The organism is Halovulum sp. GXIMD14794 (genome assembly GCF_054457455.1).
Window position 1 is genome coordinate 283275 of sequence record NZ_JBTLNF010000007.1, and the last position, 109210, is coordinate 392484.

117 protein-coding genes (1 of these 117 running past the window's edge) are annotated in these 109210 nt (G+C 67.3%); 49 read left to right on the plus strand and 68 right to left on the minus strand.

Going from position 1 to position 109210, the window contains the following annotated elements; all coding sequences use genetic code 11:
* Positions 1-111 precede the first annotated feature (111 nt).
* The 6 genes from ACW9UR_RS18505 to mutS all read left to right on the plus strand — a co-directional run bounded on the left by ACW9UR_RS18505 (position 112) and on the right by mutS (position 8154).
* Positions 112-567, plus strand: a complete 456-nt coding sequence (locus ACW9UR_RS18505) for a DUF3576 domain-containing protein (protein ID WP_458918531.1) — start codon at positions 112-114, stop codon at positions 565-567.
* A 100-nt stretch (positions 568-667) separates the two neighbouring features.
* A complete protein-coding gene (gene leuS, locus ACW9UR_RS18510; RefSeq protein WP_458918532.1) occupies positions 668-3313 on the plus strand; it encodes a leucine--tRNA ligase in 2646 nt (881 codons plus the stop codon).
* A complete protein-coding gene (lptE, locus tag ACW9UR_RS18515) occupies positions 3300-3797 on the plus strand; it encodes an LPS assembly lipoprotein LptE (protein ID WP_458918533.1) in 498 nt (165 codons plus the stop codon). Before leuS ends, lptE begins: the two co-directional genes overlap by 14 nt.
* On the plus strand, positions 3794-4816 hold the full coding sequence (gene holA / locus ACW9UR_RS18520) for a DNA polymerase III subunit delta (protein WP_458918534.1): 1023 nt from the start codon (positions 3794-3796) through the stop codon (positions 4814-4816). The genes lptE and holA overlap by 4 nt, the downstream gene beginning before the upstream one ends.
* Before the next feature lie 10 nt (positions 4817-4826).
* Positions 4827-5429, plus strand: a complete 603-nt coding sequence (locus ACW9UR_RS18525; protein WP_458918535.1) for a glutathione S-transferase family protein — start codon at positions 4827-4829, stop codon at positions 5427-5429.
* Between the two features lie 97 nt (positions 5430-5526).
* A complete protein-coding gene (gene mutS / locus ACW9UR_RS18530; RefSeq protein WP_458918657.1) occupies positions 5527-8154 on the plus strand; it encodes a DNA mismatch repair protein MutS in 2628 nt (875 codons plus the stop codon).
* A gap of 88 nt (positions 8155-8242) precedes the next feature.
* Here the strand turns inward: mutS and grpE are convergent, their stop codons facing one another.
* Together grpE and hrcA are read right to left on the minus strand one after the other, a co-directional pair.
* The gene (gene grpE, locus ACW9UR_RS18535; RefSeq protein WP_458918536.1) at positions 8243-8866 is read right to left on the minus strand and encodes a nucleotide exchange factor GrpE; all 624 of its coding nucleotides are present in this window, start codon (positions 8864-8866) and stop codon (positions 8243-8245) included.
* A gap of 18 nt (positions 8867-8884) precedes the next feature.
* Complete coding sequence (gene hrcA / locus ACW9UR_RS18540) at positions 8885-9958, minus strand: heat-inducible transcriptional repressor HrcA (protein WP_458918537.1); 1074 nt, start codon at positions 9956-9958, stop codon at positions 8885-8887.
* A 168-nt stretch (positions 9959-10126) separates the two neighbouring features.
* Between hrcA and rph the strand changes: the two genes are divergently transcribed.
* Genes rph through hemW form a run of 3 tightly spaced genes read left to right on the plus strand, consistent with a single transcriptional unit; the run spans position 10127 to position 12595 of the window.
* Positions 10127-10840: a ribonuclease PH gene (gene rph, locus ACW9UR_RS18545; RefSeq protein WP_458918538.1), complete on the plus strand. Its 714-nt coding sequence runs from the start codon at positions 10127-10129 to the stop codon at positions 10838-10840.
* Positions 10837-11454 (plus strand): RdgB/HAM1 family non-canonical purine NTP pyrophosphatase, encoded by a 618-nt coding sequence (rdgB, locus tag ACW9UR_RS18550; protein WP_458918539.1) that lies wholly within the window; start codon positions 10837-10839, stop codon positions 11452-11454. Before rph ends, rdgB begins: the two co-directional genes overlap by 4 nt.
* Positions 11444-12595 carry a radical SAM family heme chaperone HemW gene (hemW, locus tag ACW9UR_RS18555; RefSeq protein WP_458918540.1) on the plus strand — a complete coding sequence of 384 codons (1152 nt, stop codon included), beginning with the start codon at positions 11444-11446 and terminating at the stop codon, positions 12593-12595. Before rdgB ends, hemW begins: the two co-directional genes overlap by 11 nt.
* Positions 12596-12598: 3 nt before the next feature.
* Here hemW and ACW9UR_RS18560 read toward each other — a convergent pair whose 3' ends face one another.
* The 7 genes from ACW9UR_RS18560 to hemJ form a co-directional block, all read right to left on the minus strand.
* The gene (locus ACW9UR_RS18560; protein ID WP_458918541.1) at positions 12599-13489 is read right to left on the minus strand and encodes a ParB/RepB/Spo0J family partition protein; all 891 of its coding nucleotides are present in this window, start codon (positions 13487-13489) and stop codon (positions 12599-12601) included.
* 10 nt (positions 13490-13499) lie between these two features.
* Positions 13500-14291, minus strand: a complete 792-nt coding sequence (locus ACW9UR_RS18565) for a ParA family protein (RefSeq protein ID WP_458918542.1) — start codon at positions 14289-14291, stop codon at positions 13500-13502.
* On the minus strand, positions 14284-14916 hold the full coding sequence (rsmG, locus tag ACW9UR_RS18570; protein WP_458918543.1) for a 16S rRNA (guanine(527)-N(7))-methyltransferase RsmG: 633 nt from the start codon (positions 14914-14916) through the stop codon (positions 14284-14286). The genes ACW9UR_RS18565 and rsmG overlap by 8 nt, the downstream gene beginning before the upstream one ends.
* Entirely contained in the window at positions 14913-16784 is a 1872-nt protein-coding gene (gene mnmG, locus ACW9UR_RS18575; RefSeq protein WP_458918544.1) for a tRNA uridine-5-carboxymethylaminomethyl(34) synthesis enzyme MnmG, read from the minus strand. The genes rsmG and mnmG overlap by 4 nt, the downstream gene beginning before the upstream one ends.
* A gap of 2 nt (positions 16785-16786) precedes the next feature.
* The gene (gene mnmE / locus ACW9UR_RS18580; protein ID WP_458918545.1) at positions 16787-18076 is read right to left on the minus strand and encodes a tRNA uridine-5-carboxymethylaminomethyl(34) synthesis GTPase MnmE; all 1290 of its coding nucleotides are present in this window, start codon (positions 18074-18076) and stop codon (positions 16787-16789) included.
* A 28-nt stretch (positions 18077-18104) separates the two neighbouring features.
* A complete protein-coding gene (gene rho, locus ACW9UR_RS18585; RefSeq protein ID WP_458918546.1) occupies positions 18105-19376 on the minus strand; it encodes a transcription termination factor Rho in 1272 nt (423 codons plus the stop codon).
* Between the two features lie 164 nt (positions 19377-19540).
* Positions 19541-19990, minus strand: coding sequence for a protoporphyrinogen oxidase HemJ (gene hemJ, locus ACW9UR_RS18590; protein WP_458918547.1), 450 nt, complete (start codon positions 19988-19990; stop codon positions 19541-19543).
* 469 nt (positions 19991-20459) lie between these two features.
* Between hemJ and ACW9UR_RS18595 the strand changes: the two genes are divergently transcribed.
* Genes ACW9UR_RS18595 through dnaQ form a run of 5 tightly spaced genes read left to right on the plus strand, consistent with a single transcriptional unit; the run spans position 20460 to position 23991 of the window.
* A complete protein-coding gene (locus ACW9UR_RS18595) occupies positions 20460-21284 on the plus strand; it encodes a pyruvate, water dikinase regulatory protein (protein WP_458918548.1) in 825 nt (274 codons plus the stop codon).
* Positions 21281-21880, plus strand: a complete 600-nt coding sequence (locus ACW9UR_RS18600) for a Maf family protein (protein WP_458918549.1) — start codon at positions 21281-21283, stop codon at positions 21878-21880. The genes ACW9UR_RS18595 and ACW9UR_RS18600 overlap by 4 nt, the downstream gene beginning before the upstream one ends.
* Positions 21877-22713 carry a shikimate dehydrogenase gene (locus ACW9UR_RS18605; protein WP_458918550.1) on the plus strand — a complete coding sequence of 279 codons (837 nt, stop codon included), beginning with the start codon at positions 21877-21879 and terminating at the stop codon, positions 22711-22713. The genes ACW9UR_RS18600 and ACW9UR_RS18605 overlap by 4 nt, the downstream gene beginning before the upstream one ends.
* A 2-nt stretch (positions 22714-22715) precedes the next feature.
* The gene (gene coaE / locus ACW9UR_RS18610) at positions 22716-23309 is read left to right on the plus strand and encodes a dephospho-CoA kinase (RefSeq protein WP_458918658.1); all 594 of its coding nucleotides are present in this window, start codon (positions 22716-22718) and stop codon (positions 23307-23309) included.
* Complete coding sequence (gene dnaQ / locus ACW9UR_RS18615; protein WP_458918551.1) at positions 23302-23991, plus strand: DNA polymerase III subunit epsilon; 690 nt, start codon at positions 23302-23304, stop codon at positions 23989-23991. Before coaE ends, dnaQ begins: the two co-directional genes overlap by 8 nt.
* Positions 23992-24004: 13 nt before the next feature.
* Here the strand turns inward: dnaQ and ACW9UR_RS18620 are convergent, their stop codons facing one another.
* From ACW9UR_RS18620 to ACW9UR_RS18635, 4 genes are all read right to left on the minus strand, one after another.
* Positions 24005-25618 carry a DUF4166 domain-containing protein gene (locus ACW9UR_RS18620; protein ID WP_458918552.1) on the minus strand — a complete coding sequence of 538 codons (1614 nt, stop codon included), beginning with the start codon at positions 25616-25618 and terminating at the stop codon, positions 24005-24007.
* The gene (locus ACW9UR_RS18625) at positions 25615-26079 is read right to left on the minus strand and encodes a thiol-disulfide oxidoreductase DCC family protein (protein WP_458918553.1); all 465 of its coding nucleotides are present in this window, start codon (positions 26077-26079) and stop codon (positions 25615-25617) included. Before ACW9UR_RS18625 ends, ACW9UR_RS18620 begins: the two co-directional genes overlap by 4 nt.
* 178 nt (positions 26080-26257) lie before the next feature.
* Complete coding sequence (secB, locus tag ACW9UR_RS18630) at positions 26258-26785, minus strand: protein-export chaperone SecB (RefSeq protein WP_458918554.1); 528 nt, start codon at positions 26783-26785, stop codon at positions 26258-26260.
* A gap of 51 nt (positions 26786-26836) precedes the next feature.
* Positions 26837-27352 (minus strand): FxsA family protein, encoded by a 516-nt coding sequence (locus ACW9UR_RS18635; RefSeq protein ID WP_458918555.1) that lies wholly within the window; start codon positions 27350-27352, stop codon positions 26837-26839.
* A 104-nt stretch (positions 27353-27456) separates the two neighbouring features.
* On the opposite strand from ACW9UR_RS18635, the gene ACW9UR_RS18640 reads away from it, so the two are divergent.
* A complete protein-coding gene (locus tag ACW9UR_RS18640; protein ID WP_458918556.1) occupies positions 27457-28122 on the plus strand; it encodes a Tim44/TimA family putative adaptor protein in 666 nt (221 codons plus the stop codon).
* Positions 28123-28135: 13 nt separating this feature from the next.
* Positions 28136-28774, plus strand: coding sequence for a Smr/MutS family protein (locus ACW9UR_RS18645; protein WP_458918557.1), 639 nt, complete (start codon positions 28136-28138; stop codon positions 28772-28774).
* Between the two features lie 57 nt (positions 28775-28831).
* On the opposite strand, the gene ACW9UR_RS18650 is transcribed toward ACW9UR_RS18645, so the two are convergent.
* From ACW9UR_RS18650 to hslU, 3 genes are all read right to left on the minus strand, one after another.
* Entirely contained in the window at positions 28832-30070 is a 1239-nt protein-coding gene (locus ACW9UR_RS18650) for an MFS transporter (protein WP_458918558.1), read from the minus strand.
* 43 nt (positions 30071-30113) lie between these two features.
* Positions 30114-31577, minus strand: coding sequence for a DUF2125 domain-containing protein (locus ACW9UR_RS18655; RefSeq protein ID WP_458918559.1), 1464 nt, complete (start codon positions 31575-31577; stop codon positions 30114-30116).
* Positions 31578-31688: 111 nt separating this feature from the next.
* Positions 31689-32990: an ATP-dependent protease ATPase subunit HslU gene (gene hslU / locus ACW9UR_RS18660; protein ID WP_458918560.1), complete on the minus strand. Its 1302-nt coding sequence runs from the start codon at positions 32988-32990 to the stop codon at positions 31689-31691.
* Positions 32991-33154: 164 nt separating this feature from the next.
* Between hslU and ACW9UR_RS18665 the strand changes: the two genes are divergently transcribed.
* On the plus strand, positions 33155-33547 hold the full coding sequence (locus ACW9UR_RS18665) for a DM13 domain-containing protein (RefSeq protein WP_458918561.1): 393 nt from the start codon (positions 33155-33157) through the stop codon (positions 33545-33547).
* On the opposite strand, the gene hslV is transcribed toward ACW9UR_RS18665, so the two are convergent.
* Complete coding sequence (hslV, locus tag ACW9UR_RS18670) at positions 33537-34094, minus strand: ATP-dependent protease subunit HslV (protein ID WP_458918562.1); 558 nt, start codon at positions 34092-34094, stop codon at positions 33537-33539. The genes ACW9UR_RS18665 and hslV overlap by 11 nt on opposite strands.
* 195 nt (positions 34095-34289) lie before the next feature.
* Here hslV and ACW9UR_RS18675 point away from each other — a divergent pair, with 195 nt between their 5' ends.
* Positions 34290-34856 (plus strand): carboxymuconolactone decarboxylase family protein, encoded by a 567-nt coding sequence (locus ACW9UR_RS18675; RefSeq protein ID WP_458918563.1) that lies wholly within the window; start codon positions 34290-34292, stop codon positions 34854-34856.
* A gap of 123 nt (positions 34857-34979) precedes the next feature.
* Here ACW9UR_RS18675 and ACW9UR_RS18680 read toward each other — a convergent pair whose 3' ends face one another.
* The 7 genes from ACW9UR_RS18680 to ACW9UR_RS18710 form a co-directional block, all read right to left on the minus strand.
* Positions 34980-36110, minus strand: a complete 1131-nt coding sequence (locus ACW9UR_RS18680) for an ATP-binding protein (RefSeq protein ID WP_458918564.1) — start codon at positions 36108-36110, stop codon at positions 34980-34982.
* Positions 36111-36211: 101 nt separating this feature from the next.
* Positions 36212-38737, minus strand: coding sequence for a translation initiation factor IF-2 (gene infB, locus ACW9UR_RS18685; RefSeq protein WP_458918565.1), 2526 nt, complete (start codon positions 38735-38737; stop codon positions 36212-36214).
* A 70-nt stretch (positions 38738-38807) separates the two neighbouring features.
* Positions 38808-39428 carry an RNA-binding protein gene (locus tag ACW9UR_RS18690; RefSeq protein WP_458918566.1) on the minus strand — a complete coding sequence of 207 codons (621 nt, stop codon included), beginning with the start codon at positions 39426-39428 and terminating at the stop codon, positions 38808-38810.
* A 4-nt stretch (positions 39429-39432) separates the two neighbouring features.
* Positions 39433-41091 carry a transcription termination factor NusA gene (gene nusA, locus ACW9UR_RS18695; protein WP_458918567.1) on the minus strand — a complete coding sequence of 553 codons (1659 nt, stop codon included), beginning with the start codon at positions 41089-41091 and terminating at the stop codon, positions 39433-39435.
* Complete coding sequence (gene rimP, locus ACW9UR_RS18700) at positions 41088-41651, minus strand: ribosome maturation factor RimP (protein ID WP_458918568.1); 564 nt, start codon at positions 41649-41651, stop codon at positions 41088-41090. The genes nusA and rimP overlap by 4 nt, the downstream gene beginning before the upstream one ends.
* A 168-nt stretch (positions 41652-41819) precedes the next feature.
* Positions 41820-42428, minus strand: a complete 609-nt coding sequence (locus ACW9UR_RS18705) for a glutathione S-transferase family protein (protein ID WP_458918569.1) — start codon at positions 42426-42428, stop codon at positions 41820-41822.
* Positions 42429-42618: 190 nt separating this feature from the next.
* Positions 42619-43044: a DUF1801 domain-containing protein gene (locus ACW9UR_RS18710; protein ID WP_458918570.1), complete on the minus strand. Its 426-nt coding sequence runs from the start codon at positions 43042-43044 to the stop codon at positions 42619-42621.
* Between the two features lie 69 nt (positions 43045-43113).
* Here ACW9UR_RS18710 and ACW9UR_RS18715 point away from each other — a divergent pair, with 69 nt between their 5' ends.
* The gene (locus tag ACW9UR_RS18715; protein WP_458918571.1) at positions 43114-43557 is read left to right on the plus strand and encodes an ATP-dependent zinc protease family protein; all 444 of its coding nucleotides are present in this window, start codon (positions 43114-43116) and stop codon (positions 43555-43557) included.
* Positions 43554-44459: a 30S ribosomal protein S6--L-glutamate ligase gene (rimK, locus tag ACW9UR_RS18720; RefSeq protein ID WP_458918572.1), complete on the plus strand. Its 906-nt coding sequence runs from the start codon at positions 43554-43556 to the stop codon at positions 44457-44459. The genes ACW9UR_RS18715 and rimK overlap by 4 nt, the downstream gene beginning before the upstream one ends.
* A gap of 169 nt (positions 44460-44628) precedes the next feature.
* Here the strand turns inward: rimK and ACW9UR_RS18725 are convergent, their stop codons facing one another.
* The 3 genes from ACW9UR_RS18725 to ACW9UR_RS18735 form a co-directional block, all read right to left on the minus strand.
* A complete protein-coding gene (locus ACW9UR_RS18725) occupies positions 44629-45195 on the minus strand; it encodes a hypothetical protein (protein WP_458918573.1) in 567 nt (188 codons plus the stop codon).
* Positions 45196-45333: 138 nt separating this feature from the next.
* On the minus strand, positions 45334-45888 hold the full coding sequence (locus ACW9UR_RS18730) for an ActR/PrrA/RegA family redox response regulator transcription factor (protein ID WP_458918574.1): 555 nt from the start codon (positions 45886-45888) through the stop codon (positions 45334-45336).
* 51 nt (positions 45889-45939) lie between these two features.
* A complete protein-coding gene (locus ACW9UR_RS18735) occupies positions 45940-46260 on the minus strand; it encodes an HNH endonuclease (RefSeq protein ID WP_458918575.1) in 321 nt (106 codons plus the stop codon).
* 20 nt (positions 46261-46280) lie between these two features.
* Here ACW9UR_RS18735 and ACW9UR_RS18740 point away from each other — a divergent pair, with 20 nt between their 5' ends.
* Genes ACW9UR_RS18740 through ACW9UR_RS18750 form a run of 3 tightly spaced genes read left to right on the plus strand, consistent with a single transcriptional unit; the run spans position 46281 to position 50800 of the window.
* Positions 46281-47450: a TIGR03862 family flavoprotein gene (locus ACW9UR_RS18740; protein ID WP_458918576.1), complete on the plus strand. Its 1170-nt coding sequence runs from the start codon at positions 46281-46283 to the stop codon at positions 47448-47450.
* Between the two features lie 49 nt (positions 47451-47499).
* Positions 47500-49755 (plus strand): NADP-dependent malic enzyme, encoded by a 2256-nt coding sequence (locus ACW9UR_RS18745; protein WP_458918577.1) that lies wholly within the window; start codon positions 47500-47502, stop codon positions 49753-49755.
* Between the two features lie 25 nt (positions 49756-49780).
* Positions 49781-50800, plus strand: coding sequence for a helix-turn-helix domain-containing protein (locus ACW9UR_RS18750; protein WP_458918578.1), 1020 nt, complete (start codon positions 49781-49783; stop codon positions 50798-50800).
* Here the strand turns inward: ACW9UR_RS18750 and ACW9UR_RS18755 are convergent.
* On the minus strand, positions 50797-51291 hold the full coding sequence (locus ACW9UR_RS18755; protein WP_458918579.1) for a hypothetical protein: 495 nt from the start codon (positions 51289-51291) through the stop codon (positions 50797-50799). The genes ACW9UR_RS18750 and ACW9UR_RS18755 overlap by 4 nt on opposite strands.
* A gap of 195 nt (positions 51292-51486) precedes the next feature.
* On the opposite strand from ACW9UR_RS18755, the gene ACW9UR_RS18760 reads away from it, so the two are divergent.
* The gene (locus ACW9UR_RS18760) at positions 51487-52749 is read left to right on the plus strand and encodes a SulP family inorganic anion transporter (RefSeq protein ID WP_458918580.1); all 1263 of its coding nucleotides are present in this window, start codon (positions 51487-51489) and stop codon (positions 52747-52749) included.
* Between the two features lie 179 nt (positions 52750-52928).
* The gene (locus tag ACW9UR_RS18765) at positions 52929-53051 is read left to right on the plus strand and encodes a hypothetical protein (protein ID WP_458918581.1); all 123 of its coding nucleotides are present in this window, start codon (positions 52929-52931) and stop codon (positions 53049-53051) included.
* Here ACW9UR_RS18765 and ACW9UR_RS18770 read toward each other — a convergent pair.
* The 4 genes from ACW9UR_RS18770 to dnaK all read right to left on the minus strand — a co-directional run bounded on the left by ACW9UR_RS18770 (position 53048) and on the right by dnaK (position 57103).
* The gene (locus ACW9UR_RS18770; protein ID WP_458918582.1) at positions 53048-53341 is read right to left on the minus strand and encodes a Dabb family protein; all 294 of its coding nucleotides are present in this window, start codon (positions 53339-53341) and stop codon (positions 53048-53050) included. The genes ACW9UR_RS18765 and ACW9UR_RS18770 overlap by 4 nt on opposite strands.
* A gap of 116 nt (positions 53342-53457) precedes the next feature.
* Complete coding sequence (locus ACW9UR_RS18775) at positions 53458-53853, minus strand: DUF4304 domain-containing protein (protein ID WP_458918583.1); 396 nt, start codon at positions 53851-53853, stop codon at positions 53458-53460.
* Between the two features lie 108 nt (positions 53854-53961).
* Positions 53962-55116 carry a molecular chaperone DnaJ gene (gene dnaJ, locus ACW9UR_RS18780; RefSeq protein WP_458918584.1) on the minus strand — a complete coding sequence of 385 codons (1155 nt, stop codon included), beginning with the start codon at positions 55114-55116 and terminating at the stop codon, positions 53962-53964.
* Between the two features lie 64 nt (positions 55117-55180).
* Positions 55181-57103: a molecular chaperone DnaK gene (gene dnaK, locus ACW9UR_RS18785; RefSeq protein WP_458918585.1), complete on the minus strand. Its 1923-nt coding sequence runs from the start codon at positions 57101-57103 to the stop codon at positions 55181-55183.
* Between the two features lie 238 nt (positions 57104-57341).
* Between dnaK and ACW9UR_RS18790 the strand changes: the two genes are divergently transcribed.
* Positions 57342-57950 (plus strand): alpha-ketoglutarate-dependent dioxygenase AlkB family protein, encoded by a 609-nt coding sequence (locus ACW9UR_RS18790; protein ID WP_458918586.1) that lies wholly within the window; start codon positions 57342-57344, stop codon positions 57948-57950.
* A 63-nt stretch (positions 57951-58013) separates the two neighbouring features.
* On the opposite strand, the gene ACW9UR_RS18795 is transcribed toward ACW9UR_RS18790, so the two are convergent.
* Positions 58014-58622, minus strand: coding sequence for a LysE family translocator (locus tag ACW9UR_RS18795; protein ID WP_458918587.1), 609 nt, complete (start codon positions 58620-58622; stop codon positions 58014-58016).
* 103 nt (positions 58623-58725) lie between these two features.
* Here ACW9UR_RS18795 and ACW9UR_RS18800 point away from each other — a divergent pair, with 103 nt between their 5' ends.
* Genes ACW9UR_RS18800 through ACW9UR_RS18810 form a run of 3 tightly spaced genes read left to right on the plus strand, consistent with a single transcriptional unit; the run spans position 58726 to position 62453 of the window.
* Complete coding sequence (locus ACW9UR_RS18800; protein WP_458918588.1) at positions 58726-59580, plus strand: SDR family oxidoreductase; 855 nt, start codon at positions 58726-58728, stop codon at positions 59578-59580.
* Between the two features lie 60 nt (positions 59581-59640).
* Positions 59641-61737 carry a YjbH domain-containing protein gene (locus ACW9UR_RS18805; protein ID WP_458918589.1) on the plus strand — a complete coding sequence of 699 codons (2097 nt, stop codon included), beginning with the start codon at positions 59641-59643 and terminating at the stop codon, positions 61735-61737.
* Positions 61728-62453: a YjbF family lipoprotein gene (locus tag ACW9UR_RS18810; protein WP_458918590.1), complete on the plus strand. Its 726-nt coding sequence runs from the start codon at positions 61728-61730 to the stop codon at positions 62451-62453. The genes ACW9UR_RS18805 and ACW9UR_RS18810 overlap by 10 nt, the downstream gene beginning before the upstream one ends.
* Positions 62454-62455: 2 nt before the next feature.
* On the opposite strand, the gene ACW9UR_RS18815 is transcribed toward ACW9UR_RS18810, so the two are convergent.
* From ACW9UR_RS18815 to ACW9UR_RS18825, 3 genes are all read right to left on the minus strand, one after another.
* Positions 62456-62860 (minus strand): RidA family protein, encoded by a 405-nt coding sequence (locus tag ACW9UR_RS18815; RefSeq protein ID WP_458918591.1) that lies wholly within the window; start codon positions 62858-62860, stop codon positions 62456-62458.
* A gap of 147 nt (positions 62861-63007) precedes the next feature.
* Positions 63008-63208 (minus strand): hypothetical protein, encoded by a 201-nt coding sequence (locus ACW9UR_RS18820; protein ID WP_458918592.1) that lies wholly within the window; start codon positions 63206-63208, stop codon positions 63008-63010.
* Between the two features lie 167 nt (positions 63209-63375).
* Positions 63376-64044 (minus strand): L,D-transpeptidase, encoded by a 669-nt coding sequence (locus tag ACW9UR_RS18825; protein WP_458918593.1) that lies wholly within the window; start codon positions 64042-64044, stop codon positions 63376-63378.
* 150 nt (positions 64045-64194) lie between these two features.
* Between ACW9UR_RS18825 and dalA the strand changes: the two genes are divergently transcribed.
* Positions 64195-64749, plus strand: coding sequence for a divisome-associated lipoprotein DalA (gene dalA, locus ACW9UR_RS18830; RefSeq protein WP_458918594.1), 555 nt, complete (start codon positions 64195-64197; stop codon positions 64747-64749).
* Here dalA and ACW9UR_RS18835 read toward each other — a convergent pair.
* The 12 genes from ACW9UR_RS18835 to ACW9UR_RS18890 form a co-directional block, all read right to left on the minus strand.
* Positions 64733-65236, minus strand: coding sequence for a L,D-transpeptidase family protein (locus ACW9UR_RS18835; RefSeq protein WP_458918595.1), 504 nt, complete (start codon positions 65234-65236; stop codon positions 64733-64735). The two genes, dalA and ACW9UR_RS18835, sit on opposite strands and share 17 nt — an antisense overlap.
* Before the next feature lie 141 nt (positions 65237-65377).
* Positions 65378-66544 carry a 23S rRNA (adenine(2503)-C(2))-methyltransferase RlmN gene (rlmN, locus tag ACW9UR_RS18840; protein WP_458918596.1) on the minus strand — a complete coding sequence of 389 codons (1167 nt, stop codon included), beginning with the start codon at positions 66542-66544 and terminating at the stop codon, positions 65378-65380.
* A gap of 87 nt (positions 66545-66631) precedes the next feature.
* Positions 66632-67396 (minus strand): precorrin-4 C(11)-methyltransferase, encoded by a 765-nt coding sequence (gene cobM / locus ACW9UR_RS18845; protein WP_458918597.1) that lies wholly within the window; start codon positions 67394-67396, stop codon positions 66632-66634.
* Position 67397: 1 nt separating this feature from the next.
* Positions 67398-67781 carry a GFA family protein gene (locus ACW9UR_RS18850; RefSeq protein WP_458918598.1) on the minus strand — a complete coding sequence of 128 codons (384 nt, stop codon included), beginning with the start codon at positions 67779-67781 and terminating at the stop codon, positions 67398-67400.
* Positions 67781-69577 carry a cobalamin biosynthesis protein gene (locus ACW9UR_RS18855; protein ID WP_458918599.1) on the minus strand — a complete coding sequence of 599 codons (1797 nt, stop codon included), beginning with the start codon at positions 69575-69577 and terminating at the stop codon, positions 67781-67783. Before ACW9UR_RS18855 ends, ACW9UR_RS18850 begins: the two co-directional genes overlap by 1 nt.
* Entirely contained in the window at positions 69564-70265 is a 702-nt protein-coding gene (gene cobI / locus ACW9UR_RS18860; RefSeq protein ID WP_458918600.1) for a precorrin-2 C(20)-methyltransferase, read from the minus strand. Before cobI ends, ACW9UR_RS18855 begins: the two co-directional genes overlap by 14 nt.
* Positions 70262-71458, minus strand: a complete 1197-nt coding sequence (gene cbiE, locus ACW9UR_RS18865; protein WP_458918601.1) for a precorrin-6y C5,15-methyltransferase (decarboxylating) subunit CbiE — start codon at positions 71456-71458, stop codon at positions 70262-70264. Before cbiE ends, cobI begins: the two co-directional genes overlap by 4 nt.
* The gene (locus tag ACW9UR_RS18870; RefSeq protein ID WP_458918602.1) at positions 71455-71880 is read right to left on the minus strand and encodes a CPCC family cysteine-rich protein; all 426 of its coding nucleotides are present in this window, start codon (positions 71878-71880) and stop codon (positions 71455-71457) included. The genes cbiE and ACW9UR_RS18870 overlap by 4 nt, the downstream gene beginning before the upstream one ends.
* Positions 71877-72512, minus strand: a complete 636-nt coding sequence (locus tag ACW9UR_RS18875; protein WP_458918603.1) for a precorrin-8X methylmutase — start codon at positions 72510-72512, stop codon at positions 71877-71879. Before ACW9UR_RS18875 ends, ACW9UR_RS18870 begins: the two co-directional genes overlap by 4 nt.
* Positions 72509-73615 (minus strand): sirohydrochlorin chelatase, encoded by a 1107-nt coding sequence (locus ACW9UR_RS18880; RefSeq protein WP_458918604.1) that lies wholly within the window; start codon positions 73613-73615, stop codon positions 72509-72511. The genes ACW9UR_RS18875 and ACW9UR_RS18880 overlap by 4 nt, the downstream gene beginning before the upstream one ends.
* Positions 73612-73839, minus strand: coding sequence for a DUF6732 family protein (locus tag ACW9UR_RS18885; protein ID WP_458918605.1), 228 nt, complete (start codon positions 73837-73839; stop codon positions 73612-73614). The genes ACW9UR_RS18880 and ACW9UR_RS18885 overlap by 4 nt, the downstream gene beginning before the upstream one ends.
* Before the next feature lie 174 nt (positions 73840-74013).
* Entirely contained in the window at positions 74014-75057 is a 1044-nt protein-coding gene (locus tag ACW9UR_RS18890) for an A/G-specific adenine glycosylase (RefSeq protein ID WP_458918606.1), read from the minus strand.
* Positions 75058-75144: 87 nt separating this feature from the next.
* Between ACW9UR_RS18890 and ACW9UR_RS18895 the strand changes: the two genes are divergently transcribed.
* Both ACW9UR_RS18895 and ACW9UR_RS18900 read left to right on the plus strand, forming a co-directional pair.
* Positions 75145-75684 (plus strand): DUF721 domain-containing protein, encoded by a 540-nt coding sequence (locus tag ACW9UR_RS18895; RefSeq protein WP_458918607.1) that lies wholly within the window; start codon positions 75145-75147, stop codon positions 75682-75684.
* Positions 75685-76326 (plus strand): DsbA family protein, encoded by a 642-nt coding sequence (locus ACW9UR_RS18900; protein WP_458918608.1) that lies wholly within the window; start codon positions 75685-75687, stop codon positions 76324-76326.
* Here the strand turns inward: ACW9UR_RS18900 and lpxK are convergent.
* From lpxK to ACW9UR_RS18930, 6 genes are all read right to left on the minus strand, one after another.
* Entirely contained in the window at positions 76323-77315 is a 993-nt protein-coding gene (lpxK, locus tag ACW9UR_RS18905; RefSeq protein ID WP_458918609.1) for a tetraacyldisaccharide 4'-kinase, read from the minus strand. The two genes, ACW9UR_RS18900 and lpxK, sit on opposite strands and share 4 nt — an antisense overlap.
* Complete coding sequence (locus tag ACW9UR_RS18910) at positions 77315-78607, minus strand: 3-deoxy-D-manno-octulosonic acid transferase (RefSeq protein ID WP_458918610.1); 1293 nt, start codon at positions 78605-78607, stop codon at positions 77315-77317. Before ACW9UR_RS18910 ends, lpxK begins: the two co-directional genes overlap by 1 nt.
* Before the next feature lie 5 nt (positions 78608-78612).
* Positions 78613-78855 (minus strand): DUF4170 domain-containing protein, encoded by a 243-nt coding sequence (locus tag ACW9UR_RS18915; protein ID WP_458918611.1) that lies wholly within the window; start codon positions 78853-78855, stop codon positions 78613-78615.
* Positions 78856-78996: 141 nt separating this feature from the next.
* Positions 78997-79782 carry an inositol monophosphatase family protein gene (locus ACW9UR_RS18920; protein WP_458918612.1) on the minus strand — a complete coding sequence of 262 codons (786 nt, stop codon included), beginning with the start codon at positions 79780-79782 and terminating at the stop codon, positions 78997-78999.
* A complete protein-coding gene (locus ACW9UR_RS18925; RefSeq protein ID WP_458918613.1) occupies positions 79769-81112 on the minus strand; it encodes a TldD/PmbA family protein in 1344 nt (447 codons plus the stop codon). The genes ACW9UR_RS18920 and ACW9UR_RS18925 overlap by 14 nt, the downstream gene beginning before the upstream one ends.
* Complete coding sequence (locus ACW9UR_RS18930) at positions 81109-81525, minus strand: MAPEG family protein (protein ID WP_458918614.1); 417 nt, start codon at positions 81523-81525, stop codon at positions 81109-81111. Before ACW9UR_RS18930 ends, ACW9UR_RS18925 begins: the two co-directional genes overlap by 4 nt.
* A 121-nt stretch (positions 81526-81646) precedes the next feature.
* Between ACW9UR_RS18930 and ACW9UR_RS18935 the strand changes: the two genes are divergently transcribed.
* From ACW9UR_RS18935 to ACW9UR_RS18955, 5 genes are all read left to right on the plus strand, one after another.
* Positions 81647-82042, plus strand: coding sequence for an acyl-CoA thioesterase (locus ACW9UR_RS18935; protein ID WP_458918615.1), 396 nt, complete (start codon positions 81647-81649; stop codon positions 82040-82042).
* An 8-nt stretch (positions 82043-82050) separates the two neighbouring features.
* Positions 82051-82668, plus strand: coding sequence for a COG3650 family protein (locus ACW9UR_RS18940; protein ID WP_458918616.1), 618 nt, complete (start codon positions 82051-82053; stop codon positions 82666-82668).
* Positions 82669-82914: 246 nt separating this feature from the next.
* A complete protein-coding gene (locus ACW9UR_RS18945) occupies positions 82915-83949 on the plus strand; it encodes a calcium-binding protein (protein ID WP_458918617.1) in 1035 nt (344 codons plus the stop codon).
* 117 nt (positions 83950-84066) lie between these two features.
* Positions 84067-84717: a DUF924 family protein gene (locus ACW9UR_RS18950; protein ID WP_458918618.1), complete on the plus strand. Its 651-nt coding sequence runs from the start codon at positions 84067-84069 to the stop codon at positions 84715-84717.
* Between the two features lie 77 nt (positions 84718-84794).
* Positions 84795-85124 carry an L-rhamnose mutarotase gene (locus ACW9UR_RS18955; protein ID WP_458918619.1) on the plus strand — a complete coding sequence of 110 codons (330 nt, stop codon included), beginning with the start codon at positions 84795-84797 and terminating at the stop codon, positions 85122-85124.
* A 9-nt stretch (positions 85125-85133) separates the two neighbouring features.
* On the opposite strand, the gene ACW9UR_RS18960 is transcribed toward ACW9UR_RS18955, so the two are convergent.
* Both ACW9UR_RS18960 and ACW9UR_RS18965 read right to left on the minus strand, forming a co-directional pair.
* A complete protein-coding gene (locus ACW9UR_RS18960) occupies positions 85134-85823 on the minus strand; it encodes a prephenate dehydrogenase/arogenate dehydrogenase family protein (protein ID WP_458918620.1) in 690 nt (229 codons plus the stop codon).
* Between the two features lie 198 nt (positions 85824-86021).
* A complete protein-coding gene (locus ACW9UR_RS18965; RefSeq protein WP_458918621.1) occupies positions 86022-86369 on the minus strand; it encodes a hypothetical protein in 348 nt (115 codons plus the stop codon).
* A gap of 286 nt (positions 86370-86655) precedes the next feature.
* Between ACW9UR_RS18965 and ACW9UR_RS18970 the strand changes: the two genes are divergently transcribed.
* On the plus strand, positions 86656-87420 hold the full coding sequence (locus ACW9UR_RS18970) for a L,D-transpeptidase family protein (protein ID WP_458918622.1): 765 nt from the start codon (positions 86656-86658) through the stop codon (positions 87418-87420).
* Positions 87421-87579: 159 nt separating this feature from the next.
* A complete protein-coding gene (locus ACW9UR_RS18975) occupies positions 87580-87822 on the plus strand; it encodes a glycine zipper 2TM domain-containing protein (protein WP_458918623.1) in 243 nt (80 codons plus the stop codon).
* Positions 87823-88076: 254 nt separating this feature from the next.
* Here the strand turns inward: ACW9UR_RS18975 and recQ are convergent, their stop codons facing one another.
* Together recQ and ACW9UR_RS18985 are read right to left on the minus strand one after the other, a co-directional pair.
* Entirely contained in the window at positions 88077-90128 is a 2052-nt protein-coding gene (gene recQ / locus ACW9UR_RS18980; protein ID WP_458918624.1) for a DNA helicase RecQ, read from the minus strand.
* Between the two features lie 43 nt (positions 90129-90171).
* Positions 90172-90543, minus strand: a complete 372-nt coding sequence (locus ACW9UR_RS18985) for a YciI family protein (protein WP_458918625.1) — start codon at positions 90541-90543, stop codon at positions 90172-90174.
* 442 nt (positions 90544-90985) lie between these two features.
* Here ACW9UR_RS18985 and ACW9UR_RS18990 point away from each other — a divergent pair, with 442 nt between their 5' ends.
* On the plus strand, positions 90986-91195 hold the full coding sequence (locus tag ACW9UR_RS18990) for a hypothetical protein (RefSeq protein WP_458918626.1): 210 nt from the start codon (positions 90986-90988) through the stop codon (positions 91193-91195).
* A 168-nt stretch (positions 91196-91363) separates the two neighbouring features.
* Here the strand turns inward: ACW9UR_RS18990 and rsmD are convergent, their stop codons facing one another.
* Together rsmD and ACW9UR_RS19000 are read right to left on the minus strand one after the other, a co-directional pair.
* Positions 91364-91924 carry a 16S rRNA (guanine(966)-N(2))-methyltransferase RsmD gene (gene rsmD / locus ACW9UR_RS18995; RefSeq protein ID WP_458918627.1) on the minus strand — a complete coding sequence of 187 codons (561 nt, stop codon included), beginning with the start codon at positions 91922-91924 and terminating at the stop codon, positions 91364-91366.
* Positions 91924-93138 (minus strand): NAD(P)/FAD-dependent oxidoreductase, encoded by a 1215-nt coding sequence (locus tag ACW9UR_RS19000; protein ID WP_458918628.1) that lies wholly within the window; start codon positions 93136-93138, stop codon positions 91924-91926. The genes rsmD and ACW9UR_RS19000 overlap by 1 nt, the downstream gene beginning before the upstream one ends.
* 90 nt (positions 93139-93228) lie before the next feature.
* Here ACW9UR_RS19000 and ACW9UR_RS19005 point away from each other — a divergent pair, with 90 nt between their 5' ends.
* Entirely contained in the window at positions 93229-93717 is a 489-nt protein-coding gene (locus ACW9UR_RS19005) for a redoxin family protein (protein WP_458918629.1), read from the plus strand.
* Positions 93718-93720: 3 nt separating this feature from the next.
* Here ACW9UR_RS19005 and ACW9UR_RS19010 read toward each other — a convergent pair whose 3' ends face one another.
* The 4 genes from ACW9UR_RS19010 to ACW9UR_RS19025 form a co-directional block, all read right to left on the minus strand.
* A complete protein-coding gene (locus tag ACW9UR_RS19010) occupies positions 93721-94014 on the minus strand; it encodes a 4a-hydroxytetrahydrobiopterin dehydratase (RefSeq protein ID WP_458918630.1) in 294 nt (97 codons plus the stop codon).
* A 2-nt stretch (positions 94015-94016) separates the two neighbouring features.
* Positions 94017-95189, minus strand: a complete 1173-nt coding sequence (locus tag ACW9UR_RS19015; protein WP_458918631.1) for a GNAT family N-acetyltransferase — start codon at positions 95187-95189, stop codon at positions 94017-94019.
* Positions 95190-95260: 71 nt separating this feature from the next.
* Complete coding sequence (locus ACW9UR_RS19020) at positions 95261-96025, minus strand: glycerophosphodiester phosphodiesterase family protein (RefSeq protein WP_458918632.1); 765 nt, start codon at positions 96023-96025, stop codon at positions 95261-95263.
* Entirely contained in the window at positions 96018-96482 is a 465-nt protein-coding gene (locus ACW9UR_RS19025; protein ID WP_458918633.1) for a RidA family protein, read from the minus strand. The genes ACW9UR_RS19020 and ACW9UR_RS19025 overlap by 8 nt, the downstream gene beginning before the upstream one ends.
* Before the next feature lie 131 nt (positions 96483-96613).
* Between ACW9UR_RS19025 and sseA the strand changes: the two genes are divergently transcribed.
* From sseA to ACW9UR_RS19045, 4 genes are read left to right on the plus strand one after another with little or no spacing between them, the layout of a single operon-like run.
* Complete coding sequence (sseA, locus tag ACW9UR_RS19030; RefSeq protein ID WP_458918634.1) at positions 96614-97465, plus strand: 3-mercaptopyruvate sulfurtransferase; 852 nt, start codon at positions 96614-96616, stop codon at positions 97463-97465.
* On the plus strand, positions 97462-98007 hold the full coding sequence (locus ACW9UR_RS19035) for a GNAT family N-acetyltransferase (protein ID WP_458918635.1): 546 nt from the start codon (positions 97462-97464) through the stop codon (positions 98005-98007). The genes sseA and ACW9UR_RS19035 overlap by 4 nt, the downstream gene beginning before the upstream one ends.
* Complete coding sequence (locus tag ACW9UR_RS19040; protein ID WP_458918636.1) at positions 98007-99185, plus strand: amino acid aminotransferase; 1179 nt, start codon at positions 98007-98009, stop codon at positions 99183-99185. The genes ACW9UR_RS19035 and ACW9UR_RS19040 overlap by 1 nt, the downstream gene beginning before the upstream one ends.
* Before the next feature lie 3 nt (positions 99186-99188).
* Complete coding sequence (locus ACW9UR_RS19045) at positions 99189-100094, plus strand: ornithine cyclodeaminase family protein (protein ID WP_458918637.1); 906 nt, start codon at positions 99189-99191, stop codon at positions 100092-100094.
* Here the strand turns inward: ACW9UR_RS19045 and ACW9UR_RS19050 are convergent, their stop codons facing one another.
* The 4 genes from ACW9UR_RS19050 to ACW9UR_RS19065 all read right to left on the minus strand — a co-directional run bounded on the left by ACW9UR_RS19050 (position 100095) and on the right by ACW9UR_RS19065 (position 104862).
* Positions 100095-102770 carry an ATP-binding protein gene (locus ACW9UR_RS19050; protein ID WP_458918638.1) on the minus strand — a complete coding sequence of 892 codons (2676 nt, stop codon included), beginning with the start codon at positions 102768-102770 and terminating at the stop codon, positions 100095-100097.
* 3 nt (positions 102771-102773) lie between these two features.
* Entirely contained in the window at positions 102774-103061 is a 288-nt protein-coding gene (locus ACW9UR_RS19055) for a hypothetical protein (RefSeq protein ID WP_458918639.1), read from the minus strand.
* Complete coding sequence (locus ACW9UR_RS19060) at positions 103058-103423, minus strand: response regulator transcription factor (protein ID WP_458918640.1); 366 nt, start codon at positions 103421-103423, stop codon at positions 103058-103060. The genes ACW9UR_RS19055 and ACW9UR_RS19060 overlap by 4 nt, the downstream gene beginning before the upstream one ends.
* Positions 103424-103515: 92 nt before the next feature.
* A complete protein-coding gene (locus ACW9UR_RS19065) occupies positions 103516-104862 on the minus strand; it encodes a short-chain fatty acyl-CoA regulator family protein (RefSeq protein ID WP_458918641.1) in 1347 nt (448 codons plus the stop codon).
* Between the two features lie 210 nt (positions 104863-105072).
* Between ACW9UR_RS19065 and ACW9UR_RS19070 the strand changes: the two genes are divergently transcribed.
* From ACW9UR_RS19070 to ACW9UR_RS19085, 4 genes are all read left to right on the plus strand, one after another.
* Positions 105073-106416 carry a substrate-binding protein gene (locus ACW9UR_RS19070; protein WP_458918642.1) on the plus strand — a complete coding sequence of 448 codons (1344 nt, stop codon included), beginning with the start codon at positions 105073-105075 and terminating at the stop codon, positions 106414-106416.
* Between the two features lie 88 nt (positions 106417-106504).
* Positions 106505-107530 carry a branched-chain amino acid ABC transporter permease gene (locus tag ACW9UR_RS19075; RefSeq protein WP_458918643.1) on the plus strand — a complete coding sequence of 342 codons (1026 nt, stop codon included), beginning with the start codon at positions 106505-106507 and terminating at the stop codon, positions 107528-107530.
* 4 nt (positions 107531-107534) lie between these two features.
* Positions 107535-108710 carry a branched-chain amino acid ABC transporter permease gene (locus ACW9UR_RS19080; RefSeq protein ID WP_458918644.1) on the plus strand — a complete coding sequence of 392 codons (1176 nt, stop codon included), beginning with the start codon at positions 107535-107537 and terminating at the stop codon, positions 108708-108710.
* A gap of 10 nt (positions 108711-108720) precedes the next feature.
* Positions 108721-109210: the 5' portion of an ABC transporter ATP-binding protein gene (locus ACW9UR_RS19085; protein WP_458918645.1), read on the plus strand. Its footprint extends 269 nt past the window's final position; 490 of the gene's 759 nt are visible here — the first part of the coding sequence; it begins with the start codon at positions 108721-108723; its stop codon lies beyond the right edge, outside the window.

Below are 109210 nucleotides of genomic sequence, written 5' to 3' on the forward strand. Positions count from 1 at the left end.
CCGGGGAAACGGAAATCGCTTGTTCCCGATGGCTGCAGATTATAGACCTGCCAGCGTTGCGAGCGGACACACCGAAAGGACGACATGCGCGGCTGCTTCAGACACTGCCTCATGGGCGCACTTCTGCCCGTGGTTGCCGCCTGCTCTTCGTCGCAGGATCCGGCCGAGCGTGCTGCACAGCAGGAATTGCAGCGCAGCAACGTCGAGGCCTTCCAGGATGACGGCGATACGATCTGGGATCTGTTCGATACCCCGGACGAAAACGTCGAGCTTGCGGTAAACAAGTACCTCTGGAACGCGTCGCTCGACGTGCTTTCCTTCCTGCCGGTGGAAACCATCGACCCGTTCTCGGGCGTGATCTCGTTCGGCTGGGGCCGCGTCGGGGGCAGCAGCGTGCCCTACCGCGCCACGGTTTACGTGACGTCGCCCGCGCTCGAGGCCCGCTCGCTCCGCGTTGCGGTGTTCCGCCAGTCCGGCGGCCGTGCGGTCGCCGTCTCGGACGAGGTCGCCACCCGGATCGAGGATGCGATCTTCACCCGCGCACGTCAGCTGCGCGTCGGCAGCTGACGCCGCGAGCCAGATAGCGTCTGGCCCCCGCCCCGTCACCGCCTTATAGAGTCGTCCCCAACGGCCGGGCCGTGGCGCCCGGCGGCGAAAGGGTGCAGGAATGACACGATACAACGCCCAGGCCGTCGAGCCGAAGTGGCAGCAGATCTGGGACGAGCGCGAGGTGTTCCGCGCCCGACGCGACCAGGACAAACCGAAATACTACGTGCTGGAAATGTTCCCCTATCCCTCGGGGCGCATCCACATGGGGCACGTGCGCAACTACACGATGGGCGACATGATCGCCCGCTACAAGATGATGCGCGGCTTCTCGGTCCTGCACCCGATGGGCTGGGACGCGTTCGGCATGCCGGCGGAAAACGCGGCGATGGAACGCAACGTCCACCCCGGCGACTGGACCTACAAGAACATCGACGACATGCGCGCCCAGATGAAGCCGCTGGGCTTCGCCATCGACTGGAGCCGCGAGTTCGCGACCTGCGATCCCGAATACTACGGCCAGCAGCAGGCCCTGTTCCTGGATTTCCTGGAAGCCGGGCTGATCACCCGCAAGAACGCCGTGGTCAACTGGGACCCGGTGGACATGACCGTCCTGGCCAACGAGCAGGTCGAGAACGGCCGCGGCTGGCGCTCGGGCGCATTGGTCGAGCGGCGCGAGCTGACGCAGTGGTTCTTCAAGATCTCGGACTATTCCGAGGAACTGCTCGAGGCGATCGACACGCTGAAGGACTGGCCCGAAAAGGTGCGCCTGATGCAGGCCAACTGGATCGGACGCTCGCGCGGGCTGCAGACCGCCTTCAAGCTGGACGACGCCCCCGAGGGCTTTGACGCGCTGGAGGTTTACACCACCCGGCCGGACACCCTGATGGGCGCGAGCTTCGTCGGCATCTCGCCCGACCATCCGCTGGCCAAGGCATTGGAAGACAACGCGGAAATCAAGGCGTTCAACGAGGAATGCCGCCGCGTCGGCACTTCGGAAGAAGCGCTGGAAAAGGCCGAGAAGCGCGGCTTCGACACCGGCCTGACCGTCACCCATCCGCTGGATGCGGACTGGCACCTGCCGGTCTACATCGCGAACTTCATCCTGATGGACTACGGCACCGGCGCGATCTTCGGCTGCCCGGCGCACGACCAGCGCGACCTCGACTTCGCCCGCAAATACGGCCTGCCGGTGCGCGACGTGTTCCGCGCCAAGGGCTCGGACGAGGATGTGACCGACACCGCCTTCGTGCCGCCCAAGACCGAACCCGTCACCTTCGTCCGCGGCTTCGCCGGCGAGACCGAGATGACCGGCGAGCAGGCAATCGACGCCGCCATCGACTTCTGCGAGGCCAAGGGCATCGGCCAGGGCGTCACCAAGTTCCGCCTGCGCGACTGGGGCATCAGCCGCCAGCGCTACTGGGGCTGCCCGATCCCGGTCGTCCACTGCGACGACTGTGGCACCGTGCCCGAGAAAAAGGAAAACCTGCCGGTCGAACTGCCCAAGGACGTCTCGTTCGACCGTCCCGGCAACCCGCTGGACCGGCACCCGACCTGGCGCGACGTGCCCTGCCCGAAATGCGGCAAGCCGGCGAAGCGCGAGACAGACACGATGGACACGTTCGTGGACAGCTCGTGGTACTACGCCCGCTTCACCTCGCCCCGCGCCGAGACGCCGACCGACAAGGACGATGTCGCGTACTGGATGAACGTCGACCAGTACATCGGTGGCGTTGAACACGCGATCCTGCACCTGCTCTACTCGCGATTCTTCGCCCGCGCGATGAACAAGACCGGCCACCTGCCTGACACGGCGACCGAGCCGTTCAACGCGCTGTTCACGCAGGGCATGGTCACGCACGAGACCTATTCGATAACCAATGAGAACGGCACAAAAAGCTTCCATTTTCCTGAGGATGTTTTCCAAGTACAAACGAATCGGGGAACAAAGAACGTACTTAGGTGTTTTTCCGTCGAACAGGCGCCGGCTGATCGAATATTCAATTGGGAAGATCTCTCGAAAGAGACCTATGAAGTAGAGATTTCCTCTCCAATTAAGATGTCTAAATCCAAAAGGAACGTCGTCGATCCGCAGGACATCGTGGAACAGTATGGCGCGGACACCGCCCGCTGGTTCGTCATGTCCGACAGCCCGCCGGACCGCGACGTCGAATGGACCGCCTCGGGGGCCGAGGCCGCGTGGAAACATCTGCAACGCGTCTGGCGCCTGACCTCGGATGTGGCCGAAACGTCTGCGGATGACACCCAGCCCGGCGATGCCGCGCTGGAGCTGCGCCGCGCCACGCACCGCACGATCCGCGACGTGACCGAAGACATCGAGGGGTTCGCCTTCAACAAGGCCGTCGCTCGGCTCTACGAGTTCACTGCCGCGATCGCCAAGTGCAAGCCGGACCAGCCCGGCGCAGCCGCCGCGCGCCGCGAGGCGGTCGAGGTCATGGCCAAGCTGATGATGCCCATGACCCCGCACCTGGCCGAGGAAATGTGGTCCGCGCTGGGCATGGAAGGTCTCGTCAGCCAGGCCGACTGGCCGCAGGCCGACCCGTCGCTGTTGACCGTCGACAGCGTCACCCTGCCGATCCAGATCAACGGCAAGCGCAAGGCCGAGATCACCGTCCCCGCCGATGCCGACAAGGCCGCGATCGAGGACATGGTGATGTCCGACGAGAAGGTGCAGCGCTATCTCGAGGGCCAGACGCCGCGCAAGCTGATCGTCGTGCCCGGACGCATCGTCAATGTGGTCGTCTAGCCGCCGCCGTTTCCTGGCCCTCGCGGCCTCGCTGCCGGCAGTCTCGGCCTGCGGGTTCGAGCCTCTCTATGGCGAGGGTTCACCCGCCCGCGCGCTTCAAGGCGCCTTCGATATCGTTCTGGTTCCCAGCCCCTTCGGTTTCGCGCTTAATCAGCGCCTGACCGAGCGGCTGGGTGCCGCGACCGCGGCGCGCTACATCCTCGAGGTAGAAACCCGGATCGACGTCGAGGAACGGGCGATCCAGGAAGACAACACGATCTCGCGCTTCAACCTCGATGCGGTGGCCAACTACACGGTCACCCCCCTGGCGGGCGACAAACCGGTCGCCAGGGGCTCGGTCCGCTCGGTCACCGGCTATTCCGCCACCGGCTCGCCCTTCGCCACCCGTTCGGCCGAGGCCGACGCCCGTGAGCGCCTGGCCAAAACCCTCGCCGACCAGATCGTCACCCGGCTATCGGCCACGGCGGGCAGCTGGGATTCATGAAACTGTCGCCCCGCGACCTGCCGGGCTTCATCGCCCGGCCAGATCCGACCCGCGCGGGGATCCTGTTCTACGGCCCCGACGCGATGCGGATCGCACTCAAGCGCGAGGACCTGATCGCCGCGCTCGTCGGGCCCAAGGGTTCCGAGGAAATGCGCCTCACCCGGATCGCCGGCGCCGATGTGCGCCGCGACCCGGCCTCCGTCGCCGACGCGCTGAAGGCTCAGGGCTTCTTTCCCGGCCCGCGCGCCGTGCTGGTCGAGGACGCCACCGATACCGCCGCCCCCGCCATCGTCTCGGCGATGGACGACTGGGCCGAGGGCGACGCTTTTCTGGTTGTCACCGCCGGGCAGCTGAAACCTTCGTCTGCCCTGCGCAAGTATTTCGAGACCTCCCGCACCGCGATGGCCGCCGCTGTCTACGCCGACCCACCGGGCCGCGAGGAAATCGAGGCCGCTCTGGCCAGGGCGGGCTTGAAGAATGTCGCCCCCGAGGCGATGCGCGACCTGACGGACCTCGCCAACGCCCTCGACCCCGGAGACTTCCGCCAGACGGTCGAGAAGCTGGCGCTCTACATGCACGGGCAGGATCAGCCCGCGACGCCCGAAGACGTCGCAGCCATCGCACCCGCGACCTCGGACACGGCCGTCGATGTCGTGGTCGGCCAATGCGCCAACGGCCAGGTGCCCGCGCTGGCCAAGTCTATGCCGCGCCTCGCCGGGCAGTCTGTGCAGCCGGTCGCGGTCTGCATCGCCCTGCAACGCCATTTCCGCCAGCTTCACGCCGCCGCCGCACACCCACAGGGACCGGAGCAGGGGCTGACACGCCTTCGCCCGCCCGTTTTCGGCCCGCGCCGCGACCAGATGCTCCGCCAGGCCCGCGCCTGGGGCCGGCCTGCACTGGAAAAGGTGCTCGGCCAGATCATGGACACCGATCTCGAGCTGCGCTCTGGCAAGCCTGTCCCGCAATGGGCGCTGGTCGAACGCCTGATGATGCGCATCGCCATGAGCCACCCCAAGTAGAGGCCCCGCCATGTATACCGTCATCGGCCATCCCCGCTCTCGCACCCTGCGCGTGCTCTTCGCGCTCGAAGAAATGGGCCTCGACTATCGCATCGACCCGCTGGTGCCGCGCGATGAGGGCGTCGTGGCGCTCAACCCCTCGGGCAAGATCCCCGTCCTGATGACCGACGAGGGGCCGATCTCGGACTCGGTCGCGATCATGACCTATCTGGCCGACAAGCACAGCCAGTTGACCCACCCGGCGGGCAGCTACGCCCGCGCCCGTCAGGACGCCATGACCCAGTTCCTGGTGGCCGAGGTCGATGCCGCGCTCTGGACCTATGCCAAGCATACCTTCGCCCTGCCCGAAGACCTGCGCATCCCCGAGGTGAAGCCGACCGCCAAGAAGGAATTCACCCGCGCCATCGGCCTCGTCGCGCAGATGAAGGGCGACCAGCCCTTCCTTGCCGGAGAGCAGATCACCCTGCCCGACCTGATCCTCTGCCAATGCGCCGGATGGGCCCTGCGCGCCGGGTTCGACCTGCCGGACGGCCCGTTCGGAGACTGGCTCAAGGCTCTCGCCCGCCGCCCCGCCATGCAGCGCGCGATGAAGCAGATCGAGGCGCTCGGCTAGGCCCCGCACCCCCTTCAAACCCCCGCTCGGCAGCGATAAGGTGCGCGCCTGAAAACAGGCGGGGGCAGGCGTGAGCGGCACGGGCGAAGTGACGCCGATGATGGCGCAATATCTGGAGATCAAGGGGCGCTACCCGGACGCGCTCCTGTTCTACCGGATGGGCGATTTCTACGAGCTCTTCTTCGACGACGCCGAGGCCGCCGCCGCGGCGCTCGACATCGCGCTGACCAAACGCGGCAAGCATCTGGGCGAGGACATCGCCATGTGCGGCGTGCCCCATCACGCCGCCGAAGGCTACCTGCTGACCCTGATCCGCAAGGGCTTTCGCGTCGCCATCGGCGAGCAGCTGGAAAGCCCCGCCGAAGCGAAGAAACGCGGCTCCAAATCCGTCGTGAAACGCGACGTGGTGCGGCTGGTCACCCCCGGCACCTTGACCGAGGACAGCCTGCTCCAGGCCCGCGCCCACAACTACCTGGCCGCCTGGGCGCAGATCCGCGACGAATGCGCCTTCGCCTGGGTCGACGTCTCGACCGGCGACGTCACCGTGACCCCCGCCACCGCCACCAACCTTGGCCCGCTCCTGGCCCGCGTCGCCCCCAGTGAGCTGCTGGTCGCCGAATCCGCCGCCGAGCAGGTCTCCGGCCCCGCCGCGGACATGGGCGTCACGCTGACCCCCCGCCCCGGCGCGGGCTTCGACAGCAGCAGCGCCGCCGACCGGATCGCTGCGCTCTACAAGGTCGACAGCCCCGACGCCTTCGGCACGTTCACCCGGCCCGAACTTGCGGCGCTCGGCGCGATCATCGACTATCTGGACCTGACCCAGCGCGGCCGCCTGCCCCTGCTGCGCCCCCCGGTGCGCGAACGCGCGGGCGGCACGATGCAGATCGACGCCGCCACTCGCGCGAACCTCGAGATCACCCGCACGCTGTCCGGCAACCGCGACGGCTCCCTGCTTTCGGCGGTGGATCGCACCGTCACCGGCGCGGGCGCGCGCCTGCTGGAGGCGCGGCTCACCAGCCCCTCCACCGACCTTGCACAGATCTCGGCCCGGCTCGACGCCGTGCAGGCCTTCGCCGAGGATCCCTCGCTCACCGCGCAGATCCGCGACGCCCTGCGCAAGGCCCCGGACATGGAGCGTGCGCTCAGCCGCCTCGGTCTCGGACGCGGTGGCCCCCGCGATCTGGCGGCGATCCGCAACGCGCTTGGCCGCGCGGTGGAACTCGCGCAGATCCTCGACACGCACGAACTGCCGCAAGACCTGCGCACCGCAGCCACCGATCTGACCGGCCACGACGACCTGCTGAACGAGCTGGACCTGGCGCTTGTGGCCGAGCCGCCCCTTCTGGTTCGCGACGGCGGCATGGTCGCCTCCGGCTACAGCGAAGACCTCGACGACACCCGTCGCCTGCGCGACGAGGGCCGCGGCGTGATCGCCGGTCTGCAAGGCCAGTACGCCGAGCAGACCGGCATCAACGCCCTAAAGATCAAGCACAACAACGTGCTCGGCTATTTCGTCGAAACCCCCGCCAGCCATGCGGCAAAGATGATGGCCGCGCCGCTCAGCGAAACCTTCATCCATCGCCAGACCACAGCCAGCCAGGTCCGCTTCACAACAGTGGAACTGTCGGAACTCGAAACCCGCATCCTCAACGCCGGCGCCCGCGCCCAGGAACTCGAGCGCGAGGTCTTCGACCGCCTCTCGGGCATGATTCTGTCGAACGCCGCGAAACTCGCCAGCGCCGCCCGCGCGCTGGCAACGCTTGATCTACACGCCAGCCTCGCCGACCTCGCCACCCAGGAAGACTGGACCCGCCCCAAGGTCGACGACAGCCGCGCCTTCACCGTGGAGGCGGGCCGCCACCCGCCCGTCGAGCAGGCCTTGCGCCGCGCCGGAGGCTCCGGCTTCGTCGCCAACGACTGCGACCTGACGGCGGACGGCAAGTCCGCGCGTCCGCTGTGGCTGCTGACCGGTCCCAACATGGCCGGTAAATCGACTTTCCTGCGCCAGAACGCGCTGATCGCGCTGCTCGCCCAGGCAGGCAGCTTCGTCCCCGCCGACGCCGCGCATATCGGCGTCGTGGACCAGCTTTTCAGCCGCGTGGGCGCAGCCGACGACCTCGCGCGCGGCCGCTCCACCTTCATGGTCGAGATGGTCGAGACCGCGGCGATCCTCAACCAGGCCGGCGAGCGCGCACTGGTGATCCTGGACGAGATCGGCCGCGGCACCGCCACCTACGACGGGCTCTCGATCGCCTGGGCGACGCTCGAACACCTGCACGACGTCAACCGCTGCCGCGCGCTCTTCGCCACGCACTACCACGAGCTGACGGCACTCGCCGGCAAGCTCAAGGGCCTGCGCAACGCGACAATGGCGGTGCGCGAGTGGGAGGGCGAGGTCGTCTTCCTGCACGAGGTCAAGGACGGTGCAGCCGACCGCTCCTACGGCGTGCAGGTCGCGCGTCTCGCAGGCCTCCCCGACGCGGTGATCGCCCGGGCCCGCACCGTGCTCGACGCGCTCGAGGAAGGCGACCGGGGACAGGGCGGCAAGGCCAAGGCGCTGATCGACGACCTGCCGCTGTTCTCGGCCGCACCGCCGCCGCAACCGAAGGCAACCGCTCCTTCGCCGGTCCTCGACCGCCTGGCGGACGCCCTGCCCGACACCATGTCCCCGCGCGAGGCTCTCGACCTCGTCTACGAGCTCAAATCGCTCGCCGAAAAGAACTGAGGGGCACCCGCCAAGGCACCCCCCTTCCACTTTCTGCTAAATATCCCCGCCGGAGGCATCCTCCGACAGCTAGAAGCACCGCGTTAGATCACGCGGGCGCGCCCGACGACACCCCGACCTTAGCAGGCCGCAGCAGCCGGTCGCCGATCACGAAACCGGTCGCCATCACCTGGATGATGCAGCCTTGCGCGATATCGGGCACCGGGGCTTCGAACATCGCCTCGTGCAGCTTGGGGTCGAACTTGTCGCCCGGCTGCGGGTCGATCATCTCGATCTTGTGCTTCTGGAAGGCCGCCAGCAGGTCCTTTTGCGTCAGCTCGATACCCTCGACGACAGCGCCGGCCTGGGTGCGCAGATCCTCGTCGATGGCTTCCAGAGCCCGGCCAAGGTTGTCGTGCACCGACAGGATGTCCCGCGCAAGGCGCACGCCACCGTAAAGCTCGGCGTCGCGGCGGTCCCGCTCGGCACGCTTGCGCAGATTCTCGGTCTCGGCCAGTGCGCGCAGCAGCCGGTCCTTCAGCTCGTCGCGCTCGGCCTTGAGCGCCTCGATTTCGGCCTCGACCGCGCCACTCGCTCCAGCGGCGGCCTTCTCGCCCGCCTCGGCAGCAGCTTCCAGTTCCGCAGCCTCGGCCGCTTCCTGCTCGGCCGCCAGCGCTTCGGGGTCGTCGAGGAAAGTTTCGTCGTCCATCTTCACGTTCTGGTCTTTGCCCATCAGATCCTACCGTTTCCGTCAGCCGCCCCGGCGGGAGATCATCCGCCCGACCAGCTGCGCCGTGTAGTCCACGATCGGCACCACGCGCCCGTAATTCTGCCGGGTCGGTCCGATCACGCCTACGGCGCCCACGATTCGTCGTTCGGCGTTCATATAAGGAGACACGACCAAAGATGAACCCGAAAGCGAGAAAAGCTTGTTCTCGGACCCGATGAAAACGCGCACGCCGTCGCCCGCCTCGGTCAGGTCCAGCAGCTGCGCGAGGTCGCGCTTGCGCTCCAGGTCGTCGAACAGGGACCGGACCAGCGCCAGGTCCTCGGCCGCTGCGCCCTCGTCCAGCAGGTTCGCGCGCCCGCGTACGATCAGCCGCGCCTCGTCGCCGGGCGCGTCCTCGGCCCAGATCGCGGTGCCATCCTCGATCAGCCGTGCCGCAAGGCTGTCCACCTCGTTCCGGCGCTTCTGAATCTCGGCGGCAACGACGCGCTTCAGATCGCTCAGCGTCCGGCCTTCCAACAGGGCGTTCAGGAAGTTCGCCGCCTCGCGCATCGCCGAGGGCGTCAGTCCGGGCGGCGGTGTGAACAGCCGGTTCTCGACATTGCCGTCCGAGAAGACCAGCACCACCAGCACCCGCTCGGGCGAGAGCGAGACGAACTCCACGTGCTTGATCGCCGCCTCGGACTTCGGTGCCAGAACAAGACTTGCCCCGTGGGTCAGCCCGGACAGCAAAGAGCCCGCCCGGTCGAGCATCGCGCCAATGTCCGGCTCGTTGCCGTCCAGGTTGCGCTCAATCTCGCTGCGCTCGGATTCGGATATCTCTCCGACCTGCATGAACCCGTCGAGGAACAGCCTGAGGCCAAGCTGCGTCGGCACCCGCCCTGCCGAGACATGCGGGCTGTCCAACAGCCCGAGGTGCTCCAGGTCCTGCATCGTGTTGCGGATGGTGGCGGGTGACAGCGAGCTTTCCAGCGCGCGCGACAGGGTCCGCGACCCGACCGGGTCGCCAGTCTCGAGATAGCTTTCGACCAGGCGGCGGAACACGTCGCGGCTACGCGCATCCAGATCGAACGCGGGCATGGGCTTTTGCTCTGTCATGGAACTCGCGCATGATCCCTTTGTCAGCGAAACAGATGTAAGACGCAGCCGCGATCTGGTCAATGTGGCGCCGTTCGGCGGCCCGTTCCTGCCGAGGCCGCGGGGGTGCGGGTGGACGCCCGCAGGCGAACGCGATAAGGGCGATGCGAAACCGTGGAGGGAACCACCATGCGCCCATCGGGCAGACAGCCGGGCGACCTGCGCCCGATCACCATCGAAACCGGCATCATCAAGCACGCGGCGGGCTCCTGCATGATCCGCTGCGGCGAAACCCATGTGCTCTGCACCGCCTCACTTGAGCCGCGCGTGCCGCCTTTCCTGAAGGGCTCGGGCCTCGGTTGGGTGACGGCGGAGTACGGCATGCTGCCGGCGGCCACCAACACCCGCAACCGCCGCGAGGCGCAGGCCGGCAAGCAGTCGGGCCGCACTCAGGAGATCCAGCGCCTGATCGGCCGCAGCCTGCGCGCCTGTGTCGACCGCGTTGCCTTGGGCGAGCGCCAGATCACCGTCGATTGCGACGTGATCCAGGCCGATGGCGGCACCCGCTGCGCCTCCATCACCGGCGGCTGGGTCGCACTGCGCCTGGCCGTGGATGCGCTGATGAAGGCGGGCGAGCTGAAAACCGACCCGATCACCGACCACGTCGCCGCCGTCAGCTGCGGCATCTGGGGCGGCGTGCCGGTACTGGACCTCGATTACGTCGAGGACAGCGAGGCGGGCACCGACGCCAACTTCGTGATGACCGGCTCGGGCGGCATGGTCGAGGTGCAGGGCTCCGCCGAAGGTTCGCCCTTCTCGCGCGACGAGCTGACCACGCTGCTGGATCTGGCCGACAGCGGCATCGCGGGCCTCGTCTCCGCTCAGAAGGCGGCGCTGGCATGAGCCCCCGGCGGCTCGAGGGGACCGAGCTTGTGCTGGCATCGCACAATGCCGGCAAGCTGCGCGAGATCCGCGCGCTGGTGGAGCCGTTCGGCTTCCAGGTCCGCTCGGCCGCCGATTTCGGCCTGACCGAACCGGACGAAACCGAGGATACCTTCGCGGGCAACGCTCGTATCAAGGCGCACCACGCGGCACGGGAAACCGGGCTGCCGGCGCTCTCCGACGACAGCGGCATCGAGGTCGAGGCGCTTGGCGGCGCCCCCGGCGTCTACACTGCCGACTGGGCCGAAACGCCTGAGGGCCGCGACTTCGCAATGGCGATGGAAAAGGTCTGGACCAAGCTCGAGGCGCTCAACGCGCCCGAGCCGCGCCGCGCCCGTTTCGTCTGCACGCTCTGCATCGCCTGGCCCGACGGCCATGACGAGATCTACCGCGGCGAAGCCCCCGGCAACCTGGTCTGGCCCGCACGCGGCGAACGTGGCTTCGGCTATGATCCGATGTTCATCCCCGACGGCGAGACCGAAACGTTCGGCGAGATGGATCCGGCCCGCAAGCACGACATCAGCCACCGCGCCCACGCCTTCGCGCTGCTCGTGGAAGGCAGCCTTGAGCGCTGAACAGGTCGAGGGCGGCTTCGGCCTTTACGTCCACTGGCCGTTCTGCGCCGCCAAGTGCCCCTATTGCGACTTCAACAGCCATGTGCGCGGGGCGGTAGACCAGAAGGCCTGGGCCGATGCGCTGCTGGCTGAAATGGCCTTCCATGCCGAGCGCACACAGGGCCGCAGGCTCGACAGCATCTTCTTCGGCGGCGGCACGCCATCCCTGATGGAGCCCGCGACGGTCGAGGCGGTGATCGCCGCCGCTGCAGGGCACTGGCACCTGGCGAATAGCGCCGAGATCACGCTCGAGGCCAATCCTACCTCGGTAGAGGCCGACCGCTTCCGAGGCTACGCACGTGCCGGGGTGAACCGCCTGTCGCTGGGCGTGCAGGCACTAAACGATCCCGACCTCAAGGCACTGGGGCGCCTTCACAGCGTCTCGGAAGCTCGCGCAGCGTTCGATATGGCAAGAGCCATATTCGACCATATCAGCTTCGACCTGATCTACGCGCGGCAGGGTCAGAGCCTTTCAGACTGGGAATCCGAGCTTGACGAAGCGCTGGCAATGGCCGCCGACCATCTGTCGCTCTACCAATTGACTATCGAGGCCGGTACCCGGTTCGGAGAGTTGCACGCGCGCGGTAAATTGCGCGGCCTTCCCTCCGACGACCTGTCGGCGGACATGTACGCGCTGACACAAGAGCGGACGGCGGTGGCAGGCTTCACCGGCTATGAAATATCGAACCACGCCAAACACGGCGCCGAGGGCAAGCACAACCTGATCTATTGGCGCTACGGTGAATACGTGGGCATCGGCCCAGGCGCACACGGCCGCTATACGGCTCATGGAGCGCGCCTGGCGACCGCGACCGCCCTGCACCCGGAAACGTGGCTCAAGGCCGTCCAGCAGGCAGGACACGGGCTGGTGACGGAAGATCCGGTTCCCGCGTCCGACCAGGCCGAGGAATACCTGATGATGGCCCTGCGCCTGGCCGAGGGCGCGTCGCTCGACCGCCACGCCCGGCTTGGCGGGACCGTTTTGACCGCCCTGCCTGAACTTGCGACCGAAGGGCTGCTGACACAGGACGGCGACCGGATCGCGGTCACCGCGCGCGGAAGGCCCCTGCTTAACGCCGTGCTGCGAGAATTGCTGGCCTGAGTCTCAGCCGCCCGACAGCGTGCTGAGCAGCCGGTCGAGGTCGTCCAGCGACTTGTATTTGATCTTCATCGTGCCGCCATCGTTGCCCGCGGCGTGGTCGATACTGACCCGCATTTTCAGCTGCGCAGTCAGATCCGCCTCAATAGCGCGTGTATCCGCGTCTTTCTGAGGCTTAACCTGTTGATTTTTATTGTCTTTATCCTTCTCGGAACGCACCAGCTCCTCGGTCTGCCGGACCGATAGCCCCCGCCCGATGACCTGTTGCGCCAGTGCGGCCGGATCTTCAGCCGGGATCAGCGCTCGCGCATGGCCGGCGCTCAACCGTCCCGCCCGTAAGTGGTCGATCACCGCGGCAGGCAGGTTGAGCAGACGCAGCGTGTTCGCAATATGGCTACGGCTCTTTCCAAGGGCCTCGGCAATCGTCTCTTGCCCATGCCCGAACCGGTCCATGAGCTGCCGGTAGCCGAGCGCCTCTTCGACCGGGTTCAGGTCGACGCGCTGCACGTTCTCGATGATCGCAACTTCCAGAACTTCCTCGTCGGAAAGTTCGCGGATGACAACGGGCACCTCGTGCAGTTGCGCCTTCTGCGCAGCCCGCCAGCGCCGCTCCCCCGCGACCAGCTGGAAGTTTTCTGGGTTTTCGGGATCCGGCCGCACGACGAGCGGCTGGATGATGCCGTTGCGGCGTATCGACGAGGCCAGCTCATTCAGCTCGTCGTCATTGAAGGTCCGGCGCGGCTGATCCGGGTTCGCCTGAATCCGGTCGATCGCGACGGTGGACCCGCTGACCTTCGCCGCAGGCGCTGCGCTCTCGGGATTTTCCGGATCGGCCGTATCCGCCAGAAGGGCCGAAAGCCCGCGCCCAAGTCCTTTGCGATCGGTCTTGCGAACCATCAGTGCCCCCTCATGCTGTCTGGCGTGCACGCACGCGTTTGCGCAGTTCCTTGGCCAGCGCCATGTAAGCCTGGCTGCCGGTGCTGCGCGGATCGTAGGTCAGCGCCGGGATCCCATGCGACGGCGCCTCGGACAAGCGCACGTTCCGGGGAATCACGGTGCGGAACACCAACTCACCCAGGTTCTCGCGCACATCGGCCTCGACATCCGCAGTCAGGTTGTTCCGCTGGTCATACATCGTCAGCACGATCCCCTGGGTGATCAGGTTCTTGTTCGACGACTGCCGGATCTCGCTGACCGTGCGCAGGAGTTGGGTAATCCCCTCAAGCGCAAAGAACTCGCATTGCAGCGGCACCAGGACGCCGTCAGCTGCGACAAGCGCATTCACCGTCAGCATGTTCAGGGACGGAGGACAGTCGATCAGCACTATATCTTGGTTGCCGATATCGCCATCCCGCAAGGCATTGCGCAATCGCGTGATCCGATCCCGTGCCCCGGCCAGCTCGATGTCCACCGAGCTCAAGTCCGGCGTCGCCGGGATGACCGACAGCCGCTTGGTCGAGGTCGGCAGAATTGCCTCTTTCGCACTGCCATGACCCATCAACACGTCGTAGGACGTCACATCCCGCTCAGCCTGACCGATCCCGAGCCCGGTCGAGGCATTGCCTTGGGGGTCCATATCGACCAGCAGCACACGCTCTCCCAGCTGCGCCAGCGAGGCACCGAGGTTGATCGCGGTCGTGGTCTTGCCCACCCCGCCCTTCTGGTTGGTGATGGCAATGATACGGGGGGTCTCAGGCACGCTTGAAATCTCCGATCTCGAGGAGGACGGAGGCCGGATCGGTAAGGCTCGGCACCGCCTTCGCAGATACATGCCAGAAGCGCTTCGCTTCCGTCAATTCCTCGGCATGGGTCCTGCCCTTCGGGAACAGGCAGACCGCCCCGGGGGCTGCGTGGCGCTCGGCGAACTCCAGCAGTTTCACCAACGGGGCAAGGGCGCGCGCGCTGATGATATCGGCGCCCTGCGGCGGTGCGGACTCGATTCGGTCGGAGACAACCCGCGCATTGAGAGACAATTCCCGAACGGCCGTGAGAAGGAACGCGCCTTTGCGCTGATCCGATTCCAGCAAGATGACTTCGAGATCCGGCCGAAGCTCCTTGGACAGAATCGCAATAACTAGCCCCGGAAGACCCCCGCCGGTACCTATATCCAGCCACTTTGTGCCCTTTGCAGGCGCATGCGCCCACAATTGCGCACTGTCGAGGATATGGCGGGTCCAGACCTCATCCACCGTATTTTGGCTGATAAGGTTTATCTTGCGTGTCCACTTGGTAAGAAGTGCCACATATGCCGCCAGCCGATCGCATGTTTCACGTGAAACATTCAGATCCGCCTGCAGTCGTGTGCAGGTGTCCGACTGACTCATGCAGTCTTCCGCCGGTAACGCCGAAGTTCGCCCAAGATCAGCGTCAGAGCCGCAGGCGTCATCCCCTCAATCCGGCCTGCCTGAGCAAGTGATTCGGGCCGAATCCGCGCCAGTTTCTCGGACAGCTCCGCAGAAAGCCCGTGAACCGCCGCATACGGGAAGTCCCGAGGCAGAATTGTCGCCTCTTCCTTGCGAAGAGCCTCCACATCCTGAGCCTGCCGATCAAGATACCCGGCATACCGCGCGTCCCTTTCAAGCTGCGCGACAATCTCCGGGCGTACATTCGACAACTCAGGCCAAACCCTCACCAGGTCAGCCCAAGTGACATCCTTGTAGGACATCAGGTCCAACACCGACCTACGTTGTCCATCCTCGTTGACCGAGATTCCGTGCTTTCGAGCCTCATTCGGCGTCACCGACAATGTTTCCGCCATCTTCCGAGCAGATGTCAGCGACTCCATCTTGCCTTCAAACGCCACGCGCCGCGTATCGGATACGCAGCCCACTGCAATCGCCTTAGGCGTCAACCGCTGATCCGCATTGTCGGCACGCAGCGATAGACGGAACTCGGCCCGCGAGGTGAACATGCGATACGGCTCACTGACGCCGCGCGTCACGAGATCATCAACCAGCACGCCGATATAAGCTTCGGCCCGGTCGAAGGTCACCGGTTCCTCACCAGCGGCATCCCGGGCAGCATTCAAGCCGGCGACGAGCCCCTGTGCCGCAGCCTCTTCATACCCCGTGGTCCCATTGATCTGCCCCGCCAGGTAAAGACCCGGGCAATCCTTGAGCTCGAGCGTATGCCGAAGCGAGCGCGGCTCCACGTAGTCATACTCGATCGCATACCCCGGCTGCAGAATTCTCGCAGTCTCAAGCCCGGCAATCGAGGCGATATATTCCTCCTGCACATCTACCGGCAGAGAGGTGGAAATGCCGTTCGGATAGACCGTGTGATCGGTAAGCCCTTCCGGCTCAAGGAAAATCTGGTGCGCGCCCTTCTCGGCAAAACGCAGCACCTTGTCCTCGATGGAAGGACAGTACCGCGGTCCCACACCATCGATATGCCCACCGTACATCGCCGATCTTTCCAGGTTCGCCCGGATAATCTCGTGCGTGCGTTCATTCGTGTAGGTGATCCCGCAGGAGATCTGCCGCACTCTTGGCTTGTCCGAAAGGAACGAAAACAGCACCGGGTCCTCATCGGCAGGCTGCATTTCCAGCCCATCCCAGTTGATGGTCCGCCCATCCAGTCGCGCCGGTGTGCCGGTCTTCAGCCGCCCCAAGGGGAGCCCCATCCCCTCGATCCGGTCCCCAAGAGCATTCGCGGGCCGATCGCCCATGCGCCCGCCCTGCTGTCGCTGGTCCCCAATGTGGATGACTCCGCGAAGGAAAGTGCCCGTGGTAAGAACAACCGATCTAGCCCGGATCTCACTACCATCGCCCAAGCGGACACCGACGACCCGATGATTTTCCTGGATCAGATCCTCGACCTCAGCCTCGATCACCTCCAGCCCCGTGGCATTCCGGAACTCCGCCTGCATGGCCTCACGGTAAAGCGCGCGGTCCGCTTGGGTCCGTGGCCCCTGCACCGCAGGTCCCTTCCGACGGTTCAACAGGCGGAACTGGATCCCGGCGGCATCAGCCACCCGGCCCATCAGCCCGTCCATCGCATCGACCTCGCGCACAAGGTGGCCCTTCCCAAGACCTCCAATGGCCGGATTGCACGACATTTCGCCCAGACGGTCGAACCGGTGTGTCACCAGAACGGTCCGCGCACCGCTACGCCAAGCCGCGTGAGCAGCCTCGGTCCCAGCGTGCCCGCCACCGATCACAATCACATCGAAGTCATGTTTCACGTGAAACATCCTCACTTCCCCAGGCAGAAACTCGCGAAGATATCGTCAAGCAGCGCTTCGACATCCACCTTGCCAATCAGGCTATCCAGCCGCCTCAAGGCGGCCCTTAGATCCTCGGCAGCAAGGTCGGCACCTTCGGAGCCCTCTTCTACATGAACCAGCGCTGATTCCAAAGCGGCAACCGCACCCTCGACAGCCACCCGATGCCGCAGCCGGATCATCACAGAAGATCCGGCCATCCGCGTCGAAAGCTCTGCGGAAATCGCCTCGAGCAGTGCCGAAACTCCGTCCCCGGTCAGCCCCGACACCGGAAGGCCCTCTCCCGACGCCCCAAGATCAGCCTTCGGCGCCACCTGGATATCCCCAGCCTCCCAAAGCTCTCCCGCCGGGGCCCCGCCCAGAAACACCCTCAGATCCGCGGCGGCCGCACGGGCCCGCGCCCGCTCGACCCCCAGCGCTTCGATCTGATCCTCGGTCTCCCGGACGCCAGCGGTATCCAGCAACGTCACCGCCAGGCCCTTCAGGTCCATCCGGACCTCGATCACATCCCGCGTCGTTCCCGCAATATCCGAAGTTATCGCGGCATCTCGGCCCGCCAGCGCATTCAATAGCGTCGACTTCCCGACATTCGGCGCGCCGACTATCGCAACCTCGAACCCTTGCCGAACCCGCTCGGCACTCTCTGCACCGGCCAACTGAGCCCTCAACTCGGTCACCACGGCCTCGATATGCTCCCGCGCCTCGTCGGCCAGGTCGTCGGGCAGTTCCTCGTCGGCGAAATCAATCGTCGCCTCGACCAGGGCCGATGCCCGGATCAGCCGCTTTCGCCAACCGGCCGCCAGATCGCCAATTGCCCCGCGCATCACGGTCAACGCCTGCCGCCGCTGCGCTTCGGTCTCGGCGACGACCAGATCGCTCAACCCCTCGACCTGCGAGAGGTCCATGCGCCCGTTCTCCATCGCCCGCCGGGTGAATTCCCCCGGTTCGGCCAATCTCACAGCATCATCAGAAACAAGCGCTCGAAGCACCGCAGTTTCCACTGCGATACTTCCATGTATTTGAAATTCAACAGTTTTTTCGCCCGTGAAGCTGTGCCCCTCGGCGAAAGCGATCACAAGCGCCTGGTCCAGGACCTCACCGGATACGGGGTCCTTGAGCACACGCACCCGCGCCGTCCCGACCTCCGGTAACCCATCGGTCAGCGCCTCGCCCACGCGAAACGCCTGCGGCCCCGACAGTCGGACGACCGCAACGCCCGCTTGTCCGCGGGCCGTCGCTACGGCTGCAATCGTGTCGGACATCTCGCAAGCGCCCCACGGCGCGACGCACCTAGCTGTTCATGGAGTCGAAGAATTCGCCGTTCGTCTTGGTCTGCTTGAGCTTCCCAAGCAGGAACTCGATCGCATCGGTCGTGCCCATCGGGTTCAGGATGCGGCGCAGCACGAACATCTTGGTCAGATCCGCCTTGTCGACCAGCAGATCCTCTTTCCGGGTGCCGGACTTGAGGATGTCGATGGCCGGGAACACGCGCTTGTCGGCGATCTTGCGGTCCAGCACGATCTCCGAGTTGCCGGTGCCCTTGAACTCTTCGAAGATGACCTCGTCCATGCGGCTGCCGGTATCGATCAGCGCGGTCGCGATGATCGTCAGGCTGCCGCCCTCTTCGATGTTCCGCGCGGCACCGAAGAAGCGCTTCGGCCGCTGCAGCGCGTTCGCGTCGACACCACCGGTCAGCACCTTGCCCGAGCTCGGGACCACGGTGTTGAACGCACGGCCCAGACGGGTGATCGAATCCAGCAGGATGACCACGTCGCGCTTATGCTCGACCAGCCGCTTTGCCTTCTCGATGACCATCTCGGCGACCGCCACGTGACGCTGCGCCGGCTCGTCGAAGGTCGAGGACACCACCTCACCCTTCACCGAGCGCTGCATGTCCGTGACTTCCTCGGGCCGTTCGTCGACCAGCAGGACGATCAGGAAGCACTCAGGGTGGTTCTTCTCGATCGAGGCGGCGATGTTCTGCAGGATCACGGTTTTACCGGTCCGCGGCGGCGCCACGATCAGCGAGCGCTGGCCCTTCCCGATCGGCGCGACTAGATCGATCACGCGGGCCGACTTGTCCTTGATGGTGGGATCCTCGATCTCCATACGCAGGCGCTCATCGGGGTAGAGCGGCGTCAGGTTGTCGAAATGCACCTTGTGACGCGCCTGCTCGGGATCTTCGAAATTGATCTGGCTGACCTTCACCAGCCCGAAATAGCGCTCGTTGTCCTTCGGCGCGCGGATCACGCCTTCGACCGTGTCGCCGGTGCGCAGCGAGTATTTCCGGATCTGGTTCGGGCTGACGTAGATGTCGTCGGGACCGGGCAGATAGTTTGCTTCGGGGCTGCGCAGGAAGCCGAACCCGTCCTGCAGGACCTCCAGGACGCCATCGCCCGAGATCTCGACCCCTTCTTCGGCCAGTTCCTTGAGAATGGCGAACATCATGTCGCCCTTGCGCATCGTCGATGCGTTCTCGATCTCGAGCTCTTCCGCCATCTCGATCAGATCGGCAGGGCTCTTGGCCTTCAGGTCAGCGAGGGAAAGCTCGTCAAAATCCATAGATATGTTCAACCGCTCTCATAGGGGATGATCGGGGATTCGGATATGCGCAGCCCGATGGCCGACAGGTGTCCGTGTGCAGGGAGTTGCGACGGGATTCCATCGCAGTTGCTCTGAATATGGGCAGAGCAGCCTCGGAGTCAATTGCTAACCGTCACAAATGCTCAGAATGGCTTCACGACGACCATGATGACGATCACCAGCAACAGAACGGTCGGAACCTCGTTCATAAGCCGGTAGGTCCGCCCGGTGTGACGATTGGCGCCGGCAGCGAAGTCCTTCAGACGCTTCGCCAGCCAATGATGCATCCACGTCAGTCCCAGGACAGACGCCAGCTTCACATGCAGCCATCCATCGGCCCAACTCACCACACCGGGTGTCAGCAGAAGCACGATCCCAAAAACCCAAGTGGCGATCATCGCAGGATTCATGATCAATTTCAGTAGCTTGCGTTCCATGACCATGAAGGTCTGATCCAGTTCGCCACCCGGTTTCGCCCGCTCTGCGTGATAGACGAACAGTCTGGGCAGGTAGAAAAGCCCAGCCATCCAGGTCACGACCGAGATGATGTGAAACGCTTTCGTCCAGAGATAGATCGACGAGAGGAATTCCATTTTCTTGGCAAACCTTTCTGGGAACGGAGTTTTGTTCCTACTCTCTTAAGAGAAAAGATTAGGAAAGATAGTGGTGGTAGAGGTGCTGTGGACAACGGGGATTACCGCAATTCCGCGATACTCCACAGCTCAGGGTGAATCCAGACCCGGTGTGGACACTTTTCCGCAAGATTCACGGAGAGTCGCGAACAACGCAGAAATTCTTATTATAACAATAACTTATGATAGCCCCTTCAGACATCTGGCCTGTGCATAACTCGTGGGAAACTTTTGCTTGCCATGCTCGGCGCCCGATTCCCACACAGCGGGGATCGCAGCAGCGTGGACTCTGCGCACAGGGAACAAGCGCTTGCCAATCTGTCGAAAGACGGGTCATACCGCTGGGACAATCCGCGACGCTGTGGATGACGCACCGGTTTTCCCGGCCTTCTCCACATCACGTGGGGGAGGAATCGGTTCGGAGCGTGCGATGCAGCCGCCGCAGGGAATTTCAATCCTGCTTATCTCGGATTCGACCGGCGAGACGGTCAGCGCCGCCGCGCGCGCCGCGCTTAGCCAGTTCCGCGGGGTCGAGCCCACCTACGAGCTGTATCCTTTCGTCCGCAGCCGCGCAGACCTGGAGCGGATCGCGCCCGCGGTGTTCGCGCGCGCCCGCCTCGTCGCCTTTACTGTTGTGGACCCCGACCTGAAGGCCGCCATCGCGGAAATGGCCCAGCAGGCCGATCTTCCCTGCGTTCCTCTGCTCGATCCGCTGATCGACGGTGTGGCGCGCGTGCTCGGGCTCGCGCCCTCGACGCGTCCCGGCCAGCAGTACCTTGTCGACACCGCCTATCTCGACCGGATCAACGCCATCGATTTCGCGATCAGTCATGACGACGGCCTGACCGAGGATTACCTGCTCTCCGCCGACGTCGTGCTGGTCGGCGTCAGCCGCACCTCCAAGACGCCGACTTGCATCTATCTAGCGTATCAGGGCATCAAGGCCGCCAACGTGCCGCTGATCCCGACGCAGGATCCCCCGGCCGAACTGTTGACCGCGATCAAGGCGGGTGTGCCGGTGATTGGCTTGACCGCCAGTTCCGCGCGGCTGACCCAGGTACGCCAGACCCGGCTGCGCGCCCTCGGCCAGGGTCAGGGCCGCGACTACTCCGACCGCGAGCGGATCGAGGATGAACTCGTCGCCGCCCGCCTCTTCTTCGAGCGGCACAACCTGCCCGTCATCGACGTCACGCGGCGCTCGATCGAGGAAACCGCCGCCTCCATCCGCCAGATCATCGGAGCCCACCACGGATGACCCAGCCCGTCCTTCTCGCCTCGGCCTCGGCCGCGCGGGCCGATATGCTGCGCAATTGCGGCGTGCCGATCGAAACCCAACCCGCCCGCGTTGACGAGGCCGCCGTCAAAGCGGCGATGCTCGCCGAAAGCGCGCCGCCGCGCGACATCGCCGACACCCTGGCCGAGCTGAAGGCGCAGCGCATCGCGCAGCGGCACCCGGACCGGCTGGTGCTCGGCGCGGACCAAGTGCTGGTGCAGGACGGTACGCTCTACGACAAGCCAACGGACCTCGACGATGCTCGCGCGCAACTGTCTGCCCTGCGCGGCAAGGCGCACGAACTACTCTCCGCCGCAGTAATCTACGAGGCCGGCCGCCCGGTCTGGCGGTACATCGGCAGGGCGCAACTGGTGATGCGCGACTTCTCGGACGACTTTCTCGAAACCTACGTCGCCCGTCACGGGAATGACCTGCTTGCCACAGTCGGATGCTATAAGCTCGAAGCGGACGGTCCTTGCCTTTTCTCCCGTGTGCAGGGCGATTACTTCTCTGTCCTGGGACTGCCGCTTCTCGAAGTGCTGCAGTTTTTCAGGACCAGAGGGGTAATCCAGGAATGACCGACAGCGCGCCGCCACTCGCCGGCGTCGTGGGGTGGCCCATCGCACACACCCGCTCTCCCGTGGTGCACAATCATTGGCTGCGTCGATACGGGATCGACGGCTTCTACATCCCGATCGGGATGCGTCAGCAGGATTTCGAAGAGGGCATCCGCTCGCTTCCGAAACTTGGCTTCCGAGGCGTGAACCTCACCATCCCGTACAAGGAGACGATCCTGTCGATGGCCGACACGGTGTCCGACCGGGCATCGCTCATCGGGGCCGCCAACACGATCACCTTCCGCGAAGATGGCGCGATCCACGCCGACAACACCGACGGCACGGGGTTCCTGGAGTCCGTCCGCGCCGCGGCACCCGAATGGTCGCCCAAGGCCGGGCCCGCGCTGGTGCTCGGCGCCGGCGGCGCCGCGCGCGCGGTAATCTCGGCACTGCTGAACGCCGGCGCACCCGAAGTCCGTATCGCCAACCGCACCCGCCAGAAGGCCGAGATGCTGGCCGAGCACTTCGGCGGCCGCATGGTCCAGGTCGACTGGGATCGCGCCGCCGAGGCGGTCGATGGCGCGTGGATCGTCGTCAATACGACCGCGCTCGGCATGAAGGGCAAGCCGCCCCTCAACGTGATGCTCGACGCCGCCTCGCGCGCGACGCTGGTGGTCGATATCGTCTACAACCCGCTCGAGACCGAGTTCCTGGCCCGCGCTCGCGCGCTCGGCCTGACCGGGGTCGACGGGCTCGGCATGCTGCTGCACCAGGCTGTGCCCGGCTTCGAAAGCTGGTTCGGCGTCCGTCCCGAGGTCGACGACGAGCTTCGCCAGGTCGCGCTGCCCCGGTGAGCGTGCGGCCCTACCTGCTCGGCCTCACCGGCTCCATCGCCATGGGCAAGAGCACGACGGCGCAGATGTTCCGCGATGCGGGCGTCCCGGTCTGGGACGCCGACGCCACGGTGCACCGGCTTTACGAAAAGGGCGGCGCGGCGGTCGATCCGGTGGCCGCGCTGGTGCCGTCGTCGCTGGTGGATGGCACCATTGACCGCACCGCCCTTTCCGCCGCGATCCGCCAGGACCCGTCCCTGCTCGACCGACTGGAAAAGATCGTCCACCCGCTCGTCCAGCAGGACCGCGCAGCCTTCGTTGCCGAGACCGAGGCCGATATCGTCGTGCTCGACATCCCGCTGCTCTACGAGACCGGGGCCGAAGCCGAATGCGATGCCGTCGTCGTCGTCACCGCGCCCCCGGAGGTTCAGCGCGCCCGTGTCCTTGCCCGCCCCGGCATGACCCAGGACCGCTTCGAGTCTCTGCTTCTGCGGCAGATGCCCGACGCCGACAAACGCGCCCGTGCCGATTTCGTCATCGACACCAGCCGGGGCCTTGAAGCCGCCCGCGCCGACGTCCACTCTGTGCTGGAAACCGTGCGGAGCAAACATGCGTGAGATCGTCCTCGACACCGAAACCACCGGCCTGAGCCCGGACGAGGGCCACCGCATCGTCGAGATCGGCGGGGTGGAGCTCTACAACCACGTCCCCACCGGCAACACCTACCACCAGTACATCAATCCACAGCGCGACATGCCGGAAGAGGCGTTCAACGTCCACGGCATCAGCAGCGAGTTCCTGGCCGACAAGCCCCTGTTTGCCGATATCGCGCAGGAGTTCCTCGACTTCGTCACTGGCGCGAAACTGGTGATCCACAACGCCGCCTTCGACGTGCGCTTCCTGAACGCCGAGCTTGGCTGGTGCAGCAAGCCCCTGCTGCCGCCCGACGTCGCCGTCGACACGCTCGAAATTGCCCGCAAACGCTTCCCCGGTGCGCAGAACTCGCTGGACGCGCTGTGCCGCCGCTTCGCGATCGACAACTCGGCCCGAACCCTGCACGGCGCGCTGCTCGACTCCGAGATCCTCGCCGACGTCTACCTGGAACTGATCGGCGGCCGTCAGCCCGGTCTGGTGCTGAACGTCGTTACCGGCGGCGCAGGCGGCACCGAAGCCGCCAGCGGCGACTACACCCCGCCGCCCCGCCCGCGCCCGCTGCCCTCCCGCGTGACCGAAGCCGAGGCCGAAGCCCACGCCGCCTTCGTCGCGGACCTGGCGGAAGGCGGCTGCTGGCCGACCTAATCCTGGGGCATGATCAATCGGGGCGCAGCCAGCCCCGATACCGCACGATCAGCCCCATCCCGAGCGGTGCGCCAAGTGCCACGTCGAAGTTGAACCGCCCGTTCTCGACGTACTCACGCGAGTCGCTTGAGGGCAGAAGAAAGCGCGGCATTGGAATGCCCAGCAGCCAGCCGCGTTTGACCGGGAACAGCATGCCCTCGCCGCTCACCGGCAGGTCCATCTCGAACGTCAACGGCCCGAACCGCTCGCGGAAATGCCCCGGCAGGGGCGATTGCGAGAGATACGAACGGAACACCCGGCCATCGAAATTGCGCTCCAAGGTCTCGCCCGTATCGGTGCGCGTCTTGGTGACGGTTACCTGCACTCCGTCCGCCTCAGGCGGAAAGCCGAACAGCGCGGCGATGGCCCGTGCGGGCAGGGACCGGCCCCGTGTCACCCGCGCCTCGCCCGAGAACCTTTCGACATCCTGCACCTCGTGCGACGCCCGCGCCTCAGGCGCCAATCGGTCCCAGGCCTCGCCCAACACGCGGTGAAACAGCGGCGGGCTAGCCGCTTCGGTGCCTTGCGTCGTCACGTGCAGCCCCTCCAGCGCCTCCTCGACCTCCGCAGGAGACATCTCCGCCAGACACGCCCGCGCCCCGGTGGGAACCCGGTCCAGCCGCCTCAGAACAGCACGCGCCGCGACCGCCGGAACATAGGGCCCGTCGCCCGCCTCAGCGACCAGCACCCAGTCGCGGCGCAGCGGAGCACCGTTCTTCAGCCCGACGACGCGCACCCGCATCCCGCCGCGATCGGTCCCGAACGGCTTCGTCAGATCGGCCAGCCGCCTGATCGCCCTGGCCCGCGCCGGGGTCACGGCGAACCGCCAGCGCCGCCGCAGCCAGCCGATCGCCTGCATCCCCCGATCCAGCAGTCCCAGTTCCATCCCCGCCCGGAAGATCACTGACCGCGCGTCGAAACGCTCCGGGAACAGCCGGATGTCTGGCACCTCGATGAACCGGGCGCGGCGCACAAGGTCCGGGGCCAACGCGATCCGCCGAGAATCGCCCCAACACATCTGTTCGCGCCAGCGCCCACCGCGCCAGACCTGCGAGCTGGTGCCCAGCTGCCCCACAATGCTTGCGATCACCGAGGTCCCGCGCGGCGCACGGTTCCCTGGCAGGATCGCGCTGTCGATCAGTAGAACCTCATCCAGCCCCTTGCACAGCTCCGCCACCACCGCGGACGAGATCGCTGGTACGCTCGACACGCCCGACAGCACCCGCCGCCCCGCCGCGTGCGCCTCGGCATCGAGCGCGGCGATCCCCGCCGTGAACCCCGCATCGTCCGAGAAATCCAGGTAATCCGCCCCATTCGCGATACACAGCCGAGCGAGCCGATAGGGATCGCCCACGTAGCCCTGAAACGGCCCGACGGCATCCACCACCACGTCCGGCGCGGCAGCAAACAACGCCTCCGGCGCCGCCGCGATATCCACCGCCAGCGCGTCGCAACCAAGCTTCGCGGCCAGAGCCTCGGCCCGCGCCCGGTCCCGCCCGGCGACGATCACCCCGTGCCCGTCGCGCAGCAGCAACTCGGCCAGCCGCGAGCCGAACACCCCGTAGCCGCCGGCGACGACGACCCTCATTCCATCAGCCTCGCGCGCAGCGCGGGGTCAGGGATGGCGCAGATATCCGTTCGCCCGAACAGCCGGTAGCGGTTCCGCGCCAGCCGCCGGTACAGCCAGTCCTGCACCCCGCGCGGGATGATTTGCAGCGGCTGAAGGAAAAGCCCCACGCCCCCGACACGCCGCCCCGCGCGGATCATCGCATCCAGCGAGGTATGGGCGATGCCGCCATCGATCAGCAGCCAGCTCTCAGGATCGGCCGGGTCCATCCCGTAGTGCTCCAGCAACGCCCGCCCGAGCGGGCTCTGGCTGCGGCAGATGCGGAACTCACCCTTGCGGTCGTGCCGCGCGATCAGCCGCGCGCCGACCGAGCACAGCACGCATTCGCCGTCCATGACCGTCACCGGACCGCTGTCGTCGAAAACTGGCACCGCGGGGTCGGAGCGGTAGGAATACGCGGCGCGTGGAATGGGTGCCGTCATGGGAACAGGCCCTCCCGGCTGAAATGAGCGCGTGAAATCTCGGCCCAGAACAACCTTGCGCGAAAGCCAAGTCAATCGACGCGGCGGCCCGTGCGCTGATCTGCCGCCACGCCGCCATGCAAATAAGAAGCCCGCCGCGACCTGCGCGACGGGCTTTCTGCATGAAGACGGGCCTGGCTTACGCCTGCGGAACGGCTCCGTTGCCGTTGCCCTCGGATGCCTGGGCCTGCTGGCGGCGCATCAGGTCCTGGATGTACAGCTGCTGGAAGTCGATGTTGTCGACGTTCAGCGGCGGGTAGCCACCGTCGCGGGTCACGTCGCCGATGATGCGGCGGACATAGGGGAAGATCATCCGCGGGCACTCGATCAGCAGGAACGGGTGCAGCTGGTTGTCGGGCACGTTCTCGACCTTGAACTGGCCGGCGTATTCCAGCTCGAGAATGAAGACCATCGCGTCCTGGGCCTTGTTCTCGACCTTGACCTTGAGGATCACCTCGTACTGCGCGTCGCCCGATTTCTTGGCATCCAGAGCGACCTGGACCTGCACCTGGGGCTGGCCCTCGATCTTCTGGCCCTTCTGAACGGCGATGTTCTCGAAGGACATGTCGCGGATGTACTGGGCCAGCACCTGCATCTTCGGGCGGGCCTGCGCCTGGGCGGCGGCGTCTGCGCCGGGCTGCGGCTGGTCGGTGTCTTGTTCGGCCATTTGGCTCCTCGCAAGATAAGTCTGAAAATCCTTGCCCTGCGGTCTACCGTCCTAGCGCTCCCGCGTCCACCCGCTGTTGCCGCGCGGGCCGTCGTCGTCGACGTCCTCGGGGTCGAGACGCTGGTATTCCGCGTCGATCACGTCGTCGTCCGCTTGCCGCCGCGCACTGTGGGTAGAGGTAGTAAACACCGTCGCCTGCGCCGCCACGCTGGCCGCGCCGCGCCGGATGATCGCCCTGCGCACCGGCGGCAGCAGCAAAAGGAAGCCCACGGTATCGGTAAAGAACCCGGGCGTCAGAAGAAGCACGCCTGCGACAAGGATCATCGCGCCATGCGCCAGCAACCCGGTCGGGTTCTCGCCCGCGCTCATCCGGCGTTGCAACTCGGCCAGTGTCGCCATGCCCTGCGCCCGCATCAGCGCGGTGCCCGCTATGGCTGTCAGCACCACGATGGCCAGAGTCGGCCACAGCCCGATCCAGCCGCCGACCTGGATGAACAGCGCGATTTCGATGATGGGCACCGCGACGAAAGCGGCGAACATCAGCCCGGTTATCCTGTTCCGTGCCAAAATGCCTCCTGTTGGCCGATGGACTTGGAATGTGTGACCCCCTACATAGGAAGCAGGGCGTGCAAGCGCCAGAATTCTGTTGCACGAAAGAGGAAAGGGCATCCATGGGCTCGCAACTGATCCAGATCCTGGTTTTGGCGGGCGTGGCGCTGTTCCTCATCCTGCGCCTGCGCGACGTGCTGGGCACCCGCGACGGGTTCGAAAAACCCCTGCCACGGCCCTCCCGCCCGGAGAGCGAGCGTGCCAACCGCAGTTTTGAGGTAATCGACGGCGGCGGCGAGGATCACGACATCACCGACCATGTCGAGGCCGACAGCCCCGCCGCCAAGGCGCTGGCCCAGATGAAGCAGGTCGAACCCAGCTTCTCGGTCTCGGAATTCGCGCACGGCGCGCGCCAGGCCTACGAGCTGATCCTTATGGCCTACGAGAACGGCGAATTGGACACGCTGGAACAGTTCCTGGCCCCCGAGGTCTACGAGAGCTTCTCGTCGGCCGTCTTCGCCCGTGCCGACAAGGGCCTCACGGTCGATGCGAATTTCGTCGGCATCCGCGAGCTGAAGATCGTCGGTGCCGAGTTCGACACCGAAAGCCGCGAGGGCGACATCACCATCCGCTTCGTGGGCGAGCTGACCTCGGTCGTGCGCAACCCCGAAGGCGAGGTGGTCGAGGGCGACCCGCAGGAGATCAAGCGCCAGAAGGACGTCTGGACCTTCAGCCGCGTGATGGGCAGCGACAACCCGAACTGGCTTCTGGTCGCCACCGGCGGCTGAGCCTTCCGGCCGCATGCCGCCCCGGCGCAGAAAACCCCGTGGCCTGACCGACGAGGACCGCGCGCTCTGGGATCGGGTCAGCGCCACCGCTGTGCCGCTCGAGGCGCGCAAGCGCGACACGCAAGCCGACCGGGCCGGGGATGAACCGGCCCCCTCTCCGGCGCCTCGCAAAGCGGCGCCCCTGCCCGGCCCTTCTCCGATGCCGAGACCACCCCGGACCTTGAAGCCCAAGGGCCGGCCCGGCTCCGCCTCGCCGGTGCGCGTTTCGCTTTCTCCGGACCCGATGGATGCGCTGCGCGGCGCCACGCCCAACATGGACGCCAAGACCTTCGGTCGGCTGAAGCGTGGAAAACTTGCGCCCGAAGCGCGGATCGACCTGCACGGGATGAGCGCCGAGCGCGCCCACGCCGCGCTGCGCATGTTCATCGCTGATGCCTATGCGCGGCAATTGCGGCTGGTGCTGGTCATCACCGGCAAGGGCCGTCGCGACCACCCGGACGACTCTCCATCCCGGCGCGGCGTGCTGCGCAACGAACTGCCGCACTGGCTGGCGCAGCCGCCCTTGTCGCTTATGGTTCTGCAGACAGCGCCGGCCCACATCCGGCACGGAGGTGGCGGCGCGTATTACGTTTATCTCAGGCGGCGGCGCTAGGGGCGGGCGCCGGATGCCTCCGGCGGGGATATTTCAGGAAAGTGGAAGGCGGGTGCTTCAGGCGGCGATCGGTTGCGCGGCAGGCAGCAGCGCGCGGGCGCGGCGCATGGCGAAGTGGAGCAGCGCGGCCGAGCCGAGGGCGATCAGTGCCATGCCCTGTAGCTGCCGGTCGTAATCGACGCCCGCATCGATCAGCGCGCCGGTGATGACCGGGCCGAGGGCGGTGGCGAAGACCATCAGCGAGGTCGCGACGCTGCGGATCGCGCCAAGGTGCCGGGTGCCGTAGTACTCTGGCCAGAACGCGCCCAGCACAGCCGAGCCCGCGCCCTGCATGACCCCGATCAGGATCAACCCGATGGCGGCGGCGCCAAGGCTGTCGCTGAGGCTGAACAGCGTGAACGAGGCGACCAGCGGCAGCAGGTAGACCGGCATAACCCGGCCCGCGCCCCAGCGGTCGATGGCAGCGCCGGTCGCCAGCAGAGCCACGATCGCGCTGCCGGTGTAGAGAGGGAACAGCCCGGTGAACGCCTCGAGCGTCCAGCCGTTCTGTTCGACCAGATGGACCTGCTGGAAGAAGAACGCGGTGCCGAAGATCGGCTGCGCCAGCAGGCCGGGTGCGCAGGTCCAGAACAGCCAGTGTTTCAGCGCCATGCGCCGCGTCCAGTGCAGGCCCAGCATCCCGGCGCTGCTGTCAGCCTCGGCGGCGCCGCGCGGGCTGCGCTCGCGGCGCAGCAGGAACAGGACGATGGGGATGTAGGCCAGCAGCACCAGCGCCGCGACGCCCCAGGCGCTGCGCCAGCCCAGCCAGCCGGTCAGGAGCACGAAGCTCACAGGCATGATCGCCTCTGCCAGCGAGAACCCCATCGAGACGATCGAAATCGCCCGCCCCCTTTGCGCCGCGAACCAGCGCCCGACCGAGACGATGGCGAGATGGCTCATCATCCCCTGTCCGCAGAAGCGCAGCCCGAAGATCACCGCGACCAGCAGCGCCGCCGAGGGGTTCAGCGCCATTGCCGCGCAGACGCAGGCGAAGACTGCCAGGTTCAGCACCGCGAGGCTGCGTGTGCGGTAGCCGTCGACCATCCCGCCAATGGTCAGCATCAGCGCCGCCGACGCCAGCGTGCCGAGCGCATAGATCCCGCCCCATTCGCCGTGGCTGAGGCCGAACTCGGCGCGGATCTCGCCCGCGAAGACGGAAATGAAATAGGTCTGCCCGAAGGACGAGCCGAACGTAAGAAGCCCCCCGGCGGTCAGCCAGGGGGCGTTCGATTTCAGGAAATGTCCCAGCGCCCTCATGGGCGCCATCCCGACGCCATTTCGGCGCGCGTGTAAAGCGCCGTTACTGGAGCGGCTGGCCGTTGGCCATGATGCCGCCGTCCTTGAACTCGATCTTCGAGGTGAAGGCGTCTTCTCCGGCGGGCTGCGCGAAGGCCATCATCATGCCCATGGCCATGCCGACCTGCATCTGGTCGACGAGACCCAGCTGCACCAGCGAGTTCGCCAGCTTCTGGACGCCGCTGATGTTGATGTCCACGGCGCCGTTCGGCATCGGGATCGGACCCGTGTTGTCCAGCGTCACCGCGCCGTCTGCCTCGACCATGGCGCCGGCGGCCTGCACCAGCAGCTTGTTGAGGCTGACGCTCTCGACCTCGCCGACCTCCATCGGGTTGTCGGTCTCGGGCGCCTCGCTCAACGGCTTCTCCAGCCGCAGCTTGGCGTCGAGGTCCAGCGCCACGTTGGCGGCCTCGCGCGGCAGCAGCGCCTGCGGGTCGAACATGCCCCAGACGCTTTCGCCCAGGACCAGTTCGTTCAGCGCCAGGCCAACCTTCACGTCGCGCACCTGGTCAGACGGCGCGACCGGGGTCCGCAGCTCCATCATGCCACCGGCCAGCGAGGCGTCGAAGGGCGGCAGCGGCAGTGCGGTCGGATCGGGGGTCACGACATAGGACACCGCGCCGAAATCGGTGCGATACAGGAACTCCCCGTTCTCGACCGAAAGCTGGGCGGTGCCGCTTTCGGCCTCGCTCTCCAGGCTCATCGGCATGGTCGGATCGGCCGAGCTGAAGCTCTGCACCGAGGGGCCGCTGGCGATGTCCAGCTTGAAGCTGCCGTCCGAGAGGAACCGGTCCATATCCTCCTCGCCTTCCGGCAGGCCGGTGCCGGTCAGGTCGATGGTCATCTTCTCGGTGTCCATGTTGCCCTGCATCCGGGCGCTGCTTTCCGGGTCGATGAAGTCGTAGACCAGCTTCAGCCCATCCATCGAGAACGCGCCGGTCACATCACGCGCGGCCTCGTCGAAGCTCATCGAGAAGTCCAGCATCTCGGGCGCGACCGAAAGGGCCTTGAGGAACGGGTGATCCTCGGCCCCGCCGGTGACGTTCAGGCTGTCGGCGCTGAGCGACAGCTGCGGCTTGCCGGCGGCGCCCAGAACCCAGTTCGTGGTCAGCTGCAGGTTTTCCGAGGCCATGCCGACCGACAACGGCATGTCGTCGTCGGTGCTCTCGAAGCTGACCAGCGGCGCGACGGTCACGGTCACGTCGCCCGGCACCTCGGTCGAGGGGGTCAGCGTCACGAACTCGGTCGTGATGACGAAATCCGCATCCTCGGGCTCGATCCGCACGCCACGGAAGGTCAGGCTGTTGTCGTCGCCGACCTCGCGCGCGTCGAACGTGATGTTCGCGCCGCCCTGGTTCAGCTGCTCGATCCCGGCGTCCACCGCGTCCTGAATGGCGCCCGCATCCTGGGCGAAGGCCGCGCCCGAAAGCGCGACAACGGCGGTGGAGGTGAGGAGGATCTGTTTCATGTCGTCTGGTTTCCCCAAGTGAATGTCGGAGCGGACCCTAGCACGCCAAATGCGACATACCTACGGCGCCAGCCGGGTTTTCACGGGAAAACCGTGCGACAAGACACCCCGTCACAGGACGTAACGGCTGAGATCCACAGATTTCGCCAGTTCGCCCACCTGTTCCTCGACGAAAGCGCCGTCGATGGTGACGGTCTCGCCCGCGCGGTCGGGCGCGGTGTAGCTCAGTTCCTCGAACACCCGCTCGAGGATCGTGTAGAGCCGCCGCGCGCCGATATTCTCGACCGAGGCGTTCACCTCGGCGGCGATCCGCGCCAGCGCGGCGATCCCGTCCTCGGTGAAAGAAACCGACAGATCCTCGGTCTTCATCAGCTCGGTGTATTGCCGGGTCAGGGCGTTGTCGGTCTCGGTCAGGATGCGGACGAAATCCTCTTCAGTCAGCGCGCGCAGCTCGACCCGGATCGGCAGACGGCCCTGAAGTTCGGGCAACAGATCCGAAGGCTTGGCGATGTGGAACGCGCCGCTGGCGATGAACAGGATATGGTCGGTGCGGATCGGCCCGTGCTTGGTCGAGACTGTCGTGCCCTCGATCAGCGGCAGCAGGTCCCGCTGCACGCCCTCGCGGCTGACCTCGCCGCCGCGGGCGTCCTGCCGGGTGGCGACCTTGTCGATCTCGTCCAGGAAGACGATGCCGTCCTCCTCGACCGCGCGGATCGCCTCGCGGGTAATCTCTGCGTCATCCAGCAGCTTGTCGGCCTCGTCGGCAATCAGCAGGTCATAGCTGTCGGCGACCCGCACCTTCTGCTTCTTGGTGCGGCCCTGGAAGGCCTTGCCGAAGATGTCGCCCAGGTTCATCGCGCCCATGCCGGGTTGGCCGGGGATCTCCATCATCGGGAACGGGCTGGCGGTGTCGGACACTTCCAGCTCGATCTCGTGGTCGTCCAGCAGCCCGTCGCGCAGCTTCTTGCGGAACATCTCGCGGGTCTGCTCGCGGGCGTCCTTGCCGGCCAGGGCCTCGATCACTCGCTCTTCGGCGGCCTCGTGGGCGCGGGACTTCACGTCCTCGCGCTTCAGGTCGCGGACCATCACGATGGCGTTTTCCACCAGATCGCGAACGATTTGCTCGACGTCCCGACCGACATAGCCGACCTCGGTGAACTTGGTCGCCTCGACCTTCAGGAAGGGCGCTCGGGCCAGCTTGGCCAGGCGGCGGCTGATCTCGGTCTTGCCGACGCCGGTCGGACCTATCATCAGGATATTCTTGGGATAAACCTCGTCGCGGATATCCGCGCCCAACTGCCGGCGACGCCAGCGGCTGCGCAGGGCCACGGCGACGGCGCGCTTGGCGTCCTTCTGGCCGATGATGAAACGGTCGAGCTCGGAAACGATCTCGCGCGGGGTCAGGTCGGTCATGGGGTGCTCCAAATTCGGGGCGCGCTCTGCTCGGCGCGCGGCATCGTGTTCACGGCGGTTTCACGCGGCTCTCGCGTCCCGCCACTAGTGCGTGAGGCCGGATGGACCGGGCGGGCGTCTCGCGGCAGGCTTGGGGCAGATCGACCGGCAAAGGGGTCGCCCGAATGCCCACCCGCCGCATCTTCCTGCACGGCCTCGTCGCCGCACCGCTTCCGCTGTTCTCCGGCGCGCTGAAAGTCAGCGCGCAGGCCGCCTCTGGGCGGTTCACCGGCGCCAGCGGTCACGCCACCACCGGCACGGGCGGCATCGTCGCCCAGGACGGCGTCAACTACGTCAGCCTGGCCGAGGACTTCCGCTTCGACGGCGCCCCCGACCCCAAGGTCGCGTTGGGACGCAACGGCTACGATCCGGCGACGCTGCTGGGACCGCTGAAATCCGACACCGGCGCGCAAAGCTACCGGATCCCGGACAACATCGACCCGGCGGCCTATAACGAGATCTGGATCTGGTGCGAACAATTCAACGTCCCGCTGGGATCGGCCAAGCTCAACCGGTGATCTTCTCGACGGTCATGTTGCCGTTGGTATAGACGCAGATCTCGGCCGCGATGGTCAGCGCGCGGCGGGCGATGGTCTCGGCATCCATCTCGGTGTCGGTCAGCGCCCGCGCAGCGGCCAGCGCATAATTCCCGCCCGAGCCGATGGCGGCCACGTCATGCTCGGGCTCCAGCACGTCACCGGCGCCGGTCACGACCAGCAGGTCCTTGCCGTCGGTGACGATCAGCATCGCCTCCAGTTTCTGCAGGTACTTGTCGGTGCGCCAGTCCTTGGCCAGCTCGACGCAGGCGCGCTGCAACTGGCCGGGGGTGGCTTCCAGCTTCGCCTCCAGCCGCTCCAGCAGGGTGAACGCATCGGCGGTCGAGCCGGCGAAGCCCACGACCACATCGCGCCCGCCCGGAGACAGCCGCCGCACCTTGCGCGCGGTGCCCTTGATGACGGTCTGGCCCAGGCTCACCTGCCCGTCGCCCGCCACGACGACCTCGCCGCCCTTGCGGACGCCCACGATCGTCGTTCCGTGCCAGCCGGGAAATTCCTTGTCGCTCATCTTGGTCCCTCTGCTCGGTTCCTGCGGGATATAGGCAGCCGCGCGCCGGGATGCCAGCCGTGCGGGTTTACGCACGCGTCAATCACAGGTCCTCACGTGATCTTGCGGCCCTGTTGCGGGACCCGCCAAGGCCCCACAGGTGTTGCACCGACGAGGACGCACCCCTCGCATATTGGATGACGAAAGGAGAGCGATATGACTGACGCAACCCTGCACACCGCCGAGACCGCCCCCGAGGCGTCGAAGCCGTTGCTGGAGAACTCGCAGAAGGCATTCGGCATGATCCCGAACCTGCACGCGGTGATGGCCGAAAGCCCCGCGCTGCTCGAAGGCTACCAGCGGCTGCACCAGCTGGCGATCGATGCGACCGGCTTCACGCCCGAAGAGCGCACCGTGGTCTGGCAGTCCGTCAACGTCGAGCACGCCTGCCACTACTGCGTGCCCGCGCACACCGGCATCGCGAAAAGCGAGAAGGTGGACGACCACGTCACCGAGGCGCTTCGCAACGAAGAGCCGCTGAACGACCCGAAGCTCGAGGCCCTGCGCGCCTTCACCCTGGCCGTCGTGCGCAAGCGTGCGCAGCTTTCGCCGGGCGACACGCAGGCGTTCCTTGCGGCGGGCTATGACAACCGGGCGATCCTCGATGTCGTGGCGATCGTCGCGCAGAAGGTGATGTCGAACTACACGAACGCGATCTTCGGCACCCCCGTCGATCAGCCGTTCCAGAAATTTGCCTGGGAGGGGGGCCGCAAGGCCGCCTGACTTCCCCGATCAGCACCCAGGCAAATCGGCGGCCGACTCCCCCAGTCGGCCGCCACTGATCGGGAAAAACATGTTTCACGGGAAACACTTGGCCGCCCCTGCGCCTCGGGGGCGGCCTTTCTGTCAGAACTCGTCCAGCGGCCGCTCCCGCACCCATGCGGCGAAGGCCGGATCGGTCAGCACCCGCTCCCGCCCCAGCTTGTCCGCAATGCCGTTGCGCGTCAGCGTGTTGAGCCGCGTCTGGATCTGCGAGGTGGTCATCGCCTGCCCCAGCTCCGCCGCCCGGTCCGACCCCGCCTGCCCGGTGATCGCTTGCTGCCGCTCGGCCAGCATCCGCGTCACCACACGCAGCTCGGGTGTCAGATCCGCCCACAGCTTCAGGAACCCTTCCGAGCGCGCCAGCTCGGCCCGCGCCCGCAGTGCCGCGTCGTCCGCGTCGAGGTCCGGGTAATCCACCCGCCGGTCGAGCCAGACCCGGAACAGTTGCGGGTTCCGCTCGTAGGTTTCGAAGACCTGCAACGCCTCCTTCGCCTTAAGCTTGCGGCCCGTCACCTCGCGGAACCGCCCGATCATGTGGTCGACGAACCCGTCGTCCAGCGGCGGCAGCGGCAGTTCGGTCGCGAAGCGGTAGAACGGCGCCGTCCGCTCGTCGAGCACGGCGCGCAGCTTCTCCTGGCTGGAGCCGGTCATCACCGTGCAGACCTTGGGCCGCAGTTCATCCAGCTTGGTACGCAGCGTCTTGACCAGCGCGGCGTCGGTGTCGCCGGTGCCGATCTCCTGGAATTCGTCCAGCAGCAGCAGCGTGCGCCGCTTCTTCTGCGCCAGCTGGTCGAATAGGTAATCCAGCGCCGCGCCCTGCTCTTCGGCCGGGGTTTCGCCGCCCAGCGAGATCTCGATCCCGCCGGTACCCGGTACCGGCACGCTGAACTTCAGCGCGCCTGTCCCTGAAAGCCCGCCCAGCAGCCGCTGGACATAGCCCTTGCGGTCGCTCAGCGCGCGCTGGATCTCGCGGATCAGCACGGCCAGCGGGGCTTTCACGTCATAGAAATTCGCATAGACGACGAACCATCCGGCGGCAGAGGCGGCGGGCGCAAGGTCCTGCCGCAGAAACTCGGTCTTGCCGGTGCGCCTTGGGCCGAACATCACGATGGCATGGGTCAGGCCGGTGTCCAGCCGGTCCATGATCGCCTTGGTATGCTCGGTTCTGGGGTAGTGCCACGGATCCTGCATATGGTGGAGTATGGCCGGAACCATGAATATGGTTCAAGCCCTATTCCAGCATATCAACACCGCAAAAGAAAAACGCGAGGCGCAATCAGCGCCCCGCGTTCCGATTTCCGGCAAGTGCCGCAGGCTTACAGCGTGCGTTCGATTTCCTCGGTCTCGAAGATCTCGATGACGTCGCCTTCGCGGATGTCCTCGTAGTTCTCGAAGGCCATGCCGCATTCCTGGCTGACCTGGACTTCCTTGACCTCGTCCTTGAAGCGCTTGAGCGTCTTCAGCTTGCCTTCGTGGATCACCACGTTGTCGCGCAGCAGGCGGACACCGGCCTCGCGGCGGGCGACGCCCTCGGTGACGACGCAGCCGGCGACCTTGCCGACGCCCGACACCTTGAAGACCTGCTTGATCTCGGCGTAGCCGATGAACTTCTCGCGGATCTCGGCGGACAGCAGGCCGCTTGCGGCGGCTTTGATGTCGTCCACAAGGTCGTAGATGATCGAGTAGTACCGGATCTCCACGCCCTTCTGGTTCGCGCTCTCGCGGGCCGGCGCGTTCGCACGCACGTTGAAGCCCAGGATCGGCGCGCCCGAGGCTTCCGCCAGGGTCACATCGCTTTCCGTGATCGCGCCGACGCCCGAGTGCAGCACGCGCACGCGCACCTCGTCGTTGCCGACCTTCTCCATCGCCTGAACGATGGCCTCGGCCGAGCCCTGAACGTCCGCCTTCACCAGGATCGGCAGCTCGGACACGTTCTCGTCGGCCTTCTTCTGGGCCAGCAGCTGATCCAGCGTGGTCGCGGCACCGGCGGCGGCGCGCTTGTCCTTGGCGGCCTGGGCACGATACTCGGCGATCTCGCGGGCGCGGCCCTCGTCGGCGACCACGTTCAACACGTCACCGGCTTCCGGCGTGCCGTTCAGACCCAGCACCTCGACGGGGACCGACGGACCGGCCTCCTCGACGCGCTCGCCCTGGTCGTTGATCAGGGCGCGAACCTTGCCCCACTGCTCGCCGACGACGAAGATGTCGCCGCGGCGCAGGGTGCCGCGCTGCACCAGGACGGTCGCGACAGGGCCGCGGCCAACGTCCAGCTGAGCCTCGATCACCGCGCCTTCGGCGGCCCGGTTCGGGTTCGCCGTCAGATCCAGCAGTTCGGCCTGAAGGGCGATGTTTTCCAGAAGCTGGTCCAGGCCCTGGCCACTGATCGCCGATACCTCGACGTCCAGAACGTCACCGGACATGGCTTCCACGATGACCTCGTGCTGCAGCAGTTCGGTACGGACCCTGCTGGGGTCTGCGCCGGGCTTGTCGATCTTGTTGATCGCCACGATCATCGGCACGCCGGCCGCTTTCGCGTGGGCGATCGCCTCGATCGTCTGCGGCATGACGCTGTCGTCCGCGGCCACGACCAGCACCACGATATCCGTCACCTGCGCACCACGGGCACGCATCGAGGTGAAGGCCGCGTGGCCCGGCGTATCCAGGAAGGTCAGCAGCGCGCCGCTGTCCGTCGTGATCTGGTAGGCGCCGATGTGCTGGGTGATGCCACCGGCCTCGCCCTGCACGACATTGGTCTTGCGGATTGCGTCCAGCAGCGAGGTCTTGCCGTGGTCGACGTGGCCCATGATCGTGATGACCGGGGCGCGCGGCTTCAGATCCGCCGGATCGTCGTCCGAGGTCTGGATCGCCTGCTCGACATCCGCATCCGAGACGCGCACGACCTTGTGGCCGAATTCCTCGATCAGAAGCTCGGCGGTGTCGGCGTCGATCGTCTGGTTCTGCGTGGCCATGATGCCGTTCTGCATCAGCGCCTTCACGACGGCGGCAACACGTTCGGCCATGCGGTTTGCCAGCTCGCCGACGGTGATCGCGTCGGGCAGCTGAACCTCGCGGACGACCTTCTCGCGCGGCTCGTTCGAGCCCTGCATCTTGCGCTTTTCACGCTCCTGCCGGCGGCGCATGGCCGCGACCGAACGCTGGCGGCCGTCTTCGCCGGTCGCCTGGCTGATGGTCAGTTTGCCCGAGCGGCGACGGTCGGCGCCACCCTTGCCGCCCTTCGGGGGCTGCTGGGGACGACGCTCTTCCTGCGGCCGATCGGTCTTGGTCGCCTTAGCCGGGCCCTTGCCGGACTCGGCGCGCGCCGCTGCGGCCTGCGCCGCGGCGGTGTCGATCTCTTCTTCCTTCTTGGCGCCGCGCGCGGGCTTGGCGGCCGACGACTTTTCGGCAGCCTTGGCGGCCTTCTCGGCCTCCAGCCGTTCCTTTTCCTCGGCTTCCTTGCGCTGGCGGGCGATCTCGCGCTCGCGCTCCTCGCGCTCGGCCTGCTCCTTCTCGGCACGCAGGCGCGCCATTTCGTCCTCGCGGGCTTTCTCTTCCTCGCGAAGACGCTGGGCGCGCTGAGCCTCGTCGGCCTTCGCAGCCTGAAGGGCCTTCAGCCGGCGCTCGCGCTCGGTGTCGGAGAGGTTGCGCCCGGCGGCATTGCCACCCGCACCGCGACCGCCGCCCTGCGCGTTCTTGGGAACGACGACACGTTTGCGCTTACGCTCCACCGTCACCGACTTGGACCGGCCATGAGAGAAGCTCTGCTTCACATGGCTCGTCTCGGTTCCGCCACCGCGAACGCCGAGAGGTTTGCCCTTGTCGGTTCTGTCTTTCGTATCGCTCATGCGCAGTATTTACCTTTCCGCGGGGGCCCTTCCCCCGCCGTACCGACCGTCGCGCGCCCGCTGGCGCGTGTCAGTCACGATTTCGTCCCATTCCCGACAGTCGCGCCGACTCATACCTCACGCGCGCGCCGAGTCCACCCGAAACCGGCGCGGCATGTATCACACGATCCCGGCCGAATGCCAAACCCATTTCAGCGGCGGTGAGGTCGCTGAAATGCGTATTCTCTCCTTCCGGAGGGCGCAGGCGCGATCGCTCCCGCACCGATCCGTCGGCCGCCTGGAGCAGGCAGATCGCCTCCTCCGTCTCGAGCGCGGCCTTCACCTTCTCGAACCCGGCGAACGCCTGTCCCGCCTTGCGGGCGAGGGACAGAAGCTCGACCACACGGGCCGCCAGCAGCGCCGAAACCTGGTCCGCCAGGTCCGGGTCCGCCTTCACCGCCCGTTTCGCCGCGCGCGAGAACAGCCCCTTGCGCGCGGCCTTGTCTACCGCCGCCCGTTCGGCCGAGACCCACATGCCCCGTCCGGGCAGCTTCTCGGCCAGATCCGGGACCACGCGGCCCTCGGGATCGACGACAAAGCGGATCAGCCCCGCCTTGCCGCCCCGTTCGCCGGTGGCGATGCAGCGCCGTTCGGGCTCCGAACGGTCTGCCTTGCGTCCGCCGCGCGACATCGCGATCCCCTCGACGTCCATCGCCTCAGGCGGTCTCCTCCGCTGCGGGATCCGCCGCGGCGTCCGACGCGTCATCGTCTTCCGATGCCTCGCCGTCCGGGTCCTCGTCGCCCGCGGTCTGGGCGGCCAGTTCCTCTTCGGTGATCCAGCCCAGCTTCAGCCGCGCGCCCATGATCAGGTGCTGCGCCTCGTCCAGGCCCATGTCGAACTGTTCGAGAAGGCCATCGTCCTTGACGCGCTTGCCGTCGACGGTGGTGTAGCCGCCGGCCAGCTCCCAGTCGGCGCAACGGGCGAATTCCTCAAGGTTGAGGATGCCGTCCTCGGCCAGCTTCTCGATCATTTGGGGTGTCAGGCCCTCATAGTCAAACAGGTCCTGCTCGACACCCATCTCCTTGGCCTTCTCGATGGCCTTCTGGTTGATCTCTTCCAGGCTCTCGCGGGCACGGGCCTGCAGCTCTTCGGCGGTGGCCTCGTCGAAGCCCTCGATCGAGGTCAGCTCGTCCACGTCGACGAAGGCGACCTCTTCCAGCGTCTCGAAGCCTTCCGAAACCAGAAGCTGTGCGACCATCTCGTCCACGTTCATGGTTTCCATGAACAGCTGGCTGCGCTCGGCGAACTCGCGCTGGCGGCGCTCGCTTTCCTCGGCCTCGGTCATGATGTCGATGTCGAAACCGGTCAACTGACTGGCCAGACGCACGTTCTGACCACGGCGGCCGATGGCCAGCGACAGCTGATCGTCGGGCACCACGACCTCGATCCGCTCGGCGTCCTCGTCGAAGACAACCTTGGCGACCTCGGCGGGCTGCAGCGCGTTGACCAGGAAGGTCGGCTGATCCTCGTTCCAGGGGATGATGTCGATCTTCTCGCCCTGAAGCTCGTTGACCACGGCCTGCACGCGGCTGCCGCGCATACCGACACAGGCGCCGACCGGATCGATCGAGTTGTCATAGCTGATGACGCCGATCTTGGCGCGCGACCCCGGATCACGGGCCACGGCCTTGATCTCGATGATGCCGTCGTAGATCTCGGGCACTTCCATCTTGAACAGCTCGGCCATGAACTCGGGCGCGGTGCGGCTCAGGAAGATCTGCGGGCCACGGGTCTCCAGACGGACGTCGCGGATATAGGCGCGCACCCGGTCGCCGGGGCGATAGGTCTCGCGGTTGATCAGCTGGTCGCGGCGGATGATCGCCTCGCCCCGGCCGACGTCCACGATGACGTTGCCGTATTCCACGCGCTTGACCAGGCCGTTGATGATCTGGCCGACACGGTCCTTGAATTCCTCGTACTGACGCTCACGCTCGGCCTCGCGGACCTTCTGCATGATGACCTGCTTGGCCGACTGGGCCGCGATCCGGCCCATTTCCGGCGGCGGCAGCTCGTCGCGGATCTCGTCGCCGATCTGGGGATTGTCCAGGAACTCGCGCGCATCCTCGGGCGTCAGCTCGGTAAAGCCGTTCTCGACCTCTTCGACCACGGTGCGGACACGGTGCATCGTCAGCTCGCCGGTGCGCGGGTCGATGTGGGCGCGGATATCGTATTCTGCGCCATAGCGAGAGCGCGCCGCCTTGGCGTAGCTCTCTTCCATCGCTTCGATCACCAGAGCCGGGTCGATCATCTTCTCGCGCGCCACGGCGTCCGCGATCTGCAACAGCTCCAGCCGGTTGGCGGAAGTCACACTCATGTCGCGTCCTCTTCTTGCTCTATCTCGTCAAAGGCGGCGGGATCGAACCCGGCGTCCTTGCGTCCCTTAAGATCAGCGGCGATCAGCGCATCGGTCAGCACCAGCTTCGCCTCGGTCAGCCAGTCGAAGGGCAACCCGATGGTGCCCTCCTGGATCTCGATCAGCACCTCGCCGTCCTCGACCCCGCGCAGCACGCCCTTGAAGTTCTTGCGCCCCGAGATCAGCTCGGCGGTCTGCAACTTCACATCATAGCCGTCCCAGGTCTCGAAGTCCTTGAGCCGGGTCAAAGGCCGGTCGATCCCCGGCGAGGACACTTCCAGCGCATACTCGCCCTCGATCGGGTCCTCGACGTCCAGCACGGCGCTGACGGCGCGGCTGATCTTGGCGCAATCGTCCACCTCGATATTGCCCTGAGGCGTGTCGGCCATGATCTGCAGCACGGGTTTCTTGCCGCCCATGAAGCGCAGACGCACCAGCTCGTAGCCCAGACCCTCGATCGTGGGCATCACGATCTCGGCCAGGCGACGGTCCATCTGCGCTTTGGCGATCAGGTCGGTCATAGGCACCTTCCAATTTGTCCGGGTCCGCTGGCGGCATGCCGGACACAAAAAAACGGGCCAGCGGCCCGTTAGATCTCGTCCGGTGGAAGCCTGGGTTTGGACCCCAGTCTTGCCGCTGTTGTGCAGCTAAATAAGTCGTCGCCCGCCGGGATGCAAGCGAATTGTGACTCAGGCCGCCGCCAGCGCCGCGTCGTACTCGGTCGCCGCGACGAAGGCGGGCCGATCCAGGCAGCGCGCCACCCAGTCCCGGACATGCGCGACGTCCGGGATCGCATCCGGCAGCCAGGCAAAGGTCGAGCAGATCAGCAGATCCGCCGCGCTGAACCGCTCACCCAGAAGATAGGGCTGGGACTCGAGCGCCGTCGCCAGCGCCGCCTGCATCTCGGGAACGCCCCGGAACGTCGCCTGAAGCATCGGATGCTCAAGCTCCGCGAACTGATGGACGAGGACAGGCTCCATCACGTCGCCATACCAGGCCATCCACGACAGGAACGGCCCGCGCCCCTTCTCGCCCGGTTTCGGCGCCAGACCCGCTTCGGGGAACAACTCGCACAGATAGATCATGATCGCGCTCGACTCGCGGATCACCTCGCCGTCATGGACCAGCACCGGCACCTTGCGGTCCGGGTGCGGGTTGCTCTCGTCCGGCCCGCCCGAGCCGTCGCGGCGCGGAATCGAGACCGTCCTGATCTCCACCTTGTCGCGTGCGCCCAACTCGTCGATCAGCTGCACGATCCGCGTCGAGCGGGAGTGGTAGGCGTGGTACAAAGTCAGCATGGTTTTCCCCAAGGCAAACGGGGCCGAGCGCCGGCCCCCAACGGGTACGATCTCTAGTGTACCCCTCCTGACAGCCTTGTGTCAGGAGGGTCATCCGGGGCGCGATTTTTTGCGTTAACGAAGTTTTCACACTCTTTTCAACATAGATTTCATGGGCTTAAGGGGGTTTTCACGATGAAACGCCCTGATTTCACCCTGAAACCGGGTACATCCGCCCCATGTCCGCGACGCTCTCGCGCACCAGATCCTCCAGCACACCCGCGTCGATATTCTTGAGCCGCCCGAGATAGAGACAACTCACCGAATGCTTGTGCGGCCCCAGCTTGGCCAGCAGGCTTTCATACCGCGCCACGCCCGGCATCAGGTAGACCGTCAGCGCCGCCTTGCGCGGTGAAACCCCGGTGCGGAAGAAACGGTGTGCCGAGCCGTCCCGCCGGGTGTAGTCATAGCTCCCGAAGCCCACGATACTGTCGCCCCACATCCGCGGCGGCCAGCCCGTCACCCGCGCCATCATCGCCACCACGGCCTCGGCATCCTCCCGCCGCCCGGGATGTGACACCCCCGCCAGAAAGGCATGCGGGTCGGCATCGGTCTCGACGGTTTTCATCTCGCTCATGTGACGCGCCTCCTTCCCAGACTACCTTTCCACGTGTACACGGCGCGCGAAACCTCCGGGGACCGAAGAATGGACGACCGAATGATCGTGGGCTGGCGCGAATGGGTGCAGCTGCCCGCAACGGGGCGGGGCTTCATCCGCGCCAAGATGGACACCGGGGCCCGCACCTCGGCGCTGCATGCTTACGGCCTGCGGACCGAGCACGCGGACGGCGCCGACTGGGCCTTGTTCCACCTGCTCGGCCGCAAGGGCGAGGCCGAACAGCGGTTCCTCATCAAGGAGTACCGCTCGATCCGCAGTTCCAACGGCATGACCGAGGACCGGCCCGTGATCGCCCTCGACATGTGCATGGGCGGCCATACGTGGCAGGTGGAAGTCACCCTGACCGACCGCGAACAGATGGCCTACCGCATGCTGGTCGGCCGCGAGGCCATGTCCGGCCGCATCCTCGTCGATCCATCACGGTCACATATTCTCGGCCGTCACCTCCAAGGTGGGAGCGTACACGAATGAAGATCGCCCTGATGTGCCGCAACGCCGAGCTCTACTCGCATCGCCGCCTGATCGAGGCCGCCGAGGCGCGGGGTCACGAGATTCGCGTCATCAACCACATGCGCTGCTACATCGACATCGCCTCGGCCCGTCCGGCGCTGCACTATCGCGGTGAAAAGCTCGAGGGCTTCGACGCCGTGATCCCCCGGATCGGCGCCAGCGTGACCTTCTTCGGCACCGCCGTGCTGCGCCAGTTCGAGATGATGGGCGTCTACGCCCTCAACGAAAGCGTCGCGATCAGCCGCTCGCGGGACAAGCTGCGCTCGATGCAGCTGCTCAGCCGGAAACATGTCGGCATGCCCGCCACGGTCTTCGCCCACCGCACCTCGGACCCGGCCTACGTGCTGGAGCTGATGGGCGGCGCCCCGGCGATCATCAAACTGCTCGAGGGCACGCAGGGCAAGGGCGTGGTGCTGGGCGAGACCCAGAAGGCCGCCGAGAGTATCATCCAGGCGTTCTCGTCGCTGAATGCCCAGTTCATCGTGCAAAGCTTCGTCAAGGAAGCCAACGGCGAGGATATTCGCTGCCTGGTGATCGGCGACAAGGTCGTCGCCGCGATGAAACGCAAGGGGGCCGAGGGCGACTTTCGCTCGAACCTGCACCAGGGCGGACAGGCAACCGTGGTCCGCATCACCCCGAAAGAGCGCGCCACCGCCGTCGCGGCAGCCAAGGCCATGGGGCTGAGCGTCTGCGGCGTCGACATGCTGCGCGCCGCCGACGGCCCGGCAGTGATGGAGGTGAACTCTTCGCCCGGCTTGGAGGGTCTCGAGAAAGCCACCGGGATCGACGTGGCGGACCGGATGATCGCCCACCTGGAACTGGTCGCGAAACCCAACAAGACGCGCACCCGCGGCAAGGGTTGACCCGTGTAGACAGGGGGTTTCACCGTGAAAACCCCCTCAACACACTGAAATATGTGAAAGAAAATTCCTTAAGACTACCTGAACACCTCCGCCCGGGCGCTGTCAGAGCCTTCCGCTTTCTCGAAATATCCCCGCCGGAGGCATGCGCCGTCCGCCACCGGGCGCGGCGTTACATTACCGCGTGCAGCGCCGAGACCTGCGGGTCGTGAACCGGCTGGAAGCCAAGCGCCTCGGCCAGGCGTGAGCCTTGCGGCGTCACCGGGTTGGTGAAGATCGGGCATTCGTTCCAGCCGCAAAGGTCGAGCCAGGTGGCGACCTTCAGAAGTGCAGCCTTGGCCTTGCCGCGCAGCACGAAACACCAGGCGAAAATGGCGACCACTTCCTGAGGTTGATCCGCGAGGTGCGACATGTCCGGGTTCGCGGCGTCGAATACCTCGTCCTGGACGGCTTGAAGACCGGCTTCGTTGAGGTAGAGCAGCGCGAAGACGCCGGAAAGCTTGCCCTTGCTGTCGGCCACTTTCCAGATGCTGAACCCCTGCTTGGCATGTACCGCCTTCACCGTCTCGACGCTGGCGATACCGTTGCCCAGGACGTTGGCGATATAGGCGTGCAATTCGGGAATCTCGGCGGCCCCGACGGGGGTTACGTTGATATCGACGGACTTCCGGCGATAGCTGGACAGCGTACGGATCTTGGGTCGCGCGACTTTTGTGGTAATGGGTTCCACCATCGTCATGGAATGCGGCCTCCGAAAAACTTTCCGGAGCTTTACACTATCGTTACCGGTTGTGTCACGCGATTCGAGCAAAACTCTGACGTGAAGAGTGTGATTTGCAACACTATTAACGCGCGCATTTGAAGAAAACGCCGCGCCCTAGCGCGGCGATCTTTTCGCGAGGATTCTCTGCAATGTGCGACGGTGCATATTCAGCCTGCGCGCCGTCTCGGAGACGTTACGATCGCACAACTCGAATACGCGCTGGATGTGCTCCCACTTCACCCGGTCGGCAGACATCGGGTTCTCGGGCGGCGGCGGCTTGTCCTCGCCGCGGGCCAGAAGGGCGTTGGTGACATCGTTGGCGTCGGCGGGCTTCGACATGTAGTCGGTCGCGCCGATCTTCACCGCGGCGACCGCCGTGGCGATCGCGCCATACCCGGTCAGCACGACGATCCGGCTGTCGGGCCGCTTCTCGCGCAGGGCCTCGACCACGTCCAGCCCGTTGCCGTCCTCGAGCCGCAGGTCGATCACCGCATAGGCGGGGGGCCGGGTCGCGGCGACGGTCTTGCCCTCGGCCACGGTCTGCACGGCGGTCGGTTCGAAGCCGCGCTTCTCCATCGCGCGGGCCAGCCGGCGCAGGAACGGCTCGTCGTCGTCGACCAGCAGCAGCGACTTGTCGGGACCAAGGTCGTGGAGTTCGGTATCGGGCATTGTTGTTATCCTTTGCCGTTTACGGATCAATATTCTCCAAGGCGGGCAGCGTCAAAGGGATTGCCGCTTCCGGCGGCCGCCAGCACTGCGGCGATGGAACGCGGGGTCCTTGCGCGCCAGCCAGCGGATCAGCCCTGACAGGTGCGGATGTGCCCGCAGCGCCTCGGGGGTGTTGTATTCGCGCGCCAGCTCGGCCTCGGTCAGCGTGGCGTGAATCTCGTTGTGGCAGATCTGGTGCAGCAGCACCGTCGGACCGCCCTTCCCGCCTTTCAGTTTGGGCACGAGGTGGTGCACGCTTTGCCTGGCGTGCGGCGGGATCGGCCGGCCGCACAGCGCGCAGATCGGGTCTCCATCCGGATGTTCTTCACTCATTTGCCTGTTATACGCGCCCAATGGGTACCGGGATCAATGTTGACGTATGCGTGATAGGGGGCGGGCCGGCGGGCCTGATGGCCGCCGAGACCGCCGCCGCCAATGGCGCGCGCGTGCTTCTGGCCGAGCAGAAGCCGACCCTGGGCCGGAAGTTCCTGATGGCTGGCAAATCGGGGCTGAACCTGACGATGGACCAGGAGGCGCGGGCGTTTCGTGCGCAGGTCTCGCCGGGCTCGGCGCTGGACGCGGCGTCGGCTGCGTTTGGCCCGGCCGAGGTGCAGGACTGGGCATGCGGGCTGGGGCAGGAGGTCTTCACCGGCTCGTCGGGCCGCGTGTTCCCGGTGGCGATGAAGGCCTCGCCGCTGCTGCGCGCCTGGATCGCCCGGCTGGAGGGTGCGGGCGTCGATCTGCGCACCCGCTGGCGCTGGACCGGGGGGTTGGAGTTCGACACACCCTATGGCCCTCGGCAGGTGCAGGCAAAGGCCGTGGTGCTGGCGCTGGGCGGCGCAAGCTGGGCGCGGCTGGGCAGCGACGGGCGCTGGACCGCGCTGCTACCCGAGGTGCCGCTTGTCCCTTTCGGCCCGTCGAACATGGGGTTCGAGGTCGACTGGTCCCCCCATATGGCGAAACATTTCGGCCAGCCGGTGAAGCCCGTGACGCTGACAGCGGGCGAAGCCAGCGTGGCCGGCGAATTTGTCGTCTCGGCGCGCGGGATCGAGGGCAGCGCGGTTTATGCCGTCGCGCAGCCCTTGCTGGCCTCGGGGGTGCTGGTGTTGGACCTCATGCCGGGGCAGAGCGCGGCGCAACTGGCGGCGAAACTGGCCCGGCCGCGCGGCAAGGCGAGCCTCGCCAACCACCTGCGGCGCACGATCCGGCTGGAGGGTGTGAAGGCAGCGCTGCTGCGCGAGGCGGGGCCTTTGCCCGATGCGCCCGAGGCACTGGCGGCGCGGATCAAGGCGGTGCCGCTGGCGGTGCGCGGGCCAAGGCCGCTGGACGAGGCGATCTCGACCACCGGGGGCGTGCCGCTTTCGGCACTGACCGACGACCTGATGCTGCGTGCCCGGCCCGGCACCTTTTGCGCGGGCGAGATGATCGACTGGGACGCGCCGACCGGCGGCTACCTGATCACAACCTGCCTTGCCACCGGGCGCATCGCCGGACGTGCCGCCGCCCGCGCAGCCTTGCCCTGAGCCCGCGCCCCGGTAAGGTGGCCGAAAAGCCCAGGGAGAGATCGCCGACATGGCCAGCCGAAAGTACACGCGCGACGAGGCGCTGACCTATCACCTCGAGCCGCACCCCGGAAAGCTGGAGGTCCGCGCCTCGGTGCCCATGGTCACGCAGCGCGACCTGAGCCTGGCCTATTCGCCCGGCGTCGCGGTCCCGGTCGAGGAGATCGCCAAGGACCCGGGCCTTGCCTACGACTACACGACCAAGGGGAACATGGTCGCCGTGATCTCGAACGGCTCGGCGATCCTGGGGCTGGGGAACCTCGGCGCGCTGGCCTCGAAACCGGTGATGGAGGGCAAGGCGGCCCTGTTCAAGCGGTTCGCCGACGTGAACGCGGTGGACATCGAGCTGGACACGGCGGATGCGGACGAGATCATCCAGGCGGTGCGGCTGATGGGGCCGAGTTTCGGGGGCATCAACCTCGAGGATATCAAGGCGCCGGAATGCTTCATCATCGAGCAGACGCTCAAGGAGCAGATGGACATCCCCGTCTTCCACGACGACCAGCACGGCACGGCGGTGATCTGCGCGGCCGGGCTGATCAACGCGCTGCGTATCTCGGGCAAGAAGATCGAGGATTGCCGGATCGTGCTGAACGGCGCGGGGGCTGCGGGGATCGCCTGTATCGAACTGCTCAAGTCGATGGGCGCGCGGCATGAGAATTGCATCGTCTGCGACACCAAGGGGGTGATCTGGCAGGGCCGCACCGAGGGCATGAACCAGTGGAAATCGGCGCATGCGGTCAAGACCGACCTGCGCACGCTGGCCGACGCGATGGAGGGGGCGGACGTGTTCCTGGGCGTGTCGGCCAAGGGTGCCGTGACGCCCGAAATGGTCGCGGCGATGGGCCCGAACCCGGTGATCTTCGCCATGGCCAACCCCGACCCTGAAATCACGCCCGAAGAGGCGCGTGAGGTCCGCGACGACGTGATCGTGGCGACGGGCCGCTCGGACTATCCCAACCAGGTGAACAATGTCCTGGGCTTTCCCTACCTCTTCCGGGGTGCGCTGGACGTCCACGCCCGCGCGATCAACGACGAGATGAAAATCGCCTGCGCCGAGGCGCTGGCCCGCCTGGCCCGGCAGGACGTGCCCGACGAGGTCGCGATGGCCTATGGCCGCAAGCTGACCTTCGGGCCGGACTACATCATCCCGACGCCGTTCGATCCGCGCCTGATCTACACGATTCCACCCGCCGTCGCGAAGGCGGGGATGGACACCGGCGTCGCCCGCCGCCCGATCATCGACATGGAGGGCTATGAGCACGACCTGAAGGCGCGGCTCGATCCGACGGCCTCGATCCTGCAGGCGCTCAATGCGCGCGCCCGGCGCGAACAGGCCCGGATCGCCTTTGCCGAGGGCGATGACGAGCGGGTGGTGCGCGCCGCCGTCGCCTTCGGGCGCGCGGGGCTGGGCTCGCCGGTTGTCGTCGGTCGCCACGATCAGATCCAGGGCATTCTCGACGCCGCCGGGATGCCCGAGGCCATCGACGAGATCGAGATCGTCAACGCCGCCACGGTCGAGGATCTGGCCAGCATGACCGCGACGCTTTACGCGCGCCTGCAACGGCAGGGGTTCGACCAGCGGGATTGCCACCGGCTGGCCTCGCGTGACCGGCACGTGTTCGCCTCGCTGCTGGTTCATCACGGGTTGGTCGACGGCATGGTGACAGGCGCGACCCGAAAGTCGGCGCAGGCGCTGGCGCAGATCGGCCATGTCTTCGACGTCGAGCCGGGCCACGGCGCGGTGGGGATCACCGCCGTGCTGCTGAACGGGCGCATGGTGCTGATCGCCGATACGCTGGTGCATGAATGGCCCGAGGAAGAGGACCTGGCCAACATCGCCGAAGCCGCCGCCAGCGTCGCCCGTACCCTGGGGCTGGAGCCGCGTGTCGCCTTCGCCAGCTTCTCGAACTTCGGCTACCCGGTGTCCGAGCGGGCCGAGAAAATGTCCCGCGCCAACGAGATCCTGATCGAACGTGGCGTCGATTTCGAGCATGACGGCGAGATGACCGTGGACGTGGCGCTGAACATGGAGGTGATGCGCCAGTATCCGTTCTGCCGCCTGTCCGAGCCTGCAAACATCCTCGTCGTGCCCGCACGGCACTCGGCCTCGATCAGCGTGAAACTGTTGCAGGAACTGGGCGGCGCGACGGTGATCGGCCCGATCCTGACCGGCATCGACAAGCCGGTGAAGATCTGCGCGATCAGCTCGACGGTGAACGACATCTTGAACATGGCGCTGCTGGCCGCCTGCAAGGTGGGCTGAGCGCGGCCCGCCGCCCGGAGGTTTCATGGCCACGCTTCCCCTGGCATGGCTGGTCAGCGCGCTGACCGCCATTGCCGCCGCGACGCTTGCGAGCAACGTACGCCTGCCCCGCGAGGCGCGGGCGTGGCTGGGCCTGTTTCTGTGTTCGTTGACCGCGATCGGCCTGCTGCTGGGTCTGCGCCTTGAGTACGGCGCGGCCTGGGCGCCGCTGGTGCAGCCGGTGGTGGCGGCGATGCTCGCGCCGTCGGCCTGGGCCGGGTTCCGGGCGCTGGCGCAGGACGCGCCGGGGCAGGCGAAGCGCCGTGTGGCGGTGACGGCTGCCGTGATCGTCGCGGTGCAGGCGCTGGTGCTTCTGTCCCCGCCGCCGGTGTTCGAACTGGCGCTGACCGGCATCACGGCGGTCTACCTGGTGCGGCTGCTGATGCTGCTGCGGCTGAGCCCCGACGAGTTCGCGCATGTCCCGGCGGGCGGGCTGCCGCTGCTGCGCGGCGCGATGGCGGTGGTCGCGGTGCTGCTGGCGCTGTCGGTGGTGACCGACCTCGGCCTGCTGGCGGCGGGAATGCTGGGCGGTGACGCGCAGGTGCTGCGCTGGCTGACCGGCGCGACGGGCCTGTTCACCGGTTTCGTCTTCGTCGTGGCGCTGGTCGGAACGCCCCTGCTGCTGCGCCCGGTCGAAGCCGCCGGGGCCGCTGAACAGTCGAAACACCCCGAGACCGAGGCGGACCGCGACGTGCTGGCCGAACTGGACCGGCTGATGAACGGACACCAGCTCTACCGGGACAGCAACCTGACGCTGGCGCGGGTGGCGCGCAGGCTGGGCCGTCCGGCGCGCGAGGTCTCGGTCGCGGCGAACCGCTGCACCGGCGAAAGCTTCACCCGCTACGTGAACGGCCACCGGATCGCCCATGCGCAGCGCCTGCTGCGCGAGGGCGAGCTTCCGGTGACCGAGGTGATGCTGGAGTCGGGGTTCGCCAGCAAGTCCAGTTTCAACACCGAGTTCCGGCGCGTGACCGGGCAGACCCCGACGCAGTACCGCGCGGGTTAGCGGCAGTCGATCGCCTCGCGTCCCGGCCCGAAGACCTCGGCCCAGACCGAGCGTCCCGGGTTCAGCACGAAGCCGTAGCTGGCGGTCAGGCCCGAGAGGATCTCGACATCCGCCTGCGGTCCGGTGGTGGTCAGCCCGTCGCTGATCACCTCGCGGCCGCGCAGAAGATCCCGCGCGACCTGTTCGGACAGTACCATCACGACAGGCGCGCCGTCGCGCACGCCGATGCCCTCGCCCTCGAAGTTCCCGGCGGCGAAGCGCAGCGGCATGCGGATGCAGCCGCCGGTATCGGCGCGCAGCACGGCCTCTCCGGTGCCGGCCATGCCGTTGAGCTGCAGAAGCGAGGCGCGGCGGACGTTCTGGACCACCACGACGCCGCCGGCCTCGGCCGGGATGGCGTGCCCGAGACTGGTGGTCAGCGCCGGGGCTCCGGCCAGCGCGGGCGTGGCAAGCGCGACGGTGAGTGCGAGGGGTGCAATAAGGTTCGGCATGGTCTGCCCTTTCGTGGTTGCGTTAGCGGCAGACTGGGGCGCCGGGCCGCGCCGCGCGCCCGGAAGCGCGTTCGGGAACGTTCGGAAACGTGTTTCCGGCCTTGCGGCGTGCGGTCCTCTTGCGCCGAGGGTGGCTTCGGGTGTTCGATGGCGGCGACCGGCAATTTCGGCCGGCCGCACCCGTGCGGAGTCCCGATGAAACCCAAGATCCTGACCACCCTGCCCGGCTATACCCGCGAGGCGTTCGCCTCTGACACGGTCGCCGGGGTCACTGTCGCCATGGTTGCGCTGCCCCTGAGCCTCGCGATCGCCATCGCCTCGGGGGCGGATCCGGGCACCGGGCTGATCACGGCGATCGTTGGCGGTTTCCTGATCTCGGCGCTGGGCGGAAGTCGGGTGCAGATCGGCGGGCCGACCGGGGCGTTCATTGTGGTGGTCGCGGGCGTGATCGCGACCCACGGCTATGACGGGCTGGTGCTGGCCACGCTGATGGCGGGCGTGATGCTGCTGGTGGCCGGCGCGCTGCGGGCGGGCAGTCTGGTCGAGTACATCCCCGAGGCGGTGATCGATGGGTTCACCATGGGCATCGCGGTGATCATCGCTGCCAGCCAGCTGAAGGACCTGATGGGCCTGGCGCTGACCGAGGTGCCGGCGGAGTTCTTCGCCAAGCTCGGTGCGCTCTGGGGCGCGCGGGCGACGCTGAACCTGTCGGCGCTGGGCGTCGGGCTGGGGACGATGGCGTGCATCGTGCTGCTGCGCCGCGCCTATCCGCGGTTTCCGGGGCTGATCGTGGCGGTGGCGCTGGGCTCGGCGGCGGTGGCGCTGTTGGGACTGCCGGTCGATACCATCGCCTCGCGCTTCGGGGCCCTGCCCTCGACCCTGCCGATGCCGCGCCTGCCCGACGTCAGCTATGCCCGCATGGTCGAGCTGCTCCCCTCGGCGATGATCATCGCTTTCCTTGCGGGGGTGGAGTCGCTGTTGTCGGCCATGGTCGCCGACCGGATGATCGACGGCCGCCACCGGCCCAATGCCGAGATGCTGGCGCAGGGCGCGGCCAATGTCGGCTCGGCCCTGTTCGGCGGGCTGCCCGCGACCGGGGCCATCGCCCGGACGGCGACCAATGTGCGCGCCGGGGGCCGGACACCGGTTGCGGGCATGGTCCACGCGCTGACCGTGCTGGTGGTGATGATGGCCGCGGCGCCGCTGGCGGGGCAGCTGGCGATGCCCGCGCTGGCCGGGCTGCTGATCCTGACCGCCTGGAACATGAGCGAGCCGCACAAGTGGCGGGCGCATCTGCAGCGGCGGACCTCGGACAAGGTGCTGCTGGTGCTGACGCTGGTGCTGACGGTTGTCGCCGACCTGACGGTGGCGATCGGCGTCGGCGTGGCGCTTGGCCTGGCCCTTCGGCTGCGCCGCCGCGACGTGCCGCCCGCCGACTGGACCCCGCCCGAGCGATAGATCGACGCCGCCAGATCCGCGACCGAGACCCGGCGCAACTGCGCCGCGAACTCGCGGCGGCTGGCCTCGAGCGCGGCATCCGTCGCCGCGTTCGCGGCGCGGGCCAGCAGGCAGACGGGTACATCCTCGTCGTTGCCGATTGCGTGCAGCGGCGGAGCGCCCGAGTAGAACTTGAGACAATGGCCCTGCCCAAGGTCGACTGGCGCGAGGTCTTCGTCGACAATGTCGCGCGTGACGGCACCGGGCCGAACAGGCAGGTCGTCGACACGATCATCGCCATCGAGCGCGCCGCGCCGGTCTAGAACTCGTGCTGGATCGCCGAAAGCTTCGCCACGACCGTCTTGGCGTGGGTCTCGACGTAATTCCTGTGCGCGTAGCTTTCGATGTAGCGACTGAAGGCGGCCATGTCGTCGAAATCGGCTACCACGGCGAAATCATGGTGGTTCGGCCCCGAGCCGACATTGTCGCCGCAGGTCAGCGAACGGACCTCGGGCACCTGCGCGGGGAAACGTGCGACGGCGGCGCGAAGCGCGTCACGGGCGTCATCGTCGGCCTCGGGCTTGAAGGTGAGCAGAACGATGTGGCGCAGCATGACAGTCTCCGGGTTGCGATCCAATCAAGGTTCGCGTCCTACGGCTGCCGGTCAAGGGAAAGCCGCCCGCGGCTTCGGATCTCGAAAGGCACCGGGAAGGCTGGCGTCCGTGATCCCTATTCCAAAGCCAGTAGGTTTTGCAGATGCCGGGAACACAGACCGGACACACGCTTCTCACGAAGGGCGATCCCAAGATCATTGAGCGTTCGCAGGCCGTCCGCGATCCTGAAAAGATCCGACAGATCCCGCGCGCCCAGGCTTTCCGCCCGGGTCCGGAAATGGACCTTGCTCTCGGCGACGCTGGGCGGCTCACCCAGCGCCAGCGCCCACATCGCGAAGTTCAGGTAGCGGGTCTGCGCGTCCCACTGTGAATGTTGGAGGTTGACCAGCTGCACGAAGTCGGGCGTGCGCCTGGTCCAGTTTCGCTGACCTCGGCGCCGGAAACCACGCTGCGACGCGACGACGTCGATCTCTACTGGCTCGAGCCTTGCAAACGGGTCAGCATTAGGCATTGCCGGCGCCCCTTGCCGCTTGGGCCCTGGGAAGCCGACCCCCTCGTGAAAGAAGGGAGCCGGTGATCATGGAGTCTCATGAGGGTCCGGCGCCGGATACTGCGCGCCTCAGGCCCCTTTCATGCCATCCCAGAAACTGCGGACCTTGGAAAAGAAGTCCTGGCTTTCGGGGCTGTTGTTCTTGCCCGCGGCCTCGAACTCCTTCAGCAGGTCCTTCTGCTTCTGGCTGAGGTTCACCGGGGTCTCGACCGCCAGCTCGATGTAGAGGTCGCCGAACCCGGTGCCGCGCAGCATCGGCATGCCCTTGGCGCGCAGCCGCAGCTGCTTGCCGGTCTGCACGCCCGCCGGGACCTTCACCCGGCTGCGGCCGCCGTCGATGTTCGGCGCTTCCAGCTCGCCGCCCAGGGCGGCGGTCGTCATCGAAACCGGGATCCGGCAGAACAGGTTCGCGCCATCCCGCTCGAAGATCTGGTGATCCTCGACCTCGATGAAGATGTAGAGATCGCCCGACGGCCCGCCGCGCAGCCCGGCCTCGCCCTCGCCGGCAAGGCGGATGCGGGTCCCGGTCTCGACGCCCGGCGGGATGTTGACCGACAGCGAGCGGTCCTTCTCGACCCGGCCCGCGCCGCCGCAGTTCTTGCAGGGATCCTTGATGATCTGGCCCTTGCCCGAGCAAGTCGGACAGGTGCGTTCCACCGTGAAGAAGCCCTGTTGCGCGCGCACCTTGCCCATGCCCGAGCAGGTCGGGCAGGTCGAGGGTTCCGAGCCGCCCTCGGCGCCGGTGCCCGAGCACACATCGCAGGCGACCGAGGTCGGCACGTCCAGCGTGGTCTGCTTGCCGCGATAGGCGTCCTGAAGCGAGATCTTCAGGTTGTAGCGCAGGTCGGCCCCGCGCCGCGCCCGCTGGCCGCCGCCCTGGCGGCCGCCGCCGGCGGCGAACCCGCCGAACAGGTCGTCGAACACGTCCGAGAACGCGGATGCGAAATCGGCCCCGCCGTGGAACCCGCCGCCTGCGCCGCGCGGTCCGTTCGAGCCGTTCTCGAACGCCGCATGGCCGAAGCGGTCATAGGCAGCCTTCTTCTCGGCGTCCTTCAGGACGTCGTAGGCCTCGTTCACTTCCTTGAACTGTGACTCGGCGTTCGGGTTGTCGGAATTGCGGTCGGGGTGAAGTTCCTTGGCCTTCCTGCGGTAGGCCTTCTTCAGTTCGTCCGCGTCCGCATTCCGGCCGACGCCCAGGATATCGTAGTAGTCAGCCTTCGCCATTCAGCTACTCCTGCAACGGAAAACCGGCCCGCCCCGAGGGCGGGCCGGCTCTCCGGCTTCAAGCTCAGGACGATTTGCGATCGTCGCCGTCGACGTCTTCGTACTCGGCGTCAACGACATCGTCGTCATTCTCGTCCACGGGCGACGGTTCGTCCGCTTCGGCCTTCTCGGCCTCTTCCTGCTGCGACTTGTAGATCGCCTCGCCCAGCTTCATCGACGCTTCCATCACGTCCTGGCTGCGCGTCTTGATCTTCTCGGCGTCTTCGCCCTCAAGCGCTTCCTTCAGGTTCTTCAGCGACATCTCGATCGCCTCGACCGTGGTCGGATCGACCTTGTCGCCATGCTCCTCGACCGATTTCTCGGTGTTGTGCACAAGGCTTTCGGCCTGGTTCTTCGCCTCGACCAGGTCCTTGCGGGCCTTGTCGGCTTCGGCGTTCTCCTCGGCCTCTTTCACCATCCGGTCGATGTCGTCGTCCGACAGGCCACCCGAGGCCTGGATGGTGATCTTCTGCTCCTTGTTGGTGCCCTTGTCCTTGGCGGACACCGACACGATGCCGTTGGCGTCGATGTCGAAGGTCACCTCGATCTGCGGCACGCCGCGCGGGGCGGGCGGGATCTGTTCAAGGTTGAACTGGCCCAGCAGCTTGTTGTCCGCGGCCATCTCGCGCTCGCCCTGGAAGACGCGGATCGTCACCGCGTTCTGGTTGTCCTCGGCGGTCGAGAACACCTGGGACTTCTTCGTCGGGATGGTCGTGTTGCGGTCGATCAGGCGGGTGAACACGCCGCCCAGGGTCTCGATGCCCAGGCTCAGCGGGGTCACGTCCAGGAGCACCACGTCCTTGACGTCGCCCTGCAGAACGCCGGCCTGGATCGCGGCGCCCAGGGCCACGACCTCATCCGGGTTGACGCCCTTGTGCGGTTCCTTGCCGAAGAACTTGGTCACTTCCTCGACGACCTTGGGCATGCGGGTCATGCCGCCGACCAGCACAACCTCGTCGATGTCCGAGGTCGACAGGCCCGCATCCTTCAGCGCGGCCTTGCACGGATCCATCGAGCGCTTGATCAGGTCGCCCACCAGGCTTTCCAGCTTGGCGCGGGTCAGCTTCAGCACCAGGTGCAGCGGCTGACGGGTCTCGGGGTCCATCGAGATGAACGGCTGGTTGATCTCGGTCTGGCTCGACGAGGACAGTTCGATCTTGGCCTTCTCGGCAGCCTCTTTGAGGCGCTGGAGGGCCATCTTGTCCTTGCGCAGGTCGACGCCGTTTTCCTTCTGGAACTGCTCGGCCAGGTACTGGACGATGCGCATGTCGAAGTCTTCGCCGCCCAGGAAGGTGTCGCCGTTGGTCGACTTAACCTCGAACAGGCCGTCGTCGATCTCCAGAATGGTGATGTCGAAAGTACCGCCGCCAAGGTCATAGACGGCGATCGTCTTGGTCTCTTTCTTGTCGAGACCATAGGCCAGCGCAGCCGCGGTCGGCTCGTTGATGATGCGCAGCACCTCGAGGCCCGCGATCTTGCCGGCGTCCTTGGTCGCCTGGCGCTGGGCGTCGTTGAAATAGGCCGGGACGGTGATAACGGCCTTGTCGACCTTCTCGCCCAGATAGGCCTCGGCGGTTTCCTTCATCTTCTGCAGGATGAAGGCCGAGATCTGGCTGGGGGCGTAGGTTTCGTCCTTCACGCGCACCCAGGCGTCGCCATTGTCGCCCTCGACGATCTCGTAGGGCACCATGTCCTTGTCCTTGGCGACCACCGGGTCGGTCAGGCGGCGGCCGATCAGGCGCTTGATGGCGAACAGCGTGTTGGTGGGGTTGGTGACGGCCTGCCGTTTGGCGGCCTGTCCGACCAGGCGTTCATCGTCGGTGAATGCGACGATCGAGGGCGTGGTCCGCGCCCCTTCCGAGTTCTCGACGACTTTCGCGTTCGCGCCGTCCATGATCGCGACGCAGGAGTTCGTGGTCCCGAGGTCGATACCGATGACTTTCGACATGTCTTTCCTCTTCCGGCGATTGCGAGGCCAGGTCCGCGGGGCGGCCCCCGGTCCTCATCCCTTGATTTTCCGGGGCTTGGCCGTTTCGGCGGGCACCCCGATCCGTTGCGGTATATAGGGACCGGTTTTTGGGGCTGCAACAGCGCCACGCGCATGCGGGCTGCACTTTTTTCACGGGATTGTGACCGGCGGCGAGCGGCGGTTGCCCTTCATTGCCATCGTAGAAGGAGGTTGGGCCATGCCAGTGCTCGATACCGGGATCGAGGGTCTCACACTTCACAAGACCCTGCTGGACCGCGCCGCGCAGCAATCGCTGGTGGCCGAACTGCGCGACGTGGTGGCGCAGGCGCCGCTGTTCTCGCCACTGACCGCCTGGGGCAAGCCGATGAGCGTGGCGATGACCTCGGCCGGGCAGTTCGGCTGGTATTCCGACCGGCGCGGCTACCGCTACATCACCGAACATCCCTCGGGTACGCCCTGGCCGCCCATCCCCCAGGGCGCGCTCGACGTCTGGACGCAGGTCGCGCCCGAGGCCCGCGCGCCCGAGTGCTGCCTGATCAACCATTACCGCGAGAAGGCCCGCATGGGCCTGCACCAGGACAAGGACGAGGCCGACTTCACCCAGCCGGTCGTCTCGATCTCGCTGGGCGATCCGGCCACCTTCCGCGTCGGCGGCACCGAGCGCGGCGGCAAGACGTCCTCCTTCAAGCTCGAAAGCGGCGATGTGCTGGTCATGGCCGGCCCAGCCCGCCTGCGCCATCACGGCATCGACCGGATCTTCTTCGGCCGCTCGGACCTGCTGGAAAATGGCGGACGGCTGAACCTCACGCTGCGTGTGGTCACCTGACCCCGCCTTCCACTTTCCCCAAATATCCCCGCCGGAGGCCCCCGCCTGCGACCTGCGCAACCCCTATCGGCGGTCCAGCGCCAGCCCCGCGGCCAGCCCCAGGAACAGGCACCCGGTTCCCCAGCGCATCGGGCGGCCTTGCGCGAAACCGCGGCCGAGTTGTCCGGCAAAGCCGCCGACCAGCCCGTTCACGGCAGCACCGCCCAGCATCAGCACCAGGCCGAACACCAGGAACTGGGTCAGCACCGGCCCGGCCTCGGGGTGGATGAACTGCGGCACCAGCGCGAGCATGAAAATGGCGACCTTCGGGTTGAACAGGCACACAAGCGCCCCCTCCCGGAGGGCCCGCGCGGCGCTGTAGCCCGGTCCGGGACCGGCTTCGGGCGCGGGCGCGCGGAACGCCTGCACGCCGATCCAGGCAAGGTAACCCACCCCTGCCCAGCGGACGACCTCGAAGGCCAGCGGTTGCGCCTGCATCAGCGCCGCCAGCCCCAGTCCCGCCGCCAGCGCGTGGCCCATGCCGCCGATCGCGACGCCCAGCGATGCCGCGATCCCGGCGCGCGGACCCGAGCGCATGCCCTGCCCGAGGCAGAACAGCATGTCTGCCCCCGGCGTCAGGTTCAGCGCCAGCGCGACGGGGGTGAAGATCAGCAGCGTGTGCAGCTCGGGCATCCGGGTCTCCTCTCGCCGCCACAAGGGCGCAGCGACCGTACGCCGTCAACCCCTCGCCCCGCCGCCCGGCCCGCGCTAGGTAGGGAGGCGAAAGGAGGCCCCCATGCCGCATCTTCTCTGCCTCGGTTTCGGCTTCACTGCCACCGCGCTGACCCGTGCGCTCGGCTCCGAGTGGCGCGTCACCGGCACCACCCGCAGCGCCGAGGGGCTGAAGGCGGTCCGCGATGCGGGCGCCGAGCCCCTGCTCTGGCCCGGAGAGGAACTGACGCCCGCCCTCGCGCAGGCGACGCATGTGCTGTCCTCGGTCCCGCCGCGCGATGCGGGCGATCCCGCCTACGACCTGATCGCGGCGCATGTCGGCCGGATGCCGAAGCTGGAATGGCTGGGTCTGCTCTCGACCACCGGCGTCTATGGCGATCAGGACGGCGACTGGGTGGGCGAGGACGCGCCGCTGGTCCCGGCCACCCATCGCGGCGGCTTGCGCGCGACGCAGAACGCCGCGTGGATGGGACTGTTCGAGGACCACGCCCTGCCCGTCCACATCTTCCGGCTGGCCGGGATCTACGGGCCGGGCCGGTCCGCGTTCGACAAGCTGCGCGACGGCACCGCGCGGCGGATCGTCAAGCCGGGGCAGGTCTTCAGCCGGATCCACGTCGAGGACATCGCGCAGGTGCTGTTGGCCTCGTTCGAACGCCCCCATCCGGGCCGCGCCTACAACGTCGCCGACGACGAGCCCGGCCCGCCGCAGGACGTGATCGAGTACGCCGCGAACCTGCTGGGCGTGCCCGTGCCCCCGGACTTGCCGTTCGAGCAGGCCGATCTCAGCCCGATGGCGCGCAGTTTCTATGCCGACAACAAGCGGGTGCGAAACGACCGCATCAAGCGCGAGCTTGGTGTCGTGCTGAAACACCCGAACTACCGCGAAGGTCTGAAAGCTGTGCTTTCCGCGCACGGGTAGCGCCCAAAAATTACGCAGGGCTTGTCACCGCGCTCCGGGTCGTGGAACAAGGCTCCGGACATGCTGGGAATACGTGCGTTGAGGCAGGAAAAGGTCGCGGGAACGATTGTCGCGGTGCTGGCAGGCATCGCTGCGCCGGTATCGGCGCAGACGCTGAATCTATACGGCAATCCGGGCCTGATCGACATGCCCTCGGCCGAGCAGCTTCCCGACGGCGAGCTGAGCATCACCTACGGACAGGTCGGCGACAGCAAGCGCACCTCTATCGGCTTCCAGATGCTGCCCCGCGTGCACGGCACGATCCGCCTGTCCGAGATCACCGACGCACCCGGTCAGAAAAGCACCGCGCGCGGCTTCGACCTCAGCTTCCAACTGGTCGAAGAGGATGGCTGGCTGCCCGGCGTGGCACTCGGCTTCCGCGATTTGCTGGGCGACGGCCCCTATGGCGCGGAGTACATTGTCGCCAGCAAGGAGGTCGTCGACGGCCTGACCCTGACCGGCGGCCTCGGCTGGGGGCGGCTGGGCAGCAGCGGCACTCTGGGCGAGATCTTCGGCGACCGCGGTCCGGTGACAGATCCGCCGGGCCAGCTTCAGTTCGACAGCTACTTCCAGGGCGAGGCCGCCTTCTTTGGCGGTGTCGCATGGGACACGCCGATCGACGGCGTGCGGCTGTTGGCGGAATATTCCTCTGACGAGTACGAACCCGAGTCGAACGGCGGCTTCGACCGCAAGTCCGACTTCAACTTCGGCGTCGCCTACGCGCCGAACGACTATCTGCAGGCCTCGGCTGCGTGGATGTACGGCTCGTCCTTCGGTTTCCAGTTCACCATCCGGGGCAACCCGAAAAAGCCGCTGATGCCGCAGGACCTCGGCGCCGGGCCCAGCCCGGTCGTCGCGCGCGCGCCCGACGCCCCCCGCAACACCGGGTGGGAGACGAATACCGAGGGCAAGCAGCAGCTGATCGACACGTTGGGCGAGGCGCTGGCCGCCGACGGCATCATCATCGAAGAGGCTCGGCTGACCGGCACCCAGGTCGATCTCTACCTCAACAATACCCAGATCCAGCGTCGGCCCAAGGCGATCGGTCGCGTCACCCGCCTGCTGGCGCTCGCGATGCCGCCCTCGGTCGAGACGTTCAACATCACGCTGCTCAACGACGGACTGCCGGTCACGACCGCCACGATCAGGCGCTCGGACGTCGAGGCGCAGGTGGACCGCCCCAATGCGTCGCTGGCCAGCTGGGAGACGACCGAGCTTTCCGCAGCGCAGGCGCGGCTGACCGGCGGCGACGTGTTCCGCCGGCCGATCTCGCCGCGCTTCTCCTGGGGCATCGGCCCGTCGATCCCCGTCAACCTGCTGGACGTGGACGACGGCTTCCGGCCCGACATCCAGATCAACGCCAGCGCCAGTTACCAGTTCACCCGGGGGCTCAGCGTCACCGGCGAGCTGTCGGCCTTCCTGATCGGCACCGACCAGAAGACCGAGTCGACCTCCTCCAGCCCGCTGCCGCGCGTGCGCAGCGACAGTGACCTCTACTACTCGGGGCGCGACATCGATATCGAGCGGCTGACCGCGGATTACGTGACCAAGTTCCGCCCGGCGCTCTACGGTCGTCTGACCGGCGGTATCCTCGAGCGGATGTTCACCGGCGTCAGCGCCGAGGTGCTCTATGCGCCGACCGACCTGCCGGTCGCGCTCGGGTCCGAGATCAACTACGTCCGCCAGCGCGACATCGACGATCCGTTCGCGCTGCAGGACTACGACGTCTGGACCGGGCACGCCTCGGTCTACTGGGACACTGGTTATCGCGGGATCGAGGCGCAGCTCGACGCGGGCCGCTACCTTGCCGGCGACTGGGGCGCGACCTTCGGCCTGTCCCGCCGCTTCAACAACGGCTGGGAGGTGCGCGGCTTCTTCACCCGCACCGATGTCAGCTTCGACGATTTCGGCGACGGCAGTTTTGCCAAGGGCATCGAGCTGACCCTGCCGCTGCGTTGGGGCGTACCGTTCGAGACCAAGTCCGAGGCCAGCATCGCGGTCATGCCGGTCGAGAACGACGGCGGCGCGCGGCTCGACGTGGATGGCCGGCTCTACGACCGGGTGCGCGAGCTGGACCGCGCCTCGCTTCGCGATGGATGGAGCGCGTTTTGGCAGTAAGGGCAGGGATCCTCGCCGCGCTTCTGGCGCTCTCGGCCTGCGGCAGCGAGCAAGCGGAGAGCATGCGCGTGCTGCAGCAGACGCTGGGCGACGTCTGGCCCTTCGGCAAGGATGACAAGGTTGCGGAAGCCACCGCCGAGGCGGCGCGGACCCCGGCCGAACTCACGCGCGCGCAGATCGAGGCGACCGGAACGGCGATGATTCGCGCCCGCCTTGCCACCGAGGCGTCCCGCTCGATCATGAGCGCGGCGACGGTAAACGGTGGCTACGTCAGCTACATTTCGCGCTTCGGGCAGATGGTGACGATGAACGGCAGCCTGGTCACCGGCACCCGCGGTCTTGGGTACGATTTGCTGTCGGTCCAGCCCGGCGCCGCCGATCCGGTGTCGCGCCCCCTGCCGCTCGCGAACTGGCCGGCTGCTGTCACGCGCATCTACTTTTTCCCCGGCGACGATGGCCCCGAGGGCGATCCCTTGCAGGTCAACTGCAGCTATGTGCCGGGCGAGACGCGGCAGATCGAGATCGTCGAGATCACCTACACCGGCATTCAGGTCGAAGAGCAGTGCGCGGGCGTCGACATCAACGGCCAGCAGGTGGCGTTCTCGAACTATCACTTCGTGAACCCGCGCAGCGGCATGATCTGGCGCACGCTGCAGTGGGTCGGTCCGCAGCAGGGCTTCCTCGACGTCGAGATCCTCGAACCTTTCGACGGCTGAGTTCAGCCGTCCCGGTAGGCGATCACCGCGTCCACCTCGATCTCCACCAGCCATTCCGGGTTCACGAAACGCGTGACGGCCATGATCGTGTCGACGGGCCGTGATTCGCGGCAAAATTCCTTGCGTACCTCGATCGCCTCGCGCCACCGGTCGATGTCGGTGAGAATCACCCGGGTGCGGGTCACGTCGGCCAGGCTTGCGCCGGCCTCGGCAAGCGCCGCCTCGATGATCTCGAAGCAGCGGCGGGTCTGCGCGCCGACGTCGCCGACACCCACGGTCTTGCCCTCGGGGTCGACCGGGGCGGTGCCGCCGACGAACACGTGACGGCCCACCCGAACCGCGCGGCTGAAGCCCGCGATGGTCTCCATCGGGTTGCCGTTGGTAATCAGCTGCCGGTCATGTGTCATCGGCGCCTCCATCGGGGCGTGCCACGGGTGCTGTTCGCGGAACGCAAGATGTGGGGGACCATGTGCGACCTATCCGCAACAGGTACCCCGAACGTGAAACGGGCGCCCGAAGGCGCCCGTTCCGTAAACTGTAGATCCGTAAAGGGATCAGTCGCTCGACGCGGCCAGAGCAACGCCACCGGCAACCAGGGCGACGGCGATCAGGGGAACGACCCAACCGGCGTTCGAACCGCCCATCGGCTCTTCAACAACCGGCTCCGGGGGAGCGACGAAAACTTCGGCGTTGCCAGCGAAGGCAGCGGGAGCAGCAACCAGCAGCGCAGCTGCGGTCAGAGCGATCTTTTTCATGTTGGTCTCCTATGGCCAAACTTCGAGTGCGTGCCCAGCGCAGGGCGGTGCCCTTCACGGGTACTGGCAAACCTGTATTTTTTCAACGTCGTGGCAAATCGTGAGTCGCGATTCCCACCATCTGTGCCTTTGTTGCAATATAGGCGCCCTATTATTGCAATCTGTTCTCAGACGACCAGCACCTGAGTCCCGATCTTCGTGTAGGAGAACACCTCGGCGATATCGACGTTGTAGAGACCGAAGCACCCGCTCGAGGCGCGGCGTCCGACCTTGAGCACGTCGTTGGTCCCGTGGATCCGGTAGTAGGTCCAGCCGAGGTTCAGCGCATGGGTGCCCAGCGGGTTGTCGGGCCCCGGCGCGACATAGGCGGGAAGCGCAGGATTGCGGCGGCGCATGTTCGGCGTCGGGCGCCAGTCCGGCCCCTCGCGCTTTAGAACCACAGACGTCCGGCCCCGGCGGGTCAGATCCTCGGAGGTCGGCACCGACGTCGGATAGATCTTGTAGAACCCGTACTCGTCAGCCCAGAAATGTAGTACCCGGGCATTGGTATCGATCAGGATCGCGCCCCGGTTCAGCGTCGGGAAATGGTCCTGCCAGTTGCGCGCCTGGAATCCCGAAACCCGCCGGTCCAGCCCCGCTTGCCGCAGGTCCAGAAGCTGCGAATTGTCGAGGCTCAGACCCGTGAGCGGCCGTCCGGCAGACTGGCTGACAGTCGCGTAATCGTCCATCAGATCTTCAGCGCGCTTGCCGCAGGCGCCGGTGGCCAATCCGAGGCTAGCCCCGCCCAGCAGCCGCACTGCCTGGCGGCGGCTCATCCGCCTGGTCGAGTCGGTCATGGTTGTGCTCCCCGTCTCGTTCAGGGGCGTACACCCCTGCAACAACTCCACCGGAAGTTATAGGCCAACACTTGCCAACCTTCAAACAGCGTTTGAACACTGTGGCGTGTAACGCTAGATGTGCAGCTGATTTACGACTTGGAAGGTGCCATGCAAAAACTACGCGGATTGCTGCTGTTCGTCGGTCTCGGACTGCTTGCGGCATGCGCCCCGTCCGTCCCCGATCAGGTCAACGGCGTCAACATGATCCGGGCGTCGCAGACGAACGACATTCAGACCGGCCACGTGGATGCGCTGAACGCGTATCGCACGTCGCGGGGCCAGCAGCCGGTTCAGCTGAACGCCCAGCTGACGGCGGCCGCCAAGACCCACGCGCGGGACATGAGCGTTCAGGAACGGGCCTGGCACTTCGGTTCGGACGGCAGCTCGCCCCGCGACCGGGCCGAGCGTGCCGGCTTCCAGGGCCGCGTTCTGGGCGAGAACATCTCGGAGTCCTTCGACGACGAGATCACCGTCTTCCAGAGCTGGGTGAACGATCCGGTGACCAGCCGGGTGATGCTGTCACCGGGCGCGGACAGCGTCGGCTTCGGCTGGTATCAGGAACCCACCGGCAAGCTGTGGTGGGTTCAGGTTCTCGGTCAGTCGGGCTTCAGCCCGCTCATCGCCCGCGCAGCGGACGCCTACCCGGTCACGCCAGGATCGTGACCGGCGTGCCGAGCGGAACCCGCGAGTAGATCTCTTCGATCTCGCGGTTCCGCACGGCGATGCAGCCGGCGGTCCAGTCGTTGCCTTTCCGGCGCTTGCCCGTATTCGGCTCACCGTGGATGAAGATATCGCCGCCCGGATCGATGCCCATGGCCTGCGCCCGCGCCACATCCTCGGGCGTGGGATAGTTGATCCCCAGGCTCAGGTGATAGGCCGACTGCGGGTTCTTGCGGTCGACGAAATAGCGGCCCTCAGGCGTTCTGCCGTCGCCGGAAACCTGCTTGTGACCGTCCGGGGCGAAGCCCAGCCCGATATCGAACTCGCGCACCGGCTGCTGCTGCTGCAAAAGCAGCAGGCGCCGTTCGGCCTTGAGCACCATGACGTGATCGGCAGGCGGCAACTTGGCGTAGTTGCGCCCGCATGCGGTAAGACTGGCGGCCGCCAGTCCGAGAAGGACCGCGCGACGCGGCCGGGATATGCCTGACATGTTTATCGACCTCTTCGACCTGCCCGAACCGTCTCTACGGACGATTTCGGGCGCGAAGATACCTCAATGAGGGTTTTACCGGCAAGACAGTAAAACCCTGCAACATTAAGTGTGTGGCGCGAATGACAGAGAGTTGAGCGCTCAGCCCTGTGTCGCCTCGGCCTCGATCTGGGCGCGTGACTTGCGGGCGCGCTCTGTCGCGGACTTCAGCTGACCGCAGGCGGCCATGATGTCCTCGCCCCGCGGGGTGCGGACCGGGCTGGCGTAACCGGCGCGGTTCACGATCTCGGCGAAGGCCTCGATCCGGTCCCAATCCGAACGCTCGTAGGGCGCGCCCGGCCAGGGGTTGAACGGGATCAGGTTGATCTTGGCCGGGATGCCCGCGATCAGCTTGACCAGCCGCTTGGCGTCGGCGTCGCTGTCGTTGACGCCCTTGAGCATCACGTACTCGAAGGTGATCCGCTCGGCGTTGCTCAGGCGCGGGTAGTCGCGGCAGGCCTGGATCAGCTTCTCGATGTTCCACTTCTTGTTGATCGGCACCAGCTTGTCGCGGGTCTCGTCCGTGGTGGCGTGGAAGCTGATCGCCAGCATGCAGCCGATCTCCTCGCCTGCGCGGGCGATTTCCGGCACCACGCCCGAGGTCGACAGGGTGATGCGGCGGCGCGAAAGGCTCAGCCCTTCGCCGTCCATCGCGATCTTCATCGCGTCGCGCACGCCCTCGAAATTATACAGCGGCTCGCCCATGCCCATCAGCACGATGTTCGACACCAGCCGCTTGCCGTCGGCCTTGTGGCCCCACTCGCCCAGGTCGTCGCGGGCGACAAGGATCTGGCCGACGATCTCACCGGCGGTCAGGTTGCGCACCAGCTTCTGCGTGCCGGTGTGGCAGAACGAGCAGGTCAGCGTGCAGCCGACCTGGCTGGAGATGCACAGCGTCCCGCGATCTTCCTCGGGAATGTAGACCGCCTCGACCTCGTGCCCGCCCGCGATGCGCAGCAGATACTTCCGCGTGCCATCTTCGGAGACCTGGCGCGTCACCACCTCGGGGCGGCGGATCTCGTAGGTCTCGGCCAGCGCGGCGCGGAAGGTCTTCGACAGATTGGTCATCTCGTCAAAGTCGCGCGCGCCCTTCTGGTACAGCCACGCCCAGACCTGGGAGGTACGCATGTTGGCCTGCTTTTCGGGCGTGCCGGCCTCGATCATCGCTTCGCGCAGCGCGTCGCGGGACAGGCCGATCAGGTTCGGACGGCCGGTGTCCTTGCGCGGAATGGTCAACAGATCCTGTGTCACGGGCGCGGTTGCGGTCATGATCGGGCTCTCCGGGGTGGGCGTGAAGCGGCAGCGCATAGCATACGCTTTGCCCCGAAGATAGGGGGTCCGGGGTCTCGCGCCAAGTCAGCCGCGTTTCGTGCGCAAGATATGCACGTGGTCCGCATCGTAGAGTGCGCTGTCCGGAAAGCCCTGCGCGGGGTCCAGCGCGCGGCCCACGAAGATCAGCGCGGTGCGGGTCAGCTTGGCGGCGCGAACCTTCTCGCGGATCGTGGACAGGGTGCCGTGGACAAAGCTCTGGTCCGGCCAGCCGACGCGGTAAGCGACGATCACCGGGCAGTCCGCGCCATAATGCGGCGTCAGGCGGCGCTCGACCTCCAGCAGGTTGCGGATCGATAGGTGGATCGCCAGCGTCGCACCCGAGCGGCCCAGCGTGTCCAGATCCTCGCCCTCGGGCATGGCCGAGGATTTCATCGCCGTGCGGGTCAGGATCACCGTCTGGCTGACCTCGGGCACCGTCAGTTCGCGCCCCAGCGCGGCGGCGGCGGCGGCGAATGCGGGCACGCCCGGCACGATGTCATAGGGAATGCCAAGCGCGTTCAGACGCCGGATCTGCTCGGCAATCGCACCGTAAAGCGATGGATCGCCCGAGTGCACCCGCGCGACGTCTTGCCCCCTGGCATGCGCCGCTTCGATCTGCTCGAGGATCTGGTCCAATGTCATCGGCGCGGTGTCCATGACCAGCGCCCCCTGGGGCGCGCCCGCGACCACCGCCTCGGGTACTAGCGAACCCGCATAGAGGCACACCGGGCATTCCGCGATCAGCCGCTGGCCCTTGACCGTGATGAGCTCGGGGTCGCCCGGCCCCGCGCCGATGAAGTGAACCGTCATGTCAGTATGGCCCCTCGTCCTGATACTGCGGCAGCCCGTCGGCGATCTCGTAGTAGTCGCCCTTTTCTGCCGTGAAGATATGCGCCGCCAGCCGCAGCCCGGTCGGCCCGTCCAGCGACCCCACGTTGATCCAGACCTGCGGGCTGCCGTCGTGCCGCCAGAACAGGCTGGAGCCGCACTCTGCGCAGAACCCCCGCTTGGCGCTGGCGCTGGAGCGGTACCAGCGCGGCGTGCCCGTGACGCTGATGGCGTCAGCCGGGACCGAGGCCGCGGCCTCGTAGTGCCCGGACATCCGGCGGCACTGCGTGCAATGGCAGGCCACGACCTCGCCCGGACTGGCCGACAAAGTGTAGCGCACCGCGCCGCAGAGACAGCCGCCCTGCATCACGCCTGCTCCAGTTTCTTGGCGTAACCGCGCGGGGTGTAGAGCCGCCAGCCCTCGGCCCCGGCGCTGCAGTCGCCGGTGGGGAAGGCGCGGCTTTGGCTGGCGCCGATCAGCACAACGGTCAGCATGTCGACCTCGTCGGTCTGCAGGGTCGCGAGCGTGCGGCGGGTCAACTTCTCGTCCGGACGGCCAAGGTTCGAGGCCAGCAGCACGGGCGTGTCTTCGGGGCGGTGCTTCAGCAGGATCTGCCGCGCCTCGTCCAGCAGGGTGCGGCGGCGGCGCGAGACGGGGTTGTAGAAGGCGATCACGAAATCGCCCTCGGCGGCGGCGCGCAGGCGCTTGACGATCGCCTCGCGCGGCGTCAGCAGGTCGCTGAGGCTGATGGCGCAGAAATCGTGGCCCAGCAGCGCGCCCGCACGGGCCGAGGCCGCCTGCAGCGCCGAGATCCCCGGCGCGTTGACGATTTTCACCCGCCGCGCGGCATCGCTGACGCCGCCCTTGTCCGGCTCGCGGTCAAGCAGTTCGGCCACCAGCGCACCCATGGCAAAGATCCCGCCGTCGCCCGAGCAGACCAGCGCCATGTCGCGCCCCTCTGCCGCCGACTCCAGCGCATAACGGCAGCGGGCTTCCTCCTCACCCAGTGCGAAAATCTTGCGCGGCGTGTTGGCCGCCAGCGGTCCCAGCAGGTCGAGGTAAAGGCCATAGCCGACAAGCTCGTCCGCCTCGGCGATCAGCCGGGTCGCTTCCGGCGTGCGCCAGCCCGCATCCCCCGGCCCGATCCCGACGACCGAGAGCTTGCCGCGCTTCCGGCCCTCTTGCGGGGCAGAACCGATCCGCGCCACGGCGCAGGTCGCTTCAGTGGTGCGCTGCTTCGGCACGATCAGCGCGCCGTCCGGCCCGGCCGCGGCCAGCGCCGCGCCCTCGCTGACGCCGTGGCAGCCGACCTCGGCAAAGACCACGTCCGACGGGGTCTGCAAGCGCGGGCTCTCGGCCTCGAGCACCTCCGCCGGGAAGAACCGCGCGGGCACGCCCAGGTGCGCGGCCAGCGCCTGCACGGCGGCCTCGTCGGCCTTCAGGTCCAACGACACAACGCAACGGACCGCGAAGGGCGACAGACCCGCCTCAGCCAGCGTTTTGCCGACCAGCGAGATCAGCCCCTCGGGATCGGCCCCGCGCGCACAGCCGACGCCAAGCGCAAGCTCCTGCCGCCGCCAGACCAGCGAGGGCAGCCCCGCAACCGTCAGCACCACGGGCGCATGCTCGTCCGGGGCTGCCACCCGGCGGACCGCCAGGCCCCCCAGCCATGCCGCATCGCCAGACAGGGTTGCCGCTGCGCCCTCCAGCAGCGCGCGGGCCACCGCTTTGGCATCCTCGGGGTTCTCAAGCCGCCAGCCTTCGGGCGGCTCGTCCAGCGCGACGCCGAGGCCCAGATCGCCCGCCGTGGTGATCGCCGCAGCCCCGCCCAGGGCCGAGGCGATCCGCTTCGCCAGCGCGTTGGCCCCGTGGTGCCCGCCCAGTAGCGGCACGGCGGCCGAGCCGTCCTCGGCCACCGCGACAACCGCCGGTTCCGCCCACTTGTCCCCCAGCAGCGGAGCCAGCGTGCGGATCAGGATGCCCGAGGCGCAGATGCCGACGATAGGCCGCCCGACGGCGAACAGGCCGCGCAGGTGGTCGGCCACGCCGGGGGCGCTGAGCCGATACAGCTCGCCGCCCAGCTCGATGGCCAGCCGTTCGCCCAGGGGCGCGGCGCTGGCGGTCAGCGTGACGATGGCGGGGGTCTTGTCAGGAACCGGCATGGGGGTCGTCTCCGGGGACCAGGATCATCGAGAAATAGGGGGCGGTGTCGGGTGCCTGCGCCAGTGGCATCGCCTGCTGGTGCGGCAGGCTGGCGTGGCTGACGAAGGCCGCGCGATGCTCCAGCCCGGCCTTGGCCAGCAGAGCGCGAACGCGCGGCAAGTGCCGCCCGACCTTCATGATCGCCAGCGCGCCGGGCCGCGCGATCAGCGCGCGCAACTCGTCGTCGGGCAGGGTGGCGGGCAGGGCGCTCAGCACCTCGTTCCGGGCGCAGAGCGGGCGTTGCACCGCCGCCGCGCAGGCGGTCATCGAGGTCACGCCGGGCACGATCCGCACCTCGGCCCGGCCCGCAAGCCGGGCGAACAGGTACATGAACGAGCCGTAGAAGAACGGATCGCCCTCGCACAGCACGACGACATCGCCGTGTTGCAGCGCCTCGGCGATCTCGTCGGCGGCGCGGTCGTAAACCTCCTGCGCGGGGAAGCGCTCGGTCCGCATCGGGATCACGATGGGGATCTCGCGCGCGCCCTCGGGGAGGAATCCGGAGACGATGGACCGGGCAAAACTCTCGCCCGAATCCGGCGCCGGATAGGCCACGGTCGTCGCAGTGGAGATCAGCCGGTGCGCCTTGAGCGTCAGCAGCTCCGGGTCGCCCGGGCCGACGCCCACGCCGTAGAGGATCCCGCTCATTTCGCCCACACCCATTGCGTCACTGGCATCATCGGCTTCCAGCCGCGGAACGGGCCAACAGGTTCGGCGCGCGAGACCTGAAGTCGTGTCAGCGTCCCGCCCAGCCGGGCATGGGCCGCGATCAGCAGTGCCTCGGATTCCAGCGTCACTGCGTTCGCCAACAAGCGCCCCGCCGGGGTCAGCGCCTCCGCGGCGGCGTCAATCACCGCATCCGACAGCCCGCCGCCCAGGAACACCGCATCGGGCCGCGGCAGGTCTGCCAACGCCTCGGGCGCGCGGCCTTCGACAAGCTGCAGGCGCGGTGCGCCCAGCCGCTGTGCGTTGCGCGCCGCCATCGCCCGACGCTCGGCCAGCGGCTCGATCCCGATCGCCACACCGTCGCGCGCCAGCCGCAGCCATTCCACCGCGACGGAACCGCAGCCGCAGCCGACGTCCCACAGCACCGCGCCGCGCCGTGGGCCAAGCTGGGCCAGCGTCAGCGCCCGCACCTCCTGCTTGGTCATCTTGCCGTCGTGCTCGAACGCATCATCCGGCAGCCCCGGTCCGCGCGGCAGCACCCGCGCACCGGGCGTGGCGATGCACTCCACCGCCAGCGTGTTGAAATCCGGGCTCTCGGCGGCCCAATCCCTGGCAATACCGTCTACCCGGCTTTCGCGCGGCCCACCCAGCGCGCCCAGCACCGTCAGCCGGCTGTCGCCCAGCCCCGCCCCGGTCAGCAGCGCCGCGATCTCGGCCGGAGTGCTGCCGTCCCGCGTCAGCATCAGCAGCCGCACGCCGGGGGCGAAGAAGGGGATTGCCTGCTCGACCGGACGGCCGTGCACGGTTAGCGTCTCGACGTCGGCAAGGCTCCAGCCCATGCGGCAGGCGGCCCATTGAAAGGCCGAGATCTGCGGGTGAAACGTCACCTCCTCCGCCGGGATCGCCTTCAGGATCCGCGCCCCGACCGAGTACCAGAGCGGATCGCCGGTCACGAGCACCACCAGCCGTTTGCCCCGCAGCGCCTCGATCTTGTCGATCATCGCATCGAAGGGCGAGGGCCAGGACAGGCGCTCGGCTGTGACGTTCGGGCTTAGACCGTGATGTCGCTCGCCGCCGATGATGACCTCGGCGGCCTCGACCACGGCGCGGGCGGCAGGGGTCAGCCCGTCCATCCCGTCCTCGCCGATGCCCACGATGTCCAGCCAGGCGCTCATCGGCAGGCCCTCATCAGCTTCTCCAACTCTCCGGCATCCACCGCGGCTTCTCCGTCCAGCACCTTGCGCACATGTGCCAGCATCCGCAGCCGCGGCGCCGAGGGGTCGCGGACCACGCGGATCCCCTCGCCCCTATCGTACATGTCCAGGTGATCGTGGAAATTCCTCCGTGCCTGCGTCAGCGAATGCCCGTGGTTCGGTCCGCAGGTGATGTCATCCGCGTCGGCCTCGTCCTGGCCGTCGTCCTCCCACCAGCAGACCTGGCAGATGTTGTAGGCCGCGCGGCCGGAGAGGGTCGGCAGCAGGCAGCAGGGGCAGAGAAAGCGCTTGCCGAGCTTCCAGTAGAGGCTGCCGCCATGGCCGGGCACCTGCTCCATGCCGTCGCGCAGAGGGGCCATATAGTCGGGCAGGGGCGCGATCACGTGCCGTCCCCCCTCAGCCCCAGTGCTACTGCGTTCACCGCCGCCGCCGCCATGGCCGAGCCGCCTCGCCGCCCCGGCAACGTCGCGAAGGGTACGCCGCGTGAATTGGAAGCCAGTTCCGCCTTGGATTCCGCTGCGCCGACGAACCCCACGGGAAAACCGAATATGGCTGCAGGCATATTCGCCCCTTCGTCCAGCAATTCAAGCAACCGGAACAGTGCCGTCGGCGCGTTGCCGATGGCGACAACCGCGCTGCCCAGCCGGTCCGCCAGCAGTTCGATCGCCGCCGCCGAGCGGGTGTTGCCGATCTGCTGCGCCAGCGCCGGCACGCGTGGATCGTCGATGGCGGTGGCGACCTCGTTGCCGTCCAGCGCCCGCCGGATCACGCCGCCCGCGACCATCTTGCAGTCGCAGATCACCGGCGCGCCCGCGCGCAGGGCCGCCCGCGCCGCTGCGACCACGCCGGGTGTCGCCTCCAGCGTCTCGGCGATGTCGACCATCCCGCAGGCGTGGATCAGCCGCACGGCAAGCTCGGCCTCGTCCGGTGCGAACCGGTCCAGAGCCGCCTCGCCCCGCACGGTCGCGAAGCTCTGCGCGTAGATCGCCTTCGGATCGCGGGCGTAGTCGATCACCCCTTGGCCTTCAGGTGCTTGCGCACGCTCTCCGGTCCCAGCGGGTGGTCGGCGTGGGGATAGGGCGGGTGGTGGTGGTCATGATCGTGGTGATGGTGGTGATGCCCGTCGCCATGCCCATGATCGTGGTGGTGATGATGATGGTGATCCATGTCCAGCCGGCAAGCACCGGTACAGAAATCGTCGCACAGCGCGCAATCCGCCACGTTTGAGCCGGGCGCGCTCGCCCCCTGCCCTTCGACGTGGTGGTGATGGCTTTCCTGCGGCATCCCGACCTCGGCCTCGAAGCCCAGAACCTGCGCGCGGTACTTGCACATACCGCAGTTCATCGCCGTGTCGCCCGAGAGGATCTCGGTCACGCGCTCGGCGAAGGTCTCCAGCACCTTGGGATGATCGCCCAGGTAGCCTGCCTTGACGAACTGGGTGCCCGGCATGCGCTCGGCCACCATGTCGGTGAAGCCATAGATCCGGTCGATCAGAACGCCGGTGAACAGGAAGTAGGGGAACACGACGATACGGCGGTAGCCCAGCCTGGCGGCATGCTCCAGGCACGGCTCGACCAGCGGGAAGGTGACGCCGGAATAGCCGACCTCGCACCAGCCGAAGCCCATGCCCTCCCACAGCAGCCGCGCCACCTTGGAGACGTTGGAGTTCGCGTCCGGGTCGCTCGCCCCCCGCCCGATGACCACGAGGCAGGTCTCGTGCCGGGGCACCTCGCCCTGCTTGTCGGCCTCGGCTAGCGCGTCCTCGATCCGGCTGGCGGCAGCGGCGATCATGCGCGGATCGACACCCAGTTCGCGACCATAGTCGATCTTGACGCCATGCTCGACGGCATAGGTGTTCAGAACGGTTGGAATGTCGTTCTTGGCGTGCATAGCGGCGAACAGCATGCCCGGCACGGCCAGAATATGGTTGCAGCCATTTTCACGTAGATTGTCCAGCCCGTTGCGGATCACCGGGTTGGCGAATTCAAGGTACCCGTAATCCACCGGCCACTCGGGCGGCAGATACGAGGGCAGCTGTTGCGCCAACTGGGCGAACTCGTCCACCGCCGCCTGGCTGCGCGAGCCGTGCCCGCAGATCATCACGCCGATCTTGCTCATTGGGCGGCGGCCTCTTCCGCGTCGGTTTCCTCGGCGTCGGAGGCTTCGGTGTCCTTGCCCTTGCGGCCGCGCAGACCGGCCCAGACAGCCAGCCCGACGGCGACGCCCAGCGCGCCCAGCGCGATCCAGTGGTCGTGCCCGGCGGCGTCCGCGATATGGCCCGGATGCGCCAGCGCGGGACCGGCAAGAAGAACGGCGGGGACTGTCAGTCGAGGGAACGTCATGGGCGGCGGCCTTTCCTGTCTGGGTCGCCGCACAGCCGAACGGGGCACCGCGGGGGCGCCCTTGGACGATGATCTCCCACACCCCCTGTTTGGGTCGGCACGGGTCGGATCTTCCGCTCAGCCATACGGCATCGTCGGGTCCTGCCTAGCAGCCGCGCCCTGCCCCGGCAATGCTCAATCGAGCGCGTCCAGCCCCGCCTTCAGGGCCTTGCGGAATACCGTCGGCAGCGCGTCCCCGCGCGCATGGCGGGCCGGGTGGAACGCGCCGCGCCGCGGGGTCGCGCCCTCGGGCACCTCGGCGACCATAACCGCGAGGCGCAGGTGGAAATGCGTGAACGTGTGCCGCACCTCGACCGGGGCCTGCCGCCAGTCGGCCTGCATCGGAGGGCTTGGTTCCGGTGCGTCCTCGGCCCAATCGGTGCCGGGCAGGCCCAGCATCCCGCCCAGCAGGCCCTTGTCGGGCCGGGTCTCCAGAAGCAGCGCGCCATCCGCCCGTCGGGCGAGATAGGCGATCCCCTGCCGTACCGGCTTGGCCTGTTTGGGCGCCTTCCGGGGCAGCTCTGGCGCGCTGCCCGAAAGCCGTCCGGCGCAGGCGTCCATCCACGGGCAGATGCCGCAGGCCGGGCTGCGCGGGGTGCAGATGGTGGCGCCAAGGTCCATCACCGCCTGGGCGTAGTCTCCGGGCCGCTCGTGCGGTGTCAGCTCCCCGGCGGCGGCCTTGATCTCGGGCTTGGCGGCGGGCAGCGGCGTGCGGATGTCGCGGATCCGGGCCATGACACGCTCGACGTTACCGTCCACCACGACTGCGCGCCGGTCGAAGGCGATCGCCGCCACCGCCGCCGCCGTGTAAGGCCCGATCCCTGGCAGGTCCGCCAGCCCCGCCTCGGTATCCGGGAAAACCCCGCCAAGGTCGTTCGCGACCACCCGCGCTGCCTTCAACAGGTTCCGCGCGCGGGCGTAGTAGCCCAGCCCGGCCCAGGCAGACATGACGTCCGCGTCCGCGGCCGCTGCCAGGTCCGCGACCGTCGGCCAGATCCCGGTGAACTTCGCGAAATAGGGACCGACCGCCGCCACCGTGGTCTGTTGCAGCATGATCTCGGACAGCCAGATGTGATAGGGATCGGCCCGCCGAGCGCTGCCTGGAGGCACCCTCCACGGCAGGGCCCGGGCATGGCGGTCGTACCAGACCAGCAGGGTCTCGGAGGAAGGTTCACGCAACTGTTATTGCCTTTCGCGACGGGGTGGGGCTGGCTGTCCGTACCCAGAACGTTAATGTGACGGCAGACCTTGGCGAGGCCCGACCGGATGCGCAAGACCACGAACCAGACCCCGACCGCGAAGCGCGTGCGCCGCTTCACGCAGGCCGGTGCGCTGCTGGGCGGCCGCATCCAGGGCGCCTCGGCCAAGCGCGGCTTCGCCGAAACGCGCCTGCTGACCCGCTGGGCCGAGATCGTCGGCCCCGACCTCGCGCCTCTCGCCCGGCCGCTGAAGGTCGCCTATGCCCGCGACGGGTTCGGCGCTACCCTGACCCTGGCCTGTGACGGTGCCCGTGCGCCGGAAGTGCAGATGCAGGCCGAGACGATTCGCGAGCGGGTGAACGCCTGTTACGGCTACAACGCCATCAGCCGGGTCCGCATCGCGCAGGAGGATGGGCAGGGTTTCGCCGAGGCCCAGGCCGCCTTCCTGGGACCGAAATCGCAGGCCGAGACGCGGGTCGACCCGAAGATCGCCGCCGAGGCCGAGCAGGTGGTGGCTGAGGTCGGTGACGACGGCCTGCGCCGCGCGCTGCAGATGCTTGGACAGAACGTGATGACCCGCTCCGGGTCGCCATCGAAGGAGAACTGAATGACCCTTATCCGACCCACCCGCCGCGCCGTGCTGCGTGCCGGCCTCGTCGCCGGCCTCGCGCCGGCCCTGCCGACGTGGGCCCAGGAGGCTGCGACCGCCGAAGGCGCCGCCCGTACCGTCGAGGAAATGGCCGTCGGCGCCGAGGACGCGCCGGTCACGGTGATCGAATACGCCTCGCTGACCTGCCCGCACTGCGCGCGCTTCCACACCGACGTGTATCCGAAGATCAAGGCCAACTACATCGAGTCGGGCAAGGTCCGCTTCATCGTCCGCGACGTCTATTTCGACAAGCTGGGCCTCTGGGCCTCGATGGTTGCCCGCTGCGGCGGGCAGGAGCGCTACTTCGGCATCGTCGACCGCCTGTTCCAGAAACAGGGCGAGTGGACCCGCCACGACAACGCGCAGGACGCGCTGGCCGCGATGTTCGCCATCGGGCGTCAAGCCGGGCTGACCGACGAAGCGATGACGGAATGCGTGCAGGACCAGGCCTGGGCCGAGGCGCTGGTCGCCGACTACCAGGAGAACGCGACCGCCGACGACATCAGCTCGACGCCGAGCTTCATCATCAACGGCGAAAAGGCGTCGAACATGCCCTACGAGGACTTCGCCGCCCGCCTGGACGCGGAACTCGCAGGCTAAGGCAGGATCCGGTCGAGCGCGGCGTCCAGGGCGTCGCGCTCGGCCAGCGCAAGCCGTACCGGCAGGGTCAGGAACTTCGGTCTGAGGTCCGGCGGCAGGCGCACCGCGTCCTTCTCGGTGGTGACCGGCTGGGCGTTCAGCTGCGCCGCCTCGCGTAGCAGTCGCTCGACGATCGCCCGGCTGTAGGCCGCATGATCCGGAAACGCCCGCGTCTCGACCACCTCCGCCCCGGTGCCGCGCAGCGTCGCGAAGAACTTGTCCGGCCGCCCGATCCCAGCGAAGGCCAGGCAGCGCAGTCCCTTCCAAGGCATCCCCGTGGGTAGAGGCTGCAACGACCCCTCCGCCAGCGGCTTCTCCTTCAGCGCGGGCCAGTCTTTCAGCACCTTCCGCCGCGCGGGCTCCGGCCCCATCAGCAGCACGAGGTCGGCGCGTTTCAACCCGGCGGCGATCGGCTCCCGCAGCGGCCCCGCCGGGATCACCCGGCCGTTGCCGAACCCGGCCTCCGCGTCGACCACAAGAAGGCTCAGGTCCTTGGCCACGTCCGGGTTCTGAAACCCGTCGTCGAGCACGATCACCTGCGCCCCGCCCGCTTCTGCCGCTTCGGCCCCCGCCGCCCGGTCGCGCGCGACCCAGGCGGGCCCGAACCCCGACAGCAGCAGCGGCTCGTCGCCCACCTCGTCCGCCGAGTGGGCGTGCGGATCGACCCGCACCGGCCCCTCCAGCCGTCCGCCATAGCCACGCGACAGCGCATGCGCCGCAATGCCCCTGGCCGCGAAATGCTCCAGCAAGGCGGACACCACCGGCGTCTTGCCCGTGCCGCCCGCCGTCAGGTTGCCCACGCAGATCACCGGCACGCCTGGCCGCACCCTGGGCGCGCGCGCCACCCGCCGCGCGGTGGACACAGCCCAGACCGCCGCCACCGGCGTCAGCAGCCGCGCCGTCAGCCCGGGCGCGTTCGGCGGGTTTGTCCAGTACCCCGGTGCGCGCATCAGTCGTCGGCCTTGGCGTCCGGCAGATGCCCCGAGATCACCTCGAGCACCCGCCGGGTCACGTCCGCGCCCTCCGACGATACCGACCAGGCGGCGGTCGCCAGCGCGGCGGCGCGGTCTGGGGGCAGCGTCTCGATCAGCTTCGCGCCCAGTTCCTCGGGCCTCGGCACCAGCACGGCGGCGCCCGCCCGGCGGAACCGCGTGTAGGCGGTCTCGAAGTTCTGCACATGCGGTCCGGTCAGGATCGCCGAGCCCAGCAGCGCCGGCTCGAACGGGTTGTGGCCGCCCACCTCGACCAGCGAGCCGCCGATGAAACTGACCGCCGCGACCCGGTACCACAGCCCCATCTCGCCCAGCGTGTCGGCCAGGTAGATGTCGGTGTTCCGGTCCGGCTGCCCTCCCTCGGAGCGGACCGCGACCGACCAGCCCTCGGCGCGTAGAGCGTTCGCGATCTGCGGCCCCCGCTCGGGATGGCGCGGCGCCAGGATCAGCAGCAGCCCGTGCGCGCTGCGCCGGGCCTCGCGATGGGCGCGGGCGACATGCTCCTCCTCGCCCGGATGGGTCGAAGCGGCCAGCCAGACGGTGCGCCCGGCCAGCTGTTTCATGAGGTTCTTCAGCGCCATCTCGTCATGCGGCAGCGGCTGCGCGGTGTCCTTCAGGCTGCCGGTGACCTCCACCCGCTCGGGCGGCGCGCCGACGGCCAGCAGCCGCTCGGCCTGGGCGTCGTCCTGCGCCAGGATCGCCGAGAACCGCCCCAGCAGAGAGCCCCCGTAGCGCCCCATCCGCTGCATACGGTGCGCCGAGCGCGCCGACATGCGGGCGTTGATCAGCAGCATCGGAATGCCCCGGTTCGCGGTGCTGACGATCAGCCGCGGCCACAGCTCGCTCTCGGTCCAGACCGCCAGGTCCGGCCGCCAATGGCCCAGGAACCGCCGCACGGCGGGCCCGGTATCCAGCGGAATGTACTGGTGAAACGCCCGCTCCGGCAGCCGGTCCGCGATCAGCCCGGCCGAGGTCGTCGTGCCGGTGGTGACCATGACATGCAGATCCGGCTCGGCCTCCAGCAGCGCCTCGATCAGCGCCAGAAGCGACACCGACTCCCCCACCGAGGCGGCGTGAAACCACACCAGCCGCCCCTCGGGACGCGGGCCCGAGGCCCGGCCCAGCCGCTCCCCGATCCGCGCTGGGTCCTCCTTGCCGCGCGCCTGCCGCCGCCGCAGGATGCCATGCGCGAACAGCGAGGCCAGCTCGGACGCGCCGAGCGCCAGCGCAAGCGCCAGCGAACGCGGCATGCGGCTCAGCCCAGCTCCTCGGTCGGAGACGCGGCGGTCTCCTCGTCCCGCAGCCGGTGCAGATGGGCGATGAAATAGCGGGTGTGCGCGTCGTCCACGGTTTGCTGAGCCTTCGATTTCCAGGCGTCGTAGGCGCTGGCGTAATCCGGGAAGATCCCGACAAGGTCGATCTCGTCGACATTGCGGAAGGCGGACTTGGTCGGATCGACAAGCTCGCCGCCAAAAACAAGGTGCAGGCGCTGGGTCATGGGAATGTCCTCGGGTCGAAGTGACGTCGCCGCGCACCCTAGCCATTGCCGATAGCGGGTCAAGCATCGCGGCGCGGCCCGCCTTCCACTTTCCCCCAAATATCCCCGCCGGAGGCTCCGGCGGCGGTCCCGCGCGCGGCCTCAGCCCAGTCCGCGCAGCGTCAGCAGCCGCGCGTGCAGCCCCGGCGCCGCCGCGATGCAGCCGCCCTGCTGCCGGTGCGGCGCGTTGAAATCGGGCGCGCCGCCGCCCGCGTCGGTGACGATGCCCCCGGCCTCGCGCACGATCAGGGTCCCGGCAGCGATGTCCCATTCCCAGCTGTCGCGGAATGTCACCAGCGCGTCGAAGCGTCCCTCGGCCACCAGGCACAGCCGGTAGGCCAGCGAGGGGCGATAGCCGCGCTCGGCGTCCGGCACACCGCCGGGCCAGTACTCCGGCTTCAGCGACGGCCGGGTCGCCAGGATCGTCGCGCGCGCCGGGTCCTCGGCACCCGAGACCCTGATGGCTGCGCCGTTCAGCGTCGCGCCCTGCCCCGTGGCGGCGGCGTAGAGCCTGTCCTGTGCGGGAAGGAACACCACTGCTGCGATCACCTGGCCCCGCTCGACCACCGCCAGCGCGTGCGAGAAGGCGCTGGTGCCCTCGATGAACGCCCGCGTGCCGTCGATCGGATCGATCAGGAACACCCGGTCCCGGCTCAGCCGGTCGGCATCGTCGGGGGTCTCCTCGGACAACCAGCCGTAGTCGGGCCGCGCCGCGCGCAGGACCTTGGCCAGCGCGGCATCGACCTCCAGGTCGGCCTCGGACACCGGTCCGGCGCCGTCCGCCTTGTCCCAGACCTTCGGATCGGACCGGAAATGGCGCAGCGCGATGGGCCCGGCGACGCGGGCGGCCTCGATCAGCAGCGCCAGATCGGCCTCAGGCGCCTGCAACCGTCAGGCCTTCGACCAGCAACGAGGGGATCACCCGGCTCAGGTGCTGGCGCGCGTCGTCCGCGGCGCGCAGCCCCTTGAGCATCTCGGGCAGGCTGCCCGCGATGGTGCATTCGTTCACCGGCTCGGCGATCTCGCCGCCGCGCACCCAGAACCCCGAGGCCCCGCGGGAGTAGTCCCCGGTGTTCGGGTTGATCGAGCTGCCCATCATCGAGGTCACCAGCAGCCCTTCGCCCATGTCCTTCAGCAGCGCCTCACGGGTGGTCTGCGGCCCGGTCAGCCGCAGGTTTCCGGCAGACGGGCTCGGCGGCCCGCCGGTGCCGCGCGCCGCGTTCGCGGTGCTTTTCAGGCCCAGCTTGCGCGCGTTGGCAAGGTCCAGAATCCAGCGCAGCAGCATTCCGTCCTCGACCAGCGGATTGGTTGCCGTCGGCAGCCCCTCGCCGTCGAACGGCTTCGAGCCGCCGACCCGCGCCCGGTGCGGCTCCTCGACCAGGCCGAACCCTTTCGGCAGCACCTGCTCGCCCATCAACGCCTTGGCCCAGCTGTTGCCGCGGGCGACCGAGCCGCCGTTCACCGCCGACAGCAGGTGCCCGATCAGCCCCGAGCTGATCCGCTCGTCGAACAGCACCGGATAGGCCCCGGTCTTCGGCTGCTTTGCACCGCGCCGGGCCAAGGTACGCTCGGCGGCCAGCAGGCCGACCTCCTCGGAGGTTGGCATGTCCTCGGCGTGGACCCGGGATTCCACCGCATAATCCCGCTCCATCTCCAGCCCCTCGCCGGTGATGGCCACGCAGGCGACCGAGTGGCTGGTGCGGGAGTACCCGCCCGAGAACCCGTTGGTCGCCATCAGGTGCACCGAGGTCCGGCTGTAGTCCGCCCCCGCCGTCGAGACCTGGCTGATCCCCTTCACGCCCAGCGCCGCTGCCTCGGCCTGCCGGGCGGCCTCGGCCAGGGCGGCAGGGTCCGGCGCGTCGCTCGGATCCACGAGGTCGAGCGCTGCCACATCCCAGCTTTTCGCCAGCTGGTCCGGATCGGCCAGACCGGCATAGGGGTCCTCGGGCGCCTCGCGGGCCATCGCCACGGCACGGGCGGCCATGGTTTCGATCGCCGCCGCGCGGGTGTCGCTGATCGACACGCTCGCCTGCTTCTGCCCGATGAGCACCCGCAGGCCCAGGTCGGTGCCCTCGGCCCGCTCGGCCTGTTCCAGCGCGCCGTTGCGGATCTCCATCGAGATGCCGTCGCCGCGCACGGCGATCACGTCGGCCGCCTCGGCGCCTGCCTTTGTGGCGGCCAGCAGCGCGGCCTTCGCCAGTTCCTGAAGTTCGCTCATGCGGTCACCATCAGCCAGAGTACATGTCCCAGAAGCCCGATCGCCAGCAGCAGCACGCTGAGCAGCGTCAGCCCCGCGCCCGCCGCCCGCTGCCAGCCGGGCGCATCCTCGGCGCAGAAATGCAGACCGTGGAACACGCGGCCCGCGGTCAGCGCCACGCCGAAGAGATGCAGCAGCCAGGCGGGCGTGCCGATCAGCGCCGCCATCACCATCAGGATCAGCGCCAGCGGCACGGCCTCGACGAAATTCGCCTGCCCCCGCATGGCGCGGATCATCACCGGGTCGCCCCCGTCGCCGATGCTGATCTTCCGCTGGCCGCGGACCTTTCCGACATGGGCGGTCAGCCACATGAAGATCAGCCCGTTCAGCGCGGCATAGAGCGCGACGGCGAGCACGGCGGGTGTGGGTGTCATCGGCAGGTGTCCTTCGGCGATGCGGCCTGCCGGGAACGTAAGGTGCCCCTGCGCCTCAGGCAACTGCGCTTGAGCGACGCGCCGCTTCCGCCTAGCGTGAACGCAACCATAAGGGGGGTGCATGACGCCGGACGACGCCACGCCACGCGGAGAGCTCACGCTTCAGACCATCGCCATGCCGGGCGACACCAACGCGAACGGAGACATCTTCGGCGGCTGGCTGATGGCGCAGATGGACCTCGGCTCGTCAGTGCTGGCCCGGTCCCGCGCCCGCGGCCGCGTCGCCACCGTGGCGGTCGAGGCGATGACCTTCCACAAGCCGGTGCATGTCGGCGACACCGTGTCGATCTTCGCCCGGATGCTGCGCGAGGGCACGACCTCGATGCAGATCGCCACCGAAGTCTGGGTCACCCGCCAGCCCGAGCCGCGCCGGGTCCAGGTCACTTCCGCCACCTTCGTTTTCGTCGCCGTGGACGAAACCGGCGCCAAGCGCCCCCTGCCCGCTCCTGACAGATGAGGACCCCGATGATCCGCGTATTGCTTGCCCTGCTGCTGACCGTTTCCGCCGCGACCGCACAGACCCTGCCCGCGCTCTACGACGTGACCGGCGTCGCCGCCGACGATGTGCTGAACGTGCGCGAGGCGCCGCGCGGCACCGCCAGCAAACTGGCCGGGATCCCGCACAACGCCAAGGGCGTCGAGGTGGTGGCGCTGTCCTCGTCGGGCGACTGGGGCCAGGTCAACACCGGCGAGCGCAGCGGCTGGGTCTCGATGCGGTACCTCGCCCCCGGCGCGGGCCCGGTCGAGGGCGATCTGCTGACCGCCCACCCGCTCTGGTGCTCCGGGACCGAGCCGTTCTGGACCCTGACCTCCGACGGCACCGCGCTCAGCTGGTCCGAGCCGGGCGTCGAGCCGTTCCCGCTGTCGCAGCACACCGCCGCCCGCGCCGAGGGCCGCCCGGCCTACCGCCAGGCGGTCGACGGGGTCTTCGAGGACGGCCGCACCCTGACCGCCACGATCCGCACCGAGGCTTGCACCGACGGCATGTCCGACCGCGCCTATGGCCTCGCGATCGACCTGCTGATGCGCGGACCGGACGGCGCGCGCCTGCTGACCGGCTGCTGCTCGATCGGCGGACGCTAAGCCGCGCCGGAAGCGCCTGAGAACATTCGTGGAATCAGATATGTTCCGGCGGAACCCGTCGCCCGGGGCCCAAGTTTTCGCGCAAGTTCCCCATAAACGGGCGTTTATCCCCTTGCCCGGCAATAATTTCTTTCCGGGAAACAAAATTGTTCGACTCGGCAGGATTCCGTATACTTCCGCTGCGTAAATAGAAGCGCGCCCCCACCGCGCGTCGAGGGACAGACGGACCAAGAAAGGGATCTAGTGATGCCGAAGAAGGTTAAGGACGACACCTCCACCGGCCCCGGCGGCGGTGGACCCGGTGGTGGCGGTCCCGGCGGTGGCGGCGGCGGTGGCAAGGGCAAGAACAAGAACGACACCGGCGGGGATACGACGAACACCATCCTCGGCACCGCACAGGCCGATTATCTCGACAGCGGCACCAGCGGCGTCGACAATGTGACCGGCAGCGACGGCAGCGACTGGATCTACACGTTCGAGGGCGCCGACATCATCGACGCGGGCGGCGGTGACGATCTGATCGTGCCGGGTACCGGCGACAACACGATCGAAGGCGGAGACGGCGTCGACACGGTGATCTACGATTTCCTGATCGACAGCTACACGATCAGCACGGTGGGCGACGTGACCACGGTCAGCTACACAGTCGGCAGCGACAGCTACACCGACACGCTGACAGGTGTGGAAAGCGTCATCATCAACTCCTCGACGACCGAGGTGTCCTCCAATTACACGGTGACCTTCGACAACCTCGGAACCGACTACGGTCTCTACGATGCCAATACGGCGGTCGGCTCCGGAGAGGTCATGCTGACCAGCAGCGGCCTTTACGTACTCGCCACGGTTCTCGACACCAGCTTCCTCGGAATACCGTCGGGAGGTGTCGAAGACGCAAGCACCCGGATCGTAGATTGGGATGGCGGCGGAGATACCGAGTTCCGTATTTCGAACGACGCGGACGCCTGGGGCATATCTGAAGAGGTCAACATCCAGTCCGCGTTCGACTTCGGCTTCGAGGTCGTCAGTTTCACGATCGAGGATCTCGATGACGGAGAGCAGGTCCTCCTCTCGCTGGTCCAGGACGACCCGGTCGGCGGCGACTACAACGACCCCACTGTCTGGGTCTACGACATCACGGCCCTTGATACGGACGATGACGGTGTATTCACGGCGGGAGAGCTCGCGGCAGACGCCAACCTGGACCTGACCGACGTCGACCAGTTCATCCTGGAAACCAACGACGGCTCGACGATCTACCTGGACAACCTCGTGATCGCCTGATCGGTAGTTCGCCTTCCGCGCCCCCGGCCGGCGGGGCTTCTTGCGGAGGTATCTGTGGAAAGTGGAAGGCGGGTTGCGCAAGGCAGCCCGCCGGTTTCTGTTCTAGTAGGAGGCGTCATGGTCTCGGAGTACGAGCCGCAACAGGTCCTCGACCTCTGGTTTCCTGACAACGGCCACTGGACGGACCGCCAGCGCCACGGGGCGTTTTGGGACGAGCGGATGCAGGGCGGCATGGACGCCGTCATCATCGAGCGCTTCGCCGGGCTGACCCGCGCCGCCGCGACATGCCAACTCGATCAATGGGCCGGGACCCAGCGCGGGCGGTTGGCCCTTCTGATCGCGCTCGACCAGTTTCCGCGCTCGCTCTGGCGCGACACCCCGGCCGCGTTCTCGCAGGACATCAAGGCGAACCGGCTGGTGCTGGAGGGCCTCGAAAACGGCCACTACGACGGGCTCGCGCCGTGGGAGCAGGCGTTCTACGTCATCGCGCTCGGCCATTGCGAGGGACCGGACCACCTGGCGCGGCTGGACCTCTCGCGCCGTTTGACCGAGGACATCGCCGCCCGGCTTCAGCCCCCGCTCGAGGACATGGGCGAAGGGTTCCTGCGCCAGATCGACCGGGTGCGCGGCATCGTCGAGCGCTTCGGCCGCCACCCGCACCGCAATCCGATCCTCGGCCGCCCGTCCTCGCCCGACGAGGAAGCCTATATCGCCACCGGCGACTTCCCCCATGTCCGCAAGGTCGAACCGGCCGCCGGCGACGCCTGAGGCGGCTGGACAGATCGCGTCGGCAAGCCGACACTCCGCGCCGCACACATGTTCATAAGACCGGGGGACGTGCCGCGATGCAGCGCATGGGAATGGTGATCGGGCTCAAGCCCGAGGAAATCGACAGCTACGTCGCGCTGCACGCCGACGTCTGGCCGCAGGTGCTGGAGCGGCTGAAGAAATCGAACATCTCGAACTACTCGATCTTCCTGCGCCAGCCGGAAAACCTGCTGTTCGGCTACTGGGAATACACCGGCGACGACTTCGAGGCCGACGCGGCCAGCATCGCCGCCGACCCCGTCACCCAGGACTGGTGGAAACTCTGCGGCCCGAAACAGCAACCGCTCGAATCCCGCGCCGAGGGTGAATGGTGGGCGAAGATGGACGAGGTGTTCCATCTGGACTGACTGCGCACGCTAGCCACCCAGTTCCCCCACCAGCCACTCCCGCGCCTCCGCCACGTGGACGTTGCGCGCGGTGATCGCCTCGAACAGTTCGGGCGTGTCCTGCGCCACCATCTCGAACGCCGCCAGCATCGCCTCGAAGCTGCGCGTCGTGATCGCGGGGCGGGCGCGGCCCAGGAAGGCGCGGGCCAGCAGGTGCGTCAGGCCCTGCGAAACGGCGGCCTCGCGGTCATGCGCCTCGGCGCTGGTCACCACCACGCGCAGGCCCGAGCGGCGCAGGAAGGCCGCGACGCGCCGCCAGCCGGTCCCGCGCACCGGGCACAGAACGCAGGTCAGGTCCGGCTGATCCACGCTCTGCGGGCCGAACATCGGGTGCGTGCCGAGGATCTGCACATGCGCAGGCAGGATCTGCGCCATCAGGCCCAGCGGCTCTACCTTGACCGAGGCGACATCGATCACCAGCGCGCCGGGCCGCAGATGCGGGGCGATCCGGTGCAGGCAGTCGGCGAGGCGCTGCACCGGCACGGCGAGGATCACGATATCGCAGGCGGCGACGCGCGCCTCGGGGGCAGGGGTCACGCAGGCGGGCGGTTCGGCGCACGGGTCATGCCCCAGCACCTGAGCGAACGGCGCAAGCCGCGTGGCGACCAGCCGCCCGAAGGCGCCGAGGCCGAAGATCCCGATGGTCGGTTGTCCTGTCATGGCGAAAATCCCGAAATGGGGCGCGCCAGGGGCAGGGGGGTTCATCATGTCCAACCGCTGGCGGGCAGCGGTGGATGGATGGTGTCAGATCACGACCGGTCCGCTGCGTATGGGCGCAGCGGATAATAGCAGGCAAAAATGGCGTGCATCCGGGTCATGGGCCGCAGATAGCGCCTTGCCCCGCGCCATGCAAGGTTTCTAGTCCGCGTCGGTGGCCTCCGGCACGGGCTTGCAGCCGAACGGGACGAAGGTGCTGGCCATCCCCTCGTTCATGGTCATCAGGGTCAGCATGTCCGCCAGCGCGTGCTCTTCGGCCGAATGCGGGCAGACATGGCCCTGCGTGGCGCAGCCCGAGCCGATGAAATCGTCGTTGAGGCGCAGGAACTCGTCGCCGATTCCGGCGGTGCCCTGCATGTTCAGCGCGTCCGCGAACGCGGCCTCGTAGAGTGCGCATTTCCGCTCGGCCCAGCTGTCCGCAGGGGCTGCCGAAGCGACAACGGACAGGGCTGCGACAGCCCCGAGTCTCGCCGTCGATGAGATTGTCACGTTGTATCCACTTTATGTTTCAGATGTTTAAGAGGGAATCCGGGTGAAATGCCCGATCTCCATCGTGGTCGGCCACCGGTGTAAGCGCTCTGCCATCATGGTCAAGAACGCCGGGCCAAACCGCGCGGCCTTTATGTCGGTCATGCCGGTAGTTGCGACCAGCGCCCGTGCGAACACGCTACCCGGAGAGGTCCCGGCGTCTTATTCTGGCCCTGTGCCCGTGCAGGAATGGGGAAACCGTCGGTTCCCAAAGGGCTGCGGACGATGAGAGGAGAGACGACAGACCATGTTCCGCCTGCTGGCCCTGATCTGGATTGTCGCCCTTGTCTCCGCCTGCGGGCCGGGTAGGGCGCCGGGGACGCAGGCGCGCGCGACGTCCGAGTTCCAGGCCCGGCTCGACGCGCTGAACATCCCGCTCGACCTGCCGACCGGGCCGGCGATCCTGGTCAACGTGCCGGCCTACGAGCTGATCGCGTTCGAGGACGGCGAGCCGGTCCTGCGCAGCCGCATCATCGTTGGCCGCCCGGCGGATCCGACCCCGATCGTGGACACCTACACGACGCGGGTGCTGTTCCGTCCCTCGTGGCGGCCGACACCCGAGATGGTCGCCAGCGGAGAAGTCGCCGACGGCATCTATCCCCCGGGCAGGAACAACCCGATGGGGCTGGCCGCCGTCGCTCTGGAGCCCGGGATGCTCGAATACCTGCATGACACGAACCAGAGGCAGCTTTTCGCGCGCGAGCGCCGGGCCTTCTCGCACGGCTGCATCCGTGTCCAGGAATGGCAGGCGCTGATCGCCTGGCTACTGGAGCAGGACGAAGCCTGGGTGCTGGCAGAGGCCCAGACGCCGCCGACGCGCTCCGTCGCCACGCGCAAGGTTCCGGTGCTGATCCGATACCTCAGAGTTTTCCCCGCAGCCGATGGCAGCGTGCTGCGTCATCCGGACATCTACGGTCTCGGCGGCGGACCGGATGCGACCGAACTGGGCGTCATCGGCACGGCGGGAAAGGATCCTGGCGCGAAACCCGGCGGCGGCTGCACTCCGGCCTGATGGGTGGGACATCCGGCGGGCGCTGGGCCTAAACTCCGTGGCGAGGCCGTAAACTCCGGGCGGAACCCGGCCGTGCTCCTGCGATGCGAGAGATATTCGGTTGCGATTCAGGCGGCCGGCCCTAGAATTTGTCGAGAACCAAAAAACATGAGGTGGATCATGATCAGGAAGCTTGGATCCCTTGCGGCCGTCGTACTCGCGGTTGCCGCTCTGTCTGGGTGTTCCGACAACCAGAACGTCAACGCCGCGACGGGCGCGCTTGCCGGCGCAGCGATCGGCAACCAGTTCGGCTCGGGCAGCGGTAACACCGCGGCAACCCTCGCGGGTGCGGCCATCGGCGCTCAGGTCGGGGCCAACCAGCCGACGTGCGGCGGTCCCAACCAGCCGGCCTGCCGGTACTGATCCACGCCCGACGCGTGGCGTGACTCCTCGGGTCGCGCGCTGACGGACTGCCCGGCGCACCCGGGCACGTTGGAGATGTCGAACGCCTCCGCGCAAAGACCTGCGCGGGGGCGTTTGCGTAGGGACCTGTCTTCGGGAAAGGCGCAAAAAACGCCGTTTACGAAGTATTCAGACTCTTTTCACGATATATTTCATAGGCTTAAGGGGGTTTTCACGATGAAATCCCCAATTTTCACGATGCCAGGCTGGCGCTGTCACTCTTCCGCCAACACCGCCAGGAAGGCCGGGCCGAACCGGGCGGCCTTCTTGTCGGTCATGCCGGGTACGGCGGCCAGCGCCACCTCGTCCCTCGGATGGGCAGCGGCGATCCGCGCCAGCGTGCCGTTGCTGCATTCGAGGAAGGTTTCCAGCCCGCTCTCGCCCCGCACAAGCCCGGCCTGAGCCTCCTTCAGCCGGTCGAACACCGCGCCCGCCGCCGCGCCGTTCATCTTGCGCCGCGCCGGGTGCTGCGGGTCCGGGGCCTCGCCGGTGATGACCTCGAGGAAGATCGCGCCATAGCGCTCCAGCTTCTTCTCGCCCACGCCCGGCACGCCCCGCATTTCATCCAGCGAGGTCGGCCGCCGCGCTGCCATCTCGATCAGGGTGCGGTCGGGGAAGACGACATAGGCGGGGACCTTGGCCTCTTCGGCCAACTCGCGCCGCTTGGCCTTCAGCGCGGCGAACAGCGGCGCGTCCTCCTCGTCCACCATCGCCTTGGCCTGCGGCCGCGACGGCCCGGCGGCGCGCAGCATCGCATCCTTGCGCAGCATCAGCTGGGTTTCACCGCGCAACAGGGGCCGGGCCTTTTCGGTCAGCCGCAGCGCCCCGTGACGCGTCGAATCCGGTCTCAGGTGATCCAGCCCCATCAGCTGCCGGAAGATCACCTGCCACTCGCCCTTGGAGAACTCCTGCCCGACGCCGAAGGTCGGCAGCCGGTCATGCCCCCGGTCGATCACCTTCTGGGTCTTCACACCGCGCAGAATGTCGATCAGGTGCCCCGCGCCAAAGCTCTCGCCCGTCCGTAGCACTGCCGAGAAGGCCTTCTGCGCGGCGACCGAGGCATCGTGCGTCTCGGGCTTCTCGTCGCAGATATCGCAGCCGTCGCAGTCGTCCTCGGGGTTCTCGCCGAAATAGGACAGCAACGCCTTGCGGCGGCAGAAGGGCGTCTCGGCCAGGCCCAGCAGGGCGTTGAGCCGCGAATGGTCGGCCTCCTTCCGCTCGGGCGGGGCGAGGCTTTCGTCCACCTGCGCGCGGCGCAGCCGGATATCGTCGGGACCGTAGAGGGTCAGCGTCTCGGCCGGATCGCCGTCCCGGCCCGCGCGGCCGATCTCCTGGTAGTAGGCCTCGATCGACTTTGGCAGGTCGGCGTGCACGACATAGCGGATGTCCGGCTTGTCGACGCCCATGCCGAAGGCCACGGTGGCGCAGACGATCAGCCCGTCCTCACGCTGAAACCGGGTCTCGGCCAGCCGGCGGGCGTCCGGATCCATCCCCGCGTGATAGGCCAGCGCCGTATGCCCCGCCTTGTTCAGCGCGTCGGCCAGCGTCTCCGTCCGCGCGCGGGAAGCGCAGTAGACGATCCCCGACTGCCCCTTGCGGGCATCCACGAAGCGCAGCAATTGCTCGCGCGGCTTGTCCTTGGGCCGGAAGGCGAGGTGCAGGTTCGGACGGTCGAAGCCCCTCAGGAACACCTGCGGGGGCGCGCCGAACAGCCGCTTGCATATCTCGTCGCGGGTTTCCTCGTCGGCGGTCGCGGTGAAGGCGGTAATCTGGACGCCCAGCCGCTCGCGGAGCTTGCCTATTTCAAGGTAGTCGGGCCGGAAATCATGGCCCCACTGGCTGACGCAATGGGCCTCGTCCACCGCGATCATCGTGGGCTTTACCCGCTCCAGCAGCCGGGCGGTTCCGGCGCGGGTCAGACGCTCGGGCGCCATGTAGAGCAGTTTCAGCCTGCCATCGTCGAGCGCCTGGAAGATCTCTTCGGTCTCCTCGGCGTCCGAGGCCGAGGTAAGAGCCCCCGCCGCCACCCCCGCCTCGCGCAGCGCGCGGACCTGGTCGCGCATCAGCGCGATCAGCGGGCTGACGACCAGGGTGACGCCATCCCGTGCCAGGGCAGGTAATTGATAACACAGGCTTTTCCCGCCGCCCGTGGGCATGATGGCCAGCACGTCACGGCCCTCGCACACGGCCTGGACGATGTCCTGCTGGCCGGGGCGGAAGCTGTCATAGCCGAAGACGGAGGAAAGGAGCGCGGCGGTGTCCTGCATGGCACGTCTGTTAGCGCAACCGGACGCGCCGCGCCAGCGCCCGTCAGGCGAAGACTTCGGCGAAATCCTCCATCTCGTAGAGCGGGCGGATCTCGATCTCGGAGGGGCCGGGCATCGGGTTGGGGCAGCGTTTGACCCAGGCGACGGCCTCGTCCATGTCCTTGACCTCCCACAGCCAGTAACCGGCGACCAGCTCCTTGGTCTCGGCAAAGGGGCCGTCGATCACGGTGCGCCCGTCTCCGTCGAAGGCCACCCGCTTGCCCTGCGCCGAGGGCTTGAGCCCATCGCCCGCCTGCATGATCCCGGCGGCGACCAGTTCTTCGTTGAACTTGCCCATCGCTTCGATCAGCTCTTTCGACGGCAGAATACCGTCCTCGCTGTCCTTCGTCGCCTTCACAAATACCATGACACGCATGTCGTCCCTCCCTCGGGTTTCGGGTCTACTGTGATGAAGACGGATGGGGAGGGGAAGGGCCGACAGTCGGCCAACAAGAGATTTGGCATTTTACTCCACAAAATGTGGTGGTGGTCACCGAATCGCATGTCATTGTTGTTCTCCTTTTGACTTGATTCGGAGCTCACTAAAAGTGATTAGAGAACAGGGTCTAGGCATTTCCTGGTCTATACCTTCCGCCTAAGGCGTTGAGATTCGAGGGGAAATGGTTGACCACTATATCTTGCGGTCAGCGCTCCTTTTTCCGTTTGAACAATTTGATGAGTTAGCTACCGTTTTAGCTGGGTCAGGCACCAATCCTGACCCAGCCGAAAGGCAAAGAGACGGTGATCCGCTCAGAGCACTAGCGTTTCAGACTCTGACAGCGGGTTGTCGAAAGTTCAACGGCAATTGGAGACTTATTATGTCCACGCCGAATACGCCTTCTGTCACCGCCGAAATGGCTTCTGTAATCAAAGCTCTGCTCAACGGTACAAGTCTGACGAATGCGCAGATTGCAGCCGAGTTGGGCGCGATCAATCAAGGCCGAGTGTCCGAGATCCGGACGGGCAAACGATTTTCGGAAGTCCCGCCCTGCTCTCTTGAAGAGGCCAAACAATACCTTAAGCGCTGATAGATTGGTGGGGGGCGGGGCACCGCCCCTCGCTGCCCGGTAAGTCCATGCTGTTGCCGGTAGCTCTGGCATTCAAGTCCACCATCGGGTGGACTCTGTGGAGGGTTAATCGCAAGCCGTCCGCAGTGTCATCCAGACCCCGCTTCGGCGGGGCCTTTCCTTTTAGCGCTATCCTTCCGCCACCAGCAGCCGGATCGTCGTGTCGCCGTAGGCGCGTTCGTCCAGCAGGTTCAGCCGGTCGGGCGGGGTCACCTCGCCGCCTTCCTCCCAGACGATCAGCGCGCCGGGGGCGACCCAGTTGCCTGCGCGGGCCGAGGTGAGGGCGCGTTCACCCAAGCCCTTGCCGTAGGGCGGGTCCAGGAAGATCAGGGTATAGGGCGTGCCGTGGTTCTCGCCCAGGCGGGTGGCGTCGCGGCGGTAGAGCTTGGTCTGGCCGATCACGCGCAGGCGGTCGATGTTCTCTCGGATGAGGGCGCGGGCCTTGGCGCCCTCGTCGACGAAAAGCACGCGCTCGGCGCCGCGCGAGAGGGCCTCGAAGCCCAGTGCGCCGGTCCCTGCGAACAGGTCGAGCACGCGTGCGCCCTCGATGTCCGGATAGTCGCCGTGAGCGAGCAGGTTGAACAGGCTTTCGCGCACCCGGTCGGTCGTGGGCCGCAGATGCGCCGAGGGGTCGCCCTTGCCGACGCTGGCGAGCGCAGTGCCGCGAAACTTGCCGCCGATGATCCGCATCAGGCGGTGGCCATCTTCTTGAGATCGGATGCGGGGTCGGCGATGGCTGCCGGGTCGGGCGAGACTCCGGCCTCGATCCAGCGGCGGCCCAGCATGTAGGCGCGCGGCTCGTTCATCGCGTCGACGGCCAGCAGCCGGTCGCCCTTGAAGTACCAGATCGACTGCCCGCCGGGGCGCGACCCGGGGCGGGTCACGATACGGTCGTAGCCCTGGTTCAGCCCGGCAATCTGGAGCGTCACGTCGTACTGGTCCGACCAGAACCACGGTTTCGCCGTGTAGCCCGAGGGCTTGCCGAGCATGGCCTGCGCCACCGCTTCGGCCTGGTCGATGGCGTTGGGCACGGATTCGAGGCGCAGCCGCCCGTCGCCGTGGGGGAAGCAGGTGCAGTCTCCGGCGGCGTAGATCGCCGGGTCCGAGGTGCGGCCGTGGGCGTCGACGGTGATGCCGTTGCCGATGGCCAGACCGGCGGCCTCGGCCAGCCAGGTCTCGGGCTCGATGCCGATACCGGCAATCACGAAATCGACGTCGAGCGTGCTGCCGTCGGTCAGCTTGGCCTGCGTGACGCGCCCCTCTCCGGTAAGGTGCTCGAGGCCGATGCCCTCGCGGATCTCGACGCCGTGGGAGCTGTGCAGTTCGCGGAAGAAATCGGCGGTCTCGGGGGCGGCGACGCGGGCGAGGATGCGGTCGGCCATCTCGATCAGCGTGACCTTCAGACCCTTGGCGGCGGCGACCGCGGCGGCCTCCAGCCCGATGTAGCCGCCGCCGACGATCAATACGTGGGCGCCTTCGGTGAACTCGGGGGACATGCGGTCGATGTCGGCGAGGTCGCGGACGGTATAGACGCCATCCAGATCGCCGCCGATCCGGGCGGGCAGGTGGCGCGGCCTGGAGCCGAGCGTCAGCGCCAGCTTGTCATAGGGCAGGGTACCGCCATCGGCGAGGTGCAGCTGCTGCGCGTCGCGGTCGATGCCCTCGACCCGGGTGTTCAGGCGCAGGGTGATGTCCTGATCCTCGTAGAAGGACAGCGGGCGCAGGAACAGGCGCTCCAGCGCCATCTCGCCCAGCAGGTACTTCTTGGACAGGGGCGGGCGCTGGTAGGGCGGGTGCGGCTCGGCGCCGACAAGGGTCAGCGGGCCGGTGTAACCGCCCTTGCGCAGGTTCTCGACCAGGGTGGCGCCGGCCTGGCCCGCGCCGACGACTACGATGCCTGACATGATTGTTACCCCCCTTCGATGCCCCTGTGTTTTCGCGAGGCCAAGCTATATGCCGCAGTAGGAAACGTTTCCAACCGAAAAGGATCATCCATGAGCATCAGCGTCGGAGACAGCCTGCCCGAGGCCACCTTTCTCACGCTAGGCGCGGAGGGGCCCGAGGAGGTCACCACCGGACAGGCGTTCGGCAAGGGCCGCACCGTGATCTTCGGGATGCCGGGCGCGTTCACGCGGACCTGCTCGGCGTTGCATGTGCCGTCAATCGTAGACGCCATGGACGATATTCGCGCCAAGGGCGTGGAAACGGTCGCGATCATCACCGTGAACGATCCGTTCGTGCTGACCGCCTGGGCCGAGAGCAACGGTGCGGCGGATGCAGGGATCCTGATGCTGGCCGATCCTGAGGCCAAGTTCAGCAGCGCGATGGGACTGACGTTCACCGCGCCGCAGACCGGGCTGATCAACCGTTCGGTCCGCTATGCGGCGATCGTGGACGACGGCACCGTGACCGAGCTGGACGTCGAGGAGGGCCGGGGCACCTGCGACATGACAGGCGGCACGGCGGTGCTCGCGAAGCTCTGAGGCTCAGCCGGCGCGGGCGTCCATCGCTTGCGCCAGCTTCACGTCGCGCTCGGTCAGGCCTTTCGCGTCGTGGGTGGTCAGCAGGACCATCACCCGGTTGTAGATATTGCTCCATTCCGGGTGGTGGTCGGCCTTGTCGGCCACGATCGCGATGGCCGTCATCCAGCCGAAGGCGCTGGAGAAGTCCTTGAACTTGAAGGTCTTGCGGATCGCGTCGCGGCCTTCGACCTTCTCCCAGCCATTGGCCAGCAGCGGGTCCAGCATCTCGCGGCGCTGGGCGTCGGTGAGCGGGGTCATGGTCATTCCTCCTGTACCTTGCGGAACGGGCCGTAGCTGGTCAGCACCTCGATTTCCTCGTCTACCGCGGCGCGTTCGGCGTCGAGGAATTCCTGAACCGCACGGGCGAATCCGGCGTCGGCGATCCAGTGCAGCGAATGGGTGGGGACCGGCAGGTAGCCGCGTGCCAGTTTGTGCTCGCCCTGAGCGCCTGCCTCGACCCGCGCCATGCGGTGGGCGATGGCATAGTCGATCGCCTGGTAGTAGCAGGCCTCGAAATGCAGGCAGGGGTGGTCTTCGAGGCAACCCCAGTAGCGGCCATAGAGCGTTTCGCGCCCGATGAAGTTCAGTGCGCCTGCGACGGGGCGGCCCGCGTCCTCGGCCACGACCATCATCATCAGCTCGGGGAAGCGGTCGTGCGCGATGCGGAAGAAGTCGCGCGTCAGATAGGGTGTGCCCCATTTGCGCGCGCCGGTGTCCTGGTAAAAGGCCCAGAACGCGTCCCAGTGCTCGGGTTCGAACTGGTCGCCGGTGATCTGGCGGATCGTGCCGCCGAAGGCCTGCGCGGTGCGGCGCTCCTTGCGGATCGTCTTGCGCTTGCGGGACGAGAGGTCGGCGAGGAAGGCGTCGAAATCGGCGTAGTCGCGGTTCATCCAGTGGAACTGCTGCCCGGTGCGGTGCATCAACCCCATCGCCTCGGCCAGCTCGGCCTCTTCGCCGGTGCAGAAGGTGACGTGGACCGAAGACAGGTCGTGCTGGTCGGCCAACTGGATGGCGCCCTGCATCAGCGCGGCCATGCCGGTGCTTTCCATGCCCGGGCGCGTCAGGAACCGGCGGCCCGTGGCTGGGGTAAACGGCACCGCGCCTTGAAGCTTGGGGTAGTAGCGTCCGCCTGCGCGCTCAAAGGCGTGGGCCCAACTATGGTCGAAGACATATTCGCCCTGGCTGTGCCCCTTGGCGTAGAGCGGCATCACGGCGATCACCTCGCCCTCGATCCGGGCGACGAGGTGCCTTGCCTGCCAGCCGGTGCCGCGGCCCACCGAGCCGGACTCCTCGAAGGCAGACAGCACGCGATGCGTCGTGAACGGGTCCAGCGGCCAGCCGCCATCGGGGTTGGCGCAGGCGTCCCAGTCCTCGGGCGCGATCTGGTCCAGCCCGGAGAGCACGGTGATCTGGATCTGGGCGGAGTCGTCCATGGGTCCTGTCGGAAGTGTCGAGGGGACGCGCGGCCGCGTCCCTTCATAACTTGGGGGCCGACGGGCGCAGGTCAATGCGCGGGAGTATAGCCCTCGAACGTCACGTTGTCGGCAATCTTGCGCGCGGTGACGTCCTGCTCGGCGTCGCGGATCGTCCAGGTCAGCACCGGCACGCCCTTGGCCTTGAGCGCGTGGACCGGCGCGCGGTCGAGCGCGGTCCGCCCGCAGGAGATGAAGGACGACCCTGTGCGGTCGTAGTCCGCGATCTCGGCCAGATGCGCGCGGCGCTGGGCCGGCACGGCTGACCATTCGTCGTGGTCGAATGCATCGCAGGTCAGGCCGCGCGGCACCTCGGGCAGCAGGCTGGCGAAGGCGGCGACGCTCTCGGGATTGAACGACATCACCGCCAGCGGGCCGCGATAGTCGCGCAGGACCGAGGCGACGGCCTCTTCCAGCGGGCCAATGGCTTCGGGGCCCAAATCGCCGCTCTGGTCCTTGACCTCGATCAGCAGGGGTACGCGGCCGGCGACCAGGTCCAGTACCTGCGCCAGAGTCGGGACGCCCGCGCCGATAGGATCTATGGCGATGGCGGCCAGTTCGTCGGCGGTGCGATTGCGGACCGGGCCGGTGTGGTCGGTCAGGCGGTCGAGCGTGTAGTCGTGGAACACCATCGCCACGCCGTCGGCGCTGGGCTGGATGTCGATCTCGACCCCGAATCCCTCGGCCACGGCGGCCTCGACGGCGGCGGCAGAATTCTCGATCCGCCCGGCGGCCCGGTCATGCAGGCCGCGGTGGGCGATGGGCGTGGTGAGGAAGTCGGGAGCCAGTTCAGGCAAGACGGAAGATCCCTTCGATCTCGACCTGCACATTGCGAGGCAGCGAGCTGGAGCCAACGGCGGCGCGCGCGTGCTGGCCCTTGTCGCCGAACACCTCGGCCATCAGGTGGGACGCGCCGTTGATCACTTCGGGGTGGTCGGTGAAGTCGGGCGCCGCGTTGACAAAGCCGGTCAGCTTCACGACCTGCGCGACCCGGTCCAGATCGCCCCCGGCCGCGTTCTTCAGCTGCGCCAGCAATGCCAGCGCGCAGCACCGGGCGCTTTCCTGCGCCTGTTCGACCGTCACGCCGTCGCCGACCTTGCCGGTGCGCAGCCCGTCGGCGTCCATCGAGATCTGGCCCGACACGAACACGTGGTCCCCGCTGACGATGTAGGGGACATAGGCGGCTGCGGGGGCAGGGGCCTCGGGCAGGGTGATGCCCAGGTCGGCCAGGCGGGCGTCGATCTTGCCGGTCATGGAATCCTCCGATCCGTGAATTCGCCGCGACCATAGACCAAGCCGGAGGGCGATCAAGCACGCCGTCCGCTTGCATTGCCGGAATGGCGGCTGTATCCCCGCGAAGGACCCGTCCGAGGGAGGTTTTTCTCATGCCCGACAGCGACCCGCAGCTTCTGGTCTCGACCGACTGGCTGGAGCGTCATTTGGGGGCGCCGGACGTGCGTATCCTGGACGCAAGCTGGTATCTGCCCGCCGAGGGCCGCGATGGCCGTGCCGAGTACGACAAGCAGCATATCCCCGGCGCGCGCTACTTCGACATCGACGAGATTTCCGACGCCAAGTCGACGCTGCCGCACATGGCGCCGCCGGTCGAGAAGTTCATCAGCCGGATGCGCGCCATGGGCATCGGCGACGGGCACAAGGTCGTGGTCTACGACGGCGCCGGCCTGTTCAGTGCGGCCCGCGTCTGGTGGCTGTTCCGCCTGTTCGGCAAGACCGACGTGGCGGTTCTGGATGGCGGCCTGCCGAAATGGCTGTCCGAGGGGCGCAAGATCGAGACCGAGGCCCCCGTGGTGCGCGACCGCCACTTCACCGCGCGCCGCGATGCGGGGCTGGTGAAGGACGTGACGCAGGTCGCGGCGGCGGCGAAGCTGGGCGACTGGCAGATCGTCGATGCGCGCTCGCCGGGTCGGTTCAGCGGTGCCGAGAAGGAGGTCCGTCCGGGCCTACGCTCGGGGCATATTCCGGGCTCGAAGAATGTCTATTACAAGGATCTGCTGAACGGCGACGGCACCATGAAGGAGCCGGGCGCGCTGCGCGGCATCTTCGAGGCGGCCGGCGTGGACCTGTCGCAGCCCGTGATCACCAGCTGCGGCTCGGGTGTCACCGCGGCGATCCTGAGCCTTGCGCTGGAGCGGATCGGCCACAAGCAGCACGCACTTTATGACGGGTCGTGGTCCGAATGGGGCCTCTACAACGACCTGAAGGTCGAGACGGGATGAGCGCCGAGCCAAGCCGCGAGGTCGAGGTTACGATCACCTATCTGGAGATGGGCGAGCGGCCCTCCTATGCACGGCCAAGCCTGCCGCTGGGCCCGCCCTCGGCGCTGATCGCCGCCGAGAAGCCGCCGCTGTGGTACTTCCTGTCGCTCTACTCCGCCGTGGGGCGGGAGTATCACTGGACAGACCGGCTGGAACAGGACCCGGACGAGGTGCGCGCCTGGATCCAGGACCCGAACGTGGTGCTCTACTCGCTGATGCGCGAGGGGTGGCCTGCCGGGTTCTTCGTGCTGGACGGAACCAGGCCCGCCGAGTGCGAGATCGCCTATTTCGGGCTGGTCCCCGAGGCGGTCGGCACCGGCATGGGCAAGTACCTGCTGAAGACTGCGATCCATCTGGGCTGGGACCGGCCCGGCACCCGAAAACTGACGGTCGAGACCTGCACGCTCGACCACCCCCGTGCGCTGGGACTTTACCAGAGCTGCGGGTTCACCCCCGTGGCGCAGGCGGTGAAGACCCGCGCCATAGCCGAACAGGACAGATGATGCTGAAAGACCTGACTCCGCAGCCCGCCGACAAGATCATGGAGCTGATGGCGCTCTACAAGGCCGACCCCCGCGAGGACAAGGTCGACCTGGGCGTCGGCGTCTACAAGGACACCAAGGGCGCCACCCCGGTGATGCGCGCGGTGAAGGCCGCCGAGAAGCGCTTGGTCGAGCAGCAGCCGACCAAGGCCTACCAGGGGCTGCTGGGTGACCTTGGATTCGTCGACGCGATGCGCGAACTGGTGTTGGCGGACGCGGTTCCGGCCGAGCGCACCGTGGGCGCGCAGTGCCCCGGTGGCACCGGCGCGATCCGGCAGCTGCTGGAGCTGGTCAAGATGGCCCGGCCCGGCGCGACGGTCTGGTACTCGGACCCGACCTGGCCGAACCACCCCGCGATGGTGAAGCACCTCGGTCTGGATGCGGGCACCTACCGTTATTTCGACGAGGCCACCGGCGGCGTCGATTTCGACGGCATGATGGAGGACCTGAAGGGTATCGGCCCGGATGATGTCGTCATCGTCCACGGCTGCTGCCACAACCCGACCGGGGCGAACCTCGACGCCGCCCAGTGGGAGGCGCTGACCGAGCTGTTCGTGCGCAGCGGCGCGATCCCGTTCATCGATTTCGCCTACCAGGGCTTCGGCGACGGACTGGAGGCCGACGCCGCGGGCGTGCGCGGCCTGGCGGCCAAAGTGCCGCAGATGCTGATGGCGGCGAGCTGCTCGAAGAACTTCGGGCTGTATCGCGACCGCGTCGGGCTGGCGCTGGTGCTATGCGAGGACGCCAAGACCGCCGAGCTGGTGAAGGGCGCGGTGTCGAAGCTGAACCGGGTGAACTTCTCGTTTCCGCCGGATCACGGCGCGAAGGTGGTCGAGATCATCCTGAATGACCCCGAACTGCGCGCCGACTGGCAGGCAGAGCTTGAGGAAATGCGTCTGCGGATGCTGGACCTGCGCAAGTCGCTGGCCGACGCGCTGCGCAAGGCGACGAACTCGGACACGTTCGACTTCGTGGCCGAGCATCGCGGCATGTTCAGCCGTTTGGGCCTGCCGCCCGAGCAGGTGAAGAAGCTGCGCGAGGAGACCGGCATCTATCTGGTGGGCGATAGCCGGTTCAACGTCGCGGGTCTGCCCGCCGACCGCCTGGACGAGCTGGCCGCCGCGATCGCCAAGGGCTGAGCCTTGCGGGTCATCACCGCGAAGGACGCCGAGGGCCGGCTGGACTGGCTGGCCCTTTCCGAGGCGCTGGCCGACGGGCATCGCGGGCCAGAGGCCAAGCTGGGCGACCAGTTCCTGACGCGCGGCGGCGACACGCTGCTGTCCCGCGCTGCCTGGATCGACGGGCAGGGTGTGGCGGTCAAATCCGTCACCGTACTGCCCGGCAACCCGGCGCAGGGTCTGCCCAGCGTGAACGGTGCGATGCTGCTGTTCGAGGACCGGACCGGCCAGCTTGAAGCGGTGATCGACAGCGCCCTGGTGACCAAGTGGAAGACGGCGGGCGACAGCCTGCTGGGCGCGCGGCTGTTGGCGCGCAAGGATGCCAGCCGCCTGCTGATCGTCGGGGCGGGCGCGGTGGCGCGCTCGCTGGTCGAGGCGTACCGGGCGGGCTTTCCGGGGATCGCGATCACGATCTGGAACCGCTCGGCCGACAAGGCGCGGGCGCTGGCGGAGGAGTTGGGGCTGCAGGTGGCCGAAGATCTGGCGGCGGCGGTGCCGCAGGCCGATATCGTCGCCTGCTGCACGATGGCGAAGACGCCGGTGCTGAAAGGCGAATGGCTGCGGCCCGGTCAGCATGTCGACCTGATCGGCGCGTTCACCAAGGATATGCGCGAAGCTGACGACGAGGCGCTGCGCCGCGCGCGGATCTTCGTCGACAGCCGCGAGACCACGCTGGATCACATCGGCGAGCTGAAGATCCCGCTGGCCGAGGGCACGATCAGCCGGGGCGACGTGCTGGGTGACCTGTACCAGCTGGTCGCGGGGCAGGCCGGCCGCGAAAGCGACGCCGACATCACGCTGTTCAAGAATGGCGGCGGCGCGCACCTGGACCTGATGACCGGGCGCTACATTCTGGCTGCACTCGGCTGATTACTCCGCTGCCTGACGGCCTTCTGCGGCGGCGCGAAGCAGCGACAGGCGGAAGCGGGCGCCGGTGTCGCAAGGCATCAGGGTGAGGTCTCCACCGAGGTTGCGCATGATCTCGCGGCTGATCGGCAGGCCGAGGCCCGCGCTGCCCGCCAGGGTCATGTCCTCGAGGCGCGAAAACTTCTCGAACACGCGGCCCCAGTCGGCGCGGGGGATGCCCGGGCCGTTGTCGATCACGTCGACATAGACCCGGTCCTCGTCTGCCTCGGCGCGCAGAGTGATGTGCGGAGCGTCGGACTTTCCGTATTTCACCGCATTCGAAATCAGGTTGATGAGCACCTGTGCCAGCCGGTCGAAATCGGCGGCGACGCGAGCGTCCATGTGGTCCGGCTCCACGGTCAGGCCGACGCCGAGGGTCTGGCGCAGCCCTTCGGTCGAGGTCTCGGCGCTCTGTACCACGTCGCCCAGCGTCAGCGCCTCGAGTTTCAGGCGAACCTGGCCGCTTTCGAGGAAGCTGAGGTCGAGGATCTCGTCCAGCAGGCGGGTCAGACGCTGGCTTTCCTCGTGGATGATCTTCACGAAGCGCTGCACGTCGGCCTGCTCCAGCCCCTCCTGGTCGCGAAGGATCTCGGCGAAGGACCGGATCGAGGTCATCGGCGTGCGCAGCTCGTGGCTGACCTGGCTGAGGAAGGCGTCCTTCTGGGCGCTGAGCTCGCGCAGGCGGTCGTTGGCTATGCGCAGTTCTGTCGCCGTGCGGGCGAGTTCCTGCGACTGGCGTTCAAGTTCCTGGCTGTACTCGACGATCTGCGCGGTCTCGTCTGCCATGCGCAGCAGCTCATCCACCGAAATCTGCCCGCCGCGGGTGATCTGGCTGACCATGGCATGCGCCGAGGCCGCGCCGACCGAGCCGGTGAGCTCCCGCTCGACCCGTGCGATCAGCCCCTCGTCGGCGTCGGGCAGGCCGGCGGGCTTGCCCTGGTTCTGCGCGGCGTCGGCGAACAGCTTGTGCGCGGTGTTGGTGCCGAGAATCCGCTGCGCCAGTGTGAACAGGTCCTCGGACGTGGCGGAGCGGCCGATCACCGGGGCGCCGGACTGTCGGAAGACATCGACGAACTGGGCGCCCTGCACGCGTTCCAGCGGACGGGGCGCAGTCAGCAGCGAAACGGCGATGAAGGCCAGCGCGTTGAGCGACATCGACCAGAAGACCGAGTGCACCAGCGGATCGTCGGAGGGCAGGCCGAACAGTGCGTACGGGCGCAGTGCGGCGATGCCGAAGGGGCCGTTGGCGATGACGCTTTCGGTCAGCAGGAAGCTGCCCTCGAAACTGGGAAGGAACAGCGTGTAGCCCCAGATCGCAAAGCCGAGGCAAATGCCCGCCAGTGCTCCGGAGCGGTTCGCGCCGCGCCAGTAGATGCCGCCGATCAGGCTGGGCAGGACCTGCGCCACGCCCGCGAAGGAGATCAGGCCGATGGAGGCCAGCGCCGCCGTGCCGCCGGTAAGCGTGAAGTAGAGATACCCCAGCCCCACGATCACCGCGATCGAGATCCGGCGGGCGGTCAGCACCACCTGCCGCACGTCGCCGCTGGTCTGCGTGCGCTCGCGGTCGAGGGACAGCCAGACCGGCACGACGATGTGGTTCGAGATCATCGTCGAGAGGGCGATGGCCGAGACGATCACCATCGAGGTCGCCGCCGAGAAGCCGCCGAGGAAAGACAGCAGCGTCAGCCACGGTTGGCCCTGGCTGAGCGGTACCGTCAGCACGTAGAGGTCCGGGTTCGCGCCGACCGGCAGCACCGCCTGACCGGTGATCGCGATCGGCAGCACGAAGAGCGAGATCAGCAGCATGTAGGTCGGGAAGGCCCAGGCGGCGGTGCTCAGGTGCCGCTCGTCCGCGTTCTCGACGATCATAACCTGGAACATGCGGGGCAGGCAGATGACGGCGGTGGCCGAGAGGAAGGTCAGTGTCACCCAGCGGGGGGCGAAGATCGCCTCGGTCTGGGCGGTGGGGGGAAGCTGGGCGAAGACATCCGCCGGGCCTCCGTTCAGGCCCCAGACCACGAACGCGCCGACGCAGACCAGGGCGACGAGCTTGACCACGGCCTCGACCGCGATGGCCGAGACGACGCCGAAGTGCTGCTCGTTCGCGTCGATGGTGCGGGTGCCGAAGAGGATTGCGAAGACTGCGAGGCCGACGGCGAAGGACAGGCCCATCACCGGGACCGAGATCGCCGTGCCCGCGAGTACCGACATGCTCAGTGTCATCGACTGCAGTTGCAGCGCGATGTAAGGCGTGCAGCCGGTCACGGCCAGCAGGGTCACGATCACGCCCAGCGAGCCGCTTTTACCATAGCGCGAGGAGATGAGGTCGGCGATCGAGGTGATCCGCTGCGCTCGGCCGATGCGGACCAGCTTGCGCAGCAGGAAGTACCAGCCGAACATCACCAGCGACGGGCCGAGGTAGATGGTGACGTATTCCAGCCCGTTCCGCGCCGCCGAGCCGACCGCGCCGTAGAAGGTCCAGGCGGTGCAGTAGACTGATAGCGACAGCGTATAGACCACCGGTGAGCGCAGCCAGCCGTGGCGACCCCGGCGGGCATGACGCTCGGCCCAGAAGGCGATACCGAACAGGGCGAAGGTGTAGGCGAGGCAGACGGCGATCAGCGCGTTGATCGAGAGCATGGCTCAGCCCTCCGCTTCCGGGTGGCCCCCGCTGTCCGGCGCGTTCCGGTCGTCGGCAGCCTGGATCCGCCGTGCCAGACCGAAGGTCATCAGCACCAGCCCGGTCCAGACTGCGAAGATCCAGACATACGCGGCGGGCAGGCCGAGTATCATGCCACCGCCTGCGAAGATGTTGAGCACGGGCGAGACCAGCAGCAGCAGGCCCAGCGCCGGGACGGCCAGCGCCGCATCCTCGCGCTTGCGGCGGATCAGGGCGCGCTCGGCCAGGTCGATGGGCTCGGCCGGTTTCATGCGCCGGCCAGGTCGCGGACGGTCTCGATCACCTCGGCGTTCGAGAAGGGCTTGGTCATGAACGCAGTGACGCCCAGCGCCTCGGCGGTCTGGCGGTCCTGTGCCTGGCCCTTGGCGGTCAGCATCAGCACCGGCGGCGCGGACCGGCCGCCCGATCGCAGGTCGCGCAGGATGTCGAAGCCGCTGCGGTTCGGCAGCATCACGTCCAGGATCACCAGATCTGCGGCGACAGCCTGCAGACGGTCGAGCGCCTTGGCGCCGTCGCTTTCCACGGACACGTCAAACCCCTCGCGCGTGAGCAGAAAGCGCAGCGCGTCAGCGATGTTCGGTTCATCCTCGACTATCAGAACCCGTCGGGTCACGTTTCCTCCCGTCCCGGCGATCTCTGCCGCCTGTTGTGCGGCGATCTTAATGACAGCGCGGCGCGACTGTCACGACATAATCGTGCGCTGGCTCAAGACAGCAACTGAGGCTGCGCCCGGGCAGGGCAGTCGCTGCGGGTGCAGATCGGGCAACTGGTGCCGACCTCGCGCGCGGGGTGGCTCGGACCCTCAAAGGGCGACTCGCGCTCGGCGACGATCAGCATGGCGGCTGCCATGTCCGGAGTTTCGCCCAGCGCGGCGGGGCGGCGGGGCGCGGCGTGGCTGAGGGTCACGAAGGGCTGCCCGGTGTCGTGCTCGATCCGGTCCATCAGCAGGATGCCTGGCCGGGCGAAAGCCTGAAAGAGTGGCCAGAGCGTGCAGGCGTTGCCGTGCCGGGGCAGGGCGAAGTCCGACAGCGGCCGGCGCAGCAACGGATAGCCGGAGGCGGTGACGACGATCAGCCCGAAGGCGGGGACCTCGATCCATGGGCGGCGCAGCACCGCGAGGCGGCGGAAGACGGCGATGATCTCCTGTCTGTAGGCGCGGGCCAGTGCCTGCGGGTTCCAGGCGGTCTCACGTCCGGTCTCGGCGAAGGCGCGGAGCGGCATGGCGCGGGCGTCGCGGGCATAAGCCATCAGGTGCGCGCGGATCAGGCTGCGCGCGGTGGCGGGCAGGTCTGCGGCCTCGGCGGTCATGACGTCCTCGACCAGATCTGCGAGGCGCTGGGCGGCCACCGCCTCGGGCAGGTCGGCGGCGGTCTCGGCCTCGCGGTCCAGCGCGTCGAACCGGTGCCCGTGTCGGTGCAGGAAGTGGTCGAGCACCTCTTCGGCGGTGGCGGCGCTTTCGCGCCCGCGCGCCGCAGCGCCGAGGTAGTTCGCCAGCGCCTGCGCCGTTTCGGACAGGCGGACGCTTTCGGCGTCGAGGCTTTCGTGGAAGCGGCGCTGTTGTGGGACGGGGATATTGTCCACCGTGCTGAGGATCCCGGCGGTCGAGCGGATCGCCGTGATGTGGCTGAGCATCGCGTGCACGTTCTCGGACAGGAACGGATCGTGGGTCAGCCGGTCCGACAGGGCCATGATGATGCCGTGCTGGTCGCGGGTCTGGCGTTCGAGCTGCAGCAGGAAGTCCGCCCAGCCGGGGAAACGGCCGGCCAGCGCTTCGGCGGTGTCGGCGTCGGCGGGGGCGCCGGGATGTGCGGCGACGGCGGCCTGCAGGTCCGCGATCATGGTCGGGAAACCGCCCTCGGACAGTTCGGACGGACGGGTGCCCAGCGCCTCGGCGATGGCGTTGAGGACGCGGCCGCCGATGCGGCGGCGGTTGTGCTCGATCAGGTTCAGATAGGAGGCAGAGATTCCCGCCTTCGCCGCCAGCGCGGCCTGCGTGACACCCGCGCGGCGGCGCGCTTCACGGATCCGGCTACCGGCAAGGGAGGTGGGCATTCGCGAAAATCCTTTGCGGGGACAGGTTCTTACTGCGGTGCAAGGTAAACATCTTGACAGGTTTGCGTCGCAACATAGCAAAATATTTACTGAAAAATATAGTATTTGCAATGATTTATTGTCGGATTGACCAATGCCCCCAATAATGACCCACGGGCTGTAATGCCCCCAAGCCGTCAAATGCGGCACATATTCCTCGGGAGGAAACGAATGTCTGGTAACAAACTCAACCGCCGCGGGCTGCTTAAGTCGGGTGCCGTGCTGGGCGCGGGTCTGGCGATGCCGACGATCTTCACCAGCAGCGCGCGCGCGTTCACCAACGAGCCGACCGGCAGCAACGTGATCCTGGGCTTCAACGTGCCCCAGACCGGCGCCTACGCAGATGAGGGTGCGGATGAGCTGCGCGCCTACGAGCTGGCCGTCGAGCATCTGAACGGTGGCGGTGACGGCGGCATGCTGCAGACCTTCAGCTCCAAGGCATTGGACGGGACCGGGATTCTGGGCAAGAAGGTCGATTACGTCACCGGCGACACGCAGACCAAGTCGGACGCGGCCCGTGCCTCGGCGCAGTCGATGATCCAGAAGGACGGCGCGATCATGATCACCGGCGGCTCGTCCTCGGGTGTCGCGATCGCCGTGCAGGGTCTCTGCCAGGAGGCGGGCGTCATCTTCATGGCGGGTCTGACCCACTCGAACGACACCACCGGCAAGGACAAGAAGCGCAACGGTTTCCGTCACTTCTTCAACACCGAGATGTCCGGCGCTGCGCTGGGCCCGATCCTCGAGTCGAACTACGGGACCGACCGCAAGGCCTATCACCTGACTGCCGACTACACCTGGGGCTGGAGCCAGGAAGGCTCGATGAAGACCTACACCGAGGCGATCGGCTGGGACACCGTCGCCGCCGTACGCACGCCGCTGGGCGCTGCCGACTACTCGCAGTACCTGACTCCGGTTCTGCAGTCGGACGCGGACGTGCTGATCCTGAACCACTACGGCCGCGACATGGTCAACTCGCTGACGCAGGCCGTGCAGTTCGGGATGCGTGACCGCCAAGTCAACGGCAAGGACTTCGTCGTTGTCGTGCCGCTCTACTCGCGCCTGATGGCGCAGGGTGCGGGCGAGAACGTGAAGGGCATCTTCGGGTCGACCAACTGGCACTGGTCGCTGCAGGACGAGGGCAGCCAGGCCTTCGTGCAGTCCTTCGGCACCAAGTACGGCTTCCCGCCGAGCCAGGCGGCGCACACCTGCTATTGCCAGACGCTGCTCTATGCGGACGCCGTGCAGCGCGCCGGTTCGTTCGACCCCTGCGCCGTCGTCGAAGCCCTCGAGGGCTACGAGTTCGACGGGCTGGGCAATGGCCCGACCCTATACCGCGCCGAGGACCACCAGTGCTTCAAGCCGGTCCTCGTCGTGAAGGGTAAGGACAACCCCGAGAGCCAGTACGACCTTCTGGAAGTCGTGGACGTCACCCCGACCGAGAAGGTCATGTACGCCCCGGATCACCCGGACTTCGCGGGCGGCGATCTGGGCGCCTGCAACCCGGGCGCCTGATCGGCGCCTGATCCGGCCCGCCGCATCCCCCATGTGCGGCGGGCCATCCGGCCGCCTGCGGCCACCGGATTCTCGAGGGAAGAGAACGATGGAAGCCATCCTGCTTCAGATTCTGAACGGGCTCGACAAGGGCAGTGCCTACGCGATGATCGCGCTGGGCTTGACGCTGATTTTCGGCACGCTCGGGGTCGTCAACTTCGCGCATGGCGCGCTGTTCATGATCGGGGCGTTCTGCGCCGTGGTCATGAACCGTCTGCTGAACCTGTCGATGGTGACCGTCGATCCCGAACGCAAGGACTTCCTGGGCAATCCGCTGAAGGTGGAGACGCCCTATGTCGAGGCCTGGTTCGGAGACTTCGGCTCGACGCTGATCAACTTCTCGGTGCCGCTGTCCATCCTGCTGGCGATCCCGGTCATGCTGATCGTCGGCGTGGTGATGGAGCGGGGTCTGATCAAGCACTTCTACAAGCGCCCGCATGCCGACCAGATCCTGGTAACCTTCGGCCTTGCCATCGTCTTTCAGGAGATCATCAAGGCGATCTTCGGCGCCAACCCGATCCCGCAGCCGGCGCCGGACGCGCTGCGCGGGGCGATGGACATCGGCGTCTACCTGGGCTTCGAGGCCAACCAGCTGGTCTATCCGATCTGGCGTTTCGTCTATTTCCTGTTCGCCGCCATCGTGATCGGCGGGATCCTTCTGTTCCTGAACTACACGACCTTCGGCATGGTCGTCCGTGCCGGCATGGCCGACCGCGAGACCGTGGGCCTTCTGGGTATCGACATCGACAAGCGGTTCACCGCGATGTTCGGGTTGGCGGCCATCGTCACCGGCCTTGCCGGGGTGATGTACGCGCCGATCGTCAGCCCCGACTATCACATGGGCATGGACTTCCTGGTGCTCTGCTTCGTCGTGGTCGTCGTCGGCGGCATGGGCTCGATCCCGGGCGCGGTCGCGGCGGGCTTCCTGCTGGGCATCCTGCAGTCCTTCTCGGCGATGAACGAGGTCAAGGCGATCATCCCCGGCATCGACCAGATCATCATCTACCTTGTCGCCGTGGTGATCCTGCTGACCCGTCCGCGGGGTCTGATGGGCCGCAAGGGCGTGATGGAGTAAGACAATGACCAGTACCAAACAGCACGACCGTCTGCTTCTGATCGCCGTGGCGCTGGTGGCGCTGGCCGCGCCGCTGATCCTGGCGCCCTTCGGCGCCGGCTACCCGGACCTGATGCAGCGCTTCGCGATCTACGGGATCTTTGCGATCGGCTTCAACATCCTGTTCGGCCTGACCGGCTACCTGTCCTTCGGCCACGCGGCCTTCCTGGGGGTCGGGTCCTACTCGGCGGTATGGATGTTCAAGCTGCTGAGCATGAACATCATACCGGCGATCATCCTCGGCGTCATCATCTCGGGCCTGTTCGCGCTGGTCATCGGCTTCGTCAGCCTGCGGCGCTCGGGGATCTACTTCTCGATCCTGACCCTGGCCTTCGCGCAGATGAGCTACAACCTGGCCTACTCGGTTCTGACGCCGATCACCAACGGCGAGACCGGGCTGCAGATCCTGCTTTCGGACCCGCGGGTGCTGGACGGCGCGAACACCACCGGTTCGCTGCCCGTGACGACGCTGTTCGGACTGGAGATGCGCGAGGTCTTCTGGAACCCGACCATCTTCGGCTTCGAGTTGCAGTTCTCGTACGGCTACTACGTCTGCGCGCTCATCATGCTGGCGGCGTTCTACGTCTCGATGCGGATCTTCCGCTCGCCTTTCGGCATGATGCTGCGGGCGGTGAAGACCAACCAGAACCGGCTGAACTACACCGGCGTCAACACCAAGCCGTACACGCTGACGGCCTTCGTGATCTCGGGCATGTACGCCGGGCTCGCCGGGGCGCTGCTGGCCTCGATGGACCCGCTGGCGGGCGCCGAACGGATGCAGTGGACGGCCTCGGGCGAGGTGGTGCTCATGGTGATCCTCGGCGGTGCGGGCACCCTGCTGGGTCCGGTGCTGGGCGCGGGCTTCATCAAGTACTTCGAGAACATCCTGTCGAAGATCAACGACAATGTGCTGGAAAGCTGGTTCTCGTTCCTGCCCGACTGGGCGTCGAGCATCATGGTCACGCTGGTCCACCCGTTCGTGGGCTCGGGCTGGCACCTGACGCTGGGCGTGCTGTTCATGCTGGTCGTCATCTTCCTGCCTGGCGGGCTGATGCAGGGCGCGCAGCGGCTGCTGGGCCTGTTCGGCAGAGGCCGGCGCGACGACGACAAGATGGCCTCGGCCCCGCAGGCTGCGGAATAGGAGCGCGACGATGGGAATCCTGGAAGTACAGAACGTCAACAAGCGCTTCGGCGGCCTGCAGGCCCTGAACAACGTCAATCTCGACGTCGAGGAGGGCAAGGTCCACGCGATCATCGGCCCGAACGGCGCGGGCAAGTCGACACTGCTCAACTGCTTCGTCGGGCGGCTGGTGCCGGACACCGGCTCGGTCATGTTCAACGGACAGAGCCTGCTGGGCATCAAGCCGCACCAGATCAACCAGACCGGCGTGAGCCGCGTGTTCCAGACACCCGAGATCTTCACCGACCTCACGGTGCTGGAGAACGTGATGATCCCGGCCTTCGCGCACAGGGACGGGTCCTACAAGCTGAACCCGTTCGCCAGCGTCGCGAACGAGGCCGAGATCCGCGACCATGCCGAGCACACGCTGGAGGACGTCGGGATGGGCGACAAGCGGGGTATGATCGCCTCGGAACTGTCGCGCGGCGACAAGCGGCGGCTCGAGATGGCGATGTGCCTCG

Bases quoted from the DNA above. Each gene is read 5' to 3' on its own strand.
- ACW9UR_RS18885 (WP_458918605.1), bottom strand. From the start codon at position 73,839: ATGACGTTCCCTCGACTGACAGTCCCCGCCGTTCTTCTTGCCGGTCCC.
- ACW9UR_RS18595 (WP_458918548.1), top strand. From the start codon at position 20,460: ATGCAGCCGCCGCAGGGAATTTCAATCCTGCTTATCTCGGATTCGACC.
- ACW9UR_RS19080 (WP_458918644.1), top strand. From the start codon at position 107,535: ATGACCAGTACCAAACAGCACGACCGTCTGCTTCTGATCGCCGTGGCG.
- ACW9UR_RS18800 (WP_458918588.1), top strand. From the start codon at position 58,726: ATGCCGCATCTTCTCTGCCTCGGTTTCGGCTTCACTGCCACCGCGCTG.
- ACW9UR_RS18505 (WP_458918531.1), top strand. From the start codon at position 112: ATGGGCGCACTTCTGCCCGTGGTTGCCGCCTGCTCTTCGTCGCAGGAT.
- ACW9UR_RS19055 (WP_458918639.1), bottom strand. From the start codon at position 103,061: ATGAAACCGGCCGAGCCCATCGACCTGGCCGAGCGCGCCCTGATCCGC.
- nusA (WP_458918567.1), bottom strand. From the start codon at position 41,091: ATGAGTGTGACTTCCGCCAACCGGCTGGAGCTGTTGCAGATCGCGGAC.
- leuS (WP_458918532.1), top strand. From the start codon at position 668: ATGACACGATACAACGCCCAGGCCGTCGAGCCGAAGTGGCAGCAGATC.
- ACW9UR_RS18755 (WP_458918579.1), bottom strand. From the start codon at position 51,291: ATGCCGAACCTTATTGCACCCCTCGCACTCACCGTCGCGCTTGCCACG.
- rph (WP_458918538.1), top strand. From the start codon at position 10,127: ATGCGCCCATCGGGCAGACAGCCGGGCGACCTGCGCCCGATCACCATC.
- rsmD (WP_458918627.1), bottom strand. From the start codon at position 91,924: ATGCGGATCATCGGCGGCAAGTTTCGCGGCACTGCGCTCGCCAGCGTC.
- ACW9UR_RS18790 (WP_458918586.1), top strand. From the start codon at position 57,342: ATGCCAGTGCTCGATACCGGGATCGAGGGTCTCACACTTCACAAGACC.
- mutS (WP_458918657.1), top strand. From the start codon at position 5,527: ATGATGGCGCAATATCTGGAGATCAAGGGGCGCTACCCGGACGCGCTC.
- mnmG (WP_458918544.1), bottom strand. From the start codon at position 16,784: ATGTTTCACGTGAAACATGACTTCGATGTGATTGTGATCGGTGGCGGG.
- ACW9UR_RS18855 (WP_458918599.1), bottom strand. From the start codon at position 69,577: ATGCCGGTTCCTGACAAGACCCCCGCCATCGTCACGCTGACCGCCAGC.
- cobI (WP_458918600.1), bottom strand. From the start codon at position 70,265: ATGAGCGGGATCCTCTACGGCGTGGGCGTCGGCCCGGGCGACCCGGAG.
- mnmE (WP_458918545.1), bottom strand. From the start codon at position 18,076: ATGTCCGACACGATTGCAGCCGTAGCGACGGCCCGCGGACAAGCGGGC.
- ACW9UR_RS18675 (WP_458918563.1), top strand. From the start codon at position 34,290: ATGACTGACGCAACCCTGCACACCGCCGAGACCGCCCCCGAGGCGTCG.
- ACW9UR_RS18770 (WP_458918582.1), bottom strand. From the start codon at position 53,341: ATGCTGCGCCACATCGTTCTGCTCACCTTCAAGCCCGAGGCCGACGAT.
- ACW9UR_RS18730 (WP_458918574.1), bottom strand. From the start codon at position 45,888: ATGCCCGATACCGAACTCCACGACCTTGGTCCCGACAAGTCGCTGCTG.
- rdgB (WP_458918539.1), top strand. From the start codon at position 10,837: ATGAGCCCCCGGCGGCTCGAGGGGACCGAGCTTGTGCTGGCATCGCAC.
- ACW9UR_RS18825 (WP_458918593.1), bottom strand. From the start codon at position 64,044: ATGACCGACTCGACCAGGCGGATGAGCCGCCGCCAGGCAGTGCGGCTG.
- ACW9UR_RS18945 (WP_458918617.1), top strand. From the start codon at position 82,915: ATGCCGAAGAAGGTTAAGGACGACACCTCCACCGGCCCCGGCGGCGGT.
- ACW9UR_RS18750 (WP_458918578.1), top strand. From the start codon at position 49,781: ATGGCCACGCTTCCCCTGGCATGGCTGGTCAGCGCGCTGACCGCCATT.
- ACW9UR_RS18820 (WP_458918592.1), bottom strand. From the start codon at position 63,208: ATGAAAAAGATCGCTCTGACCGCAGCTGCGCTGCTGGTTGCTGCTCCC.
- recQ (WP_458918624.1), bottom strand. From the start codon at position 90,128: ATGCAGGACACCGCCGCGCTCCTTTCCTCCGTCTTCGGCTATGACAGC.
- ACW9UR_RS18725 (WP_458918573.1), bottom strand. From the start codon at position 45,195: ATGACGATGGTGGAACCCATTACCACAAAAGTCGCGCGACCCAAGATC.
- rlmN (WP_458918596.1), bottom strand. From the start codon at position 66,544: ATGACCGCAACCGCGCCCGTGACACAGGATCTGTTGACCATTCCGCGC.
- ACW9UR_RS18665 (WP_458918561.1), top strand. From the start codon at position 33,155: ATGCCCACCCGCCGCATCTTCCTGCACGGCCTCGTCGCCGCACCGCTT.
- hslV (WP_458918562.1), bottom strand. From the start codon at position 34,094: ATGAGCGACAAGGAATTTCCCGGCTGGCACGGAACGACGATCGTGGGC.
- ACW9UR_RS18600 (WP_458918549.1), top strand. From the start codon at position 21,281: ATGACCCAGCCCGTCCTTCTCGCCTCGGCCTCGGCCGCGCGGGCCGAT.
- ACW9UR_RS18815 (WP_458918591.1), bottom strand. From the start codon at position 62,860: ATGACACATGACCGGCAGCTGATTACCAACGGCAACCCGATGGAGACC.
- ACW9UR_RS19005 (WP_458918629.1), top strand. From the start codon at position 93,229: ATGAGCATCAGCGTCGGAGACAGCCTGCCCGAGGCCACCTTTCTCACG.
- dalA (WP_458918594.1), top strand. From the start codon at position 64,195: ATGCAAAAACTACGCGGATTGCTGCTGTTCGTCGGTCTCGGACTGCTT.
- ACW9UR_RS18950 (WP_458918618.1), top strand. From the start codon at position 84,067: ATGGTCTCGGAGTACGAGCCGCAACAGGTCCTCGACCTCTGGTTTCCT.
- ACW9UR_RS19070 (WP_458918642.1), top strand. From the start codon at position 105,073: ATGTCTGGTAACAAACTCAACCGCCGCGGGCTGCTTAAGTCGGGTGCC.
- ACW9UR_RS18955 (WP_458918619.1), top strand. From the start codon at position 84,795: ATGCAGCGCATGGGAATGGTGATCGGGCTCAAGCCCGAGGAAATCGAC.
- ACW9UR_RS18805 (WP_458918589.1), top strand. From the start codon at position 59,641: ATGCTGGGAATACGTGCGTTGAGGCAGGAAAAGGTCGCGGGAACGATT.
- cobM (WP_458918597.1), bottom strand. From the start codon at position 67,396: ATGACGGTTCACTTCATCGGCGCGGGGCCGGGCGACCCCGAGCTCATC.
- ACW9UR_RS18525 (WP_458918535.1), top strand. From the start codon at position 4,827: ATGTATACCGTCATCGGCCATCCCCGCTCTCGCACCCTGCGCGTGCTC.
- ACW9UR_RS18795 (WP_458918587.1), bottom strand. From the start codon at position 58,622: ATGCCCGAGCTGCACACGCTGCTGATCTTCACCCCCGTCGCGCTGGCG.
- ACW9UR_RS19040 (WP_458918636.1), top strand. From the start codon at position 98,007: ATGCTGAAAGACCTGACTCCGCAGCCCGCCGACAAGATCATGGAGCTG.
- ACW9UR_RS18745 (WP_458918577.1), top strand. From the start codon at position 47,500: ATGGCCAGCCGAAAGTACACGCGCGACGAGGCGCTGACCTATCACCTC.
- ACW9UR_RS18910 (WP_458918610.1), bottom strand. From the start codon at position 78,607: ATGCCGCGTTCGCTGGCGCTTGCGCTGGCGCTCGGCGCGTCCGAGCTG.
- ACW9UR_RS18940 (WP_458918616.1), top strand. From the start codon at position 82,051: ATGATCCGCGTATTGCTTGCCCTGCTGCTGACCGTTTCCGCCGCGACC.
- ACW9UR_RS19000 (WP_458918628.1), bottom strand. From the start codon at position 93,138: ATGTCAGGCATCGTAGTCGTCGGCGCGGGCCAGGCCGGCGCCACCCTG.
- ACW9UR_RS18970 (WP_458918622.1), top strand. From the start codon at position 86,656: ATGTTCCGCCTGCTGGCCCTGATCTGGATTGTCGCCCTTGTCTCCGCC.
- sseA (WP_458918634.1), top strand. From the start codon at position 96,614: ATGCCCGACAGCGACCCGCAGCTTCTGGTCTCGACCGACTGGCTGGAG.
- ACW9UR_RS18560 (WP_458918541.1), bottom strand. From the start codon at position 13,489: ATGGTTCGCAAGACCGATCGCAAAGGACTTGGGCGCGGGCTTTCGGCC.
- ACW9UR_RS18620 (WP_458918552.1), bottom strand. From the start codon at position 25,618: ATGAGGGTCGTCGTCGCCGGCGGCTACGGGGTGTTCGGCTCGCGGCTG.
- rsmG (WP_458918543.1), bottom strand. From the start codon at position 14,916: ATGAGTCAGTCGGACACCTGCACACGACTGCAGGCGGATCTGAATGTT.
- grpE (WP_458918536.1), bottom strand. From the start codon at position 8,866: ATGGGCAAAGACCAGAACGTGAAGATGGACGACGAAACTTTCCTCGAC.
- ACW9UR_RS18935 (WP_458918615.1), top strand. From the start codon at position 81,647: ATGACGCCGGACGACGCCACGCCACGCGGAGAGCTCACGCTTCAGACC.
- ACW9UR_RS19025 (WP_458918633.1), bottom strand. From the start codon at position 96,482: ATGACCGGCAAGATCGACGCCCGCCTGGCCGACCTGGGCATCACCCTG.
- hrcA (WP_458918537.1), bottom strand. From the start codon at position 9,958: ATGACAGAGCAAAAGCCCATGCCCGCGTTCGATCTGGATGCGCGTAGC.
- ACW9UR_RS18640 (WP_458918556.1), top strand. From the start codon at position 27,457: ATGGGCTCGCAACTGATCCAGATCCTGGTTTTGGCGGGCGTGGCGCTG.
- rimK (WP_458918572.1), top strand. From the start codon at position 43,554: ATGAAGATCGCCCTGATGTGCCGCAACGCCGAGCTCTACTCGCATCGC.
- ACW9UR_RS18645 (WP_458918557.1), top strand. From the start codon at position 28,136: ATGCCGCCCCGGCGCAGAAAACCCCGTGGCCTGACCGACGAGGACCGC.
- ACW9UR_RS18900 (WP_458918608.1), top strand. From the start codon at position 75,685: ATGACCCTTATCCGACCCACCCGCCGCGCCGTGCTGCGTGCCGGCCTC.
- dnaQ (WP_458918551.1), top strand. From the start codon at position 23,302: ATGCGTGAGATCGTCCTCGACACCGAAACCACCGGCCTGAGCCCGGAC.
- ACW9UR_RS18605 (WP_458918550.1), top strand. From the start codon at position 21,877: ATGACCGACAGCGCGCCGCCACTCGCCGGCGTCGTGGGGTGGCCCATC.
- cbiE (WP_458918601.1), bottom strand. From the start codon at position 71,458: ATGAGCGCCTGGCTGGACATCGTGGGCATCGGCGAGGACGGGATGGAC.
- ACW9UR_RS18625 (WP_458918553.1), bottom strand. From the start codon at position 26,079: ATGACGGCACCCATTCCACGCGCCGCGTATTCCTACCGCTCCGACCCC.
- ACW9UR_RS19015 (WP_458918631.1), bottom strand. From the start codon at position 95,189: ATGGACGACTCCGCCCAGATCCAGATCACCGTGCTCTCCGGGCTGGAC.
- ACW9UR_RS18690 (WP_458918566.1), bottom strand. From the start codon at position 39,428: ATGGACGTCGAGGGGATCGCGATGTCGCGCGGCGGACGCAAGGCAGAC.
- dnaK (WP_458918585.1), bottom strand. From the start codon at position 57,103: ATGTCGAAAGTCATCGGTATCGACCTCGGGACCACGAACTCCTGCGTC.
- rho (WP_458918546.1), bottom strand. From the start codon at position 19,376: ATGGATTTTGACGAGCTTTCCCTCGCTGACCTGAAGGCCAAGAGCCCT.
- ACW9UR_RS19010 (WP_458918630.1), bottom strand. From the start codon at position 94,014: ATGACCCCGCTCACCGACGCCCAGCGCCGCGAGATGCTGGACCCGCTG.
- ACW9UR_RS19050 (WP_458918638.1), bottom strand. From the start codon at position 102,770: ATGCTCTCGATCAACGCGCTGATCGCCGTCTGCCTCGCCTACACCTTC.
- holA (WP_458918534.1), top strand. From the start codon at position 3,794: ATGAAACTGTCGCCCCGCGACCTGCCGGGCTTCATCGCCCGGCCAGAT.
- ACW9UR_RS18775 (WP_458918583.1), bottom strand. From the start codon at position 53,853: ATGCCTAATGCTGACCCGTTTGCAAGGCTCGAGCCAGTAGAGATCGAC.
- ACW9UR_RS18850 (WP_458918598.1), bottom strand. From the start codon at position 67,781: ATGCAGGGCGGCTGTCTCTGCGGCGCGGTGCGCTACACTTTGTCGGCC.
- dnaJ (WP_458918584.1), bottom strand. From the start codon at position 55,116: ATGGCGAAGGCTGACTACTACGATATCCTGGGCGTCGGCCGGAATGCG.
- ACW9UR_RS18765 (WP_458918581.1), top strand. From the start codon at position 52,929: ATGGCCCTGCCCAAGGTCGACTGGCGCGAGGTCTTCGTCGACAATGTC.
- ACW9UR_RS18735 (WP_458918575.1), bottom strand. From the start codon at position 46,260: ATGAGTGAAGAACATCCGGATGGAGACCCGATCTGCGCGCTGTGCGGC.
- lpxK (WP_458918609.1), bottom strand. From the start codon at position 77,315: ATGCGCGCACCGGGGTACTGGACAAACCCGCCGAACGCGCCCGGGCTG.
- ACW9UR_RS18990 (WP_458918626.1), top strand. From the start codon at position 90,986: ATGTCCACGCCGAATACGCCTTCTGTCACCGCCGAAATGGCTTCTGTA.
- ACW9UR_RS18710 (WP_458918570.1), bottom strand. From the start codon at position 43,044: ATGAGCGAGATGAAAACCGTCGAGACCGATGCCGACCCGCATGCCTTT.
- ACW9UR_RS18880 (WP_458918604.1), bottom strand. From the start codon at position 73,615: ATGAGCAAGATCGGCGTGATGATCTGCGGGCACGGCTCGCGCAGCCAG.
- ACW9UR_RS18650 (WP_458918558.1), bottom strand. From the start codon at position 30,070: ATGAGGGCGCTGGGACATTTCCTGAAATCGAACGCCCCCTGGCTGACC.
- ACW9UR_RS18835 (WP_458918595.1), bottom strand. From the start codon at position 65,236: ATGTCAGGCATATCCCGGCCGCGTCGCGCGGTCCTTCTCGGACTGGCG.
- ACW9UR_RS18680 (WP_458918564.1), bottom strand. From the start codon at position 36,110: ATGGTTCCGGCCATACTCCACCATATGCAGGATCCGTGGCACTACCCC.
- secB (WP_458918554.1), bottom strand. From the start codon at position 26,785: ATGGCCGAACAAGACACCGACCAGCCGCAGCCCGGCGCAGACGCCGCC.
- ACW9UR_RS19075 (WP_458918643.1), top strand. From the start codon at position 106,505: ATGGAAGCCATCCTGCTTCAGATTCTGAACGGGCTCGACAAGGGCAGT.
- ACW9UR_RS18930 (WP_458918614.1), bottom strand. From the start codon at position 81,525: ATGACACCCACACCCGCCGTGCTCGCCGTCGCGCTCTATGCCGCGCTG.
- ACW9UR_RS18985 (WP_458918625.1), bottom strand. From the start codon at position 90,543: ATGCGTGTCATGGTATTTGTGAAGGCGACGAAGGACAGCGAGGACGGT.
- ACW9UR_RS18740 (WP_458918576.1), top strand. From the start codon at position 46,281: ATGGGTACCGGGATCAATGTTGACGTATGCGTGATAGGGGGCGGGCCG.
- hemJ (WP_458918547.1), bottom strand. From the start codon at position 19,990: ATGGAATTCCTCTCGTCGATCTATCTCTGGACGAAAGCGTTTCACATC.
- ACW9UR_RS18705 (WP_458918569.1), bottom strand. From the start codon at position 42,428: ATGCTGACTTTGTACCACGCCTACCACTCCCGCTCGACGCGGATCGTG.
- ACW9UR_RS18760 (WP_458918580.1), top strand. From the start codon at position 51,487: ATGAAACCCAAGATCCTGACCACCCTGCCCGGCTATACCCGCGAGGCG.
- infB (WP_458918565.1), bottom strand. From the start codon at position 38,737: ATGAGCGATACGAAAGACAGAACCGACAAGGGCAAACCTCTCGGCGTT.
- ACW9UR_RS18925 (WP_458918613.1), bottom strand. From the start codon at position 81,112: ATGAGCGAACTTCAGGAACTGGCGAAGGCCGCGCTGCTGGCCGCCACA.
- ACW9UR_RS18915 (WP_458918611.1), bottom strand. From the start codon at position 78,855: ATGACCCAGCGCCTGCACCTTGTTTTTGGCGGCGAGCTTGTCGATCCG.
- ACW9UR_RS18655 (WP_458918559.1), bottom strand. From the start codon at position 31,577: ATGAAACAGATCCTCCTCACCTCCACCGCCGTTGTCGCGCTTTCGGGC.
- ACW9UR_RS19035 (WP_458918635.1), top strand. From the start codon at position 97,462: ATGAGCGCCGAGCCAAGCCGCGAGGTCGAGGTTACGATCACCTATCTG.
- ACW9UR_RS18975 (WP_458918623.1), top strand. From the start codon at position 87,580: ATGATCAGGAAGCTTGGATCCCTTGCGGCCGTCGTACTCGCGGTTGCC.
- ACW9UR_RS19065 (WP_458918641.1), bottom strand. From the start codon at position 104,862: ATGCCCACCTCCCTTGCCGGTAGCCGGATCCGTGAAGCGCGCCGCCGC.
- ACW9UR_RS18960 (WP_458918620.1), bottom strand. From the start codon at position 85,823: ATGACAGGACAACCGACCATCGGGATCTTCGGCCTCGGCGCCTTCGGG.
- lptE (WP_458918533.1), top strand. From the start codon at position 3,300: ATGTGGTCGTCTAGCCGCCGCCGTTTCCTGGCCCTCGCGGCCTCGCTG.
- hslU (WP_458918560.1), bottom strand. From the start codon at position 32,990: ATGACCGACCTGACCCCGCGCGAGATCGTTTCCGAGCTCGACCGTTTC.
- ACW9UR_RS18895 (WP_458918607.1), top strand. From the start codon at position 75,145: ATGCGCAAGACCACGAACCAGACCCCGACCGCGAAGCGCGTGCGCCGC.
- ACW9UR_RS18715 (WP_458918571.1), top strand. From the start codon at position 43,114: ATGGACGACCGAATGATCGTGGGCTGGCGCGAATGGGTGCAGCTGCCC.
- rimP (WP_458918568.1), bottom strand. From the start codon at position 41,651: ATGACCGACCTGATCGCCAAAGCGCAGATGGACCGTCGCCTGGCCGAG.